The sequence below is a fragment of the Blautia liquoris genome, assembly GCF_015159595.1.
Classification (GTDB): Bacteria; Bacillota; Clostridia; order Lachnospirales; family Lachnospiraceae; genus Novisyntrophococcus; species Novisyntrophococcus liquoris.
In genome coordinates, this window is record NZ_CP063304.1 from 2,941,029 (window position 1) to 3,056,371 (window position 115,343).

The 115,343-nt window shown below is 43.9% G+C and carries 98 protein-coding genes, 10 tRNA genes, 4 rRNA genes, 1 other RNA gene and 1 pseudogene (2 of these 114 cut by a window edge); 26 read left to right on the forward strand and 88 right to left on the reverse strand.

Annotation, left to right across the window (positions count from 1 at the left end; translation table 11 throughout):
* The 6 genes in view from INP51_RS13230 to INP51_RS13255 are tightly spaced (at most 9 nt apart) and all read right to left on the reverse strand, a layout consistent with a single transcriptional unit that may run on beyond the window.
* Positions 1-851 carry the 5' portion of a DUF1351 domain-containing protein gene (locus tag INP51_RS13230; protein ID WP_193735297.1) on the reverse strand. Its footprint begins 46 nt before the window's first position, so the window shows 851 of its 897 coding nt (coding positions 1-851); the start codon lies at positions 849-851; its stop codon lies off the left edge, out of view.
* A gap of 9 nt (positions 852-860) precedes the next feature.
* Positions 861-1,523 carry a YqaJ viral recombinase family nuclease gene (locus INP51_RS13235; protein ID WP_193735298.1) on the reverse strand — a complete coding sequence of 221 codons (663 nt, stop codon included), beginning with the start codon at positions 1,521-1,523 and terminating at the stop codon, positions 861-863.
* 6 nt (positions 1,524-1,529) lie between these two features.
* Positions 1,530-1,805 (reverse strand): hypothetical protein, encoded by a 276-nt coding sequence (locus tag INP51_RS13240; RefSeq protein WP_193735299.1) that lies wholly within the window; start codon positions 1,803-1,805, stop codon positions 1,530-1,532.
* Positions 1,802-1,960 carry a hypothetical protein gene (locus INP51_RS13245; protein WP_193735300.1) on the reverse strand — a complete coding sequence of 53 codons (159 nt, stop codon included), beginning with the start codon at positions 1,958-1,960 and terminating at the stop codon, positions 1,802-1,804. Before INP51_RS13245 ends, INP51_RS13240 begins: the two co-directional genes overlap by 4 nt.
* Before the next feature lie 2 nt (positions 1,961-1,962).
* Positions 1,963-2,301 (reverse strand): hypothetical protein, encoded by a 339-nt coding sequence (locus tag INP51_RS13250; protein ID WP_193735301.1) that lies wholly within the window; start codon positions 2,299-2,301, stop codon positions 1,963-1,965.
* Positions 2,298-2,492, reverse strand: a complete 195-nt coding sequence (locus INP51_RS13255) for a helix-turn-helix domain-containing protein (protein ID WP_193735302.1) — start codon at positions 2,490-2,492, stop codon at positions 2,298-2,300. The genes INP51_RS13250 and INP51_RS13255 overlap by 4 nt, the downstream gene beginning before the upstream one ends.
* A 222-nt stretch (positions 2,493-2,714) precedes the next feature.
* On the opposite strand from INP51_RS13255, the gene INP51_RS13260 reads away from it, so the two are divergent.
* From INP51_RS13260 to INP51_RS13275, 4 genes are all read left to right on the forward strand, one after another.
* Positions 2,715-3,137, forward strand: coding sequence for a helix-turn-helix domain-containing protein (locus INP51_RS13260; protein WP_193735303.1), 423 nt, complete (start codon positions 2,715-2,717; stop codon positions 3,135-3,137).
* Between the two features lie 74 nt (positions 3,138-3,211).
* Entirely contained in the window at positions 3,212-3,583 is a 372-nt protein-coding gene (locus INP51_RS13265) for an ImmA/IrrE family metallo-endopeptidase (protein ID WP_193735304.1), read from the forward strand.
* 36 nt (positions 3,584-3,619) lie between these two features.
* Positions 3,620-4,636 carry an HNH endonuclease gene (locus INP51_RS13270; protein WP_193735305.1) on the forward strand — a complete coding sequence of 339 codons (1,017 nt, stop codon included), beginning with the start codon at positions 3,620-3,622 and terminating at the stop codon, positions 4,634-4,636.
* Between the two features lie 161 nt (positions 4,637-4,797).
* Complete coding sequence (locus tag INP51_RS13275; protein WP_193735306.1) at positions 4,798-5,913, forward strand: tyrosine-type recombinase/integrase; 1,116 nt, start codon at positions 4,798-4,800, stop codon at positions 5,911-5,913.
* 78 nt (positions 5,914-5,991) lie between these two features.
* Here the strand turns inward: INP51_RS13275 and INP51_RS13280 are convergent.
* The 6 genes from INP51_RS13280 to INP51_RS13305 form a co-directional block, all read right to left on the reverse strand.
* Positions 5,992-6,077: transfer RNA gene (locus tag INP51_RS13280), tRNA-Leu, on the reverse strand.
* A gap of 3 nt (positions 6,078-6,080) precedes the next feature.
* Positions 6,081-6,153, reverse strand: a tRNA-Val gene (locus tag INP51_RS13285).
* Between the two features lie 4 nt (positions 6,154-6,157).
* Positions 6,158-6,231, reverse strand: a tRNA-Asp gene (locus tag INP51_RS13290).
* Between the two features lie 28 nt (positions 6,232-6,259).
* Positions 6,260-6,333, reverse strand: a tRNA-Ile gene (locus INP51_RS13295).
* A gap of 5 nt (positions 6,334-6,338) precedes the next feature.
* Positions 6,339-6,411: transfer RNA gene (locus tag INP51_RS13300), tRNA-Thr, on the reverse strand.
* A gap of 11 nt (positions 6,412-6,422) precedes the next feature.
* A tRNA-Glu gene (locus INP51_RS13305) sits at positions 6,423-6,494 on the reverse strand.
* A 325-nt stretch (positions 6,495-6,819) separates the two neighbouring features.
* Between INP51_RS13305 and INP51_RS13310 the strand changes: the two genes are divergently transcribed.
* Positions 6,820-7,200 (forward strand): DUF3783 domain-containing protein, encoded by a 381-nt coding sequence (locus tag INP51_RS13310; RefSeq protein ID WP_193735307.1) that lies wholly within the window; start codon positions 6,820-6,822, stop codon positions 7,198-7,200.
* A gap of 78 nt (positions 7,201-7,278) precedes the next feature.
* On the opposite strand, the gene INP51_RS13315 is transcribed toward INP51_RS13310, so the two are convergent.
* Genes INP51_RS13315 through INP51_RS13340 form a run of 6 tightly spaced genes read right to left on the reverse strand, consistent with a single transcriptional unit; the run spans position 7,279 to position 14,419 of the window.
* Positions 7,279-8,388, reverse strand: coding sequence for a carbohydrate kinase family protein (locus INP51_RS13315; protein WP_230406809.1), 1,110 nt, complete (start codon positions 8,386-8,388; stop codon positions 7,279-7,281).
* The gene (locus INP51_RS13320; protein WP_193735308.1) at positions 8,385-8,705 is read right to left on the reverse strand and encodes a cupin domain-containing protein; all 321 of its coding nucleotides are present in this window, start codon (positions 8,703-8,705) and stop codon (positions 8,385-8,387) included. Before INP51_RS13320 ends, INP51_RS13315 begins: the two co-directional genes overlap by 4 nt.
* Before the next feature lie 15 nt (positions 8,706-8,720).
* A complete protein-coding gene (locus INP51_RS13325; RefSeq protein ID WP_193735309.1) occupies positions 8,721-11,189 on the reverse strand; it encodes a hypothetical protein in 2,469 nt (822 codons plus the stop codon).
* Entirely contained in the window at positions 11,186-12,052 is an 867-nt protein-coding gene (locus INP51_RS13330; RefSeq protein WP_193735310.1) for a carbohydrate ABC transporter permease, read from the reverse strand. Before INP51_RS13330 ends, INP51_RS13325 begins: the two co-directional genes overlap by 4 nt.
* Positions 12,053-12,071: 19 nt before the next feature.
* Positions 12,072-12,977, reverse strand: coding sequence for a carbohydrate ABC transporter permease (locus INP51_RS13335; RefSeq protein ID WP_230406810.1), 906 nt, complete (start codon positions 12,975-12,977; stop codon positions 12,072-12,074).
* A gap of 2 nt (positions 12,978-12,979) precedes the next feature.
* Positions 12,980-14,419 (reverse strand): ABC transporter substrate-binding protein, encoded by a 1,440-nt coding sequence (locus tag INP51_RS13340; RefSeq protein WP_193735311.1) that lies wholly within the window; start codon positions 14,417-14,419, stop codon positions 12,980-12,982.
* A 237-nt stretch (positions 14,420-14,656) separates the two neighbouring features.
* On the opposite strand from INP51_RS13340, the gene INP51_RS13345 reads away from it, so the two are divergent.
* Both INP51_RS13345 and INP51_RS13350 read left to right on the forward strand, forming a co-directional pair.
* Positions 14,657-16,273 carry a response regulator transcription factor gene (locus tag INP51_RS13345; protein ID WP_193735312.1) on the forward strand — a complete coding sequence of 539 codons (1,617 nt, stop codon included), beginning with the start codon at positions 14,657-14,659 and terminating at the stop codon, positions 16,271-16,273.
* Between the two features lie 3 nt (positions 16,274-16,276).
* Positions 16,277-18,121: a sensor histidine kinase gene (locus INP51_RS13350; RefSeq protein ID WP_193735313.1), complete on the forward strand. Its 1,845-nt coding sequence runs from the start codon at positions 16,277-16,279 to the stop codon at positions 18,119-18,121.
* On the opposite strand, the gene INP51_RS13355 is transcribed toward INP51_RS13350, so the two are convergent.
* From INP51_RS13355 to INP51_RS13410, 12 genes are all read right to left on the reverse strand, one after another.
* The gene (locus INP51_RS13355; protein WP_193735314.1) at positions 18,112-19,881 is read right to left on the reverse strand and encodes an ABC transporter ATP-binding protein; all 1,770 of its coding nucleotides are present in this window, start codon (positions 19,879-19,881) and stop codon (positions 18,112-18,114) included. The two genes, INP51_RS13350 and INP51_RS13355, sit on opposite strands and share 10 nt — an antisense overlap.
* Positions 19,874-21,709 carry an ABC transporter ATP-binding protein gene (locus INP51_RS13360; protein WP_193735315.1) on the reverse strand — a complete coding sequence of 612 codons (1,836 nt, stop codon included), beginning with the start codon at positions 21,707-21,709 and terminating at the stop codon, positions 19,874-19,876. The genes INP51_RS13355 and INP51_RS13360 overlap by 8 nt, the downstream gene beginning before the upstream one ends.
* 195 nt (positions 21,710-21,904) lie before the next feature.
* Positions 21,905-22,777: a methionyl aminopeptidase gene (locus INP51_RS13365; protein WP_193735316.1), complete on the reverse strand. Its 873-nt coding sequence runs from the start codon at positions 22,775-22,777 to the stop codon at positions 21,905-21,907.
* A gap of 76 nt (positions 22,778-22,853) precedes the next feature.
* Positions 22,854-23,204, reverse strand: coding sequence for a hypothetical protein (locus INP51_RS13370; protein WP_193735317.1), 351 nt, complete (start codon positions 23,202-23,204; stop codon positions 22,854-22,856).
* Positions 23,167-24,543, reverse strand: coding sequence for a DUF1576 domain-containing protein (locus INP51_RS13375; protein ID WP_207736880.1), 1,377 nt, complete (start codon positions 24,541-24,543; stop codon positions 23,167-23,169). The genes INP51_RS13370 and INP51_RS13375 overlap by 38 nt, the downstream gene beginning before the upstream one ends.
* Before the next feature lie 178 nt (positions 24,544-24,721).
* Positions 24,722-24,793: transfer RNA gene (locus tag INP51_RS13380), tRNA-Asn, on the reverse strand.
* Between the two features lie 116 nt (positions 24,794-24,909).
* Positions 24,910-27,957: ribosomal RNA gene (locus INP51_RS13385) — 23S ribosomal RNA — on the reverse strand.
* A 447-nt stretch (positions 27,958-28,404) separates the two neighbouring features.
* Positions 28,405-28,522 (reverse strand): 5S ribosomal RNA (gene rrf / locus INP51_RS13390).
* Between the two features lie 111 nt (positions 28,523-28,633).
* A 16S ribosomal RNA gene (locus INP51_RS13395) occupies positions 28,634-30,168 on the reverse strand.
* The 16S, 23S and 5S rRNA genes sit together here with 1 tRNA gene alongside, the layout of an rRNA operon.
* 434 nt (positions 30,169-30,602) lie before the next feature.
* The gene (locus tag INP51_RS13400; protein ID WP_193735318.1) at positions 30,603-31,286 is read right to left on the reverse strand and encodes a CvpA family protein; all 684 of its coding nucleotides are present in this window, start codon (positions 31,284-31,286) and stop codon (positions 30,603-30,605) included.
* Positions 31,287-31,306: 20 nt separating this feature from the next.
* Complete coding sequence (locus INP51_RS13405) at positions 31,307-32,590, reverse strand: DUF5711 family protein (RefSeq protein ID WP_193735319.1); 1,284 nt, start codon at positions 32,588-32,590, stop codon at positions 31,307-31,309.
* A gap of 103 nt (positions 32,591-32,693) precedes the next feature.
* Positions 32,694-33,965, reverse strand: coding sequence for a LysM peptidoglycan-binding domain-containing protein (locus INP51_RS13410; protein WP_193735320.1), 1,272 nt, complete (start codon positions 33,963-33,965; stop codon positions 32,694-32,696).
* Positions 33,966-34,281: 316 nt separating this feature from the next.
* Between INP51_RS13410 and yyaC the strand changes: the two genes are divergently transcribed.
* Positions 34,282-34,908, forward strand: a complete 627-nt coding sequence (gene yyaC, locus INP51_RS13415; protein ID WP_193735321.1) for a spore protease YyaC — start codon at positions 34,282-34,284, stop codon at positions 34,906-34,908.
* Positions 34,909-35,001: 93 nt separating this feature from the next.
* Here yyaC and INP51_RS13420 read toward each other — a convergent pair whose 3' ends face one another.
* From INP51_RS13420 to dnaX, 6 genes are read right to left on the reverse strand one after another with little or no spacing between them, the layout of a single operon-like run.
* Positions 35,002-35,940, reverse strand: a complete 939-nt coding sequence (locus INP51_RS13420; RefSeq protein WP_193735322.1) for a transketolase family protein — start codon at positions 35,938-35,940, stop codon at positions 35,002-35,004.
* Positions 35,928-36,770, reverse strand: coding sequence for a transketolase (locus INP51_RS13425; RefSeq protein ID WP_193735323.1), 843 nt, complete (start codon positions 36,768-36,770; stop codon positions 35,928-35,930). The genes INP51_RS13420 and INP51_RS13425 overlap by 13 nt, the downstream gene beginning before the upstream one ends.
* 49 nt (positions 36,771-36,819) lie before the next feature.
* The gene (fsa, locus tag INP51_RS13430; RefSeq protein ID WP_193735324.1) at positions 36,820-37,473 is read right to left on the reverse strand and encodes a fructose-6-phosphate aldolase; all 654 of its coding nucleotides are present in this window, start codon (positions 37,471-37,473) and stop codon (positions 36,820-36,822) included.
* Between the two features lie 29 nt (positions 37,474-37,502).
* On the reverse strand, positions 37,503-38,099 hold the full coding sequence (recR, locus tag INP51_RS13435) for a recombination mediator RecR (RefSeq protein WP_193735325.1): 597 nt from the start codon (positions 38,097-38,099) through the stop codon (positions 37,503-37,505).
* Positions 38,099-38,443 carry a YbaB/EbfC family nucleoid-associated protein gene (locus tag INP51_RS13440; RefSeq protein WP_193735326.1) on the reverse strand — a complete coding sequence of 115 codons (345 nt, stop codon included), beginning with the start codon at positions 38,441-38,443 and terminating at the stop codon, positions 38,099-38,101. Before INP51_RS13440 ends, recR begins: the two co-directional genes overlap by 1 nt.
* Positions 38,444-38,469: 26 nt before the next feature.
* Positions 38,470-40,068 carry a DNA polymerase III subunit gamma/tau gene (gene dnaX / locus INP51_RS13445; RefSeq protein WP_193735327.1) on the reverse strand — a complete coding sequence of 533 codons (1,599 nt, stop codon included), beginning with the start codon at positions 40,066-40,068 and terminating at the stop codon, positions 38,470-38,472.
* Positions 40,069-40,222: 154 nt separating this feature from the next.
* On the opposite strand from dnaX, the gene ffs reads away from it, so the two are divergent.
* An RNA gene (gene ffs, locus INP51_RS13450) (signal recognition particle sRNA large type) lies at positions 40,223-40,484 on the forward strand.
* A gap of 310 nt (positions 40,485-40,794) precedes the next feature.
* On the opposite strand, the gene INP51_RS13455 is transcribed toward ffs, so the two are convergent.
* From INP51_RS13455 to INP51_RS13465, 3 genes are read right to left on the reverse strand one after another with little or no spacing between them, the layout of a single operon-like run.
* Positions 40,795-41,562: a hypothetical protein gene (locus INP51_RS13455; protein WP_193735328.1), complete on the reverse strand. Its 768-nt coding sequence runs from the start codon at positions 41,560-41,562 to the stop codon at positions 40,795-40,797.
* A gap of 5 nt (positions 41,563-41,567) precedes the next feature.
* A complete protein-coding gene (locus tag INP51_RS13460; protein WP_193735329.1) occupies positions 41,568-42,812 on the reverse strand; it encodes a DUF5716 family protein in 1,245 nt (414 codons plus the stop codon).
* A 31-nt stretch (positions 42,813-42,843) separates the two neighbouring features.
* Positions 42,844-46,389: a DUF5717 family protein gene (locus INP51_RS13465; RefSeq protein WP_193735330.1), complete on the reverse strand. Its 3,546-nt coding sequence runs from the start codon at positions 46,387-46,389 to the stop codon at positions 42,844-42,846.
* A 202-nt stretch (positions 46,390-46,591) separates the two neighbouring features.
* Between INP51_RS13465 and INP51_RS13470 the strand changes: the two genes are divergently transcribed.
* On the forward strand, positions 46,592-47,689 hold the full coding sequence (locus tag INP51_RS13470) for a pyridoxal phosphate-dependent aminotransferase (protein WP_193735331.1): 1,098 nt from the start codon (positions 46,592-46,594) through the stop codon (positions 47,687-47,689).
* Here INP51_RS13470 and INP51_RS13475 read toward each other — a convergent pair.
* The 11 genes from INP51_RS13475 to tnpA (INP51_RS13525) all read right to left on the reverse strand — a co-directional run bounded on the left by INP51_RS13475 (position 47,682) and on the right by tnpA (INP51_RS13525) (position 64,008).
* Entirely contained in the window at positions 47,682-52,187 is a 4,506-nt protein-coding gene (locus INP51_RS13475; protein WP_193737379.1) for a PolC-type DNA polymerase III, read from the reverse strand. The genes INP51_RS13470 and INP51_RS13475 overlap by 8 nt on opposite strands.
* Entirely contained in the window at positions 52,187-53,248 is a 1,062-nt protein-coding gene (ispG, locus tag INP51_RS13480) for a flavodoxin-dependent (E)-4-hydroxy-3-methylbut-2-enyl-diphosphate synthase (protein ID WP_193735332.1), read from the reverse strand. The genes INP51_RS13475 and ispG overlap by 1 nt, the downstream gene beginning before the upstream one ends.
* A 111-nt stretch (positions 53,249-53,359) precedes the next feature.
* Positions 53,360-54,700 (reverse strand): dicarboxylate/amino acid:cation symporter, encoded by a 1,341-nt coding sequence (locus INP51_RS13485; protein ID WP_230406811.1) that lies wholly within the window; start codon positions 54,698-54,700, stop codon positions 53,360-53,362.
* Positions 54,701-54,817: 117 nt separating this feature from the next.
* Entirely contained in the window at positions 54,818-55,675 is an 858-nt protein-coding gene (locus tag INP51_RS13490; RefSeq protein ID WP_193735333.1) for a DNA-3-methyladenine glycosylase family protein, read from the reverse strand.
* A gap of 55 nt (positions 55,676-55,730) precedes the next feature.
* Complete coding sequence (locus INP51_RS13495) at positions 55,731-56,384, reverse strand: GntR family transcriptional regulator (RefSeq protein WP_193735334.1); 654 nt, start codon at positions 56,382-56,384, stop codon at positions 55,731-55,733.
* A 76-nt stretch (positions 56,385-56,460) separates the two neighbouring features.
* Positions 56,461-58,596: a hydantoinase/oxoprolinase family protein gene (locus tag INP51_RS13500; RefSeq protein ID WP_193735335.1), complete on the reverse strand. Its 2,136-nt coding sequence runs from the start codon at positions 58,594-58,596 to the stop codon at positions 56,461-56,463.
* A gap of 124 nt (positions 58,597-58,720) precedes the next feature.
* Positions 58,721-60,082 (reverse strand): citrate transporter, encoded by a 1,362-nt coding sequence (locus INP51_RS13505; protein WP_193735336.1) that lies wholly within the window; start codon positions 60,080-60,082, stop codon positions 58,721-58,723.
* Positions 60,083-60,261: 179 nt separating this feature from the next.
* Positions 60,262-61,305, reverse strand: a complete 1,044-nt coding sequence (gene yiaK / locus INP51_RS13510) for a 3-dehydro-L-gulonate 2-dehydrogenase (protein ID WP_193735337.1) — start codon at positions 61,303-61,305, stop codon at positions 60,262-60,264.
* Positions 61,306-61,312: 7 nt separating this feature from the next.
* The gene (locus INP51_RS13515; protein WP_193735338.1) at positions 61,313-62,032 is read right to left on the reverse strand and encodes a hypothetical protein; all 720 of its coding nucleotides are present in this window, start codon (positions 62,030-62,032) and stop codon (positions 61,313-61,315) included.
* 471 nt (positions 62,033-62,503) lie between these two features.
* Complete coding sequence (locus tag INP51_RS13520) at positions 62,504-63,598, reverse strand: RNA-guided endonuclease TnpB family protein (RefSeq protein WP_193734945.1); 1,095 nt, start codon at positions 63,596-63,598, stop codon at positions 62,504-62,506.
* Positions 63,595-64,008, reverse strand: coding sequence for an IS200/IS605 family transposase (gene tnpA, locus INP51_RS13525; protein ID WP_193737381.1), 414 nt, complete (start codon positions 64,006-64,008; stop codon positions 63,595-63,597). Before tnpA (INP51_RS13525) ends, INP51_RS13520 begins: the two co-directional genes overlap by 4 nt.
* A 476-nt stretch (positions 64,009-64,484) precedes the next feature.
* On the opposite strand from tnpA (INP51_RS13525), the gene INP51_RS13530 reads away from it, so the two are divergent.
* Positions 64,485-65,312, forward strand: a complete 828-nt coding sequence (locus tag INP51_RS13530; protein ID WP_207736881.1) for a M15 family metallopeptidase — start codon at positions 64,485-64,487, stop codon at positions 65,310-65,312.
* Here INP51_RS13530 and INP51_RS13535 read toward each other — a convergent pair whose 3' ends face one another.
* The gene (locus INP51_RS13535; protein WP_193735339.1) at positions 65,313-66,863 is read right to left on the reverse strand and encodes a PucR family transcriptional regulator; all 1,551 of its coding nucleotides are present in this window, start codon (positions 66,861-66,863) and stop codon (positions 65,313-65,315) included.
* 181 nt (positions 66,864-67,044) lie between these two features.
* On the opposite strand from INP51_RS13535, the gene INP51_RS13540 reads away from it, so the two are divergent.
* A complete protein-coding gene (locus tag INP51_RS13540; RefSeq protein WP_193735340.1) occupies positions 67,045-68,304 on the forward strand; it encodes a uroporphyrinogen decarboxylase family protein in 1,260 nt (419 codons plus the stop codon).
* Between the two features lie 69 nt (positions 68,305-68,373).
* Here the strand turns inward: INP51_RS13540 and INP51_RS13545 are convergent, their stop codons facing one another.
* Complete coding sequence (locus tag INP51_RS13545; protein ID WP_193735341.1) at positions 68,374-69,135, reverse strand: endonuclease/exonuclease/phosphatase family protein; 762 nt, start codon at positions 69,133-69,135, stop codon at positions 68,374-68,376.
* 5 nt (positions 69,136-69,140) lie between these two features.
* Entirely contained in the window at positions 69,141-69,995 is an 855-nt protein-coding gene (locus INP51_RS13550; RefSeq protein WP_193735342.1) for an alpha/beta hydrolase, read from the reverse strand.
* 329 nt (positions 69,996-70,324) lie between these two features.
* Between INP51_RS13550 and fucO the strand changes: the two genes are divergently transcribed.
* Positions 70,325-71,473 carry a lactaldehyde reductase gene (gene fucO / locus INP51_RS13555; protein ID WP_193735343.1) on the forward strand — a complete coding sequence of 383 codons (1,149 nt, stop codon included), beginning with the start codon at positions 70,325-70,327 and terminating at the stop codon, positions 71,471-71,473.
* A gap of 124 nt (positions 71,474-71,597) precedes the next feature.
* Here the strand turns inward: fucO and INP51_RS13560 are convergent, their stop codons facing one another.
* On the reverse strand, positions 71,598-72,689 hold the full coding sequence (locus tag INP51_RS13560; protein ID WP_193735344.1) for a radical SAM protein: 1,092 nt from the start codon (positions 72,687-72,689) through the stop codon (positions 71,598-71,600).
* 194 nt (positions 72,690-72,883) lie between these two features.
* On the opposite strand from INP51_RS13560, the gene INP51_RS13565 reads away from it, so the two are divergent.
* Positions 72,884-73,276: a winged helix-turn-helix transcriptional regulator gene (locus tag INP51_RS13565; RefSeq protein WP_193735345.1), complete on the forward strand. Its 393-nt coding sequence runs from the start codon at positions 72,884-72,886 to the stop codon at positions 73,274-73,276.
* A 110-nt stretch (positions 73,277-73,386) separates the two neighbouring features.
* Here INP51_RS13565 and INP51_RS13570 read toward each other — a convergent pair whose 3' ends face one another.
* From INP51_RS13570 to INP51_RS13615, 10 genes are all read right to left on the reverse strand, one after another.
* The gene (locus tag INP51_RS13570) at positions 73,387-73,641 is read right to left on the reverse strand and encodes an acyl-ACP--UDP-N- acetylglucosamine O-acyltransferase (RefSeq protein WP_193735346.1); all 255 of its coding nucleotides are present in this window, start codon (positions 73,639-73,641) and stop codon (positions 73,387-73,389) included.
* Positions 73,642-73,866: 225 nt separating this feature from the next.
* Positions 73,867-74,463: a hydrolase gene (locus tag INP51_RS13575; protein WP_193735347.1), complete on the reverse strand. Its 597-nt coding sequence runs from the start codon at positions 74,461-74,463 to the stop codon at positions 73,867-73,869.
* 43 nt (positions 74,464-74,506) lie between these two features.
* Positions 74,507-74,758, reverse strand: coding sequence for a kinase to dihydroxyacetone kinase (locus tag INP51_RS13580; RefSeq protein WP_193735348.1), 252 nt, complete (start codon positions 74,756-74,758; stop codon positions 74,507-74,509).
* A gap of 139 nt (positions 74,759-74,897) precedes the next feature.
* Positions 74,898-75,719 (reverse strand): aminoglycoside phosphotransferase family protein, encoded by an 822-nt coding sequence (locus INP51_RS13585; RefSeq protein WP_193735349.1) that lies wholly within the window; start codon positions 75,717-75,719, stop codon positions 74,898-74,900.
* A 272-nt stretch (positions 75,720-75,991) separates the two neighbouring features.
* A complete protein-coding gene (locus tag INP51_RS13590) occupies positions 75,992-77,086 on the reverse strand; it encodes an RNA-guided endonuclease TnpB family protein (RefSeq protein WP_193735350.1) in 1,095 nt (364 codons plus the stop codon).
* Positions 77,083-77,496, reverse strand: a complete 414-nt coding sequence (tnpA, locus tag INP51_RS13595; RefSeq protein WP_193737196.1) for an IS200/IS605 family transposase — start codon at positions 77,494-77,496, stop codon at positions 77,083-77,085. Before tnpA (INP51_RS13595) ends, INP51_RS13590 begins: the two co-directional genes overlap by 4 nt.
* A gap of 348 nt (positions 77,497-77,844) precedes the next feature.
* The gene (locus INP51_RS13600) at positions 77,845-79,227 is read right to left on the reverse strand and encodes a DUF362 domain-containing protein (protein ID WP_193735351.1); all 1,383 of its coding nucleotides are present in this window, start codon (positions 79,225-79,227) and stop codon (positions 77,845-77,847) included.
* A 26-nt stretch (positions 79,228-79,253) separates the two neighbouring features.
* Positions 79,254-80,207, reverse strand: a complete 954-nt coding sequence (locus INP51_RS13605) for a CobW family GTP-binding protein (protein ID WP_193735352.1) — start codon at positions 80,205-80,207, stop codon at positions 79,254-79,256.
* A 37-nt stretch (positions 80,208-80,244) separates the two neighbouring features.
* Positions 80,245-82,146, reverse strand: coding sequence for an NAD(P)/FAD-dependent oxidoreductase (locus INP51_RS13610; protein WP_193735353.1), 1,902 nt, complete (start codon positions 82,144-82,146; stop codon positions 80,245-80,247).
* Between the two features lie 92 nt (positions 82,147-82,238).
* Positions 82,239-82,871: a TetR/AcrR family transcriptional regulator gene (locus INP51_RS13615; RefSeq protein ID WP_193735354.1), complete on the reverse strand. Its 633-nt coding sequence runs from the start codon at positions 82,869-82,871 to the stop codon at positions 82,239-82,241.
* A 398-nt stretch (positions 82,872-83,269) separates the two neighbouring features.
* Here INP51_RS13615 and INP51_RS13620 point away from each other — a divergent pair, with 398 nt between their 5' ends.
* From INP51_RS13620 to INP51_RS13630, 3 genes are all read left to right on the forward strand, one after another.
* The gene (locus INP51_RS13620) at positions 83,270-83,917 is read left to right on the forward strand and encodes a TetR/AcrR family transcriptional regulator (protein ID WP_193735355.1); all 648 of its coding nucleotides are present in this window, start codon (positions 83,270-83,272) and stop codon (positions 83,915-83,917) included.
* Positions 83,918-84,012: 95 nt separating this feature from the next.
* Positions 84,013-85,803, forward strand: coding sequence for an ABC transporter ATP-binding protein (locus tag INP51_RS13625; protein ID WP_193735356.1), 1,791 nt, complete (start codon positions 84,013-84,015; stop codon positions 85,801-85,803).
* The gene (locus INP51_RS13630) at positions 85,800-87,557 is read left to right on the forward strand and encodes an ABC transporter ATP-binding protein (protein ID WP_193735357.1); all 1,758 of its coding nucleotides are present in this window, start codon (positions 85,800-85,802) and stop codon (positions 87,555-87,557) included. Before INP51_RS13625 ends, INP51_RS13630 begins: the two co-directional genes overlap by 4 nt.
* Before the next feature lie 12 nt (positions 87,558-87,569).
* On the opposite strand, the gene INP51_RS13635 is transcribed toward INP51_RS13630, so the two are convergent.
* The 6 genes and pseudogenes from INP51_RS13635 to guaA form a co-directional block, all read right to left on the reverse strand.
* Positions 87,570-87,845: a helix-turn-helix domain-containing protein gene (locus tag INP51_RS13635; RefSeq protein ID WP_329602308.1), complete on the reverse strand. Its 276-nt coding sequence runs from the start codon at positions 87,843-87,845 to the stop codon at positions 87,570-87,572.
* A 120-nt stretch (positions 87,846-87,965) separates the two neighbouring features.
* Complete coding sequence (locus INP51_RS13640; RefSeq protein ID WP_193735358.1) at positions 87,966-88,955, reverse strand: hypothetical protein; 990 nt, start codon at positions 88,953-88,955, stop codon at positions 87,966-87,968.
* Positions 88,956-89,214: 259 nt separating this feature from the next.
* Positions 89,215-89,577, reverse strand: a pseudogene (locus INP51_RS13645) (type IV toxin-antitoxin system AbiEi family antitoxin domain-containing protein); the annotation flags it as partial.
* A gap of 52 nt (positions 89,578-89,629) precedes the next feature.
* A complete protein-coding gene (locus INP51_RS13650; protein WP_193735359.1) occupies positions 89,630-89,974 on the reverse strand; it encodes a DUF2116 family Zn-ribbon domain-containing protein in 345 nt (114 codons plus the stop codon).
* Between the two features lie 61 nt (positions 89,975-90,035).
* Positions 90,036-90,806: a GNAT family N-acetyltransferase gene (locus INP51_RS13655; RefSeq protein ID WP_193735360.1), complete on the reverse strand. Its 771-nt coding sequence runs from the start codon at positions 90,804-90,806 to the stop codon at positions 90,036-90,038.
* A gap of 732 nt (positions 90,807-91,538) precedes the next feature.
* Entirely contained in the window at positions 91,539-92,831 is a 1,293-nt protein-coding gene (gene guaA, locus INP51_RS13660) for a glutamine-hydrolyzing GMP synthase (RefSeq protein ID WP_193735361.1), read from the reverse strand.
* A 256-nt stretch (positions 92,832-93,087) separates the two neighbouring features.
* Between guaA and INP51_RS13665 the strand changes: the two genes are divergently transcribed.
* Positions 93,088-93,858, forward strand: a complete 771-nt coding sequence (locus INP51_RS13665; protein WP_193735362.1) for an ATP-binding protein — start codon at positions 93,088-93,090, stop codon at positions 93,856-93,858.
* Between the two features lie 215 nt (positions 93,859-94,073).
* On the opposite strand, the gene INP51_RS13670 is transcribed toward INP51_RS13665, so the two are convergent.
* Complete coding sequence (locus INP51_RS13670; RefSeq protein WP_230406812.1) at positions 94,074-94,778, reverse strand: CAP domain-containing protein; 705 nt, start codon at positions 94,776-94,778, stop codon at positions 94,074-94,076.
* Positions 94,779-94,986: 208 nt separating this feature from the next.
* On the opposite strand from INP51_RS13670, the gene INP51_RS13675 reads away from it, so the two are divergent.
* From INP51_RS13675 to INP51_RS13700, 6 genes are all read left to right on the forward strand, one after another.
* Positions 94,987-96,072 carry an iron-siderophore ABC transporter substrate-binding protein gene (locus tag INP51_RS13675; protein WP_230406813.1) on the forward strand — a complete coding sequence of 362 codons (1,086 nt, stop codon included), beginning with the start codon at positions 94,987-94,989 and terminating at the stop codon, positions 96,070-96,072.
* Positions 96,069-97,079: a FecCD family ABC transporter permease gene (locus INP51_RS13680; protein ID WP_193735363.1), complete on the forward strand. Its 1,011-nt coding sequence runs from the start codon at positions 96,069-96,071 to the stop codon at positions 97,077-97,079. The genes INP51_RS13675 and INP51_RS13680 overlap by 4 nt, the downstream gene beginning before the upstream one ends.
* Positions 97,076-98,107, forward strand: a complete 1,032-nt coding sequence (locus tag INP51_RS13685; protein WP_193735364.1) for a FecCD family ABC transporter permease — start codon at positions 97,076-97,078, stop codon at positions 98,105-98,107. The genes INP51_RS13680 and INP51_RS13685 overlap by 4 nt, the downstream gene beginning before the upstream one ends.
* Complete coding sequence (locus tag INP51_RS13690) at positions 98,107-98,919, forward strand: ABC transporter ATP-binding protein (protein ID WP_193735365.1); 813 nt, start codon at positions 98,107-98,109, stop codon at positions 98,917-98,919. The genes INP51_RS13685 and INP51_RS13690 overlap by 1 nt, the downstream gene beginning before the upstream one ends.
* Positions 98,920-99,011: 92 nt before the next feature.
* Positions 99,012-99,083 (forward strand) — tRNA-Glu (locus tag INP51_RS13695).
* A gap of 3 nt (positions 99,084-99,086) precedes the next feature.
* A tRNA-Cys gene (locus INP51_RS13700) sits at positions 99,087-99,158 on the forward strand.
* A 56-nt stretch (positions 99,159-99,214) separates the two neighbouring features.
* Here the strand turns inward: INP51_RS13700 and INP51_RS13705 are convergent.
* From INP51_RS13705 to INP51_RS13715, 3 genes are all read right to left on the reverse strand, one after another.
* Positions 99,215-99,772, reverse strand: coding sequence for a rubrerythrin family protein (locus tag INP51_RS13705; protein WP_193735366.1), 558 nt, complete (start codon positions 99,770-99,772; stop codon positions 99,215-99,217).
* A gap of 94 nt (positions 99,773-99,866) precedes the next feature.
* Positions 99,867-100,685, reverse strand: coding sequence for a family 1 encapsulin nanocompartment shell protein (locus INP51_RS13710; protein ID WP_329602309.1), 819 nt, complete (start codon positions 100,683-100,685; stop codon positions 99,867-99,869).
* A 35-nt stretch (positions 100,686-100,720) separates the two neighbouring features.
* Positions 100,721-101,107, reverse strand: coding sequence for a demethoxyubiquinone hydroxylase family protein (locus INP51_RS13715; protein ID WP_193735367.1), 387 nt, complete (start codon positions 101,105-101,107; stop codon positions 100,721-100,723).
* Between the two features lie 344 nt (positions 101,108-101,451).
* On the opposite strand from INP51_RS13715, the gene INP51_RS13720 reads away from it, so the two are divergent.
* Both INP51_RS13720 and rlmD read left to right on the forward strand, forming a co-directional pair.
* Positions 101,452-101,988: a DUF2284 domain-containing protein gene (locus INP51_RS13720; protein ID WP_193735368.1), complete on the forward strand. Its 537-nt coding sequence runs from the start codon at positions 101,452-101,454 to the stop codon at positions 101,986-101,988.
* Between the two features lie 28 nt (positions 101,989-102,016).
* Positions 102,017-103,186 carry a 23S rRNA (uracil(1939)-C(5))-methyltransferase RlmD gene (gene rlmD, locus INP51_RS13725; protein ID WP_193735369.1) on the forward strand — a complete coding sequence of 390 codons (1,170 nt, stop codon included), beginning with the start codon at positions 102,017-102,019 and terminating at the stop codon, positions 103,184-103,186.
* A gap of 52 nt (positions 103,187-103,238) precedes the next feature.
* Here the strand turns inward: rlmD and INP51_RS13730 are convergent, their stop codons facing one another.
* From INP51_RS13730 to INP51_RS13790, 14 genes are all read right to left on the reverse strand, one after another.
* The gene (locus tag INP51_RS13730) at positions 103,239-104,138 is read right to left on the reverse strand and encodes an SDR family oxidoreductase (RefSeq protein WP_193735370.1); all 900 of its coding nucleotides are present in this window, start codon (positions 104,136-104,138) and stop codon (positions 103,239-103,241) included.
* Positions 104,139-104,215: 77 nt separating this feature from the next.
* Complete coding sequence (locus INP51_RS13735) at positions 104,216-104,359, reverse strand: YezD family protein (RefSeq protein WP_193735371.1); 144 nt, start codon at positions 104,357-104,359, stop codon at positions 104,216-104,218.
* 147 nt (positions 104,360-104,506) lie between these two features.
* Positions 104,507-105,898: a sulfate adenylyltransferase subunit 1 gene (locus INP51_RS13740; protein ID WP_193737386.1), complete on the reverse strand. Its 1,392-nt coding sequence runs from the start codon at positions 105,896-105,898 to the stop codon at positions 104,507-104,509.
* The gene (cysD, locus tag INP51_RS13745) at positions 105,898-106,797 is read right to left on the reverse strand and encodes a sulfate adenylyltransferase subunit CysD (protein WP_193735372.1); all 900 of its coding nucleotides are present in this window, start codon (positions 106,795-106,797) and stop codon (positions 105,898-105,900) included. The genes INP51_RS13740 and cysD overlap by 1 nt, the downstream gene beginning before the upstream one ends.
* Positions 106,798-106,826: 29 nt before the next feature.
* Positions 106,827-107,141, reverse strand: a complete 315-nt coding sequence (locus INP51_RS13750; protein WP_193735373.1) for a 4Fe-4S binding protein — start codon at positions 107,139-107,141, stop codon at positions 106,827-106,829.
* Entirely contained in the window at positions 107,125-108,801 is a 1,677-nt protein-coding gene (locus INP51_RS13755; protein WP_193735374.1) for an adenylyl-sulfate reductase subunit alpha, read from the reverse strand. The genes INP51_RS13750 and INP51_RS13755 overlap by 17 nt, the downstream gene beginning before the upstream one ends.
* A gap of 57 nt (positions 108,802-108,858) precedes the next feature.
* Positions 108,859-109,917, reverse strand: coding sequence for a sulfate/molybdate ABC transporter ATP-binding protein (locus INP51_RS13760; protein ID WP_193735375.1), 1,059 nt, complete (start codon positions 109,915-109,917; stop codon positions 108,859-108,861).
* Positions 109,918-109,919: 2 nt separating this feature from the next.
* Positions 109,920-110,525, reverse strand: coding sequence for a sulfate ABC transporter permease (locus INP51_RS13765; protein ID WP_334298159.1), 606 nt, complete (start codon positions 110,523-110,525; stop codon positions 109,920-109,922).
* A 47-nt stretch (positions 110,526-110,572) separates the two neighbouring features.
* Positions 110,573-110,734, reverse strand: coding sequence for a hypothetical protein (locus INP51_RS16615; protein WP_331463458.1), 162 nt, complete (start codon positions 110,732-110,734; stop codon positions 110,573-110,575).
* 1 nt (position 110,735) lies between these two features.
* Positions 110,736-111,569, reverse strand: coding sequence for a sulfate ABC transporter permease subunit CysT (gene cysT, locus INP51_RS13770; protein WP_193735376.1), 834 nt, complete (start codon positions 111,567-111,569; stop codon positions 110,736-110,738).
* The gene (locus tag INP51_RS13775; protein WP_193735377.1) at positions 111,550-112,569 is read right to left on the reverse strand and encodes a sulfate ABC transporter substrate-binding protein; all 1,020 of its coding nucleotides are present in this window, start codon (positions 112,567-112,569) and stop codon (positions 111,550-111,552) included. Before INP51_RS13775 ends, cysT begins: the two co-directional genes overlap by 20 nt.
* A 188-nt stretch (positions 112,570-112,757) precedes the next feature.
* Positions 112,758-114,524, reverse strand: coding sequence for an aspartate--tRNA ligase (gene aspS, locus INP51_RS13780; protein ID WP_193735378.1), 1,767 nt, complete (start codon positions 114,522-114,524; stop codon positions 112,758-112,760).
* 323 nt (positions 114,525-114,847) lie between these two features.
* A tRNA-Asn gene (locus tag INP51_RS13785) sits at positions 114,848-114,919 on the reverse strand.
* Between the two features lie 116 nt (positions 114,920-115,035).
* Positions 115,036-115,343: ribosomal RNA gene (locus tag INP51_RS13790) — 23S ribosomal RNA — on the reverse strand; it runs 2,740 nt beyond the window's last position.

Here is a 115,343-nt window from a genome sequence, read left to right on the forward strand (position 1 = left end):
CGGATCCCCATCAGCTGTTCTCTTGTGCCCCATGCTCTGAAATCAATGCTCATGATTGGATCTGTCTTCTGATCCTGCTGAGACTCCGGAGAATTCTCTGAATTGTCTTCTTTCTTTGATTCTGTAACCGATTTCGATTTTTCCTGAGCTTTCTGTGTTGCTGTCTCTTTCTGTCTCAGTTCCGTTTGACGCTTGAGCTCTTCCTCCTTGGCTTTCTGTTCTGTTTCATAAGCAAGCTTCCGTTTCTGTATCTCTGCCAGCCTCTGGCCTTCCTGGATTGCCTGATTCATGTCCAGTGTTTTCTTATATAGCTCCTTTGCTTCAAAAGCAAATTCCGGAAGCTTCCGGATTGTTTCAAGCTCATGTCCGATCTGAAACATCTGGCTCTTCATCTGCTCCTCAATCTTTGACATCGCCACTGATGCATTTAGCCATTTCGGGTCAAATATTTTATCCAGAGTAACAAAGTTTTGAAAACCAAGGGATCCAAACAACTCTTCAATATCTTTCTGCTTTTGAGCTTTCTTCTGGTCGTCAACTTCTTTGATCTGTGAATCAATTAAAGCAATGGGTTCATCTATCAATGAAACGATTTCTTTTACCTGTTTTTCGAACTTGGTGTATGGTTCCATGCACTGTTTCTTGATCTTCTTACGCTCATCCTCAAAGGCTGTTCGCAGCTTGTTCAGCTTTGCTCGGTCTGCTTTTGCGTCCTTAATATTCTCCTCTGTAAAAGCCAGGCTCTTGTATTCCTGCATTGTTGCGGTAATTTCCTGCTTCAGTTCCTCATTATTCCACTGGATTTCTTTTATAAAGTCATTTTCCTGTGGACTCATAATTCTCAGTTCCATATAATCCTCCTAAATTTCTGGTAATATCAGTGGCGGTTTCCTACCGCTCTCCACACAGTTCCAAAACCTCTGCTCCACTTCCAGGAGCATGTCCAGATCGTCCGTAACCTCTGAACGTTCGATAAAATAATGCCGGACCGATGTCTGCCGACCTGCGCCGCCCCAGTCTGTTCTCAAGTGGGCTCGCAGGACTACAAATTGATAACCAGTAACAAGTAAGTAATGTAAAACCTGTATGTAGTAGTTATCCGGTATTCGCTCTTTCCATTTGTCAAACATTCTTCCGTTCCTGATGTTGCTGGTTTTAATCTCCAAAATACCCCGGCGGCCATCCTGATCAGTAAGTTCTCCGTCCAGTGAAGCTTGCATAAAGGGATATTTGTTACTTCTCAATATTCTGTTCTCATGATACTCAACTTTATATTCCGGATAATCCAATGAAAACAGTTCCCGGATCAGCGGTTCTGCCATAGTGCCATACTTGACATAGGGTTTGTCCGAAATATCTTCCGGAGTCCACTGCCCTGTCTTCTCCTCATACAATTCTGTGTTTGTCTTGTATGGAGTAAGTCCCAGGACAGCTGCAGCATCGGATCCACCAATTCCAAAGGTACGGGCTTTTAGCCAGGCATCATGATCTTTTGTATCGATTATGGTGTATCTTTCTTCCATACGGTCCTATTCTCCATTGTCAAATGCTTCATTGTATCCTATAATAGAAGTGATGTTTTTAGTCTTTTGGTCCTGAGGGTTGCCGCTCTCAGGACCTTTTTCTTCGTCTTCTGCATTTAAACGCTCCGCTACGAACTCTGCTTCCGCCCGATCTGTCACATACCCTCCTGCGTATTCCCTGTTGCCGGAGTGATCTACTGCGTCTACATCCCTAAGCCTGTACACCGCATACATCTGCGTGTCGGCTATAAACTGTGCTGTTACTTCCCATTTACCTTTCATGCTTTTCTCCCCTCTTCCAAATCTGTAATTACGACAAATGCAAATTCGAATGTAATACTGAAACATATAACTGCATCAAAAAAGGAATTTACATTGGTCCAATGCGGCTGAATCAGGAGAGCAATCAGGACCGAAATCACAAAATTCTTAATCATGGTTATTCCTCCATTGTCACAAGTTTTTGACGGAATCCGCAGATCTTTGCGATCTGATCCGGCCGAAACGTGGGAACATATTTTCTTTGATTCTTGTCCTCAAGTAGCTTCCAGTACTTTTCATAGTCGATATACACATAGAAGTTAACTCTTGGACTCCGATCAGACTCCAGCACTGCATAATCGTTGTATCTGCCTTTTTTGACCTCACTCTTAATGCCTTGGATTCGGCTGAATACCGTTCTTGTGCTACAGTCCATTTCTTTTGCAACCTGTTTTACGGACATATACGGATATCCTCTGACCTGTTCTATGTATGTACAATTATTTAATCCGTTCATTCACACTCCTTTTTCTTCAATAAATCTTCCATAGTAACCTTAAAATAATTCGCTACCTTTTGTACTTTGATTACTCCTGGCTCGTTTTTCCCCCATTTGTAAATACTGCCTCGTGGCAATTCTAATTCTCTTTCAAGAAATGCAATAGAGATCCCCTTTTTTTCACACAGAGTTTTAATTCGTGCGTACAAATCTTTTCCCTCCTTATCTTTTAAATTTAGTTACGCAAAATCACGATATACTATTGACATATTACGTAAAATATTCTACAATCAGAAGTGCCAACAACAATTAAATAGAATACAATCGCAAACATGGCATTCGTGAAATATTGCGCAACTCTTAATTATTATTATACACAATATTTTACGTATGTCAAGTATTAGTTGCGCAAAATTTTGAGGTATATAAAAATGGGGCTATATGAACAAATAAGAGACATTGCAAAAGAAAAAGGTTATTCAATAAATCGGTTAGAGAAAGAATTGGGCTTTGCCAGAAGTTCAATTAATAAATTCAATAAAAACATGCCAAGTGCAGACAAAGTCCAACAGATAGCTGATTTCTTGCATGTCTCTGTAGATTATCTCATGACTGGCAAAAAAGAATCAGAAAATAATGAGACAAGGCTTAATGCAAAAGATGAAAAAGATATCGCTAAAAGGTTACAAGATACGCTTGAAGATCTGGAGAATGGCCAGACTGCGCTTGCTTTCAGTGGCGAACCATTAGATGATGAGACTCGTGAATTACTTAAAATTAGTCTTGAAAATAGTTTGAGAATAGCCAAGATTAATGCAAAAAAGAAATTTACGCCAAAAAAATACCGTAAGTGAGGTGAGACGGGGTGGCTATTGGGGAGGACGTTATCTATCTGCAAAAGAAATATCATACAACAAGCCCTTTTGAAATGGCAAAAGCTATGGGTACGATTCTACTATTTGAAGATTTAGGATCTATTAATGGATATTATAATAAGTTTCTACGGATTAAACAGATTCATATAAATAGCAATCTTGATTCACATTTGAAAAGATTCACCTGTGCACATGAATTAGGGCATAGCATTTATCATCCGGATGCAAATACTCCATTTTTACGAGACTGCACATTTATGTCTACAAACCGTCTAGAAATTGAAGCTAATACCTTCGCAATGTATTTTTTAATAACAAATGATGATTTGGTTGAGTGTCAATGTGATACAACGAATCAGTTAGCTAGATACTTTGGGTATACAAAAGAGATGATTGAATTAAGGTTAAAAGGAGGGCCATCCTGAAAGTTTTGCCTAAAAGATCGAGGGCGAAATTCTAAAATGCTATATCGCAAAGTACAACAGAAATCTAAAGAAGAAAGGAAATTAGATATGCAGTTTATTATATGGATAATCGTTATTGCGCTGATCGTATACTTATTTAGTGTAATGTGGCCACTTTTTATATTCCTTGCCATTGCGCTTGCTGTTTGGAAGGCATACGAATTTTATTATTACAGAAGTTCCGCATTTATGGAAATAAAGCAAAGTATAAACAATTACATTAACGATTGTAACGAATTGAACAGCCATATTGAAAATTTAAAGCATACAGGTCTACTATCTGCTAGAACAGATTACGGAGATGCATCCTATCAGGATTCCAGTAAATGGAACTTCCAAAGGAAACATCTGAAAGATCAAAAATATGCTCCAAACGTCCACAATTGTTCTCGAACTGTTTGCGATAATGCGCGAAAGAAACCTTTCGAATATGTTTGTAAATACTTCGGTATAAAAGCGACGGAAGAAACTCTTTCAACTTTTGAAAATGCTTTAAATAATATCGAAGCTGCGGAAGAAGGCAAAAGGCACCTACAGGCTGAAAAAGATAAAATTCTTGACAGTATTACGGCTGATATTCCTACTCTTATAAAAAAGTTCAGTAAAAAAAAGTTAGAACGGAATCTTGGATTTGAACAGATAGACATGAGCACGGCCTATTTTCCAAAGTATATCTTTAAATATGTTAGTTCTGGTGGCAATGCCTCCACTCATTGTGATGTTGTCATGGATGTTGATAATCTAAATAGATTTGTTTTGTTTCTGTCTGAAAAAATCAAATTTAACAAAAGCATCGCCGGTCAGCGAGCTCTTATGACAAGCAAACTCCGACAACATATCAAAGAACGTGATGCATTCACTTGCAAACAGTGCGGCGCATCTATTCAGCAAGAGCCAAACCTTCTACTCGAAATTGACCATATCGTACCAGTTTCTAAGGGAGGTTTAACCACAGAAGATAATCTGCAAACACTTTGTTGGCGTTGCAACCGCAGTAAAGGTGCAAAAATCTAATTAAAAAGCCGCCCAGTGCTGGAACACTAAGCGGCTGACATATCCCGAAGATATGCATTTGATCAAATAATATTGTATCATCTTCGGGGCAATCGGTCAACGCAAACACACGTTTGACTGGGGGCTATTTTTATACCCAAAAATAGAAAGGAAGATGAAACATGTGGGTTGAAGAATTACAAAATGGTAAATACAGAGCAGTAGAACGCTACACAGATTACCTGACAGGTAAGCAGAAGAAAGTGTCCATTACCATCGAAAAGAACACTGCGAAGAGCAGGAAGGACGCCCAGAGGACGCTGGATGCTCGTATAGCGGAGAAATGTAAGTCAGCGGAGAATCATGAATATACCTTAAAAGAGCTCGTAGAAGAGTACAGGAAGGGGCAGAAAGGAGAGATAAAAGAATCCACCTATGGACGTAACTATTATATCTGCAACACATTAATGCGAATACTCGGGGAAAACGTGATCGTGGGTCACATGACATCCCGGTATGTGAAAAATAAATTTAAAGCTACCGGACTAGACAATGGCAGCCTTAATGAAAAACTAACACGCTTTAAGGCTCTGATACGCTGGGGCTACCATAACGAGTTTCTATCTAATAATGAAATTGCGTTTCTGGATAAGATCGAACCGTTTCCGGATGTTTCTCATCGAGAGAAAATTCAAGATAAGTTTTTGGAGTCCGAGGAATTAAAAACACTGCTGCGCGAAATGAAGATACCAGCCTGGAGGGGAATAACAGAGTTTCTTGCTCTCTCCGGCCTTAGGTTTGGGGAAATGGCCGCATTAAATCTGAAAGATGTGGATATGGAAAACAGATTAGTCCATGTGACGAAAACATTTGACGCTAACCATAGGATCGTAACGCCGCCTAAGACATTTACGTCCACACGAGATGTCTACATGCAGGACGAAATAATGCCCGTGATCAAGGGCCTCAGGCAGGTTATGCTGCAACAGAAGCTAATTAATGGATATAATATGCCTAGAATGTTTCTATGCGATACAAAGGGAGATTACCTGCATTACGACGCATACCGGAAATATCTGAAAGAGAATGCGATACGCTCGATCGGCAGGAAAATAACGCCACATATCTTACGCCACACTCATACATCTCTCTTTGCGGAGCAGGGCGTGCCTTTAGATGTGATCTCCAGGCGCCTGGGGCACGAAGACAGTAAAGTCACAAGGGACGTGTATTTCCATGTAACAAAGAAACTGAAAGAGCGTGATAATGAGATGGTATCTGGCATTAAAATATTATAATTGCCCCATTTCTGCCCCATTTTGAAAAGGAAAAACCCGCAAACCTTGAATATACAAGGCTTACGGGATATGATTAAATGCCGGCGACCGGAATCGAACCGGTACGGGTATCGCTACCCACGGGATTTTAAGTCCCGGGCGTCTGCCTGTTCCGCCACGCCGGCGGATGGAACCTATAGGGCTCGAACCTATGACCCTCTGCTTGTAAGGCAGATGCTCTCCCAGCTGAGCTAAGATTCCAAAACGACCCAGATCGGACTCGAACCGACGACCTTCGCCGTGACAGGGCGACGCTCTAACCAACTGAGCCACTGGGCCAAACAAAAACAATATTTAGAAAAATTAGTGGACCTTCGGGGACTCGAACCCAGGACCGACCGGTTATGAGCCGGTTGCTCTAACCAACTGAGCTAAAGGTCCACATAAGCCGATGATCGGACTCGAACCGATAACCTGCTGATTACAAATCAGCTGCTCTGCCAATTGAGCCACATCGGCACTGTGAAAAATGACTCCGACGAGATTCGAACTCGTGATACCGCCGTGAAAGGGCGATGTCTTAACCGCTTGACCACGGAGCCGCAAGTAACCAAGTGAATGGTCTGGTCAGATGTTGACTGTTGTGTAATATGTTATATATCCTTTTTCAACTTAAGTGACCGAAATTTATAATATCATATCCAGATCCAATTTGCAAGCTTTTTTCACAAAATTCTATTAAAGTGTAAATTGAGTGTAAATTGAAAATGGAACAAATGTACTTGTATAAGATAAAACCATATTGTATAATTCAAATAAGGTTTCAATAACCGAAATAAACAGCGTAGGAAAGTATCAGCGATGCAGTAGTGGCTGAAACAAGAATCTCCCTGCTTTAGCTGCGGGGAGTGTCAAAAGGAGATTGTTATGAAAGAAACTGTTTTAGTATTTAATTTAACCGATAAAGCAATGAAACTGAAGCTTGAGCAGACGCTTTTTCCCTACCATGTCAGATTGAAAAAAGTGCTTCTGTCAGACTATAATAAGACACTTGGAACAATCCTTGGCCTGTCAGAGGAAGAAGATTCTAAGCCGGAGCCTTATGCGGGCGGGGAATTAGATTCCCCGATGCTTATCTTCGCCGGTATTGCGGATAATAAGCTGAATCTCATGCTTCAGGGACTGCGCAATGCCAAGGTGACGATTGCGCATAAGGCGATTCTGACGCCGACGAATATCGGCTGGACTCCGCTTGCGTGCTTTGAAGAACTAAACCGTGAGCATGAAGCACTGCATCAAAATAAGTAAACAGCAAATGAATCATTAAAACAGGGATCTGCTGCACGAGTGTCAACGCAGCTGATCCCTGTTTTATTCGTCAAAAGTTTACGTCTGATTCTTTACTGCCTGTTCCAGAGAAGGTGTTTTTCCGGTACGAATGTACAGACTTGTCACCTGATTGGCAAATTCCAGACGCTGTTCTTCGTCCAGACGCATCACTGCAGCCAGACAGGATGCCGCATTGAAGTGATCACCTGCACCCGTGGATATAACAGGGTGCTCTACGAAAATACTGCTCTTCCTGCATACTCCCTGATTGGTGATCAGCAGGCTTTCCATGCGTGTGTGGATCAAGATCTCATCCATCTTATACTGTTTACAAAGTTCACGGCCGATCTCTTCCAACGACTTCGTTTTGAGAGTCACAGCACGTCCAAGCAGCAATATTTCATTTTCATTGGCACTCAAGATTGTTGTTCGTTTTGTTGAAAAGCGGGCGATTAGCTCTAGGACTCCTCTGATCTCATCGTCTGTCTTTCTTGCAATATCACAGAGATCAAAGAACACATATTTGTCCTTGTCTGCCACTGCCTCTGCCAAAGTATGTTCATACGTATTCTCCCACAGCCGATGGGAGAATGAAAGCTCACTCCAGTTTACCAGTGCCAGAAGATCCGACTCCCGGATCCATGCAGGTGCCTGATTTTTTGTGGCTTCCATGACTAGTTTCCAGCCATCGTCATTTAAGGTATACGATGGAGCAAGCAGAACTTTTCCGTCACGAAACTCCATACAGGTCGAGTCAGCCGAAGGTGCAAAGGAATACAGTTTTCCGGGCAGACCAGAGAAAAGTTCATCTACATGACCGCCGTCTCCCATCATACCGATTCCAGTCACATCAAGCCCCAGCGTCCCGGCACATGTTAAAAGATAAGGCATATTTCCGCCCGGATGACGCGACTCCACCTCTAATTCCACAGAACAACTCATCCCCGCTTTGCTGGTCAGAAAACTTCCAAACTCCGCGATATCGTCAAACATCTGTGCTGGTGCCGTATCTGTCGCCGTCCGCTTAATCGGACGCACCGTCGTATCGATAAAGCCATCGTACCCCACAATCAGCTTTTTTGATCTTATCTCTTCTTTTCTTGAAGGCAGGTCCTTTAGGCCGAAACCCTGCAAACATTCGGATTCGGCCCTATCGGGGTTCATCATAGGAAGTCTTTCCTCATGGGGCTGAAAACATCGACAAGCATGCCTTCTTCCACGCATGTCACACCATGTCCAACATTCTGAGGCATATATACGCTGTCCCCTTTGCTTACCACCTTTGTCTCATCGCCAATTGTAAACTCAAAGCTTCCTTTTGCAATATAGGTGATCTGATGATGTGGATGAGAGTGCCAGTTGCCTTTTGCTCCTTTTTCAAAGTGAAGCTCACACATCATAATCTCATCGGTGTATGCCAGAACCTTTCTCGTTACGCCAGGCTCGCAGTCTGTTGCCGTTACTTCTTTATTATATACAAACATCTTCATTCTCCTCTTCTAATCAATATACTGTGTATCATCTTCTGCTTTCACATACTGCAGATGGTATCCGTTCTTATCGTGCAGCGACAAGTTCCCGGAATTAAATTCTGGTTTCCTGCCCTTGACATCATGAATAAAATCTTCGAAGGACGCATAATCTTTGCTTTTTCCGCAGATACAAAGATAAGCATTGGTTTTTTCATATACACGAAACTCACAGTTGAAGATTCTGTCATGATAAGGAATGAGTTCTCCGCTGGACCAGAGCGCCAGATAGCCACTTCCTTTTTTCATAAAGATCCAGTGTTTTTCTACTTTCGTCTTTTCATATCGCCCTCTTGGACAGTATACATGCGTAAAATTCACCGGGTATTCTGAAGGAATTGCATAAATTGCACCCAGCGTTCCATGTGTCTGCAGCAAAGCAGGCATCACGCCATTACCATGCCAGTATCCCGGCCGCAGCTCACTGTCTTCTGTTGTCGAGCCCGGATGATTGACAAAAAGGACTGCCTCCGGATCGAGTGCGGCGTACCACAGATGCTGCTGATATCCATAAACACCAGGCCCAAAATTGCTAGTGCCGTGAAAACATTCGTTCATGGATTTTGTGTACTCCTGAGAATCCAGATCAGTATCTGCATCCCGGTGAACATGGACATTATTCCACCTCTTGTAGTCCGCTTCTCTGGGAGACGCCACACTGGTGAGAATATAATCTTCATTTTTCTCCAGATAAATCTTCGCATTGCCAGATTCATACGCAGTTTCCAAGTTCTCGTTCATTTTCTCAGGAAGGCCTTCCGGAATCTTATACTTGCTGGTTGCGAGAAATGCAAGCCATCCTTCTCCGTAGGAATAAGGTGCGGCGGGGTCTATCAGATTGATGATCGACTGGGTTCCCTGAGAAAAAGGGTAGATGACTTCACGATATGCCCGGCCCATGGGTGCTATCACACATCCTTTGAATGTCTGCTCACTCAGCATAAGTAATAACTGATCCGCGATACTTGTCGCTTTTTGGGACATCTCCGGTTCTGTATAGTCGATGACATTTAGCAATACCGCAAATGTGACACACATGTAGGTGTTGCTTAAAAATTCTTCAAAACCATATGTCTCAACGTCCGCAAGCCACTGTTTCACTTTCTTCTTTCCATAAGCAGACAGTTCCCTTCCCGTCATCTTTGCCCGGGTAAAGTAATCGCCAGGATAGAAATCTCCCGCATCCATCGCCGACATATAAAACATGAGGGAATGGTTTTCACTCCAAAAGCACATCGCATCCGTGCCTTCCATATTCATCCAGTATCTGTAATGAAGGAGCACATCTTTTGCACGCTTTGAAAGTTCTTCATCGAGCTCATAATTATGCATGTATCTTAACAGACCACACACAAGAAAATCCGCACAGTCCACTCTCTTTTCAATCAAATCTAGAGTTTCAAACAAAAGATCCCGATCGGTCTGCCTCTCTGTCTGTGTGTACTTCCGGGCGAGGAGATTGCTGATGGCAAAGCCAAAAGAACCACGGTTTAAGCTGTCTACTTGTGCAATTCTTTTGGCAATCTCAAAGTAATGATCTGTGGCAGATGCATCCTCTGATGTATATTCCGGTTTGACTCGATCCGTGAATTCCAGATCTCGGGACAGAGCGAATCCGTCCAGTTCACATTTCACTGTCATAAGAACAGCTTCTTTTAAGGGCAAATCCGTGCTCCTCCCAGAAATGTCTTGCCATCTGAGCGGCTGTTTCATAATCTGATAGTCCGGGCTTATAGGATGAAAAGCAATCGATGTCTTCTGCGGTGCCTCCGATGGCAGAATCAAATGATCCTCCTCTATTTTCAGCTGATCCAAGAAGCTCTCCATCTCATATATCACGTTTTGGCAGGTGTCATCCGGCATCTGCACACGGATCTCGTCTCGACGATCCAATATCTGCACCCCGAGGATATTTCTCGTGTCTCTCACTCCAAGGTTATCACATGTAAAGTATAATATATTTTTACCTTTTTTTAAAGGAATCGTGAACTTCTTTTTTCGGATCGGCTTGTATGCCGGTTTTTTCTCCTCTGCAATCAGCTCGCCATTGCAGTACACCCCTACAGCCATATACGTCCAGAGAACAGCATTCACTTTGGTATCCTCTTTTATATATAGTGCTGTGGCAGCATCAAAAGTTACTTTCTGCAATGTCGAGTAAAAGGCAGACACATCGACAAAATCATTTTCATAAGAATAACAGGGTCTCCAGACTTTACCATTCTCGGCCGGCTGCCCCATCTTTACCGCTGTCTTAATCTTTTGAGCTTTCTCCGTAACAATAAGAGACCGCAGTCTTCCCTCCAGATCAAGCTGGTTTGAATCACTGATATCGGACTCGTAATCTTCCACTCCCGGACCGGCTATCATATAATGCCTGATAAAACCGTCCCTGCTTAGTCCCCAGTCATAACACATAATTTTGTATTCCTTTCTCATCCTTTGACGGCTCCCGCCGTCATGCCATTCATAAAGTATCTGCTGAAGAAACAGTAGATCAACAGCATTGGTATGATTGCTATGGTAGCACCGGCGAACATAATATTCCATGCTGCTGTCCCGTCACCCGCGTTTTTCAGCATATTGACACCGACCGTCAAAGGTCTCAATTTATCATTTGTCATGGTAAATACAAGGGGAATGATATATTCATTCCATCCCTGCCGGAAGGAGAGCAGCGCAATGGTAGCCATCGCCGGCTTTAAAAGAGGCATGATTACCATACGAAATGTCTGGAAGAATGTGCATCCGTCGATCTTTGCCGCTTCATCTAACTCCATGGGAAGGGATGCCATGAATCCCCTGCATAAGAAGATATAAGTAGCCTGCCCAGTTCCGGCAGAGATGATGATAACAGACCAAAGACTCTGATTCATCTTCACTTTTACAGCGAGTTCGAACAAAGGACGAAGTGATACAGAACCCACATTGATAAACATAAACATGACAAACAGGTTGTAAAGGAGTTCCTTTCCCTTAAATTTTCTCCTTGAGAAGACATAGCCGGCCATGGTTGAACTGACCAGTGACAGAACCATGACACCCAGTGCCAGAAACACACTGTTCATCGTATACACGGCAAAGTTCGCCTGTCTCCATGCGTCGATATAATTTGTAAATACCCATTTGGTCGGGAAAATATTGGAACCGCCGACAAGCAGTTCCGCATTCTCTTTAAAAGATCCTAACACGATATATAATACAGGGAAGATCGTGACAAGCGCCAGAAGTGCCATCAAAATCCATATGATTCCGTGTACTATTTTGCTTTTCGTGGAATATACAGCGTGATCGTTTGACATCTTATTCATCCCTTCTGCATTACATCACATCATCAAGTTTCCTGGAAATTCTCAGATATACGATTGTCACAGCACCTACAATCACTGCTGCAACCAGACTTAACAGAGCTCCATATCCTATCTGAGGCTGACTTGATGTCCCCTGACCACCAAAGATCAGGTTATAGATATACAGGAACATTACCATAGATCTGTTTCCAGGTCCTCCCTGAGATAATACCATAATTGCCTCATAATCTTTGAAGGCACTCGTGATCGCCAGCATAAGAATAATCTTCAGCACCGGTGAGAGCATCGGCAGTGTAATATGGAAGAAAGTCTGAATTCCATTCGCACCATCAATCTTTACTGACTCATAGACATCTTCCGATATTCCGCTCATTCCGGTTGTAAAATACAACATATAGTTACCAAAACCGCCCCAGAGTGCCATGATTGTTATGGCCGCCATCACATGGTCCTGGCTGCTGATCCACTGGATCGGCTGTTTGATGAGATGCATACTTTTTAACACTTCATTCAAAATCCCATTTTGCGTCGCAAAGATAAATGCGAATATCATGCCAGATATCGCCGTACTGATAATCGTCGGCATAAAATAGATGCTTCGGAGAATATTTCTTCCCTTCAACCGTGAATTCAGCACGACTGCGACAATCAGTGACAACGGAATGATAAAGATGATCTTGTAAAATGCATATTCAAAGGTATGTCCCACACTCTGCCAGAAAGTCGTATCATGCAGCATCCGGACAAAGTTCCTGCTGCCTGTATAGGTAGCAGTGAACCCGTTATAATCATAATTGATATACCGGAACATCCACAAGAATGGATAGATAGAACAGATACATAAGAGCACAAGTGCAGGAGTCAGCATCGCACCAGAGACAAAACTATCCTTCGTGAATTTTTTTCTTTTTTTCAAAATTATTTCTCCTTATAGCTTACAGTACCTTTATCCGGATGCATTGGGTCGTAATCTGAGATCACCAGTCTCTTGGAATTTCCTGCCTTCACATCAGCATCCAAAGCTTCGTTATAGCGGGTATTAAGATCTTTGATTGCATCATCAATCTCTACATATCCCATAACTGCATTCCAGAGAACCGTTCTGTAGTCATCTCCGGTCAGATTGACATTGGGAACCGTCGGATATACGGATTCATAATCAAGCATTGAAAAGTCTGCAAGTCTTCCGGTTTTGCTCTTGTCGATGATCCCGTCCATATAGTCTGTAATTGGGAGACAATAGCCTTTCTCTAAGTAGCCTTTTGTAAACTCTTCCGACTGAAAATACGAAATGACTTTCCATGCCAGATCTTTCTGTTTCGAAGAAGAAAGAATTGCATAGGATTTCGACGGTGTTGTCTGCAGGGCACCTTTGATCTCTCCTGTCAGAGAAGGAACTTGTGCAACGCCCCATTCGAACTTATCAATTGGAATCTGCTGTGTAAAGACCCCTGCTTCTTGGGAAGCATTGCTCCACAAAGCGAATTTTCCCTGTGCAAAGAGAGCTCTCATATTGTCGACACCCTGCTGATCCGGGTATGCTATATTCTCGGTCATAAAGCGTTTACCCTGTTCCAGAATCTCTTTATATCCGCTGAAATCAAATTTCCCTTTTGTATAATCATAATAGTAGATTCCGGATACCTGTGCAGACATCTCGAGGAGTCTTTCAAACGGTGATGCAGAAGTAAATCCAATTCCGTAGACATCTCCATTTCCTTTTTCTGTGACGTCTTTCGCCATATCTATATAATCAGAAAGTTTGGCAGGAATCTCGTCATAACCGTCTTTTGCAAGCAGATCTTTATTGTATTCCACACGAACACCGGATCTCATACCACTGTAAACATGATAAATCTTGCCGTCATGAGCATTTGCTCCTTCATAAGAGTGCTCGTAGGGTTCATTTACCTTCTGATATTCCTGATCGGCATCTATATAGTCGTTGAGAGGCACGAACAGATCATTGTCGATGAATTTGAACAGCGGAAATGCATTCGCTCCCACGATATCAGGGGCTGTTCCACTGTCAATTGCAAGTTTGACCATGTTCTCATAGTCATCAGAGATGATCGTCAGGTTGATAAAAATTCCATCTTCATTTGTCTTATTGTAGTTGTCAATCATGGATTCAATATAATCCAGATCATGTCTGTCTTCTGACCATACCTCGATGGTTTTTGCTCCTTTTGGTGCCTTGCCTTTCGTCACCTTTTCTGTTGATTGGCCGCTAATGGCACTGCTGTTTTCTTTTGAATCTGAACTCTTTCCTGATTCGTCTGTCTTAGTGCCGCCGCAGCCAGTCATCGTCAGCGCCATCACAGCGGACAGCAGGACAGTGAGTACTCTCTTTTTCATATTCTTCCTCCATTAAAGTTATTTTCATGTTGCTCAAATCTTACCATGTTTTATTCTGCGCAAAAACCACACTTTCTATTATTCGAGTAACACATTCTATGCGATTTGCCGGATTATTCCTCATTTCGACTTTTGAATACGTTCAGTATCTTGACTATTTCTCACTTCAAAGCTATAATAGGCACTTGCAAACACTCACCTTTACCAGGCTTTCCCAAACAATAGCAGGAGAAAATCATGTCAGAAAACAATTTGCTTTTTACAGCCATTATCGTGGATGACGAGCCTTCACTCTTAAACGGATTAAAGGATTCCATCAACTGGGCTCAGTTTCATATCGATGTTATCGCTCTGGCGTCTAATGGAAAAGATGCCCTAAAGCTTATCATAGAAAATGAACCGGATATCGCCATCATTGATATCCGGATGCCCCAGATGAGCGGACTTGAAGTGATACAGGCGGCGAAAGATGCACAGATGACCACAGATTTCATCATATTAAGCGGATATGACGATTTTTCTTATGCAAAATCGGCAATTCGTCTTGGGGCAAAAGCATATTTATTAAAGCCTTTAAATACCGATGAATTCTATAATGAATTATTTCGCATCTGCTCAAAGCGGATCAGAAGCAGAGAAGCAGATGGGTCAAAAGGAAAACTTGTTTATTCGGAAAGTCAAAACATCACTTTTCTCAGAAATATAATAGACGGTAAGGTTTTGGAATCTGGCAGTATTCATCAGATTCTTCTGGCTTCCGGACTGAAACTGGCAGACTCTTTTTGTTATGTTCTGGCCTTATCTTATGAGTCGGATCTGCCGCAGTCAAAGCTTGACAAAACAATCTATGAATTAAACAGTCACTTTCGTTTCGAGAGACAGAAATTCTGGAAGTATGATGATCACAAGATCATCGCCATTTTCAATACCTCCAACACAACGCCTCTTCAAAGTGCGATGAAATGTCTGAATCTGATCACGGAAAAGGATCTTCCTATGCCCAGAATCGGAGTTGGGGATACCGTCTCCGGTTTGTCCGAATGTTCCTACTCTTACAACCGTGCATTGATGGCTTTGACCTACGAGCTTTACGACAGGGACTGTCGGATCTTCACCTATGAGATCATCTGCACCGTTCCTCCGAAAATCACGCTGTCCGATATTGACTATCTCCCTTTGGTTCAGGCAATTGTAAAAAAGGATCTTGACGGAATCGAAAGTTACTGTGATCAGTTTGTCGAAAAGCTGCTCTATGTTCCAATGCCGCCTCCAAACTATGTTTTCAGCTTATGCTATGCATTTTTCCATCTGGTGGAGAATGAGTTGTCCTCTTTTACCAAGCGGGAACTTCCCAGAACTGCAGATGCCAATGAACTCTACCAGTTCAGACAACTGAGTCTGATCCGGCAGTGGATGGTCAAATCTTTTACGGAACTTTCCAACTATATAGACTCTGTCTATGGATATTCCAAGATCCTGCCGGCCGTATTCTCCAGGGATGATGTCGTTGAAAATACAGATGATAAGATTATCAAGACAGCCATTTGCTATATCAGCCAGAATATCCACCAGCAGCTGAAAGTTCAGGATATCGCAAAACAGGTTCACTTAAGTCCTTCGTATTTTGCAATCTATTTTAAGAATAAGACAAATGTCAATTTCAGGACCTACCTCCTGTGGAAAAAGATGGAATACGCCCGTCTGCGGCTTATGGATCCTGATTCTGCCATCAATGATATCGCTTATGAGTTGGGATATGGAGATTCGCGTTCTTTTTCCAGAGCTTTCAAAAATATCAACGGCATATCTCCTTCCGCATTCCAGGAAAGGGAAGGAAACAAAGCAAAGAGGTAAATTATGCGAAACATCATTGACAAGATCAGACAAACATACGACAACAAGAGTCTCTTTCATAAAATTCGGATGGTAATCTGCGGACTCGTAATCTCCATTACTTTCATCGTTCTTCTGACATCGATGGCTTTTTATTTACACACAAACCGGGAAAGAACCGGACGGCTGGCTCAGGAAAATACAACAAATGCTGCCAACACCATCGGTCTTGCATATACAACTATCCTAGAACACTTTGTAGAAACCTGCGGAACAGACGATTTCGTCTCTGATTTGCATATACTTTCCGATCCTGAAGAAGCTTATACCTACAAGAAGAGTATTCTGCAAAGTGAGTTGTCTTCTCTTGCAGGATGTCATTATATTGTAAATTCCGCAATTCTCCTGTCTGGGGACCAGACGACATACTACTCGCTATATAAGAATACACTGAACGTATCCGGTGATTTTCTCTCCCAAAAGGAACTGGATCGTATCAGTGGAATCACCTGGCTTTCCAAGAGGAAAAGTCCGTTCTTAAGCAGAGATGATGTGATTGTGGTAGTCTTTCCTGTCAAAGCGGATGGCTATTCCAGTATCCGCCTCACAAAAGGCAAAGAAAAAAGCGATGCCTATGTCATGATTCTTCTGGACAGTAAAAGGCTCAACACCGTGATTACTAACGCAGGAGCCGATAATACGAATGGTGAATTCTTTATATCAAACCAAAATGGTGAACTATTAAACCCTTCTGATGATCCGGCGATCCGAAAAGCACTTGACCGCCCACAGCGCAGGGAATTTCTACAAGGGTTGTCCACACAAAAGGATAATCTTTCAAGCCTGAAGACCAAAAATGTTTCTCTCTATGCCCGTAATCTGGAAAAGTCTGATTTATATCTGGTCAACTACGTTGAAAACGAAAAGATTTCAACTTTATTTGGCCGATCTGGAATACTGATTCTCGCCATCGCCTTACTGATGATTATTGTATTACTGGCACTTTCTTTTTTGCTGACACGATACATCACCAGCCCTTTGAATACTCTGGTGAATGTTGTAACCCAGATTGGGTCGGACAGCTATACGAAGCATATTCATGTTCAGACAAACGACGAGATGGGTCAGGTCTTCCGGGCCATTAACAGCATGCACGATACGATTCAGGAGCAAATGCAGCTGATCAAAAAGGAGGAACAGGAAAAATATAGTGCTCAGGTACGTGTCCTCTCCGAACAGATTAATCCGCATTTTTTGTATAATACCCTGGACTACGTTCAGCTGGAAGTGATGAATGGGCATAATACGCCGGCAGCAGAGATGATTCAATATCTGGTGGAATATCTGCGCATCGGATTGTCCTATGGAGATGAGACAATCACCATTGCAAATGAAATCAAGCATGTTCATTCCTATATCAAAATCATGAATCAGCGTTTTTCAGAGTCGATTGTTTTCATGTACCAGATTGCCCCGGGACTGGAAAAAACTATGATTCTCAAGACAATCCTTCAGCCCCTGGTAGAGAATTCGATCAAACATGGATTCAGTATTGATTCTGGCGGTGTACCCGTCGCATCTCCGTCGATTGAGATCATTTTCTTTCGCCATGCGGATATTCTCAATATCGAGATAACCGACAACGGGAGCGGCTTCGATCCCCAAAACGTCGAAAAGGCTCTCCAAAATGGAGAGCCCGAGGATCAGACAAGGAGACATGTAGGAATCCATAACGTCTATCAACGTCTTTGCACCTACTACGGAAGGGAAAACATCTCTTTTAATCTGTCTTCCATGCCTTTTTATAAGAATACAATCTTGATTCATATACACCTTTCCCATCAGGAAAAAGATGAAAGTTACATCTGAGCTGTCACCATCTCGTAGTAGAAACCTCTCTTTTTCATCAGCTCACTGTGTGTTCCCATCTCTGCGATTCCCTTATTGGCTATGTAGAGAATTTTATCGCAGTTTTTGATTGTTGAAAGTCTGTGGGCCACGACAAATGTAGTCCTCCCGTCCATCAGGCGGTCGAGACCTTCCTGAACCAGACGCTCGGTTTTCGTATCAATGGATGAGGTTGCCTCATCTAAGATCAGAATCTTGGGATCCCGGATCAAGGTTCTGGCAAATGCGACGAGCTGTTTTTGGCCTTGTGAAAGAGTGCTTTCTTTATCCTCAACCTGAGTATCATAACCTTGTTCCATCTCACGGATGAACTCATCTGCAAATACCGTCCTGCAGGCCTCTTCGATTTCTTCTTGTGTGGCATCCAGCCGTCCGTATCGAACATTGTCAGAGACTGAGCCGGTGAAGATAAATCCATCCTGCTGCATCACGCCCATCTGACTTCTGAGGGAATGAATCGTCACATCCCGGACATCCTTCCCATCAATCTTCACGGATCCGCCGGTGACATCATAAAAGCGTGACAGAAGATTCACAATTGTAGATTTCCCGGCACCGGTCGGTCCGACGAGTGCGATACTTTCTCCAGCTTTGACATGGAGATCGACGTGCTCAAGAACATTCTCATCTCCGTCATCATAGCAGAACGTGACATCGTCAAAATCAACATTTCCGGTGATCGGCGGGAGCTCTTTTGCATCCTCGGAATCTGTCAGAAGTACCGGTTCATCGATAATCTCGAAAATTCTCTCCAGATATGAGAGTGTGTTTAACAGCTGGTTATACAGGTTTGCAATATTGATAATCGGCTGCCACATCCTCCATGCATAATCAGCCATCACAAGCAGTACGCCAAATGTAATTGCAGGGCGAATCCACGCGACACCTGCCATGTACATGACCGAGATTGCGACAATCGAGATCAGGTCTACCATATTCGTAGTCCAGTAAGCCAATTTGATTGCATGCATCACTGACTCATAGTTATTCAGATTTAGGTCATCGAAGATCGTTTCGTTCTCGTCCTGACGCACAAAATTCTGGGAAATGGCGACCCCATTGATGCTTTCCTGAAGATAGGCATTCATGTTGGAACCTTTGTTGTTCACGATCTGCCATGCCCTTCTCTGTCTCGGTTTCAACATCGCAAGCCCCGCAATCAGCACCGGAACACCCGCGAATATGATCAGCGTCATCTTCACACTGGTTGTAAACATAAAGATCAGAATGAATATGATATTGAATATCTCGAGTACAAAGTTGATCATTCCGTTCGAGAGCATGTCGGAAACATTATTCACATAATTGATGACACGTACCAATATCTTGCCATGTGGGCGGGAATCATAGAAAGTAAATGGAAGTTCCTGCAGCTTATTAAACAAATCCGTCCGGATATCAAAGATGATGTCCTGCCCTACTCTGGTCATAATTCTGGCACGGATGACTGCCAGCGTAACACTGAGCGCTACGATCACCACAACAGCAAGGGCCAACAGGAGAAGCTGTCTGACGTCTTTATTCGGAATCGTGTGATCTACGGCATAACCTATGATTTTAGCGGGAATCAATGAACACACCGATGAAACAGCTGAAAAAAGGAGTGCCATAATCATGGATTTTTTTCTTCTGCCTATGTATACAAAGGTTCGTTTCAGGTGGTTAATATTAAACTCTTCTTCAAGGCGTTCGTCTTCGTCAAAACGATTCTTTTTAGCCATGTACCCTCACCCCCATTCCATTGTTGGATTCCTCACTTGTATCGGAAAGATTCCGGCGGTCTTCTTCATCTTCTTCAAGCGAAGATACACCTCTTTGAAGGAGGTAAATCTCCTGATAATATCCGCCCTGCCTGAGCAGTTCCTTATGGCTGCCCATCTCTGCGATACTTCCATGATCTAAGATAAAGATTCGATCTGCTTTCATAGCTGAAAAATATCTTTGCGCAATGATGATTTTTGTCGCATTGCCCGACATTCCCAGCAGGTTATCGCGAATCTCACTTTCCGTATTCATATCGACTGCCGAGGTGGTATCGTCAAGAATTAAGACAGACGGATTAATAGCGATGGCACGTGCCAGCGCCAGTCTCTGTTTTTGTCCGCCGGAAAGTCCGGTTCCACGCTCACCAATCATGGTATCAAAACCATTTTGCATACGCCATACGAAATCTGCTCTGGCAAGCTTTGCAACACGTTCGATTTTGTTTGACCGAAGCATCGTATTGCCAAATGCAATGTTCCGATTGATCGTATCGGAGAATAGGAATACATCCTGATTCGCTATTCCGATGTTTTTTCGCAGTACGTCAATATCATAGTCTCTCACATCGATATCGTCGATCAGAACGGCTCCCCCCGTCACATCGATAAAACGGTTGATGCAGTTGATCATGGTTGTCTTACCGGATCCAGTCGGCCCCATAAGTGCAATCGTCTCTCCTGGCTGAATTGTAAAGTTTACGTGCTCCAAAACATCGGTATGTTCCAGTTTCACGCTGACATCACGAAATTCAATCTTTCCTTCCAGCTTTTCTTTCACAACCAGTTCGCCTTCTCTATTCTTAACCGTCGGTTCTGCAGCGTCGAGTTCCATCAGTTTGTCTATCGAAGCCATAAAGCGCTGTGTATCGTTGACCAGCATTCCCATATTCCGCATCGGCGCGGCAAGTGTCCAACACAGACTATTAAATGCCAGAAAAGTTCCGGCACTGATTTTACCATTCATAAGGAAGATACCGCCCACGACAAGAACAACAATTGGCAGTGCCTGTGAAAACCCCTCAATTGCAGGATAAAAGCGAAGCCATACGAAAGAAGCTGTAATGTTCGCCTCACGGAAATCTTCATTTCTCTCTTTGAATTTCTTTTCTTCGTAATCTTCCCTTGCAAATGCTTTTATCACGCGGTTTGCTTCGATGTTTTCCTGTGCATTGCTGTTCATCTTTGATAGTTTCTCCCTCAGCCGCATATAATATGGGCGGGCTGTCTTAGAAAATTTATATGTAACTACAAAGATGATCGGGGTAAATACCATCAGCCCCAAGGTCAATATCACGTTTTTTGAAAACATATAAATCGCTGTTGCCATATAGAGCGTAAAGCATTCCATAAAACCTCGGAGTAAAGCTACGATCCCATGTTTTCCCATCTCGGCATCTGATGTCAGTCTCGTCATCAGATCTCCCGTTTCATTTCTCTTGTAAAACCCACGGTCCAGATTCTGGAGTTTATGGAACATCTGCCTTTTGAAATCATACAGAAATTTCTGTCCGCATCTTTCCACGCCGATTATTCCAAAACGCCACACGAATGTACGGACTACCATAAGTGAAATCATCAGTGCCAGAAGGCGAATCAGTTTATCAATCAGTTCCTCCATATTCCCCTTTTGTTCGGGAATCTTTAAGATAACCTGATCGACAATCATCTGACTGATGATCGGATTCTGCAGCTGCATGATGACTGGAATCATAAGAAGAATCAGCAAAAATACATACTGCGTTCGGTAACCTTTCATCTGGCTCCAGAGCCATTTTATCTGTTTCATGAAACACCACACCTCCACTTGAGCAATAATATTTTGTGTTATTTTCACTATATCAGAATTGATTTGGAATTACTATTGTTTATAGAAAATTAATGTAAATTTTATATTTAAGCTGCCGATTTGAATTTATAAGCCCAAAAAAAGCCTGCTATGGAATCTCTAAATATCCATAACAGGTTTATGATTGTTCTATATTTAATGTGTTAAAACTTCCGGTCCGTCCTCCGTGATCAGAACCGTATACTCCCACTGTGCGGAGAGGCTTTTGTCCTCCGTGTAGATGGTCCATCCGTTGTGCTCATCCTGAAAGATATCTTCTCTTCCGGCATTTACCATGGGCTCGATCGTAAAGATCATCCCCGGTACCAAAAGCATATCGGTTCCTCTGGTTCCGATAAATCCGACCCAGGGATCCTCGTGGAAATCATTCCCCACTCCGTGTCCTCCAATCTCTCGGACAACCGTGTATCCATTATCATAGGCATGTTTACATACAGCGGCAGACATATCGCCCAGATGAGCCCATGCACGGCATTCTTTGAGTCCCAGGTCAACACATTCTTTTGTGACACGAATTAGTTTTTCGGCCTCCGGCGATACCGTTCCGATACAATACATACGAGATGCATCTGCGTAGAACCCATTTACAATTGTGGTGACATCAATATTGATGATATCGCCTTCCTTTAAGATTGTGCCCGGATCCGGGATTCCGTGGCAGACCTGATCGTTGACTGATGTACAAACACTTTTTGGAAACCCCTCAAAGTTCAAGGGTGCGGGAATTCCGCCCATCTTTGTTGTCTGATCGTGGACAAACGTATTAATGTCTTCTGTGCTCATTCCCGGTTTTACAAAGTCCTCCAGCAAATCCAGAATTCTGGTATTCACAACTCCGGCATGACGAATCCTCTCAATCTGAGCCGGAGTCTTAATCATGTCATGCCGCGGAACTTTATCTCCCATAATCCTGTAATTTTCTATCTTGGTATCAAATGCCATATGGCATTGTTTATATTTCTTTCCACTGCCGCACCAGCAGGGATCATTTCTTCCGATTTTGTGCATATAATCCTCCGTTCCTATCATCCTTACAGATCTATTCTACACTAATTTCGGAGATTTTCAACCCGTTACTGAAAACTTAAACCTCAAATCTTCTATATATGCTGACCTTAAACACAAAATCTTCATATGAGATCTGTGCATCGTCAATCATCATCCCCAACAGATGATATTCTCTTGAACCGGCATGAGATTTGCTGGTGCCCAAAAGTTCATCATAATAATCCTCCATATTCGGGTTTCTTGGAATCCGAAGCATCTTTGCGAATTCATTCATGTCTGCCGGTGCTTTGCTGCAGTTCCCCTGCAGTTCTACTCGAAATCCATTGTTATGGAACTGAACATTCGCCTGAAAATCCACAATATCATTCGACAGAAAATACACCAACAGCTCATTCACGATTCGACATGCTTTTTCCTTCTCTACCATTCCCTCTATCCTCCTTAATATCAATCATCATATCTAAAAACGGCACCATGCATGCCGCGACAAACCCGCATGAAAAACCATTGTTATAAAGATTCAACCCGCCGTGCAGATAGGTGACATTCGACACAAGTGTCATATGTAAAAAGCCTGCGGCGATTCCCGACAGTATTCCATAATAGCCCGCAATCGGTGCCAAACTGGTTCCAAACAGAGCGCTCATGATCAACGTAACTGGATCACTGGTATCCATTGGTGAGACAAATGCAGCGAACACCACACCTGCAAGGATTGGAAGGCTGTTTTTGATATGACAGCCAAATGCAGAAAATCCAATTACCGTAAGTACAGCTCCCACAATCGGTCCGGAAAAGGTTCCTCCCAGGAGTATGACGAATGCAATCATAAGCAGTCCCATGATTCCCATATTAATCAGCGTTGCACCGAGGCCATCTTCTGTCACAAAATCAGTGACCAGTACGCCGGGAGATGCGATAATCGATTTCATCCCTTTAAGTGAACGATTGTTGACCACAAATCCCACCAGCAAAAGTGCAATGGAAAGACTGCATAAGAAGATTCCGGCTTCTGTGGAATACTGCCGGGCGATCAGACGCGGAGTGTCAATCTCTTCTCCAAACAGACGCATGATACTTGCGGCCATCATTGCTATGATTCCGGAAGTAAAACCTACATTATATAGCGAAAATCCCCGGTGAAACTGTAAAAATGAAGAGGATAGCGGCGGAAGTATCATTCCGATAAAGATCCCCACAAGATATCCAATTATAATTCCGGCCGGCCAGGGCAGATTGCTCCCAAAAGCAATATAACTAATCACCGGAGAAAGTGTACTGCCAAAAAGTGCTGCCAGTGAAAACTGTGAGTATGGTTTTCGCACAAGACGGGCATATATTGATACCCCAAGAAAAATTGGTACCGAATTAAAAATATCCTTCCCAAAAAAGGAAAAACCGGACACAGTAAAAAGAGCGGCGATCATCGGTCCATTCAACCGTACCTTCTTAATCCAGAGAAGAAGAAGGCTTGCCATGGTAAGAATACCACTATTTAAAAATGCACTCCCAAAACTACCGACCTCAAAGTAATCTGTAATCAGATTACTGGGAGAAGTAAAGATTCGAAACATTCCCTTTATAAGGTCGATAGAAGGATCCGATACTATTCCGATCAGCATCAGGATTATGCAGTAAGCGGCAATTAGACGGTAAAGAAAGGCTTGAAAATCCGGATAGGACTGGTCTTTTGTTTTATGAATGATTCGTCTTGTCATGAATTCTCCTTTGCGGTGTTTTGCTGTACTGTTTATGGTCTTTTCCATACTATATCGTTCTTTGTAGTAAAAAGTCAATTCTTTTCAGAAAATTAAGTGCAATAAAAAATTCAGACGTTAATATATACAAAGATGAAAGCGTCAAAAGGTAGCTTCATCCGGGCACTTAGGGTAAGCTTTGAGAATCGAAAAAGACCCTGTCAGTATGACAGGATCTCATCTCTAACTCCCCGAGTAGGGTTCGAACCTACGACAACTCGGTTAACAGCCGAGGGCTCTACCGCTGAGCTATCGAGGATTATTCTGTTTTGGATACTTTACATACGTATCTTCAAAACCGCATACAAATTATAACATCATTCCATCTTTTTGTAAACACCGGACCTTCACTTGATGATAAACTTCATCAAGTGTCGAGGTCAAGCCCTCGACCGATTAGTAACAGTCAGCTCCATACATTGCTGTACTTCCACCTCTGCCCTATCTACCTCGTCGTCTTCAAGGGGTCTTACTTCTTTCGAATGGGATATCTCATCTTGAGGTGAGCTTCACGCTTAGATGCCTTCAGCGTTTCTCTCTTCCCGGCTTGGCTACCCTGCCCTGAGCCTGGCGGCTCAACAGGTACACCAGCGGCCGGTCCATCCCGGTCCTCTCGTACTAAGGACAGCTCCTCTCAAATATCCTACGCCCACGCCGGATAGGGACCGAACTGTCTCACGACGTTCTGAACCCAGCTCGCGTACCGCTTTAATGGGCGAACAGCCCAACCCTTGGGACCTACTACAGCCCCAGGATGCGATGAGCCGACATCGAGGTGCCAAACCACTCCGTCGATGTGAACTCTTGGGAGTGATAAGCCTGTTATCCCCAGGGTAGCTTTTATCCGTTGAGCGATGGCAATCCCACTTTCATACCACCGGATCACTAAGTCCTACTTTCGTATCTGCTCCACCCGTCGGTGTCGCAGTTAAGCTCCCTTCTGCCTTTGCACTCTTTGAATGGTTTCCAACCATCCTGAGGGAACCTTTGAGCGCCTCCGATACTCTTTCGGAGGCGACCGCCCCAGTCAAACTCCCCGTCTGGCATTGTCCCATGTCCGGTTCACGGACTCTGGTTAGAAATCCACTACTGCAAGGGCGGTATCCCAACAGCGGCTCCAAAGATACTTGCGTACCTTCTTCTTAGCCTCCCGCCTATCCTGTACATGCAGTACCGGGTCCCAGTACCAAACTGGAGTAAAGCTCCATGGGGTCTTTCCGTCCTGGCGCGGGTAACCAGCATCTTCACTGGTACTTCAATTTCACCGGATGCATTGTTGAGACAGCGCTCAAATCATTACGCCTTTCGTGCGGGTCGGAACTTACCCGACAAGGAATTTCGCTACCTTAGGACCGTTATAGTTACGGCCGCCGTTTACTGGGGCTTAAATTCAAAGCTTTGAGCCGTAGCTCTGACCTCTCCTCTTAACCTTCCAGCACCGGGCAGGCGTCAGCCCATATACTTCACCTTTCGGTTTCGCATAGACCTGTGTTTTTGCTAAACAGTTGCTTGAGCCTTTTCTCTGCGGCCTGACTTTCGCCAGGCACCCCTTCTCCCGAAGTTACGGGGCCATTTTGCCGAGTTCCTTAACAATGCTTCTTCCGTCGGCCTTAGGATTCTCTCCTCATCTACCTGTGTCGGTTTACGGTACGGGTACAATAAAAACAATAGCGGCTTTTCTTGATCCATGGCTCACACGCTTCCCTACTTTACTTCGGTCCGCTTCACGTCTTTGGATTGTACTGCGGTTTTACCTGCAGCACTCCTCCTTCGCTTGCACGCGGCTTTCCATTCCGCGCCCGTGCTCTCCACACATGTCCCCACAGTTCTGTTTTACTGCAGTGCAGGAATCTCCACCTGCTTTCCATCGACTACGGCTTTCGCCCTCGCCTTAGGTCCCGACTTACCCAGAGAAGATCAGCTTTACTCTGGAAACCTTGGATATTCGGCCGAGAGGATTCTCACCTCTCTCTCGCTACTCATTCCGGCATTCTCTCTTCTCAGATCTCCACGGCCCCTTCCGGTACCGCTTCTTCGTTCTGACAATGCTCCTCTACCAATGATCTTACAATCATTCCTGAGCTTCGGTGTCGTGTTTTAGCCCCGGACATTTTCGGCGCAGAACCTCTCGACCAGTGAGCTGTTACGCACTCTTTTAATGTATGGCTGCTTCTGAGCCAACATCCTGGTTGTCTTTGAAATCCCACATCCTTTTCCACTTAACACGCACTTTGGGACCTTAGCTGCAGATCTGGGCTGTTTCCCTTTTGACCATCCAACTTATCTCGTATGGTCTGACTCCCAGACATCGGTATCACGGCATTCGCAGTTTGATATCCTTTGGTAAGCTTTGACGCCCCCTTGGGAATTCAGTGCTCTACCTCCGTGTATCTTGTCTGAGGCTAGCCCTAAAGCTATTTCGAGGAGAACCAGCTATCTCCGGGTTCGATTGGAATTTCTCCCCTACCCACACCTCATCGCCACCCTTTTCAACGGATGTGCGTTCGGTCCTCCACGGCCTTTTACGGCAGCTTCAACCTGGACATGGGTAGATCACCCGGTTTCGGGTCTGCGTGTTCCGACTTTCGCCCTCTTAAGACTTGGTTTCCCTTCGGCTCCACACCTGACAGTGCTTAACCTTGCCGGCACCCGCAACTCGCCGGACCGTTCTACAAAAAGTACGCGGTTGATGGCTGTGGACTCACCTATTCTCATGCTGCAATGCGGTCGCTACGGCTTCGAGTACAAGGAAACTCACGCAGACGTAGTTGTCTACGTCGAGTAAGTTGACGATGTAATCGCTGTCGTAACGGCTGCAGAGCTCATGAAGATAGGTGAACCCACAGGCACATCTTCCACAGCTTGTAAACACAGGGTTTCAGGTTCTCTTTCACTCCCCTCCCGGGGTCCTTTTCACCTTTCCTTCACAGTACTATGCGCTATCGGTCACTGAGGAGTATTTAGCCTTGGGGGGTGGTCCCCCCGTCTTCCCACAAGGTTTCTCGTGTCTCGTGGTACTCTGGATCCTGCCGGTCTTTCCTTCTTTTCGCCTACGGGTCTTTCACCCTCTTTGGATGGCTTTCCCAAAACCATTCGGCTAAGTTAGAAAGTACCTCCTGCAGTCCAAAACCCCATGGTGCACGCACCATGGTTTGGGCTCTTTCCCGTTCGCTCGCCGCTACTTGGAAAATCGAGTTTTCTTTCTTCTCCTCGGGGTACTTAGATGTTTCAGTTCCCCCGGTTCCCTTCCCTACGTTATGAATTGGCGTAGGAATGCATGAGGTCTGCTCATGCGGGTTTCCCCATTCGGATATCTCCGGATCTCAGGCTGTGTGCGCCTCCCCGAAGCTTTTCGCAGCTTGCCGCGTCCTTCTTAGGCTCTCAGTGCCAAGGCATCCACCCTGCGCTCTTAATGCTTGACCTTTGTTGGTCCACCTCCCCGCTAGCGTGCGGTTCGGTTTTGTGTTTACTGATTCTGTATTGGAATCCATGTCTGACTCTCATCTTCCATGGACTTCGACTTTCTTTAAAAGCATCGATTCTTTCGAATCTATCTGGTTTCGATAACATCATGTATTCTCATACACAATGCCTCGGATGTCTTTTCTCTATCTTGCGTTTTTCACGCTTGGATATAGATATAATCTGTATGCGGTTTTCAAGGTACGTATCTGACTGAATCTTTATCAGTCATCAGGAAACAAAACAAAGAAACGAAAAACCTTGCAAGGCTCTCTCCTCTTTCGTTTTACCTTCTGATCACTGGTAAAAACCAGCTCTAACAGCACTTCCCTGCTGATAAAGGTTAGCACACTTCTTTGGGTGCCTGTTCTATTCTCATCAAGTGCTTCACCTACACTTTGTATTAGGTGCTGGCAGCCACCTGCTCTCCCACACCGTTACCAGTGTAGTACCATCGGCCGCTTAAGGCTTAACCTTCGTGTTCGGGATGGGTACGGGTGTTTCCCCTAAACGCATCGCCGCCAGCAGTTAGTTATTCAGTTTTGAGACTGACAAGCTGTAAAAGTTTCGTTTCTGTTACTTTTACACTTGATAACTAAACAGTAAAACACATCCGGTTACTCATCCGTTTCCTTAGAAAGGAGGTGATCCAGCCGCACCTTCCGATACGGCTACCTTGTTACGACTTCACCCCAGTTACCAGCTCCACCTTCGACTGCTCCGTCCTCCGTAGAGGTTCGGTCACAGGCTTCGGGCATTTCCGGCTCCCATGGTGTGACGGGCGGTGTGTACAAGACCCGGGAACGTATTCACCGCGGCATTCTGATCCGCGATTACTAGCGATTCCAGCTTCATGTAGTCGAGTTGCAGACTACAATCCGAACTGAGACGTTATTTTTGGGGTTCGCTTCCGGTCTCCCGTTCGCTTCCCTCTGTTTCCGCCATTGTAGCACGTGTGTAGCCCAAATCATAAGGGGCATGATGATTTGACGTCATCCCCGCCTTCCTCCAGGTTATCCCTGGCAGTCTCATCAGAGTGCCCAGCTCTACCTGCTGGCTACTGACAATAAGGGTTGCGCTCGTTGCGGGACTTAACCCAACATCTCACGACACGAGCTGACGACAACCATGCACCACCTGTCTCCTCTGTCCCGAAGGAAAGGTACCATTACGTACCGGTCAGAGGGATGTCAAGATTTGGTAAGGTTCTTCGCGTTGCTTCGAATTAAACCACATGCTCCACCGCTTGTGCGGGTCCCCGTCAATTCCTTTGAGTTTTATTCTTGCGAACGTACTCCCCAGGTGGAATGCTTAATGCGTTTGCGGCGGCACCGAAAAGCTGTGCTTCCCGACACCTAGCATTCATCGTTTACGGCGTGGACTACCAGGGTATCTAATCCTGTTTGCTACCCACGCTTTCGAGCCTCAACGTCAGTTACCGTCCAGTAAGCCGCCTTCGCCACTGGTGTTCTTCCTAATATCTACGCATTTCACCGCTACACTAGGAATTCCGCTTACCCCTCCGGTACTCAAGATCTGCAGTTTCCAAAGCAGTCCCAGGGTTGAGCCCTGGAATTTCACTTCAGACTTGCCGGTCCGTCTACGCTCCCTTTACACCCAGTAAATCCGGATAACGCTTGCCCCCTACGTATTACCGCGGCTGCTGGCACGTAGTTAGCCGGGGCTTCTTAGTCAGGTACCGTCATTTTCTTCCCTGCTGATAGAGCTTTACATACCGAAATACTTCTTCACTCACGCGGCGTCGCTGCATCAGGCTTTCGCCCATTGTGCAAGATTCCCCACTGCTGCCTCCCGTAGGAGTCTGGGCCGTGTCTCAGTCCCAATGTGGCCGGTCGCCCTCTCAGGCCGGCTATGGATCGTTGCCTTGGTAGGCCTTTGCCCTGCCAACTAGCTAATCCAACGCGGGTCCATCTCATACCACCGGAGTTTTTCACACGGCATCATGCGATGCTGTGCGCTTATGCGGTATTAGCAGCTGTTTCCAACTGTTATCCCCCGGTACGAGGCAGGTTCCCCACGCGTTACTCACCCGTCCGCCGCTGTCTATTCCTTCCTCTGTCCGAAGACTTTGGAAAGAATTTCTCGCTCGACTTGCATGTGTTAAGCACGCCGCCAGCGTTCATCCTGAGCCAGGATCAAACTCTCTGATCAATATGATCATCCGCTGATTTCTCAGTTGATGCAAAGTTCGTTCCAGGTCAAAATCAACTACTAGCTAATTTATCCCTTTTACTGTTTTTTAAGGATCTTTCGATCGTTCATTGTTAATTCTCAAATGGACTTTCGAGGATGTGTTTTACTGTTTAATTATCAAGGTTCCTGTTCGTTCCTGTTTTTGCAGCAACTTGATTATCTTATCACGCTGTATCTGCTTTGTCAAGAACTTTTTCTTTCTTTTTATCTCAATATGAGATGTCTACTGTCTTATTTCTATGTCTCGCTGACAGCTTATTTATAATACCATGTCTACATTCCTTTGTCAACAAGTTTTTCGACTTTTTCCGACTTTCTCACATTTCATTTAATTTCCAAAGTAAGTTCCACGGTCTATATTTCAAGAGAGGAACTTACTATCGGGGCTGCATTCACATCTTAAAAATAAGCTTCACCAGAAGATTATGGGTATACAAGTAATTGAGAAAGGGATCCTTGTCAATCTCCTGCATAAACTGACTTCCCCAGCCTGTATTGGAACACAGCGTCAAGATCCCAAAGAAAAGCCACAACCACAGAAGAGCCCGGGCAATTCCTGCCGCTGCCCCTCCCAGCCGATTGGCAAACCCAATAATCGGCAGATCTGTCACTACATCGACTGCCTTTAATATGATGTGCAGAAGAACGATTGAGAGCACAAAAGCAATCAAAAATGCAATTATCCTTAACGCACTTTCGCTCAGATAGCTGACAAGGTACTCCGTGAATGTAACAGTCCCCTGGCCCGAGGATGCATCACTGTCACTCATAATCTCCTGTCGCATATAGTCAGGAATCGGTAGTGAATAGATGAACTCCTGCTTAGCCTGATCACTCTCGCTAGTCTGCTCTCCTCCTCTTTCCGCCTGAAATTCCGTGAATTTCTCTTCGATATATTCAGGCAGTTTCGTGTGTTCTTTTACAAACCCTTCCACATGGGGAGAGAGCCAGTTGGAAATCATGATCACAAAGACGAAGAAAAATGTAGACACAATCGTCCGGATCAGTCCTTTTCTTATTCCCTGAATCACAGACAAGGCCAAAATAGCCAGAATTATGATTGCCAGCCAACTCATGTAAGATCTCCTCTTTCCTGCTATTTTGTAAGCTTTATAGCGTAGTTCCCATTATCCGTCACCAATATGTAGCGGTTTGGAGAAAGCGGTATCACCGTATTCAAGATTCCTTCACTAATATTTCCTTCAAATTTCTTCACACCTGACAGGCTGTAAGTACACATCCGCCTGTTGTTATACATCAGGACCTGATTATCGTCCATCGTAATCTGAGTATAATTAAAATCAAAGTCCTGTGAAAATATCTCTTTTCCTCCCAGATCATATACTTTCATCGTATATGCTTTCCCGACATCGTTGTTATGTATTACATAGCCCGCGTGACTGCTGTTATAGAACACACTGACAATCTCTTCTTTTTCAAAGACTCTTGTTGTCCGTTTTGGAATCTGTTTTCCCTTATAAACTGCGAATCCATCATCCAGAAATAGCAGACATGTGGATGGATCCAGATACTGCACCTCAGGTGCTACACAATTTTTTATTGTCTCACGGTTCACAATATGATCTGTCTTATTCTGTCCAGCATTGCCCCAGTTATAGAATACGACTTCAGTCTTAGGAACCGACTGTTTCATCTGAAGATAGGATACAGCCATTACCAGACCATCTTCCGATAATGCCAGATCCATCGGATATCCGGGTTCACCCATCGTACTTTTAAAAGAAGCGATACTTTTTCCAGCTTTGTCATAATACTGAATCCGGGTGTTATCACCTGACTCCAATATAGCGGCTACAACCCCTTGTTTGGCAACTTTCGCCTTTACAATCGGCATGTCCGTAGATATCGTTCCAATCAGCCCCTGATCCTGATAAACTTTTACAGTCGTTCCCTGTGTATCATAGATGGCAATTGTATCCTGGCAGCTGGTCACAGCAGGAGCATTCATCGTGTAAGACGAAGACCACAGGGTCTTGTCCTTACTGTCGGTGAGAGTTGCCCTGTCCAGACTGAATTTTAATAATTTATTTCCAATCTTGCTGCAAGAGGCTGTTGTCATATCATCACCAGAAAGTTCCTTTAGTACTGAATAGGAATCATAAGACCAATATTTCATCACCTGTGTTACACCAAAGAGTAACAGCAAAACTCCCAGAACTACAGTTCCAAACCGAACCCACCGTTTTTGTCTGTAACGGCGCAGCTGTTTTCTATAGTCGCTCAGGCGAATTGCTGGTTTTACATCGTTTTTCGTCTCATCAGTGACAGCAGCTTCGAGCTTTTCCAGCTCCAGGGGAGTGTCCACCTTATCTTCCAGTGCTTTCTGAAGTCCTTCAAAATTCATCTCTTTTTTTGCCATTTCATGTATTCCTTTTTCAATCTCTTATCTGTGAGTTTATGGCATTTTTACGAATACCCTCTAATTGTACCATACTATGATACCGGGGTCAAAAGATTATGCTTTAAGATTGTGGAAGCAGTAGTTTCTGTCCCTCGTAAATCAATTCGGAATTTGCAAGATGATTGAGTTCGCATATCTGTGCCACCATGGACATATTTCCATAGTTTGCGATACTGATTCTACTCAGGGTATCACCTTTTTGTACGATGTATTCTTTTGTGGAAACTGCAGTCCCTGATGTCACAGAAGAGTTTCCGTCCGTCTGGGCATTCTCCGGTGAAACAGCAGAATCAGCCTCAGGTGTCGTTGTTACGTCCGGTGTGGTGTCTGCATCGCTTTCATCCGAAGATGCTGTGCTCTCTTCTTTTGAAGAAGACGAACTTTTCCCATCTGAATCCGATGAACTCTTACTTTTTGATGATGACAGACTGCTGCTTATTGACTCTGATCCCTGCGATTCCTCGAAATCATCATCTTCCGGAAAGTCAGACACCGCTGCCGTCTCACTTCCCCCAGAATCCTCATTAAATCTGCCAAGTACTCCCGGCAGTGAACCGGAACCCCTCGCATAGTTAAATCCGACAGCGATCACCGCCACGGCAACACATGCTGCCAGTGTATAAACCTTGTTGTGGTTTCCCTGGCTTTCCGGTTTCTCTTCCGTCTCTTTTTTCTTATCAAGAGCCTTCCTGAAATTATTCACTGCACGATCTGACACCTGTTCTGTTTCCTCTATCGAACGATTCTTTCCGATCGCAATCATATATTCCTGCATTGGCTCATTTTTCTCATAGTAGATATAATAGCCATTTTCTTTTGTCATTCTGCCGTTATCATAAAAGTAGAATTTCTCTTCCTTCTCCGCCGGCTCCATCAGAAAAAGGACCTTATCATTTCCTGCAAAGTGATTCAGATGCGTTTTCAGGATCACATCATTGATATCGAAGTTGAATCCGGGAAGGCTCAAAACCCATCCCAGAATTTCCTGTCCACGGAAGTACTTTTCCATCGTATCATGTACTTCTCCCCACACCTTGTCCGTAAACTGAATATGTTCCGGAGTCACCTCCATATCCTGTATCTCCACTGCACTTTGTATAAACAGATAGGATTTTCCCTCTGCCCACTTGTATCTCCCCAGTAATATGGCTATATGTCCCACTGCTTCCTTATCCATACTCATGCGTCTTAAGAATGTATAGACATAATCCTCCATATAAATCTTACGTGCTCCCCCGATTTCTCCAATTTGTCTGATGTTTTTAGGCAAGTAAAAAAATTCTTCATTACCTTTCGCCTTACTTTTGTCTTCTTTATACACAATCTCAATCATTCAAATCACCCCTTTTTTGCCTCGATGATGCTTACGAGCTGCACCGCATGATGTGCTCCCGCAATTCTACAATACAATAGCACAACATAACTGCAGAATTTATCAAAATATGAAAGCGAAACCCCAGATTTTATCGACATATTCCATCAATATCATCTTTCTCCCCCCGGAAATCCCGGTTTCTCTATGAGCAGCTTGTCATTCTGTAGCGTTTATGCGTGCAAAAGGCCGTGATGCAGTTGGAATGAAATATGGAGTTTACGAATATTCTATAAACTAATGGGGAATGCTACCAGGGTCGTAAAATCATAGTCCGATGGGGCAGATAGGGGCAGCTATGTTTCGAAAAACAAAAAATGAGACTTGTTATGTAAATGCAGACAGCATACACGCGAGTACAGAGATTGGAAATGCTCTGGAATATTATATATCCCATATGAATTTTAGCTGGAATGATCTAATATTTCTATGTATCGGCAGTGACCGAATCACAGGAGATTGTCTCGGTCCCCTGACTGGAAGTCAGCTGAATCAAAAAGGCATACACCCTTACACTGTATATGGAACTCTCGATGATCCAGTACATGCATTAAATCTGACAGATGTAATAAATGATATACAATATGCACATCCACAGGCATTGATTATCGCAATTGATGCATCACTTGGTTCGACCACCCATCAGGGATGTATCTGTGTGGGAGAAGGAGCGATTCTGCCCGGTGCAGGTGTAAGCAAAGATCTTCCGGCAGTCGGGCATATCTTTATCACAGGTATTGTAAACCAGACAGGAATTTCACCTCATCTTCTCCTTTCTAGCACCAGACTTTCCGATGTCATGCGGATGGCCGATTCCATCAGCGGCGGAATACTGGGCAGCTATTATATCCGACAACTTGCAAAGAAAAGGATTCCCTCCATATCTGGAAAATGTTTTTGTTAAAAGGACCGCACACAGCTGGTTTTAAACAGCCGGTGCAGCCCTTTTACTTTTCTCAATTTTAATTGATACATTCTGTTATGGTGAATATTCGTTTTAAATCCAGCTTTTTATCTGTTTGTAGATACCTCTGGCATTCAATTCGTATTTATCCAGAAGTTCCAGTGCCGGTCCGGATTCGCCAAACTGATCCTGAACTCCGATTTTCATCACCTTTGTCGGTGCATTGGTGCTCAGTGTATCGCACACCGCACTGCCCAGTCCGCCAATTACGGAATGTTCTTCCACGGTCACGACTTTTCCGGTTTCTCTCGCCGCTTTTATAACCAACTCTTCGTCGAGGGGTTTGATCGTATGAATGTTGATCACTTTCACACTTATTCCCTCTTTTTCCAACTGATATGCCGCCTCCAACGTTTCCGGCACGCAAAGGCCGGTGGAAATAACAGTGAGATCTTTTCCTTCTTTTAATACGACTCCCTTGCCTATTTCGAATTTGTAATCCGGTCGGTCATTGATCACCGGAACCGGCAGACGCCCGAATCTGAGATAGACCGGTCCTGGAGTCTCATATGCAGCATGAACAGCTGCTCTTGCCTCTATGTCATCAGCCGGACAGATCACGGTCATTCCGGGAATCACCCGCATTAATGCAATATCTTCAATGGCCTGATGTGTCGCACCGTCCTCTCCCACGGAAATTCCCGCATGGGTTGCACCGATTTTCACATTCAGATGAGGATATCCAATCCCGTTGCGGACCTGCTCATATGCACGGCCGGCTGCAAACATAGCGAATGTACTGGCAAACGGAACTTTCCCGGCTGCAGCGATTCCCGCCGCAATATCCATCATATTGGCCTCAGCAATTCCACAGTCCACATGACGCTTTGGAAATACTTTTTTAAAGACCCCTGTCTTGGTTGATGCGGCCAGATCTGCATCCAGAACTACCAGATCGCTGTGTTCTCTTCCCAACTCCACGAGAGCCTCCCCATAAGATTCCCTGGTCGCGATTTTCTTTATATCTGACATAATTTCTCACCGATCCTTTCCAGGTCTTTCATGGCCACTTCATATTCTTTGTCATTTGGTGCTTTGCCATGCCAGCCTGCTTCTCCTTCCATATAGGAAACGCCCTTTCCCTTCACAGTTTTTGCAACAATTGCAACTGGTTTTCCTTTTATGGTTCTGGCCTCATCAAACGCTGCTCGGATCTTGTCCATATCATTGCCATCTTCCAGTCTGATCACATGAAAATTGAAAGCCTCAAACTTCTTATCAATCGGATAAGGGGTACAGATATCTGCCACATTACCGTCAATCTGAAGGCCATTGTTGTCTATGATGGCAACCAGATTATCAAGATTTCTGGATCCGGCGAACATGGCAGCTTCCCACACTTCACCTTCCTGTAACTCGCCGTCTCCTAAAAGAGTATATACTCTGTAATCATCACCAAAAATTTTCGCCGAAAGTGCCATACCTGCTGCCGCAGAAACTCCTTGTCCAAGCGAACCGGTGGTCATATCTACTCCGGGAACGTGTTTCATATCCGGATGCCCCTGCAGGTAAGAACCTGTGTGACGCAGGGTCGGCAGATCCTTCTTCGGAAAATATCCTTTTTCCGCTAAAACTGAATACAATCCTGGTGCCGCGTGTCCTTTTGAAAGGACAAATCGGTCGCGGTCCGGTTTCTTCGGATCCTTCGGATCTATATTTTGCATTTCATCAAAGTACAAATAGGTCAGTATATCAGCTGCTGACAGCGATCCGCCCGGATGGCCGGCTTTTCCGCCATGAACAGCCGTTATGATTCCTTTTCGAACCTCATTCGCTGTCTTTTGAAGCTCTCGTGTATTCATCTATTTCTCCTTTCAATTATCTGAAAATACGGATTGCTCCGCAATGTTCTTATTCTCCAAACACTGCTTTATAATCATCCTGGAATTTTTTTATTCCTGCGTCGGTCAAGGGATGTTTGGTCATCTGCTCAATTACTTTGTAGGGAACCGTGGCAATATCGGCCCCTGCCAGTGCGCAGTCTGTAACATGAATCGGATTGCGGATACTGGCTGCGATAATTTCGGTATCCAGACCTGCCACTTTGAATATTTTGCTGATTTCTTTTATTAGATCTACACCTCGGACATTAATATCATCCAGACGCCCCAAGAACGGGGATACGAAAGTAGCACCTGCCCTTGCAGCCAAAAGTGCCTGGTTCGCCGAGAAGATCAGGGTTACATTCACCTTGATGCCTTCTGAACTTAAGGTTTTACATGCCTTTAACCCTTCTGCTGTCATCGGAATCTTTACGACCATATTTGGATGAATCGAGGCAATTTCTCGTCCTTCTCTGATCATTCCTTTTGCATCCGTCGTTGTCGCCTTAACTTCACCGCTGACCGGTCCATCGACAATTGACGTTATCTGTCTGATCACCTCATTGAAATCTCTTCCTTCTTTTGCAATCAGTGATGGATTCGTAGTAACCCCGCAGATTACTCCCATATCATTTGCTTTTTTGATATCTTCTATGTTTGCTGTGTCGATAAAAAATTTCATCTGTATCCTCCATATCCCCTGTTTCTAACCTACAGTTCTACTCTTCCTTCCAGTGCACGAAGTAAAGTTACCTCGTCAATATATTCCAGATCCCCTCCCACCGGGACACCACTTGCGATCCGTGTCACCTTAATTTGGGTGGGTTTGATTAATTTACTGATATACATCGCCGTTGTCTCACCTTCCAGACTGGAATTAGTAGCAATAATCACTTCATGTACATCTTTTTGCAGTCTCTTCATGAGTTCTTTCAGCTTAATGTCATCCGGCCCGATACCGAGCATCGGCGATATCGCACCGTGCAGCACGTGATAGACACCTTCGAATTTTCCGGTCTTCTCGTAGGCGGCAAGATCTCTGGTATTTTCTACGACCATAATCTGTCCGTGATCGCGCTTTTCATTGGCGCAGATCGGACAGATCTCGCGGTCTGTCAGTGTACAGCACTCCTTGCAGTACTGTACATTCTCACGTGCCTCAAGGACTGAATCTGTCAGTTGCCGCACCTGATCCTTTGGCATATGAATAATATGAAATGCCAGGCGCTGTGCCGACTTGGTTCCAATACCGGGCAGTCTCGACAATTGTTCAATCAGCTTATTGATATATTCGCTGTAGTAATCCATTAAAAGGGCAAGCCTCCACCTAATCCACCTGTCATCTTGGACATCATCTTCGAGGATTCTTCCTCTTCCTTGCGGATGGCCTCATTTACCGCAGCCATGACAAGATCTTCAAGCATCTCAATGTCATCGGGATCTACCACTTCTTCCGAGAGCTTCACCTTTGTGATCTCCTTTTTCCCGGAGATTGTAACCTCCACAGCTCCTCCTCCTGCAGTTGCCGTGAATTCCTTCTCCTCAAGAACTTTCTGGTTCTCCTCCATCTGACGCTGCATCTTCTGGGCCTGCTTCATCAAATTGTTCATGTTTCCAGGCATCCCGCCCGAAAATCCTCCTCTTTTTGCCATAACACATCCTCCTTGATTTTTTATTATTAGTCATCTTCCAGCTCTATAGGCATATGAATCTTTTCTTTTAATATCGTATCGAGATCAATCTTTGCCAGATTTTCATGGCTGTGGCTTTTTGCAATCACCAATTCAGTTTCAACAGACTTATTGGTTTGTTCTTCTATTATTGATTCGATCTCTTGTTTTGCTTCTTCGTTGTCCACGTACATCCGGGCATTCTCATCCTGGAACTCGATGTACAACTTGTTTTCGCCGGTCTCACCATTGTACTTTGGAATTGCCCTGGAAAGGTACTGGCGAAGAAGTGGACTTTCTATGGCACCGGCAATCATCTTCCACTGTGCCCGTACTTTCTTCAAGTCTTCGGGAGCCGCTTTTTTGGGTTTTTCTCTCTCTATTTGACTCTCTTTTCTAGTGTACGCCTCATCTTGGGACGATGCTTTTTCAGAGACCTCACTTACCAGCATCCCCGTCTCAAACTTTTCTTCCAATGTGCGGATGCGATCAGTCAGAGAATCCAGATTGGTCTCCATCTGTGGTCTGCATAATTTGATCAGCGCAATTTCGACCAGTACACGCTTTTGAGAGGCATATCGAATCTGACCGGACAGCTCTGAGAAGACACGGATATATCTCATCAGTGTATCCACCTCAACCATCTTGCTCTCTTCTTCCATCAGTTTCAGGTTATCTGTGGATACATCAAGTACATCCTCCAGATTATCAGAAGTCTTCACTAAAAGCAAATTTCTCATATACCAGGTAAAATCGTTCACAAACTGGCCCATCTCTTTTCCGTCATTCACCAGCTGTTCCAGAATATGAATACTTGCCGCCACATCCTGAGTGATTACTTTACGAAGCAGTTGGGAGAACACTTCAGTATCCACGGTTCCCAGAACTTCAAGAACCTTATCGTAAGTCAGTGTCTCCCCGAGGTAAAATGCAATGCACTGATCCAGCAGACTTAATGCATCTCTCATCGAACCATCTGCCGCTCTTGCCACGTAGCGCAGTGCACGTTCCTGTACATCCACCTTTTCTTCCTGCATCAGGTCTGCCAGTCGGTCTGTGATGGTGTCAATTGTGATTCGCCTGAAATCGTAATGCTGACAGCGAGAAAGAATCGTAACCGGAATCTTGTTCACCTCTGTCGTCGCAAGAATAAAAATCACATAGGACGGCGGTTCTTCCAGTGTCTTTAGCAGTGCATTAAACGCCCCCGTGGAAAGCATATGGACTTCATCAATGATATATACTTTATACTTCCCGTTCGTGGGACGATATGCCACTTCCTCCCGAATCTCCCGGATGTTATCCACGCCATTATTGGAAGCAGCGTCGATCTCTATCACATTCGTTGATACGCCTGCACTGATCGCTTTGCAAGAGTCGCATGTGTTGCAGGGATTACCATCCACAGGATGTTCACAGTTTACCACTTTTGCCAGAATCTTGGCCACCGTGGTTTTTCCGGTTCCTCTTGTTCCACAGAACAGATATGCATGGCCGATGCGGTCCGCTTTCATCTGGTTCTTTAATGTGGTTACAATATGGTCTTGTCCCTTCACATCGTCGAATGTATCCGGGCGGAACTTCCGATATAGAGCAGTATAGCTCATGCCATCTCACCTTTCTTTAATTAAAGGACAGTTACTGTCCCAGGTTTTTACAAACGCCTACCCTGTAGTATAACTTATTTTTGTTGTCCTAACAAGTCAAATTTTCATCCCGGACCATTGACAAATTGTCCAAAAGAGGTTATAATTTTTTAATCCGTGCAGCCGGGGAGATAGCGGTGCCCTGTACCTGCAATCCGCTAAAGCAGGGGTGATGCCAAGCCGAGGACTTCCCATTGTGAAGCCGGCCTTTAAAAGTGGCGATGACGCCCGGGTCTTACGCAACGAGAATCTATGAACCGTGTCAGGGCAGGAATGCAGCAGCACTAAGTAGAACCTTTCGTGTGCCGTGAGGGTGCCTGGGCCGAGCTAACTGTAAAGGTATCGTTCATGATGTCCGTTCGAAGCGAGGCGCACGGTATTAAATATACTTTTTCTAACTATTGAATGACAAAGGACCTTTGAGATCTGTGATGATTTCAAAAGGTCCTCTTTGTGATAGATAAAGACATATAATAAGACGTGTAATGAAAAACATACGGAATATGTTTTGATGTGAATATGCGGTTCTGCACAAAAGTGTTTCCGCGTTCCTCGATATCATTGTAACATATCAATCTTAAATCCATATTACATTTTTCGTTTTTTATATTTATTTTATATTTTTTGTTATTTTATGTATACTTTTGTTGTATTTTGTATGAATCAAAATCATAAGAATACAAAGTGTTATAAATCAGTGCTTCTGTGATAGCTTAAAGCCCAATTATCGAGAAGCGGATCAATATTTTTCGGAAGTACAACGTCCTGTGCTTTTTTAATCTGGGCATCCATCATATGCTTTGTCTTCTGGTCAACGCCTTCTTTCTCGCAGAGCTGCTCATAGAGTTCTTTCCCCTTGTTGAAGTATGCAGAGAGAAGATAACTTTTCAGGGCACGTCCGGAGTGGAGAATGTCATAAGCATGCTCAAAACATTCGAAGGCTTCGGCAGTCTGAAAAAGCCGGGCATATGTACACCCCATATTGTTGTAGATGCTTCCTTTATACTGAACTCCCAGGTTATCACTTTTTGTTTTCTGGAGGGCCTGCATATAGACGCGAATTGCATTGATATACTTTTCGTGGCTGAAAAGATAATCTCCTTTTTGTTTCATTCTCACGCCTTCTGGCTGCTCCTCGAGTGTTTTCAGTTTTTTGCTGATTTCTTTAAACTCAGTGTAAGTAAGGTAGTTGATCTCTTTAAAAATCGGAAGTATGAATTCGCCGACATCCATATTGTCCCCGGTAAGCGAAAGTAGTTTCTGGCATAATTTCTCGAGCCCCAGTTCATCTCGGATCCATAAACACAGGCTCTCGTTCATTATGCTTTCATCAAGAAGATAAATATTATGATACATATAGTAGCACAGTTCCTCTATTGAATAAATATTCGTACTTATATTTTCTATGTAATAAGGATTTTTCGCCCTCGGCACCTGACATAATATATATCCCATACTTCTCATCCCTCCATGCTTTCATTCCAAACCTTTTTGCCGGACGGATACATATCCCCAAAACCCAGATCTTCCACCCTGATTTGACATCTGTCCGGTGAATCATATTCCAGGTGCAGTGAGAGTCTCGTTGTCTTATTCGGTCTCTTTGGAAGCCCCGGAAGCGGCATCGTATATCGTGTACGCCTGCCATCTTCCATATCGCTGACAACAAATACCAGTTCATCTGTCTGATCCAGAATCAGCTCGCAGTCTTTCGCAGCCTCATACCAGTTTACACCAGCTCCAATCATAGGATAGTAAGCCGGGGATCCATTGATGTTCATATCCATTCCTATATTGTGACGAATCAGAGCATTTCCCACAAACAGATAGTCCTTTAGCCGGCGCTCTTCTACCTTTTCAAATGCAGAGAAACAGGCACCTTTGGCGTACAGATTATTCCCATAGAATACATGCCTTCTGTTTTTACATAGCAGTGCAATTGAACGTACCGCCCAATTCTTGTCAATCCCATCGCCGATCAAAAATACACTCGAGTATATTTCATTCCCAAAAGATTTGTTAATCATATAGCAGAAATCTTCATCTCTTGTCACAGGATCCTGCGAAAGTCGCTTCATATTTTTCGGCGTCACCCGTGCAGTTGCCGGTTTCGTTTGGTAGTCCATCTTCAAAGAAGAAAATGTGACATCATCACCGTCAAATGAAAACAGTGCTACGTTTCTGCTCCAAAGCTCTTTTTTCTGATAAAGAGAATAGTGGTAAAAACTCTCATCATAATCCTGCAAAAAACATCTGCTTTTCGGAATTTTAACCCGTTCATACGCATCCCGTACCGTCCGCACGAAAGTTCGATTCAAGGTTGGAGCTGTCATCATCATCCCTGCAATCTGTCTGGATGGCGAGGTGATACCCAGCATACTTATCGCTTTCGTCAGATAGGCAGACAACAATACTCCAGGTTCATATTCCTGGCCATCTATGACGACGGATTTTCCATCCATACACAGATCATAGAGTCTGTCAATCAGGATGCCGTTTTTGTGTTCCGCAAAATATAGTGCTTCCAGGCCAAAATACCACTCATCTTTTCCCAGGCTTTTACAAAGTAACGTCGGAAAAGCATATTGGTCGCTCCCCACCTTCACTTCCGCCGATATTGCATCGCCGCAAGTCCGGTCATAATAGCATATCTGGGACTCTTTCGGATTAAACTCAAGTCCGATTATCAAATTTTTCTGTTCCATCTTCCACCTCCGAGTTCATCTTCAGACTCCATTAATCCATCAATTCAAATGCAGATGTGGCGAATATTTCCTGCTCCAGATAAGTCTTAAGTGCAGTATTCATGGCATCTTTATTTCCCAGTGACCGAAAAGCCAGAATCTGATTCAGCAATCGATAGCGGGTTCTCCCGTCGGCTTCAACATCATGCAAGACAATCCGTTTCTTCGGTGTTGTCGTGATTGCCCCTTCTTTCTCGACGCTCAGATAGTAGTCGAGAATCTCACCGTAAAACAGCAGAAATTCTTTCGTGAAAATCCCCTGATACATCTCACGCATTGGTTCACTTTTATAGACGGCGGGTTCTTTGTCGTTTTGTCTGAGTGAGTAATGCAGAACTACTCTGCTCCCCTGATGGAACCTTTCTTCTATAAAAACCTTGTCTTCCACCTGACAAGACTCCGTCAGATGAGATGGCAGCTTCTTGAAAAAGGCAAATCTCAGCCCCTTTTGGTCACATTCCGACAAGATCTTTTCGATTAGGTTTTCCTGTTCTCTCGTCAGATGATTACACGTTGAATAATATTTCAGCAGAGCCAGACGACATACGATATCCATCTCCCAACCTCTCTCACAGGTCTTTTCCAGGTACATGAAACATCCCGAATCGATGCCTTTTTCCTCCATAAAGTAAGCATATGCAATGTAAGTGAGATAGGCAGCTATGACCCGCTGTTTTCCCTGCTGCATAACATAGCTGTCAAGGATTTTATCCTGCTGCTGTGGGAATGATCTGACATACATGGAAAAAATCAGTATTCTCTCATCAAGTTTATAGCTGTCAATGTCAAATCCTTTTACTTTTTTCCATAGATCCGTCATCTGTGCCACGGATCCAGTATAATACCTGCAGAGATATTCCAGAACTGTCTCATTATATTTATTCTGCCTTGTGACATAATCGGCAAGATAGATCAATTCCTCATCTTTTTCTCCCTCCATGGACTGAATCATCGAGTCTGCAAGAATCAGCAGTACTGTGCTGTCCACACCTTCTATCCCCAGCCTCGTGGCGGCTAAAAATGCTTCTTCATACATCTCGTGTCTGGTCAGCACTGCGATGGTATCTGATCTGTTGATTTTCGCATATTCCAGGATCGCATCGCCTCTGAAATACTCTTTAAGTCCCTTTGTTTTGGGATGTGCTGCCAGATAGTCCAATATGCTCTTTCGAACGGCATCTTTATATTCCCTTGTAAATGCATCTGATTTCGAGGTAAGCCAGTAATTGGACAAGTTCTGCCTGTTCACCTCCATCTGTGACGGTTGTTCCTGGCACAGATGGAGTAACAGGCCAGGATGTTCAAAACCATATCCGCCGCACATATGTGCCAGTTTTTCTTCATCCATCAATTTTTCCACTGTAAATGGAATGGTCGTCCCATATCGCCGAAGTTTTGCATCCTCCAGTAAAATTCTTGCATCTTGACTGTAGATATTTACATACGCACACTGTTCCGATACAGGGTATACCTGTTCTTTCACAAGAGCTTTGTGACAGACGACCACATTGCGGATATTCTTATCTTTAACGCCTACTTTTTGTATGAACATTACACCGAGCAGGGCCCTGGCAAGCATCACACTGTCGACTTCTGTCAGAAACTCCTGGTATATGAGGGCATAGTTCTCGTTTATCTTTCCCTCGAGCACCTTTTCTTTCGCAAATTCCTCCATATCCGATCTATAGCTTAAGTAAGTCGTCTGATCCTGTCCCTTGTTTTGAATTACATTTGCATAGATAAATGCCTTCTTTCGGTCACTTAACGTATTATTATAGGCAAAATACATGCGAATCACCTGAGGCAGCACCTTCTTGCAGCCTTCATCAATCGACTCGATATAATATTCATATAGCCGCGTAATCCGTAGTTCTCGCTCTACGGCGAGGCTATACCATCTGAAATACTCTTTCTTTGCAGGTGTTCCCTTCATGATCAGCTTACAGATCGCCTCCAGAACTTCATCGCCGGGAAAACTTTCATATCCGGTGCAAAGCAGACGATATACAAAATTGTGAAATCCTTTCAGATTATCAGACAAAAACGCCGCCCGTTTCAGCAGAGAATCATCTAAGACATTCTGTTTCTGTGCAAAATTCAAAGTCTGTATCATAAACGGAGAAAATCTTCTGAGCAATCCCTCCTGCTGTTTCAGCAGCTGCCATGCGTCGAGGTATAAAAGCGGACTTCTGCAGCCACACTCATAAGTATGTTCCAGCAGACGCAACTGTTGGTAAGGTGCATGCTGGTAAGCTTCATCTTCCTCCATCAATATCTTCATCAGATAATAGTCATCTGGTTTTTCCTGCACATATGCTCGAATCTTCGGATATATATATTGCCTTTCGGGCTCCAAAAGGTTTAAGTTCTTAGCCAGAAAGCAGTAAATTCCCTGTTCGCGCGGTGATGTTGCCGGTTCGGATCTCTCTTTAAAATTCCACAGAACCTCCATCGCCCTTGTCAGGTCTTCATTGATGTAGTACAGGTAAGTCTCATAAAAAGTCAGCATAGGGTCCATACAATCCGCACTGGCAAGTTCTTTCAGAGAAGCGAGAGATTTGTCAAGCCAGGTTCTGTAATCCATCCTGTGCAGCTGCAGTTTTAAATAATCCTGCATAAGTTCCATCGTCTTTTGTTCTTTCAATCTTGTCGGAAACAGGCGCCCTCCCCGATCCAGACTGGCTTCTATGTTGAATTCAAGTGTCTGATGAACATTATGTACAACAATCTTCCCGAATCTTTTCCCTTGCCCAAGTTTATCTGCTTTTACTACGTATTCCAGTCTATATACTTTCCCAATAAAGTCATCTGTGCTCACAACCTTCTTCTCGACTTCCAGAAAATCCCCGACAACCTCGATCTCCATGCGTACATATCCCCATGTACTCTTATAGATAAAAAACGAATCCTTTTGAGAGTGATTGATCTGATAAATACCTTTCTTATCCTGATCAAGAGAAAGGATAACAGGCTCTTTCTTTCTGGCCGCAATCAAAAATTCCTCCATATGCTGATAAGTCACCGGATTGTGCGACATACCCCGGTAGAGAACACCATATGCACTGTCCTCTCCTTTCAGCAGTCTGATAAAATGCTCATTCGTAAAAAGCCGAAAGGCTTCACGGGAATTCTTCATGGCAAGTGCCGCAAAATCGCAAAGAGTCCGAATCTTCGTCTTCGACGTCAAAATCTCCGCCTCCACGATATCAGCTGTCACAGGGATGATAAGTTCTCCGATATTGCCGGACAGCACAATATCACCGGTAATCTGATCCCCCGATGTCAGACCCTGTGTGTCGATTCCATAGATGATTTTACTGGTACTCCCTGAAAATTTATCTTTCGCCAGAACAATCCTTCGGTTGTTCGTTGTAGCGACACCCTTTATACGGCTTCCATCCTCTGCCCCCACACTGAATTCTCCGTTATAATTCTTTCCTTCGCAGATTGTAAGGGAGATATCAGATTCGGAGGTAAGAAAAGCCGGTACTTCATATTCAAAACGGCCATCCATGAGCTGTTCTATTCTTCTTCTCAATGTCTTTTCACCATGCCTTTAACACTTGACTTTCTTATTTTTTTCATATAGTATACACGAAGAAACTTGAATTTCCAACGGTTTTTTGACGCTAATGATACACAGATTGTTACGCTCTTCGAGCTCTCACAATCTTACACCCTCAATTATACACTACAAGAAACCACGTTGCAACGCTATCGCTTCTACGGAGGAAAAATATATGTTAAAACACAAAGACCATTTTCACGGAAGTGACCTTGAAAAAATCGAACAGCTTTACGGTATTGACAGAGAAAATATCATTAGTTTCTCAGCAAATGTGAATCCCCTTGGAATTTCGAATCATCTGCGGTCTTCACTTTGTGATCATCTGGATGCCATCACGACTTATCCGGACAGGGAATATAAAGCTCTTCGAACAAGCATCAGTGAATACGTTCACACGCAGCCCGAGAACATTATCGTCGGAAATGGATCTACTGAATTAATCTCCTTGTTCATTCAGACTCGTCATCCAAAAAAGGCTCTTATTCTGGGTCCTACTTATTCGGAGTATGAGCGAGAAGTCACTTTGGGAGGCGGAACGACTCTTTACTATCCCTTGAAAGAAAAGCAGAGCTTTCACATGGATATCTCAGATTTCTGTGGCAATCTCCACGAAGGACTGGATCTGTTGATTCTCTGCAACCCGAATAATCCGACTTCGACTGCCATCCATGCACAGCAGATGCGGCAGATTCTGGATGCCTGTCTGCAGTACGGAATCTTCGTGATGGTGGATGAGACTTATGTAGAATTCACAAAAGAGGAGGATCTGATTACGGCCATTCCCCTGACGAATTTCTATTCGAATCTGATCATCCTAAGAGGTACTTCCAAGTTTTTTTCGGCGCCGGGGCTTCGTCTTGGATATGCTGTTACCGGGAATCAGGATCTGATCAAGGAGATCAACACCAGGCAGAATCCCTGGTCCATCAATTCTCTAGCAGAAATCGCCGGCAGACTGATGTTTGCTGATCACAACTACATAGAAAAGACCAGAAATCTGATCGACTCGGAACGAACTCGTCTCTACAATCTGCTGTCGAGCTGGGATAGCGTCCGGGCATATGAGCCGTCTGCTAATTTTATGCTGATATGTATAAAAAAACAGGGCGTCGATGCCGACGCCCTGTTCGATCACTGCATCCGAAAGGGTCTTATGATCAGAAACTGCTCTACGTTTCCCTTTCTGGACAACCGTTTTGTGCGGTTTTGTTTCATGTCACGCGAAGAAAACAATCGCCTGATCGAATCATTTTCGGAACTGCTCAGCTGATCTTTGCGAAATCAAACAGAGAAATCTGATTGGACTGCGGAAGATCACCGAAGATCCCCATATCGTCCATCAGATCTACCACTGTCTTACTCACTTTCGTCCTGTTTCTGAAATCATCCTTGGACAGGAAAGCCCCATCTCGGGCTGCGAGGACAACGGCATCCGCTGCCTTGTCTCCCAGCCCGTCAATAGTGTCAAGTGCCGGCATCAGTTTGTCATTTACAATCTGAAAACGATGTGCCTGCGCCGTATAGAGGTCCACTTTCTCGAACTCAAAACCTCTCGCGTACATCTCCTGTACAATCTTCATGTCTTTATACGTATCCTGCTCTTTTTTGCTCAAGGTATCTTTTCTCTTCTCATAATCATGCATATAATACTCCAGCCGGTCCTGCCCCATACACATCAATTCATAGGAAAATGCCGAGGCACGGATGGAAAAATAAGCCGCATAGTAGGCGAGTGGATAAAAGATCTTATAGTATGCGATCCGATAAGCCATCATGACATAAGCCGCCGCATGTGCCTTGGGAAACATATATTTAATCTTTTTGCAGGACCAGATGTACCAGTCCGGAACATCATGCTCCTTCATCTCTTTTTCCCACTCCGGTTTCAGTCCTTTTCCCTTTCGCACACTCTCCATGATCGTAAATGATTCCTCGCTGTCCAGACCTTTTCCAATCAGGTAAATCATAATATCATCCCTGGTACAAATTGAGGTTGAAATCGTGGCCTTGCCTTCTTCGATCAGTGTCTGAGCATTGCCCAGCCATACATCTGTCCCGTGTGACAGCCCGGAGATGCGAATCAGATCCGAAAACGACTTCGGCTTCGTGTCCAAAAGCATCTGAATGACAAAATCTGTGCCAAATTCCGGAATCCCCAGACAGCCAAGCGGGCAGCCGCCGATGGCGTCGGGTGTGATGTCAAGTGCCTTCGTACTCTCAAACAGCGACATCACATGAGGCTCATCCAAAGGAACCTGCTGCGCATCAAAACCGGTCAGATCTTCCAGCATACGAATCATTGTCGGATCATCGTGTCCTAAGATGTCTAGCTTTAACAGGTTCGAGTCGATGGAATGATAGTCAAAATGCGTCGTCACAATGTCTGTGTGATTATCATTTGCCGGATGCTGAACCGGAGTAAACGAATTGATGTCCTCCCCAAAAGGCAGAACGATAATTCCACCAGGATGCTGTCCCGTTGTACGTCGAATGCCGGTGCAGCCCTTTACAACTCGATCAATCTCACAATTTCTCTTATGTATGCCCCGCTCTTCATAGTAATTCTTTACGTAGCCAAATGCCGTCTTCTCCGCCAGTGTTCCAATCGTCCCTGCGCGGAATGTCTGACCGGCTCCGAAGATTACCTCGGTGTATTTGTGCGCTTTACTCTGATACTCCCCGGAGAAGTTGAGGTCTATATCTGGTTCTTTATTACCCTTAAATCCAAGAAATGTCTCGAAGGGAATGTCAAACCCGAGCTTTTTAAGCGGTGCCCCACAGTTCGGGCATGTTTTATCCGGCATATCACATCCTGATCTTCCTGCATAGGCTTTCACCTCATCGGAATCAAAATCGACATATTTACATTCCTCACACAGATAATGAGGGCTTAAAGGATTCACCTCCGTAATCCCTGCCATTGTAGCCACAAAAGAGGATCCGACAGACCCACGAGAGCCTACCAGATATCCGTCTTCGTTGGATTTCCACACAAGCTTCTGCGCTATTATGTACATAACCGCATAACCATTGGAGATGATGGAATTCAGTTCCTTTTCGAGACGTGTCTTTACGATTTCGGGCAGTTCTTCTCCATATATTTCATGTGCGCGGTTATAGCAGATATCTCGTAGATCCGTATCGGAATTCTCGATGACAGGCGGAAATTTCCCGGCGCGTATGGGGGAGATCTTGTCCACCATATCCGCAATTTTTCTGGGATTCGTGATAACTACTTCCTCCGCTTTTTTTGAACCGAGATAAGCGAATTCCTCCAACATTTCATCGGTGGTACGAAGATAAAGCGGAGCCTGATTATCGGCGTCGTCGAATCCTTTCCCCGCCATTATAATTCTTCGGTAGACTTCATCCGCCGGGTCAATAAAATGCACATCGCAGGTCGCAACCACCGGCTTTTGAAACTTCTCCCCAAGCTTTACAATCTCCCGGTTTATTTCCTTTAGGTCCTCTTCACTGTTGACAGCCGATACATCCTCCTTTCGAATCATAAATGCATTATTTCCAATCGGCTGAATCTCGAGATAGTCATAAAATTCCACGAGTCTTGTGATCTCCTGCTTTGGCGCTCCCCGAAGAAGTGCCTGATAAAGCTCCCCTGCCTCGCAGGCAGAGCCGATGAGCAGACCCTCATGGTACTTCATGTACAGACTCTTTGCCAGTCTCGGTCTGCGGTTATAATAATTCAGATGAGTCTCGGACACCAGCCGGTATAAATTTACACGTCCCGTCTCCCCTGTCGCCAGAATAATCGCATGGTACGTTGGCATCTTACGGATCGTATCTTCCGAGAAGCTTCCCTTTTCGTTGAGCACATCCAGATCTTCAATTCCGCGATCTTTTAACATCTTGACAAAACGGACAAAAATCTCAGCTGTACAGGCGGCGTCGTCCACCGCGCGATGGTGATTGTCAAGTGAAACACCCAATGCCTTCGCCACCGTATCCAGTTTAAAACGATTCAGTCCAGGCAATAAGAAACGTGCCATGGCCACGGTATCTGCGGATGTGAACTCCCGCTTCATTCCCTGGCGCTCACAATTTTGCTCTATGAAACTCATATCAAACCCGGCATTGTGAGCGACCAATACCGATCCCTCACAAAATTCCAGAAAGTCCGAAAGCACGTCCTCAATAAAAGGGGCGCTCATCACCATATCGTCACTGATCCCAGTCAGATTTTCAATCTTGAACGGGATCGGAATCTGTGGATTGACAAACGTAGAGAAACGATCCGTAATCTGGCCTTTTTCCACACGCACTGCGCCGATTTCTATAATCCGATCCACAACCGGGGAAAAACCGGTTGTCTCAAGGTCAAAGACAACATAACTCTGATCCAAAGACTGCCCTTTACTATTTGCAACAATTCCCTTTTGATCATCCACGAGATATGCCTCCATTCCGTAAATCACCTTAAAGGGAGCGCTGACTTTTTTTAGTTCCTCCTTCGAGGCATCAGGATGTTCTTTCTGATATTTTTTCCTGTAGTCTGCATCGATGGCTTCCATGGCATGATTCGCCTCCGGAAATGACTGAACGACACCGTGATCTGTGATGGCAATTGCGGGCTGTCCCCACTCATAAGCTCTTTTTACCAGCACAGCGGCGTCCGTAATTCCATCCATATCACTCATCTTCGTATGGCAGTGCAGTTCCACTCGCTTCACCGCGGCGTGATCGCTTCTTCCCTGACGAAAATCCCGGATTCTCTTAATTCCCCATACAGACGAGATCGTCAGATCCCGGTCAAAGGTGTCAATCGCCGTCTTGCCTTTAATTTTCAGGAAGGAACCTTCTGCAAGTTCTGGTTTCAGGTCCGGCACCTGATCGTTTTTCACAAAGATCTTCACGGTAATCGTATCTGTAAAATCCGTTACCTGAAAGATGAGAATTGTGCGTTCATTTCTGATTTCTCTCATATCGAAGGCCTGTACCTTCCCGCGGATCACAACATCACCGATCTCGTCTTCGATGGAGATGATGTCTACACTATCCTCGTCAAAGTCTCTTCCGTAGATCATATCCGGATTCGAAGATCGATTTACTCTGCCGGAATATTGACCGGAATGAGCTTTCAGATATTGCCCGGATCCCTTTGTCTTCTTTTTCACCTTTACACCCATATCCGAGGTCTTTTTCTCATGAGCGGTCTCGATTTCTTCTCCGACCTGCGTATGTGCAACGACATTTTTCACCTGCTGTACCAGCCGAAGCTCACTTTTCTTTCTGGCTCCACTCATCTCAGGCTTTTTATAATTTGTATGTATCTTCAGGTCAAGGCCGCAGCGCTCGCAAAACACCTTCTCCAGAATCTGCAGCAGCTCTTCCTCCCGTTCATGGGCGATCACAGAATCAATCAGTGAAAGGCTCATCACATCCGACTCGGGAAACTCAATCGTAGCCGTCTGAAATAAATTACAGAGAAAAATACTATATTCCCGAAGTTCTGTAAGAATACTGTCTCGATAGACCTTTAGAAGGTTTTTCGGCGTATATTGTTTCGAAAGATGAAACTTCTCGATGATCTTAATCTCAAGTGGTGTTCCCTGAAAAAATTGACTCTTAATCTCACGCTCCAGTGCAAAGATATGTTTTTTATGAATCCACTGGCTGCTTTCAAGATATACACGCAGCAGGCTTTTATCTTTTGTGAGACCTACCTTCACAACCTGAACAGTTCCAAGCAGTTCCTCCAGCTCTCCGGTCACCAAAAATCCGGGGAAGACAGCCATAAAGTCTTTATTCATCATTGATTATTCTCCCAGTTTAAAAGCTCTTCTCTCAGGCAGGACAAGATCTCAGATTCGTTTACCTTTTTTATCACCTCACCGTGCTTGATCAAGAGTCCCACACCGTCGCCTCCTGCGATTCCAATATCCGCCTCTTTGGCCTCACCGGGACCATTGACCACGCATCCCATCACGGCCACTTTCAGATCAAGGGGAATGTCCGAAACCATCGTCTCCACCTGATCAGCAAGCTTAATCAGATCAATCTGGGTCCTCCCGCAAGTTGGACACGAAATCACCTCAATACCACCCTTGCGAAGTCCCAGCGTCTTTAAGATCTGCTTTGCCGTCTTCACTTCTTCTGCCGGATCTCCGGTCAGAGACACGCGGATCGTATCTCCTATCCCCTGATATAAGATAATCCCTAGTCCCACGGAGGACTTGATATTGCCGGAATAGACACTTCCCGCCTCTGTGATTCCCACATGAAGCGGATGATCGGTTTTTTGGGAAATCAGTTCATGGGCTTTTACACACATCCGCACATCCGAAGATTTGATGCTGATGACCAGGTTGTCATAACCCATCTTCTCAATGATCGTTACCTTGTCGAGAGCACTCTCCACCAGCCCCTCGGCCGTAACGCCGTGATACTTTGCGACGAGATCTTTCTCCAGCGAGCCGCTGTTAACACCGACTCGTATCGGAATATTTCTCTCCCTTGCCACATCTACAACAGCCCGGATCCGGTCAGGACTTCCGATATTTCCGGGGTTGATTCGGATCTTATCGGCACCATTCTCCATGGCTTTGATCGCAAGCCGGTAATCAAAATGAATGTCCGCCACCAGCGGAATGGTAATCTGTCTCTTTATACTTTTCAGTGCCTCGGCCGCCTTTTGATTCGGCACTGCACAACGGATGATATCGCATCCCATGTCCGCAAGCCGCTGTATCTGAGCAACCGTAGCCGGCACATCTTCTGTCTTTGTATTCGTCATCGATTGAATCAGAACAAGGTTTCCGCCTCCGATCACACGATTTCCTATCTTTACTTCTCTTGTCTTTGTTCGATCCATGTTTTTCCTCCATCTAAATTGGACAAACAGCTATGAACATATCCATGCCTAGATCATAGCACAAGAAGAAGATTCTTAGCAAGCTTAATCCGCGTGATCATTTGTCAAAAATCAGGCTTTTCTTTCGACGTATCCCCCCTCATTTTCATATTTTCTTCCATTATATTGCTCTACATCCAGTTCTCCTTCATTCTTTGCGACAATCAGAGCTGTAGCTGCCGCCGCACTGACATTTGTTGCCGTGCGGGCCATGTCTACAATGGCGCTGATCGGTGTCATCAAAACGATAATTTCAATTGGAAGACCGGCCGCTGCGAATACCGCTGTGGCCGTGATTGTGGCAGTTCCAGGAACTCCGACCGTTCCGATACTCACCAGCGTCGTGATCAGAACCAGAATTATATACTGACCGATGGAGTAGTCAATCTTCAGTCCATGGATGGCAAAGACAGCCAGCAGGGTCGGCCAGATTCCCGCACAGCCTGGCATTCCGATATTCGCGCCAAGTGGAACGACAAAGGAAGAAATATTATCCGAAACCCCTCCTTTTTTCAGGCATTTTTCTGTTGTCGGAATAGATCCCACGCTGCTTTGAATCGTAAAAGCAATCACTTGAGCAGGCCAGATATGCTGAAAGAATTTGAATGGATTCAGTTTTGCGAGTGTTGCGATCAGTACGCTGTTCACGCCAAAGGTCTGTATGATACACAAAACATAGGCCACAACCAGAACCGGGAGCAGCGGAAGAAGCTTCTTGGGTCCGTTATTTGATACAGCATTTGCAACTAGAGCCAAAACCGCATAAGGAGTAAAATCTATGATATAGGAAATCACTTTATTGATGACCTTTGAAGCAGATTCTATGAAATCCTTAAAAGGTTTGACGGATTTTGGGTCCTTTTCCGAAAGCATCACAACTGCGATTCCAATCATCAATGCGAAGATGATCACCGGAACTATTGTGTTTGATGAGGCCTGACTGAAAAAGTTCTGTGGAAACAAATCCGTGATGACCTGTGTCACTTCGGGAACTTCTTTAGGCTTATAATTATTGGGAAGAGCAATATCTGCGCCTTTTCCAATGCCCAACGGCAAAGCGATCAAAAGCGTAAGCGTAGACGCTATAAATGTCGTAGAGACAAGCAGAAGTACGCTTTTGAGTCCAATTGTCTTCAATTTATTGATGTTTTCCAGATTCGTAATACTCGTAATCACACTGCATACCAACAGCGGAACAACAAATGCCGAGATCACGTTCGCATAAATCGTTCCAATCGGTGCTACATAAGAAGTATGCCCTTGGAACAGGACTCCCAAGACGATTCCCAATCCCAATGCCAGAATGGTTCTCACTCCGAAATCCACCTTCTTTCTGGCAAGAAACACCAGCACACCGATCAGTAAAATAGCTGTCAGCAAGGCCAAAATATCCAAATAATTCACTTCCATCATTCACTCCTCCTAGTTTTCATATGGGTTTACTATGTTATATATATTATCTCCATCACTCTTTTTTGTCAACAAAAAAGTGCAGTCAGATTTTCAATTTTTCTGACCGCACTCATTTTTTTAATTTTCTATTTTCAGTTTTTTGTCAATCTGGCTTTGTTTGAGGCCGTTAAGTTCATAGTAGAAGATGTACTGTTGAAGCACGCCCTCGAATCCCGAATATTTCTCAGCCGGAAACCCATCCCGATAATGCTTTTCAACCGCCTGATGAATATGTGTATCCACCGGAAAGGCCTCAAGCCAGTGAAGTGCAAACAGGCAGATGCAGTCCGCCACCTTGGCTCCGACACCATACAGCTTTAAAAGTTCAGTTTTCGCCTCTGAATAACCCATCCGGCGAATATCCTCTAGATTCATCTCACCGGATGCGATACTTTTTGCCGTGCGCATGATATATTTGCTCCGATATCCCACGTTGCATGCTTTCAGATCCTCATCCGTGGCACCTGCCAGGGAATCTGGGTCCGGAAACGAATAATATATCCCTCCCTCTGCAGTTGGCATTTCTTTTCCGTAGCGCCTGCAGATATTGTCAATACAGTGCCGGATTCGCACTATGTTGTTCTGCTGGGAAATCAGGAAAGTGATAATCATCTCCCACAGGTCCTGCCTTAAGATTCGGATACCATTTCCGCATGCCGCTGCATTCGTTAAATATTCATCATCTGGATAAATGGCATCTATGTAAGACTTGTAATCTGTCCCAAGATCAAAGTAAGAATACCAGAATTGTTCAAATTCTTCCCGTGAACAATGGAACTTACATAAATCATCCTCCTGCTGTGCAAACAGGAGGTGATCGCTTGCAATAATTTCATATCCTGATTCGGCATTACATACTATCGGTTTCATACGGAAACACTGACCAGAAGAGCTGATCTGCTGCAGGTTAAAGTTTTTTTGTTTTAATGTTATCATATGCTCATCCAATTTCTATGTTGTTCGACTCCCGTATAACTTTTTGAAACTTGTATCATACGAAGTAGTCTGGATATTGTTTTTTTAGATTTCCAACAGAATAATACTGTTCTATATGCCCGTCCACCATACGTTCAAGTAGTTCTTCTTTCCCTGAACGCATGTTATCTACCATCTTTTTGTAATCTTCCACGATCTCTTCGGACACGCCGGATTGTTTCGCCCGCAAAAAGAACAGGCGCTGCGAATGAGTCGCGGAGGATTCGATTACCTGATACGCCAGTTCTTTTGATGCCGTGTTAAAGAGTAGTTTATGAAAACGATGATCAATTTCACAGAAATCAAGGATCTTATTCTTTTTAATCGCGCGTCTTTGAATTTCGATCATCTCATCTAAGGTATCCAAAGTATAAGGACTGCAGTTGTATAAAAAGTCCGGCACGGCAGATAATTCCAGCGACTTGCGGATGAAATTTTCCTGTTTTACCCGTTCTTCACTAATCGGCTGAATGATAGTTTTGGCCTGCGGTTTTACATTGACAAGCCCTTCCTGTGATAGTTTCAGCACAGCCTCCCTGATTGGTGTACGGCTTGCACCATAGGCATCCGCAAGCTTCTGCACACTTACTTCTTCTTTTGGTTTCAGCTCCAGATGCATGATGTCTTCTTTTATCTTATTATAAACTCGAGTATTTATCGATTCTTTCACATATAAGTTCTTCTTTCTTTTCAGTTATATGGTCTGATTGTATCCAAAAAAGGAACTTACGTCAAGTCCCGACATATCAGTCTTGTCGTATATTGGAAGCAACAATTACTATTTCTTCTTTGGGGCTGAATGTAGCTAATTCAATCCCTGTCAGCAGTTTCAGCTGTTCAAACTCCGTGACTGTAAAATCCATTACCCTGGCTCCTGCACAGATATAGATATCCGGCCGAAGGATCACTTCGCTTTGATAGACAGCCATATCCTCCCAGAGTGATTCCATCTGATTTTCTGCCTCATCCACAGTTGTTTTAACTGCCTTCGAATATCCCCTCTGGATTTTGATAAACCCTTTTTTGTCCAGAATACGAACTGGTGTCGGTTTTCCTTCTTCGATTTTGTTTTTGTCACCGAAAACATAAAAATATTGTGTCCGGCACATCAGCTTTGTATCATTTTCTTCGATTCTCATATCTTCAGCGGCAATGCTTACGGCTTCTTCAGTGCTGCATTCTTTTAGCAGGTCTGTCGTTTTAACCTCGGTGGAACCTGTCGCAATCGCCGTCACCTTTGATGTCTGAGAATCAATTTCTATGTGCACCTCAACACTTTCCTCTGTTGCACCACTTTCAATCGCCTTATCCATAGCTTCGTTTTTAATTGCACGAATATCATCTTTCGTAGGAGAAGGAATAATTCGTTCTACAACATCGCGCACCATAGACAACGCAACACCAATTGATGAAATAACCTCTGCATTTTCAGGAATTGAATATTTTACCCCCATTTTATTGGCAAAATATATGATCAGCGCAGCGGCTCCTCCCCCGACACCGACCAGTGAAATCTGATCTTTTTCCAGTTTATATTTATCTGCAAGTTCCAAAATAACAGGTTCGATTTTCGCATAAGAACGTTCCATGATCTGTGTAGCAATATCTTCCACTGTTGTCTCGCAGTAATCTGCCAGTGCCTGTATCGCAAGCCTTGCAGCATCAGCATTTCCGTAAGAATAATGTTCCGGTTTCACAAGCCCCAGCACATTCGCCGCACAGGAATTCGTGATTGTAATTCTTTCACCGTTTGTCAGACGAACAGCCACATAATCATCCGGATCGCCTGGCCGCGGACTAAAAAACTCTATCTTTGGATCTTGTATATCCTCCGTTTTCTGATAGACAGAATACTCAAGGCCCGCTATATGTGCTGATCTGGGACCGACATCAATTACGCCATTCTTTCCTGCACGGATCATACTGCCGCCGGCACATCCTAAAACTCTGACATCAAGACTGCTGATATAGGTTGAATGACCTCCCACAATCGAGTAGTCGATAGCCGGACGGCCGTTTTTGATGACACCAATATTCGTTGTGGTTCCTCCCACCTCAAAATAAACGCCATTTGATGCACGCAGATACATAAGGCTTCCCATCACGGATGCTGCAGGCCCCGAAAGCATAGTGAGTACGGGACGTTTTTTCATCTCATTGATCTCCATAACGCCGCCGTCACCACGCATAATCATAAGCGGTACAGAAACACCGGCTTCTTTTACCGCACCTTCTGTGGATACCGCAGTATCCAGCATCTTCGGAAGAATTGAGGCATTGATTGCAGCCGTCCTTGTCCTTCTGGTCAGTCCATAGAGCTTAGTTATATCAGATGCCATCGTCGTCGGAAGATCATCTTCTGCGCAGACACGATAGACCAGCTGTTCTGATGAATTATCATCCACTCCAAAGGCCATAGATGCCACGATTACCTGGGCCCCCTGCTTGATCAATTCCTGAACGCTGTTTTTCACGCTAGTCTCATTGACATCTTTCAATTTCAAAAAAGCATCCACGATCTTGATATTTTTTCCTCCTCCAAGATCAATGTCATCAAGATTGAGCTGACGCTTTGCCAAAAATCCCTCAAACCCTCCTTTTGCCATACCTAATACCCCGACTACGGCCACGTCACCTTCTACCAAAGCATTCGTAGCCTGAGTCGTGCTGTGAGCCACAAAGATAACATCCGAAGGATCGATCGAATTCTCACGCAGACAGTTGATAAAACTCAAAACAACTCCTTCTGCCACACCTCTTTTGTCATCATGTGTCGTCTTTACGCTTGATTTTCCTATTATTTCATGTGTCTGGTTGTCCATGGCTACCGCCTTTGTATGAGTGCCACCGACATCAATCCCCATTCTGACTTTTCTTCCCATGTTTATATTGTCTCCTTTGCTGGTCGTGTAAAAATGAAAAAGGGAGCAGACGCAGATGCTCACATCTGTAAAGTCCGCCCCCTGTTAATTATACATTTTGCTGTGTTGATCTATCGTATCTTACTTATCCAAACATGAAATAGGCCACGATACAAAGAATCGCACCTGTGATCCATCCTGTCAGGATCGAATATCTCATAAACTCTTTTGAGCTGACCTTGGAATACCCAAGCCCCCAGGCTACCCATGACTGCGTAATGTCAAGATGCTGAGGAACAATTGTAGTGACTGCAAACAGCGGATATAACAATGTGACAGGAAGGCTTGTAACAGAAAGTACAACTGCCGCAATTGCCGTTCCAGACCCCACAAGATTTGTCGGTCCTCTGAAAAAGCCAAGAGGAACGATGACTGCAAAGAGTAACGCAAGGGCAAGTGCCGACGTCGGGAATATATTTCCGATAACAGCCTTAAAATACGGTGAAGCATAGGTTGCCGCGTTGTTAAACATCGCCAGTGTGAGAAGGAATCCCACCATAGGTGCCACATCTACTGCACCATCTGAGAACTGCTTTGCGAGCATTCTGCAGACTTCGGAAAACCCGCCTTTAAATTTTCCGCACACAATCAATGCGTAAAGTGCGGATAGGATGAATGCCAAAATAACGGGACAGTCGAAGATGACCACGAGTAATACAGGCAGAATAACCGATATCCATGAAATCGCAGGTGCATTTTCTTTCGTCTGTTTTGGTGCAGCAGCAGCCCAGTTGTGACGAATCTTTTGTTTACAGAGTGCCAGATTTGCCACAACCAGTACCACGATCAGAGCAGTAATCATCATGATAACAGCGAATTTGAAATATTGCTGATAAGAATAATCCGTGAGAAATGCTTTATTCAGCCCCCCAAGAATTCCCTGATACTGTTTGAAGTTTGTGACGTTAATACAGATACCTGCCATGATCGAACCCATGAACGCAAAGAGCGCAATCGCAGAGGGAATCCCCAGTGCCTGCAGAATTGGCATTACAATAACTGCAATAGAGATTACAGGTCCAATACCTGTCATCGATGTAAAACAGAGTGAAGAAACAACGCATAATAGAATCATCGTAATACGGGGTCTGTCACCGCCAAGTTCCACAACCTTTCTGATTAATGTTGCGGCAATTCCTGTATCCATAAGTACTCGCCCAAAGAATGCACCGAAGAATATATTTACGAGAATTGATTTCGCATAATCCTCAGGCCCGGTTTGATACACATACGCCAAAACGTCAATAATTGTCTGCCGGACTTGCTTTCCTTCCACCTCTTTTATCATAACTGGATTTGGAACAATTGCATTGCCAATTAATGACAGTATTGTCCATACCGTAGCCATGACAAAGAATCCGACCATCAGATTGCGGCCTTTTACGCTGTAGTAAACCATGCCTATGAAGGTAGCAATCATAAGAATACCAATAATAACTTCTGTCATAACCTTCTCCTTTTTCTTTTATCATTACTAACATGTTAGTTTCTTAACTGAAATGCTATCATCCAAATAATAGAAAGTCAATGCTATTGTACTGAATTGCTTTTTTTTGGCATATTATACGAAATCTCATGATACAATTTGTATAATATTAAGATACCAGGGTCAAAAGGTCATGCTTTTCATTTACCGGATATATCTGTCACATCCAGATCGCCGTCTGCGATTGCCTGTACCTGCGACCAGATCTGTTCATCAACCTGAACGCCTTCCTTCATACTCCTCTCCCGTGTCTGCATGGTTCGTTCTCCAGGACAAGTCACTTGTGTGCCTTCCCTGGCAGGATGCGAACAATCTGCGGCAGCAACTCTTTCATTGAGCATACTCTGTACCTCCTCCTTCGATCCGAATAGACAGGGATCATAAGCGATAAAGATCTGACAGCAGCCAGTACAGCTGCCTCTTTTCTCTTCGTCCAGATCAAAGCCACTCTTTCCATTTGCCATAAGTGCCGCTGCCATATCAAGCACAATCGCCATACTGCTTCCCTTCCAATATCCAGTGGGAAGAATTCTTCTGCTCTCTTCAATCGCACCCGGATCAGATGTTAAATTTCCTTCTTTATCAAACCCTCCCGGATAAGGCAGTTCTTTTCCCGCAAGGCGGTATACACCAAGTTTACCATATGCATACTGGCTCATAGCCATGTCCAGCACAATTGGTCCGTCTTCTCTTGGAATAGCCATACAAAAGGGATTATTTCCGACACCCGGTTCATCGCTTCCCCACATGGGCATGCAGCTTTCGGTATTGGTCCAGTTAATTCCCATATATCCCGCCTCGGCCATTCTCCAAGCATAGGTGCCGCCCCGCATCCAGTGCGTTGTGTTTTTCAAAGCCACTACACCAATTCCGTGAATTTTGGCAAGTTCCACAGCTCTGTCGGAACACTGAATCGCATTCACGATTCCTATCCCCAGATGTCCGTCATAATTTTCTACCGCTCCTTTCGCCGAGACGAGCTCAAGTTCTGCCTTCGGATTCACCCATCCCTTGTTAATATACTCTACAAAACGTGGTACGCGATTGAGCCCGTGACTTTCAACTCCATCAGCACTTGACTTAGCATGTACCGCTGCACAGATTTTGGCATTTTCTTCGCTGAGTCCTGCATTTTTCAAAGCTTTTTTGATTATCTCTTCTAAATTATCATATCCAATGCGCATATGAAACTCACCTTCCCTTTCCCTGATTCTGGCCGCTCTTTTCGCCTGCTGATTTTAACATTTCTCTGTATAATTTAACCGCTTCTGATGAAGAATATCCATACATCAGCAAAATATCCATCAAATAGGGAGAATACGAAGTTTGTGTTAGCTCTCTGGCGAATGACATCGCCGCAATCTCGCTTAGTGCTATTATCTTCGAATCATTATGAAAAGGTCCCAGCGACCACAGACGTACCTTTTCGTTTTGTGTAAAAATCTCATCCTGGTAAAGCTCTTCTACATGATGATATAGTTCATGTGCTAAAATCAGATCCGTGATCTTGAAGCCCTGAGATAACACATCGGTCACTTCCGGATTCTTTACGAAATTCTCTGCCTGAGTGACTACTTCCCTGTTAATCAAAATCTGGTCCGGCTCCTGATACTGTGCGAATATCATCTGATCGGAAGTATGCTCTGTTATATAAGATATATGCATTCCCATCGCCTTCGCGAGAAGTTTTGGTTCCTTTGTGTGGTGTTTTGCACAAATCAGATGGCTGTATCGACTTCCACACTCCAAAGCCTGTCTCATCCATGTTCTCTTCTGTTCATCGGTAAACCTGCTGTCCAACGGATCTCTGGAAAAAGCATATCGGTACCAGTCAGGCATCTCGATCTTTGACAGATTTCTAAGCATGCCTGCCAGCTCATGAACATTGCAGGAATTCACATCATTACTCATATCTATTTCTTCTCCGTAGATTTAATGGTATTTCTTTCCACCTGGTATTATTATACGATGTTGGGGTCAAAAGTAATTTGCCCCCTATGATACACGGATTACTTCGCACTTTGTGCTCACGTATCTTCGCTCCGCTCCGGTCGGTGCTAAACGAACATCCACTGGATGTTCAGCACCCTACAAACATTCGAAATACACCCTAATCGGGTTGCTTTCTCATGTTTGTTCGGGTCCCAAGGTCATGCTTTTTCATGCAAGCATGAAACGCAGGACCTTTTGACCCTGGTATCATTATACAGGATATTGTTCTTTTTTTGAACCATCACAGCCAGTGACCTACTCCCACCACTTAAATCTCATGATTTTGAAGTGAGGGCTTCCTGTTCAATAGCCCCAACGGGCTAAGTATCTGCAGGCTATCCCCGTGTGCCCCACGGTTTTTGCCCGGTTACGGGCTTTTTTTCGGTGAAGTTATGCACATAATATTTTTCTTCCCTCTTCACGGATATTGATTGCCGCGTTGACATCCCTGTCCATCCGGTTTCCACAACGACACTCATAAATCCGCTCCGATAATTTTAGTTCTTTTTTTACTGCTCCACATTTACAGCATGTCTTACTTGATGGATAGAACCTATCTATTCTCACCAGCCTCTTTCCCTGATCCATCAGCTTGTATTCCAGCATTCCCAGAAACATTCCATATCCATTATCCATAACACTCTTCCCAAAGTGCAGACTCCGGCTCATGGTTTTCATGTTCAGATCTTCTACGCACACTGCATCATAACTGTCCGCCAATTTTCTGCTCAGCTTATGCTGAAAATCTTTTCTCTGATTTTTTACCTTTTCGTGACAGACAGCCACTTTTCGTCTCTGCTTTTCGTGATTTCTGCTTCCTTTTACACAGTGAGACAACTTTCTCTGCTCTTTGCACAATTTCTTTTCTGACTTCCGGTAATACATCGGGTACTCTGCCCGGCTTCCGTCTGAAAACACCGCCATACCGCTCATGGCAAAGTCCATTCCCAACATCTTTTCTACCGCCTCTTTCTCCTCACTTATTTGGCTCTCATAGGTATAGAGAAGACTGGCATAATATTTTCCGGACGGTTCCTGAGTGACCGTCACCGATTTCAATTGATATTCTTTCGGTATCTGTCGGTGCTGTACCAGTTTTACATGAGACATTTTCGGAAGCTTCAGCTTTCCTTCTTCCAGTTTGATATTTCCATTTACTACATTCGTCGTATAACTTGCACGGCTTCTGTGTTTTGATTTGAACTTTGGAAAACCACTCTGCGGATTTCTAAAAAAGTTCTGATATGCCCTTTCCAGATGAAGCTGCACATTGGCTAGTGCCAGTGAATCCACCTCTTTCAGCCACGGATACTGTTTTTTATAAAAAGCCGGCGTATTCTTCAACCGCTTTTTACTTTTTTGATATTCTTTCATCTTATCTTCCAACATCACGTTGTATAGAAACCGGCAGCATCCAAAGGTTCTTGCAAACTGTTCTCCCTGCTCTTTATTTGGATAGATACGAAATTTTATGGCTTTGTTCATGCTTTTTCACCCTGACTTTCAATATAAGCCCGTATGGTTTCGATTGGTGCTCCTCCTGCACTGAGCAGACAAAAACTCTGGCTCCAGAATGCTTCTTTCCAAAGTTTCTCTCGAATCTGTGGATATTCTTTCTTAATTAACCGACTGCTTGCACTCTTATAGGCATTGATAAATTTGCTGAGTTCGCTTTTCGGCTGAGCCCGGAACATCACATGAACATGATCTCTGTCATGATTCCATTCTTCCAAGGTAATTCCATACTTGGGTGCAATATAAGAAAAAATCTCCTCCGCCCTTTTAGAACTATCATCATCAATCACTTTTCTCCTGTATTTTACGACCATAATCAGATGGTAATACAGGAGGAATACTGAATGTGCATTATTGTCCAATTTATTCACATCTATCATCTCTTTTCTCTTATCGACTGATGATAGCATAACACATTTTTGTCATAAGAACAAGTGTTCTCTCCATGTTTTAGAAAAAGTTTTGGAGGATACAGTGCAAAAAGCAACGATCCCTATACTGGTCGCTGTATATAATCTTTTCCAAAGATTTGGACATTATGGCAATTCATCCCGCCACCTGAAGAGGAAGGGGAATTCTTGCTAATTTATGTTAAATATCGTTTTCAACCTGAAATTTGTAAATAAATGTTCCTTTTTACTGCATCAAACCTTTCATTGTAAATTTTACAATTTTGTTACATCTTTTTGTTACATCTTTTCACAAAAAGTGATATACTAACAGGAGAAAACGATTCAAACGGGGCGGTTTTCTATCACAGTAATAGAGTCCGCGCAAAAAGGTTATACTTTTTAAGGTACGTAACTTTCAGACTTGCAAAATATAAACTTTCGATTTCTAACAGGAGACTTCATATATGTACAACAATCATCGAAAAGACAGAACGGACCGAAAAAAAGAGCTGAGAAGACATTGCGGTATTGTATTATTCACGCTGACGCTCGCCTTAGGTGCGGCTTTTCTTTACTTCACCGCTAATTCTTCCCAAGATACACAGCGTATCAAATCAGAAAATAAAGTAATAAATGAAAATAAAGAAGCTTTAGAAAAAGAAGAAGAGCAAAAAGAGGCAGAAACCGTAGAGGCGAATGCTGTCGCTTTGTCCATGTGGAATCATATTCTTGTCAACCCCTGGAACAAACTGCCGGAGAATTTCACAGTAGATCTACAGCAGTTAGATGACGGGCAGGCTATCGACAAAAGAGCCTATCCCGATTTACAGGCAATGATGGATGATGCACATGCACAGGGTCTGTCACCTATGATCTGCTCTTCCTACCGTGCACCGGAAAAGCAGGAGTATCTGTTTGACGATAAAATCAGACGCTGTGAGGAGCAGGGATATTCAAAAGATGAGGCTTGCAAGGTGGCGGCAACCTGGGTAGCGCTGCCAGGCACCAGTGAGCACCAAACCGGACTTGCTCTTGATATTGTCTCTTCAAACAATCAGACACTGGAAAAAGAGCAGGAGAATACCCCTGAGCAGCAATGGCTCATAAATAATTCCTATAAATATGGCTTTATTCTTCGTTATCCGTCCGATAAATCCAATATCACAGGTATCAGCTATGAGCCCTGGCACTATCGTTATGTGGGCCGGGAAGCAGCAAAGATTATCCATGACAGGGGAATCTGTCTGGAGGAGTACCTTGATTCTCTAAAATCGGTTTCAAAGCAAAATTAATCATTGTATATCCTCATACTTTAAAAGATGGAGGGATATCAGAATCCGAAACCGAATTTCCGGATTCTGAAGATCCAGTCCACTTATTTTTTGTATTCGTTCGATTCTGTACAAAAGCGTACTTCTGTGTATATACAGCTTTTCTGACGCATGTGCAATATTCATATTGGATTCCAGATATATCTTAAGAGTGTGCAGTAATTCCGATCTATGGGTATCATCATATGCCATCAGTTTTGTCAGACCTTCCGGGCAGAACATTCTTGCCGGATATCCTTTCATTCCTTTGATCAAAACATACGCTGCAACATAGTCTTCAAATTTATAGCACCAGAACATCGGATCGGCCTTTTGTCCAACCTCCAGAGCTATATTTGATTGCTCATAGTATTCTCTGATCTGAAAGAAGTCATCGGAAACCCTGCTGATTCCAGCCTTGAAAACACCTTCTCTTAAAAATATAATAAAAGAAGAATAAAACTTCTGGAGCTGTGTGTCCATCTTTGTTGTGTTTACAAGCATCAGAATACTTTCTTCATAAAGGAAGGCAAAAGAATAGGGAAATTGTATCTCCAGCTTATGACAAGTCACCTCGCCGGAACTGATCTTGAAGTCTCTTTCATCCATTTTGATCCGGATGCAGATATATCTGTCATGTCTTTTCCAGTCATATCCATTCAAACGATAAGAAAGTGAATGCTCATCTACAATCTTATCGTCAAGAAGTTTTATAAATATGGATTCAAGAATCCTGCTTTCCTGATCATTCCGATCATTATCCCATTTTAAACTGCAGCGAATATATTCAGCCAGATTCTTCGCCATCTCCTGATCTGTCATAGTAAACTTCCTGTTTGTCTCACTGATGCAAAGACGTCCTACATATTGATCTCCCTCCCATAAATTTATGTACATGACACGCTCTGGAGAGAAATCATCATCATACATCTGAACGCCTCTGGTTGACATCGTGTCTTTGAATTTTTTCTCATATTTAAAGTTATTGATTGTCTCCATCGACAGAACCTTTTTACCTGTATCTTTATCATCTTCCCAGATTACTTCACTGTGCTTTTCATTTGCGGAGCCCAAAAGGAAAAGATTTCTGTCATACACATGGATCATATTATAAAATATGTGGCCACTAAGTTTACATAACATTTCTATCTCTGTATGGTTCATTAGTGCTTTATGAAGCTTTTCTTCCCAATCCTGATAATAGAGGAAAAGGCCCTGCACTTTGTTACATACAATAGGAATGGAGTCATCCTCTGAAATATATAGGATCTTCTGGCTTTTTTGACGTTTTATATAGTCTGTTCCGGTCTTTTCTCTCATAGTACAGATGCCATAAAAACCATTTCCTTTCTCAACTTCTTCTTTCATATCATTTAGACAGCCCACATAAAGAAGGTCTTGCTCTTTCAGTTGTTCTACCCCATGATAATAAATTACTCCTTTCAAATGGGGGAACTCTTCCGTTCCACTCCACTGGATCCAACTGTAATTTTTCTCCAGAAATTCATATAAAACCATCATACTCAAGCGCATATGTAATACCCTCCTTCTCTTTCCTATAAAGTATAGGAATCGCTATATAAAAAGTCAACGACTCTACAGGATTTTTTTCCACTGTTACTTAATTTATAATGGAATTAATGATAACTATTGACTCTAGTTCAAAATACAAAACTTCCTACAAAGTAAAGAGTTTTGTAAAAAGGAGAAGCTTATGACAGCGAGAAAAATGGAAGAATCAAATCAAGAAATATATCAGAAACGTCTCGAACGTGTGGAGAATGCTATCCAGCTTAAGGAAAGTGACTGTGTCCCAATCGCCCCTATATACGGTGCGCTTCCATATGCAATGGAAGGTGCTGCCTATAAGGACAGTATGTATAACTATGACCGGGCAAGTGACGCACTGATTAAATTTTATCAGGACTTCGAGCCGGATGCTGCCACTCACACTGCCTTTACCAGCGGGAGAGCGAACGAACTGGCCGGATCCACAATGATCGACTGGCCTGGCCGCCCGGGCACCAGAGTCCCTGACTTCTCAACTCATCAGGTAATTGAACAAGAATACATGTCTCAGGAAGAATATCCAGAATTCATAGGTGACTTTACGGGTTTCATGCTCCGTAAATATATTCCACGCGCTTTTCCGGCATTAAAAGGGTTAGAGGATATCCATTTCGTTCCTTCTATCGTTTTGAGCACTAATCCTCTTGCTTCTCTCTACTCCCCTGAAGCCCAAGAGGCTTTCTCACTCCTGAAACAGATTGGAGAAGAGGATAAAAAAGCCACTGACGCGTCTATGGCCGTTACAGGTAAATTGATCGAAATGGGCTATCCCCCATTTATAACCGGTGCCGGGGAAGCACCCTTCGATATCTTAGGTGACTACTACCGGGGAACCCTTGGCGCTCTTTCCGATCAGTTAGAATGTCCTGATGAGATTGAGGCTGCCTGCGATATGTTGGCAGACATACAGATTGAGTCTTTCTCTTACCTGAAGACCGCAGATTTACCGGTGAAACGTATTTTCTTCCCTCTTCATAAGGGAATGGATGGTTTTATGAATCCGCTGCAATACGAAAAGCTTTACTGGAAACCTCTAAGGAAAGTGATAATGGCTCTGATTGATATGGGAGTCACCCCACATATTTATACAGAAGGAAAATACAATACACGGATAGAAACACTTGCAGATGTCCCAAAAGGCAAAGTGATTTATCATTTTGAGACTGCAGATATGGCAAAGGCAAAAAAAATTCTAGGTGATATTGCCTGCATCAGCGGAAATCTCCCCATTCAGCTTTTAGAGTTCGGCACAAAACAGCAAGTGATTGATTACTGCAAGGAATTAATTGACACCTGTGCACCCGGCGGTGGATACATCTTTGACACAAATGGCTGTATCGACAACGCCAAAAGAGAAAATCTAGAGGCTATGTTTGATACTGTTAAAACATACGGAAAGAAATAATCTGCTCTAAGAGGATAAAACGAAGCTGCTGTTGGTGATTTTGATCATTCGCAGCAGCTCTGTTCTTCTTTAAAAAATCTCCGGCAATTCCAACTCAATTGGATAGTGATCGGACAAATATATTCCGTCCGCCACATCGTCCCAGACTTTTACCTGACCCTCTTTCAGTGAAGTGCTCACAAAAATATAGTCAATCTTCTCCAGTTTTTTCACTTTTCCATAGTCATGAAAACTTTGTTGAATACTGGCTGTGGCATCCGAAAGATCCGGTTCGGCAAATATGTTACTCAACTCATCGCTGTCCGGAAATGCATTGAAATCTCCTGTGATAACTACCGGAACATTCTTATAGATTTCTTCTGCTCTCATGTCTGCCAGAATCTGATCAATTCCTTTTTCCCTTGCTTTTACGCCTACGTGATCCAGATGTGTGTTGTAGAACCTATATTTTTCACCTGAAAGATAATCATAAAATACGGCTTTCGTACAGATCCTCGGGCACTCACTCTGATCTTCATAGCATGACCCCGGAACTCTCGGTGTCGGAGACAGCCAGAAGAAATCAAGATACAGCAGATTGATTCTTGACTTTTTGTATGCGATGGAAGTCTCCTCCCCGTCAAGTTTGTCTCCCCTTCCGCATCCAACGATAGTATACTCTGTAAGTTCTTTTTTCAGCCATGCAGCAACGTGGGGCAGAACTTCCTGAAAACAGATGATATCTGGTTTTTCATCCCGAATTTTTTTGACAATAAGATCTCTCCTGTATTGAAAGCTGTTCGCATCGTCCTGTCCGTAATCGCATCGAATGTTAAAGGTTACTACCTTCATGAAAACTACCTCCCAATCTTATCTTTGAAAAAATCAATGATAATGTCCCATACTTCCTGTTGAAAGAAGTGAAGATCCGCGTGATCTGCATCTTCTATTGCAACCAGCCGGACATCTGCCCCCTGTTTCTCCAACTCATCGTGCAGTGACTCGCCCTGTGAAAAAGGAACCGTGTGATCGCAAAGTCCGTGCAAAATCAAAAAAGGCGGCGCCAGTTTTGTCACATATTTCACCGGGCACGCATCCCAGATTTTCTGTTCAAAATCAGGAGTGCCAGATCCGCCTACCAACATGGCTTCCGGCGTCAGTGCCATCTTTGTCTGATCCTCTTTCGATATCAACCGGATATCTGCCGGCGGATACCACGGGCATACAGCCTGAACGGCACTGGAATGCTCCAGATAATCACCCCTGTCATACTTCTTATCATCCCCGGTCAGGCCTGCAAGAGCAGCCAGATGTCCGCCGGCGGACTCCCCCATAACACCAAAACGATAAATGTCGATACAGTACCTGTCTGCATGCGCTTTCAGATACCGGATACCCGCTTTGACATCTTCAAGCTGTCCTGGAAATTCCACTTCATTACTGGTGCGATACTGAACACTTGCGACTGCAAAACCACTTCTGGCCAGTTCACTTAAATATGCCAGATGTGCACTTCGCTCCATCAGTTTCCATGCCCCGCCGCAGATCCATACGATACAGGGACTTTTTTTATCCTTTTGTTCCGGATAGATAATATCCATCTTCAGATCTTTTGTCGTGTGCCCAAACCAGTCCGGAACCTGTGCAAAAGTCACATTCGTATCGACCACGTACTGAGGGGCACGCACATTTACATGAATTGTCTCTCTCATCTTTTACCACCTCCCTATACAGTTGCTGTTTTAAACATGAGTTACCAATCAGGATGCTTTCTCATGTTTGTTCGGGTCCTAAGGTCATGCTTTTTCATGCAAGCATGAAACGCAGGACCTTTTGACCCTAGTATCATATTAATCAGTAATATTAACTATTGCAATAGCTAAATTCATATGTTATTTTCAAGGCATCCATAATCAACATTTCGTATTTGATAACTTCGTTTTCTTTTTAACAATTAGGTTACTTTCGTCTGCAAATCAGGTCATTGTTTTTCTCTGAAAATATTTTATAATCATTTTAAAATAAGAAAGGAGTAATAAAAGTGGCAGAGAGAATTGTATTAAATGAGATTTCGTATCATGGAAGTGGTGCAATTGCGGAGATAGTGGGCGAAGTGAAGGGCCGTGGTTTCGAAAAAGGTTTCGTATGCTCGGATCCGGATCTTGTAAAGTTCAATGTGACTTCTAAGGTCACCGATCTTCTGGAGAAGGAAAGCCTTCCCTATGAATTATATTCAAATATCAAACCAAACCCGACCATTGAAAATGTTCAGGCCGGAGTCAAAGCTTTCCAGGCAGCAGCGGCTGACTATATCATCGCAATTGGCGGAGGTTCCTCTATGGATACCGCTAAGGCCATAGGAATTATCATCAACAATCCGGAGTTTTCGGATGTGAGAAGTCTGGAGGGCAATGCCCCTACCAGCAAACCGGCAATTCCAATTATTGCGGTTCCAACGACAGCCGGTACAGCCGCAGAGGTTACCATCAATTATGTCATCACCGATGTCGAAAAGAAACGCAAATTCGTCTGTGTTGACACCCATGATATCCCAGTAGTAGCTGTTGTAGATCCTGATATGATGAGCAGCATGCCGAAAGGCCTTACCGCTGCCACCGGAATGGATGCACTCACCCATGCAATCGAAGGCTATATTACAAAAGCTGCATGGGAAATGACGGATATGTTTCACTTAAAAGCAATCGAAATCATCTCCAACTCTTTAAGAGGCGCCGTAGACAATACTCCGGAAGGCAGAGAAGGCATGGCCCTTGCTCAATACATCGCTGGAATGGGTTTCTCCAATGTCGGTCTCGGTATCGTCCACTCGATGGCTCATGCACTTGGTGCAGTCTATGACACACCTCACGGCGTTGCAAATGCGATCCTGCTCCCGACCGTGATGGAATTTAACGCAGACGCAACCAAAGACAAGTTCAAATATATTGCAAAAGCTATGGGCGTCAAAGACACGGACCAGATGAGTGTTGACGAATACCGAAAAGCTGCCGTTGATGCAGTACGCCAGCTTTCTCTTGATGTTGGAATCCCTCAGGATCTGAAAGAGATCGTAAAGGAAGAAGATATCAGATTCTTATCCGAGAGTGCTGTGGCGGATGCCTGCGCACCAGGAAATCCGAAAGATTTCACTCTTTTGGACATTGAAGGATTGTACAGGAAACTGTTATAATCATAAACCCGCTACAGGTTAATAATGAATTTACGATAAAGATATGTCTGGCATGATTATTACTGCTTATGTCAGGCATATTCTTCTTTTCTATATAAAAGAAGCTGCGCTTTTCATCCTTTTCTTACTCTGTCTTTGTCAGTGCTTCTACATCCTCTTTAAATGGAAACAGCGTACAGCCGCCATCATGCTTATCGACTTCAGCGGCACTGATTTTCCTGACTTCACGGAAGAACAGGGATTTCAATACCTCTACAATAGACTGTTCCTTCACGTTCAGTTCCGAATACGGAGAAAATGGGCAGGGCTCCGCTCCTCCGCTTGCGTTAATATGGAAGAAACCTCTCCCGGCTGCCAGACAGCCACCCATCGACTCCTCGTCTCCCGGAAATGACAACATAATGATGCCTTTATTTTTTTTATTGCTTCGAAGAGCATTGATCCGCATTCTCAAGTCTTCCTGATCATCCTCGTCCAACACCAGATATTCTGTTCCTTTCTCGGCCGGAACATATTCCACGTAAAAGATAAGCCCACACCCCTGTTCTCTTAAGGCTGTTGTATATTTTTGATCGGTAACTTCATCCTTGTTTTCGCTGGTGACCGTAATTGACATACCAAACAGAATACCTCTTTTCTTCAGTTTTAAAATCACCTGAGTGACTTTTTCGGCAATTCCTTCTCCGCGCCTTCTATCCGTCTCGACTGCATTACCTTCAATGCTTAGTACCGGAACCAGATTTCTGTGACTGTCGAACAATTCAATATATTCATCATTGATCATCGTTCCATTCGTAAAGATCGGGAATACCATATTCTCGCACTGCCCTGCCAATTTGATGACGTCTTTCCGTATCAGAGGCTCTCCTCCCGCAAGCAGGATAAATGAAATGCCAAGTTTGTCTGCTTCTGCAAATACCTTGCTCCAGTCTTTTTTGTCCATTATCTCCACTCGTCTGTCACTGCAGTTTCCATTCGCCCTCGCGTAACACCCGGCACAATGCAGATTGCAATTGTTCGTAATGCTCGAAATTAAAAAAGGTGGAATATGTACTCCCTCCTTCTCATAATCATCTCTTATCTTTGCATGTTCTCTAAGAGATGATACCAAATGGTGCAGGAAAACCTGGCCCTTAAAATTACCCATATAAAAACGCGCGGCCGTTTCAACGATATTCTTGATTCCGTTTTCCATAAAAGTATTTAGACTTTTCATTTATTAAGATTCCTCCCGCTCTCTGACTTATCTATCCATTATTTTCTGCCACTTCACGAAACTGATCATTACAAATGCCGATTGTATTTCAGTTTCATTCATGATATGATTTTAATATAAAATCAATAAATTGCAAGTACGCAGTATAATAATATTTAGTATGGAAAACCATACTAATAGAAAGAAGGGTTTTTTTGGACAAACCAGCAAAAAAAATTACAGGTTCTGAACTGACGGAAGCTCAATGTCCCCTCCGATACCTCTTAAAACTTCTCGGGGGGAAATGGAAATTGCCTATCATCTGTGTTCTGGTTGGTGATAAGCCTCTAAGATACAGTACAATCAAGAGAAGGCTTGGGGACATCACGAACATGATGCTTTCCCAGTCATTGCGGGAACTGGAAGAGGCGGATCTTGTTATTCGAAAACAGTTCAATGAGGTACCACCACATGTCGAGTATTCTCTTTCCAACAAAGGAAGAAGTATTCTCCCCGCACTAAGCAATGTCATCAATTGGGCCGTCAACAACATGGAACTTGATATTGGATGTGGCCCCAACTGTGAGAACTGTGTAAGCCAGCTCTGACAAAAAACGCCGTATAGAGATATCATGCTTCATTACTCCATACGACGTTTTTTTCTTCTCTCTAAGCCTATCATACTATCATACTGCGGATTACTTAGTGTTTTTGTTTCTTATAGAAGTGGATCAAGTGGGGTATCCAATGGTTCATACTCTGTGAAGACATAGCGTTCTTTCAGACCGAATGTCGTCACCTCGAATATAACGCTTCCCTCTTCGCTGTCCAGTTTCTTGTAAGTAGAAGCAGGATCAATCTGGCTTTTCAGGTATTCATCGACATTTTCTGTCTCAATATCTTTCGTCTGACTGCTTGTGGATTCTCCGGTCTCTTTGTCATACATTTCATGAAGTAATTCATATCTTTTCATAGACATTTCTCCTGTTCATAATAGTCTGCATTAAATTGTTTCTATTTTAATATTATATCGCAATTTTCTATAAATGTCATGTATCCTTCGAAATTTTTTGAATATAAATGTTTTACTTTTAATCTTGAAAATATAAAAAAAGACTGCGGTACTTATATTTTGCACCACAGTCCTTATTACCATACATGATACTGCCATTGTTCACACGATATGACCCTGATATCATCATTCTTTTTCTTCGTACTGCACCATTTCCTGATTGACACAGTCTTCACAAGATCTCATAGCCAGAATGGTCTTCTCAAACAAATCGCTCAAATCCCATCCGAGATTCTCCGCCCCCTGACGGATGACGTCTCTGGAGCATCCTGCCGCAAACTTTTTATCTTTGAACTTCTTCTTTACACTCTTGACTTCCATATCAGAAACGCTCTTTGAAGGGCGCATCAATGCCGCTGCGCCGATCAGACCGGTCAGTTCATCTGCCGCATATAAGATTTTCTCCATCTCATGCTCTGGTTTCACATCTGAACAGATTTCATAGCCATGGGAGCAGATTGCATGGATCATATCTTCTCCGACACCGCCGCTCCTCAAAAGTTCAGGTGCCTTCTGACAGTGTTCTTCTGGATACATTTCAAAGTCAATGTCGTGAAGCAACCCCACTGTCGCCCAGTAGTCCGCTTCATCTTTATAGCCAAGTTCGTCGGCATACCAGCGCATCGTTCCCTCCACCGTCAGAGCATGGCGAATGTGAAACGGCTCTTTGTTGTATTTTTTTAAAAGTTCTAAAGCTTCTTCTCTTGTGATTTTACTCTCCATGATTGTACCGCCTTTCCAAGATTGCTCTTATCTGATAAGTTCTTTATCCCTGCAGCCCTCTGGCCTGTCTGTCCATGTCCTCAATTACAATGTCATATATCTCTCCAATACTGCTGCAATACGCTAAGACTTTCCAAGGCTCATTCGTGTGAAAATGTATCTTAATCAGTTCATCATCTCCGACCGCAAGCAGACAATCTCCCTTAAAATTCTCCGTAAAATAATCCCTGATTACATCTTCATCGAGATTCTCGCCCTCGATTAAAAGCTGTGTGTCGTACTTAAATTCCAACATATGAAATATCCCTCTCTCACTATTTTCTCCGCTGATATTAACTATGATTTTTTATTATACTGCATTGGGAGCCAGTTGTAAAATTCTTTATGGAATATCCGCCGAAAGTCATATTTTTATCCTCTGCTAAAGTTTAAATTTAGTTTCTGATGGCTCTCATTTTTTCATTAACTAAATTAGATAATATCTTTTTTTCGCTGTCAGGAATCCACTCTCGTAATCGTGCTGCGGCAACTGGCAATATCCATTTTTCAATATCTGACTCCGTAAATACTGAATGCTTTAAATACTCACGATAGTATATTTTTCCAACATGTCTTTGGAACAGACGAACCAGTTTTCTGACAAGATATGTACCATTGGGTAATTCACCATAGTTAAGAATCAGATATGTTCTGGCAATGTCTGCACAAGGGTTACCAACACATGCCGTCATCCAATCAATTATAATTGGTTCTTTCCCCTGTATCATAATATTTCCGGGATGAAAATCAAAATGGCATAGTACCTCACCATCTGGCAATTCTTTCAGATATTGAGTCAGGAACTCCTTTTGCTCATATGAAAGCGCTTCAACTGCTTCTATATCACACCTCAACTTATTTTTTACAGAAAACTCTTCATTTACTTTAACTTTCTTCTGATGGATTGACATATGAAGCAGCGCAAGGGTGCGAGAATAATGATTAATCTTACCAATAGACTTTATAATTATCTTTATTAGATCTATCCCATAAATTCTATCGTAAATAATCCCATAGCGATTATTCTCTGTTATAAAATCATAAGCTTTGGGTACATTCTCAACGTAAGTTTGTATAAATACCGCCTTTTCATATTCAAGTGCAGCAACTTCTTTGGGAATTTCTTTTCGAAATAACTTTATAATTTTATCTTCCCCATATTTATATATTTCAGCAGTATTTCCCTGACCTATCATTTTCAAATTATGTATATCCATGTTTTATTTTTATTCCCCTCTAAATTCAGATTTACAATACTACTCTCCTCAGACATCACCTGTTTATTACATCGTTTTTAGCTTCTTTCAATTTCCGAATCCTGACCTTTTCTCAAATATAAAAGGCCTCTGGTGACCTACTCCCACCACTTAAATCTCATGATTTTGAAGTGAGGGCTTCCTGTTCAATAGCCCCAACGGGCTAAGTATCTGCAGGCTATCCCCGTGTGCCCCACGGTTTTTGCCCGGTTACGGGCTTTTTTTCGGTGAAGTTATGCACATAATATTTTTCTTCCCTCTTCACGGATATTGATTGCCGCGTTGACATCCCTGTCCATCCGGTTTCCACAACGGCACTCATAAATCCGCTCCGATAATTTTAGTTCTTTTTTTACTGCTCCACATTTACAGCATGTCTTACTTGATGGACAGAACCTATCTATTCTCACCAGCCTCTTTCCCTGATCCATCAGCTTGTATTCCAGCATTCCCAGAAACATTCCATATCCATTATCCATAACACTCTTCCCAAAGTGCAGACTCCGGCTCATGGTTTTCATGTTCAGATCTTCTACGCACACTGCATCATAACTGTCCGCCAATTTTCTGCTCAGCTTATGCTGAAAATCTTTTCTCTGATTTTTTACCTTTTCGTGACAGACAGCCACTTTTCGTCTCTGCTTTTCGTGATTTCTGCTTCCTTTTACACAGTGAGACAACTTTCTCTGCTCTTTGCACAATTTCTTTTCTGACTTCCGGTAATACATCGGGTACTCTGCCCGGCTTCCGTCTGAAAACACCGCCATACCGCTCATGGCAAAGTCCATTCCCAACATCTTTTCTACCGCCTCTTTCTCCTCACTTATTTGGCTCTCATAGGTATAGAGAAGACTGGCATAATATTTTCCGGACGGTTCCTGAGTGACCGTCACCGATTTCAATTGATATTCTTTCGGTATCTGTCGGTGCTGTACCAGTTTTACATGAGACATTTTCGGAAGCTTCAGCTTTCCTTCTTCCAGTTTGATATTTCCATTTACTACATTCGTCGTATAACTTGCACGGCTTCTGTGTTTTGATTTGAACTTTGGAAAACCACTCTGCGGATTTCTAAAAAAGTTCTGATATGCCCTTTCCAGATGAAGCTGCACATTGGCTAGTGCCAGTGAATCCACCTCTTTCAGCCACGGATACTGTTTTTTATAAAAAGCCGGCGTATTCTTCAACCGCTTTTTACTTTTTTGATATTCTTTCATCTTATCTTCCAACATCACGTTGTATAGAAACCGGCAGCATCCAAAGGTTCTTGCAAACTGTTCTCCCTGCTCTTTATTTGGATAGATACGAAATTTTATGGCTTTGTTCATGCTTTTTCACCCTGACTTTCAATATAAGCCCGTATGGTTTCGATTGGTGCTCCTCCTGCACTGAGCAGACAAAAACTCTGGCTCCAGAATGCTTCTTTCCAAAGTTTCTCTCGAATCTGTGGATATTCTTTCTTAATTAACCGACTGCTTGCACTCTTATAGGCATTGATAAATTTGCTGAGTTCGCTTTTCGGCTGAGCCCGGAACATCACATGAACATGATCTCTGTCATGATTCCATTCTTCCAAGGTAATTCCATACTTGGGTGCAATATAAGAAAAAATCTCCTCCGCCCTTTTAGAACTATCATCATCAATCACTTTTCTCCTGTATTTTACGACCATAATCAGATGGTAATACAGGAGGAATACTGAATGTGCATTATTGTCCAATTTATTCACATTGATCATCTCTTTTCTCTTATCGACTGATGATAGCATAACACATTTTTGTCATAAGAACAAGTGTTCTCTCCATGTTTTAGAAAAAGTTTTGGAGGATACAGTGCAAAAAGCAACGATCCCTATACTGGTCGCTGTATATAATCTTTTCCAAAGATTTGGACATTATGGCAATTCATCCCGCCACCTGAAGAGGAAGGGGAATTCTTGCTAATTTATGTTAAATCCAAGATAATCATTCGTTTTTACTGCATCACCAAATGACAACTGTAGAAAAATGAATATGCGAAAGTATGCAAAAAGGAGTTGTCACTAATTGCTTAATGCGACAGCCCCCTTTTTAAGGATCGGATTTTTTTATTTATCCTCCGCAATAGAAATTTCTTTCAGCTTGCCCTTTGGTTTTTTACTCTGCTCTTCCATGGCAAGCCGCGGTAATTTTCCGTATGCATAATCTCCGGGATCCATGTTGATTTCCTTATATATCTCCTTATGCACATGGGTATAAGGCTCCGCCATCGTATAGGGTGGAAAATTAAATGCTTCTGTAAACTCTGTGACTGAGTTAACCAACACGTATTCCGTGTCTCCCATTCCATTATAAACGGCGGCATTCAGCTGGGCCCATTGACTGAGCTTTGCCATGCTGGAGCAGTTTGTAAAGCGTTCCGTATTCGGTTCTCCGAAACCATACTCTGAAGCGGCAGAACCCGGAACGGCAGTCACCGCTTCCGCAGCCTCAATGCAGGCCATATCCACGGCAACAGGATCACGGGATGCAAATACTCCGAGATTGGGAGTGAGCGCTTTGTCATGGAAGTTTCCGCAGTCACACCCTGGTGTGATATCCATGGCATAGTTCAGGAAAATCATCTTCTCCTTTCCAATCGCATGTATAAATCCACAGGCTGCATCTGTGATTCCGGCAGGCCAGCTCGGAACCAGTTCCGGTGGGAAATTATACACGCCCTGGAAGAGGTAAGCAAAGCAGAAGCCGCACTGGCGGCATTTTTCGCTGTCACGTGTCAGTGTCTCTCCATCATAAGCAAATGCTTCACAAGGGCAGTTATCTACCATGCGTTCAATCAGATTGGGACTTGGTGCCTGTGCATGTTTTTTTACAGCATCCTGATTAATCTGCCACGTCTTAATTCCAATTTCCGGATGTGTGATATTGTGTATGGCATATTTCCCTCTGGCAGATGCCATACCGATTCCCACATTTTTCATGGCACCTCCAAAGACGCCCATAGCATGCCCTTTAAAATGGCTGACCACGATGACCACATCAAAATCCAGCAGCTTCTTCGCCAGGTATGCATATTTTAAGTATACGCCGTTCGGAACTTCTACTTTGACATCTTCCGTACCATAGTCACCATCGCAGATAATGATTGGACATCCCATGGTTTCTTCTGTAAAGCCGTGGGCTGCCGCCACCCGAAGATGGTCTTCTCTGGAGATACGTGAAACACTCTCTCCATATGCGGCAACGCAGGTTTCCACTATAGCAGGCTTTCCGCCCAGACGCTTCACCTCATCCGCTACCGCACTTACCCAATGGGGACGCAGATTCAGGGCATTGCCCCACTCTCCCATATGCGTCTTGATGGCAACCCGGTCACCCGGCTTGATCATTCCGGCAAGTCCCGCGTCTTTCAGCACCTTAACTCCTTTAAAAGGAATACTGTCCATCATAGAGCCCGCACGATCATTGAGATAATACACTTTTGAAGACATGAAATCGACCTCTCTTTCTGCATATTCTATATGCAATCTGAAAATGACTCCCGCAATGACAGTTCATCCGGAAGATTGCTTCCGATAAGCACCACCGTACTCTTTCGTTCCTCTCCATCTTCCCAGAGACAATCAGCCTTTGAATGAAAGGACTTGCGGACAGCCTGGAACTCATATCGCCAGTCATCCCCAGCAAAGCAGAAAAAGCCTTTGCTCCGAAGAATCTTATTTCCCTCCTCTTCGAACAGACGATTGAGCCACTTGTTAACCTTTTCCTTATCCATCGGACGTGTTTCACTCAGAACAATTGTATGTATTTCCTGCATCGGTTTTCGTTCCTTTCCAATCTTCAGGTCCTTAAGCTGCGAATACAGTGAAATATTCAGAACATTCTTAAGCGGAACTCTCCCATAGCTGCTGCGATAAATCTCTGCCATTCCATTAAGCTCTTTAATGCGTTCCTCGAGCCTGGAAAGTTGTTCCTCATCTGCCAGATCCACTTTGTTGAGGACAATTGCATCAGCAAAAACCACCTGCTGCCTTGCCACTTCAAACTCTTCCAGATTAAGCAGTCCATATTCGGCATCTACCACTGCGATATAACCATTCAGCCGATAGTGCACAGGCATATGTCCCACCAGAAACAAGTGCACCAGACTTTCCGGCATATCCAGACCGCTGCACTCCATAAGCAGCCGGTCAAATGGCTGCGCCGCATCGCTATACAATTTATGAAGGTAATCATAAAGTACCAGCTGTGGATCGTCATGGACTGTCACACCGGGAAATACATGTATATGACCGGTAACATTTTTGAGCAGCTTATCATCAATGGATACCGCCCCATACTCCCTTACGATAACATCTGTGCGTTCTTTTTTCTGCTCCTCTAAGATGTAATTGAGAAATGTGGTTTTCCCTGCTCCCAAAAATCCCCCGATTACATTGACGCCGACAGGTTTACTGTGATAATGTGTCATACTTCCTCCCCGGATATCTTATGCTGTCATCTTACAATCAATCCAACGCTGCCGCTGTATCAAAGGCACTCTGAACCGCCTCTGCAATCAGGCCTGTCTTGTCAGAATCACCGATATTGTAAATCCTGTCAAACCGATCCTTTATAGTATTATACAGGCCGTTATTTGCAGAGACACCCATAGACAATACGACCTCATCCGCAGGAATGGAAACACTTTCACCAGTTTCAAGATTTTCCGCCTTCACCGCATCCTGTGTGATTTCCAGAAGCTTATGCTTCATCCGTATATCAATCCCCGCAGCCATTGCATGGCCCATGGCCAACATTTGCTCCGTAGATGTCGCAGCCGGATCCGATGGCGGAAGCATATCGATGATGGTCACCTTATTTCCACGGCTCGCATAGGTGGCACCACATTCCAGACCTACAAGCCCGGCTCCCACAATCACAACCTGCTTTCCCTTGCCCTCCGGAAAATCAGCAAGAATATCCCGGACTTCCTTCACATTGGGCAATTTGATTCCCGGAATGGAACCCGGAATGACTGGATTAGATCCTGTACACACAAACACAGCATAGGGATCTAAGGCGGCGATGTCATCACCGTCAGCTTCTTTTCCTGCATTTACCTGAATTCCCAGCCGCTCCACTTCATTACGGAAATATTCGATATGCCACTTGAGCTTCGACTTACCATCCGGAACAGATCCAATCAGTTCCATGCCTCCCACCTCAGGTTTCTTTTCGAATATCACAGGAACAAATCCGCGTTTTGCAAGAGTGACAGCCGCCTCAAGCCCTGCCGGTCCACCCCCGGCTATGGCAACCTTACGTTCTTTTCCATCCTCTTTCAATACAATATCTTCCAGCTCCCGCAAAGCCAGCGGATTGACCGTACATCCGGAAACACCAGGTAATACTGGATTCATACAGTGCATACAGGAAATGCAGTGATGCATCTCGCGTTCTCTGCCCTGCTCCAGTTTGACTACCCACTCAGGCTCGGCCAAAAGCCCCCGCCCCATTCCAATCATGTCACATCTTCCTTCGGCAAGCACCTGCTCCACATACTCCGGATGTCTCAGGCTGCCGGTAGCCATGACCGGAATCTTTACACCGGACTTTTTAACAGCTTCTGCGAGCGGAACCTTCCAGCCTTCCGGACTGCGTCCATCGGCAGACATGCCCAGAATGTTGGTAAGCCCTCCTCCGGCACTGACAGAGATCATATCCGCTCCGGCTGCTTCCAGAATCGGACCGGCCTTGGCTGCTTTTTCCGCCGTCATTCCTTCGGGATTGAAATCATTTCCATTAATTTTGGTAGTCACGGCAAATCCCGCTCCGCAGGCCTTTTTAATCATGCCGATTAATTCTGTTGTAAATCGAAGGCCATTCTCCATGTTTTGCGCCCCATACTCATCCGTCCGCTTATTAAACAGGGGGGTGAGGAATTGCTCTAACAGATAATTATGGGCAATATGAACCTCCACTCCATCGGCTCCGGCTTTCTGCGCCCGGATGGCTCCCTGTACAAACGTATTCTGAAGCTCTTTAATCTCTTCCAGGCTGAAATCAGCCACCGCTTTAACTTCTGTAGCATCGCAGCCATATGCTGTTATTCCCGGATGCCAGGGCTGAAACAGGAATTTCGATCCATGACTATGTACCGCATCTACCAGTTTCTTCATCCCGGGAATAAACTTATCGTCATAGATTCCCGGCTGCATAGGCAACTTGGACGGATAGTCTGGAAACGTGATACAGGCACCGGTAACGATCAGGCCAACATGATTTTTTGCGTAATTCTCATAATAAGCAATCTGTCTGTCCGTAATGAAGTTATCGGGTGTGGACAGCCCTTTTGCCATAGCCAGGTACATCACCCGGTTGCGCAGCTGCATGGGTCCTACTTGAATTGGTTCTAAAATTTTATACATCTTTTTCGCCTTTCTGTTACACAATATTTATGGTTATAGTACCTGACATCCAGCCAGGTCTTTATCCATCTTGTTGTTAAAACCACCTTTGCCTATATACAATATTCCTGTTTAAAAAGTGTAATAAGTGATTCAATTGTCTGACTAACTTGCATTTTAGAAGTGATAAAATCTGTTTTTTCAATTAGGTTGTAGAGCCCCTCATAAAAGATAAACATCATATTCACCATATGATACGGATCTGCCTCCTTTTTAAGTTCTCCTTTTTGAATGGCTCTTGCGATGCTGTCCACTTTCATTTCATAGACACGCTTCCGATATGTTTTAAAAATCTGGTTCGCCTCTTTTAGGCTATCCTCTTTTAGACTGTCTTCTTTGGAAGTCGTAAAGATTGGATGTTCTGAATTCGGGGCTATATTTCGCGTACAATAGTAAAGATCTTCCCGTAATAGTTCTAGAATATGTTTATCCTGGCTGAATATTCTCCGATACTCAATCAGACTCCTTTCTGAATATGCTTTCACACATGCAAGATATAATACTGATTTGCTCTCAAAGTGATAATATAAGGGACCGCGTGAAATCCCTGCAGCTTCTGCAATGTCCCTCATGTTTGCAGCATCATATCCTTTTTTTAAAAATATCTGAATTCCTGTATTTATAATCAATTCTTTGTTTCTGCGCGTCTCTTCCGCCGTTGTCCTCATAATGTGTTTTTTCTCCATATCAATCATACACATGTGAATAATACATAGCTGTATGATAAACTTATATCATTCTTATACCATATTTTTATTTTTTATTCAAGTTATTTAATAAAACTTTATTATAATGTTGATTTCTCTACAAAATGTTCAAAAATCATTTTTAAACTTTGTTTCTTTTTTACCCAATCAAATAGCAGAATGTATTTTTATTTATCACCCTGCTTGTGAATGTCAATCTTTTTATTCTATTTACTACCCTATCCAACCGGCAATATCTTCCGGATCAAACGAATATTCAAGCGGCTTTCCATAAACCGTCTCATAGGCTCTTTTCTAAGGGATGAAAGGGCTTGATAAACGCGGTCTCCTATGGTATAATACACTGGTAAAAATAACATTGTTATCTTTGGTGATTTATGCAGACAAAAGCTAATGCCACAAAAAACCGAATATTGGATTGTGCCCGGAGTGAATTTCTGAGTGCAGGGTTTGCAAAAGCTTCTCTGCGGCGTATTGCTGCACAGGCAGAAGTGACAACCGGTGCAATCTATCGCTACTTTCCAGATAAACGCGCCCTGTTCACAGCGGCAACGGAGGAGGCTGTCACCCAGTTTGAAAAATTGATGGCTGGCATGAGCGATGAAACTGTGCTGGCTGCAGGCGAAGGGGTTTCTTTTGGTCCAAGAGATAGCCGGGAGAACATGGCAACATTTTACGGTATGATTTATGAATACTTTGACCAATTCTATCTTTTACTGATGTGCGGAGACGAAACAGGCGGCCGTTCTTTTCTCCATGAGTTTGTAAAGGTCGAGGAAGAATCTACGTTAGCGTATATTGGCGCATTAAAAAAGCATTATGGTTCCGATTATGAGGTGGACGAAGTTGCTCTTCACTTTTTACTGGAAGCCTATGTGTCTGCCCTCTTAGAGCCGGTACGCCACCGGATGAGTAGAAAAGACGCCATATTACATGCCCAGAACCTCAGCGTGTATTTTTCTGTGGGTTGGCTTGGCATGGAGCGCCTCCTGCGCGGCGAAAGTGAGGAATCGCTGATCCCTTGAAAGTAAAAAAGATATAAATGCCCGCTTCAGGTGGGCTTTATATAAATGCATCGGTTAGTTATATCTAACTCAAAACAAGAAAGGAGTCTGAATTATTGGAAAAAAAAGAAAAAAAGCAAAATGGTCTCTCCCAGTCCCTTGGCTATGCGGGCAGCCACAAGAGCCTGACAATCCTGGGGTGCACTCTTTCTGCCATAGCGGCGGTGCTGGGTCTTGCACCCTACATATGCGTCTGGCTGGCTGCAAGAGACGCTTTGGAGGTCTTCCCCAATCTGTCCGCCGCCCCGGATCTGGCGCGCTACGGATGGATGGCTGTTTGGTTTTCTGTAGCCAATGTACTTGTCTATTTTGCTGCGCTGATGTGTACCCATCTGGCGGCATTCCGTACCGCACGCAATATTAGAAACACACTGATGCGCCATGTGGTTCAATTACCACTCGGCTATTTTATGGGCAGTCAATCCGGGCTTATACGCAAGCAGGTTGATGAAAATGCCGGACTCACGGAAGATATGCTGGCGCACAAGCTGCCTGATTTAACAGGCGCAATTGTTACACCTATTGTCTCTGTCGCGGTACTGTTTTTCTATGACTGGGTAATGGGATTATTATGTCTGCTCACCATGGTTTTGGCACTTGTCAGCATGTTTGTGATGATGAGCGGTGATAATGCCACCTTCTTTCACCGTTATCAGTTAGAGGTGGAAAAGATGAGCGGCGAGGCAGTGGAATATGTACGTGGCATTCCTGTGGTGAAGGTATTCCAGCAAACGGTGTACTCCTTCAAAGCCTTTTATAATGCCATCATGTCCTATTCCGACCTTGCAGGCAAGTATTCCATGAGCTGTCAGAAAGGGCAAACCTTTTTCCTCACCTGTATCAACGGTGCATTTGCACTGCTCGTTCCGGCAGCGCTCCTTATGGCAAACCGCGGTGACCCGGTTGGAGTACTTGTTAATTTCATCTTCTACGCTTTGTTTGCCCCTGCCTGTGGAGGCATGATTAACCGCATTATGTACGCAAGCGATGCTGTACGCCAAACGGACGAGGCAATGTTTAAGCTCAACCGGATTTTAGAGGAAAAACCTCTGCCAGAGCCAACTGCTCCGAAGAAACCACAGGGTGCAAGTGTGGAATTTCAAAATGTCACCTTTTGCTATCCCGGTACCGAAAATCCTGCTTTGGACCATGTCAGCTTTTCTGTCCCCGAAGGCGGAACCGTGGCGCTGGTAGGACCGTCCGGCGGCGGTAAAACCACAGCAGCCAGCCTGATCCCGCGCTTTTGGGATGTACAAAAAGGCAGCGTTCTCATTGGCGGTGTTGATGTACGTGAAATCGCAAAAGAGGAACTGATGCAGCGTGTCGCCTTTGTATTTCAGGATACAAAGCTTTTTAAGAAAAGCCTGTATGAAAATATTCGTACCTCCTGCCCTGATGCCGCCCGTGAGCAGGTGCTCGCCGCTGCACACGCCGCACAATGTGATGATATTTTAGAAAAAATGCCGGACGGCATTGATACCGTGGTAGGCACAAAGGGCGTCTATCTTTCAGGCGGCGAGGCGCAGCGTATCGCTTTGGCGAGAGCAATCCTAAAAGATGCGCCGATTATCGTGCTGGATGAAGCGACTGCCTTTGCCGACCCGGAGAATGAGTATCAGATACAAAAAGCATTTGAGAAACTAACCCGAGGTAAAACCGTGCTTATGATTGCCCATCGTCTATCCACCATTCAAAACGCCGATCAGATCCTGGTGTTGAATGAGGGCCAGGTGATGGAAAGAGGGACACAGGCGGAGCTGCTTTGGCAGGAGGGTAAGTATGCTGCTATGTGGGCGGACTACAGCCGTGCTGCTCAGTGGAAGGTTGGAAAGGAGGCCGCAGTATGACAAAGAGGTTACAACATATTTTTGCCCTAAGTGAACGGGGTGCAAGGGATTTGGTAAAATCAACGCTGTGGACAGTGATCTGCAACATCGCCCTCATGCTTCCCATAGGTGTTGTCATGGCAACCGTCCAGCTGCTGCTGAACAGCACAGTCACCGGCGAAAGCCCCCTGTCACACTTTTGGCTCTATACGGGCTTGTCGGCTGCTCTTTTGGTGTTGCTTTATGTCCTGCACTATTTTCAATATGCGGCGCTATACAACGCCACCTTTTTAGAGAGTGCAAACCGCCGTATTGGCATTGCCGAAACCCTGCGGCGCCTGCCGCTGTCTTTCTTCGGTAAACGAGATTTGAGCGATTTGACTGCCACCATGATTTCCGACTGTGCGCAGCTTGACCAAATGTTTTCTCATCACATACCTGTAGTGATTGCTTCCTGCATTTCCACAACCATAATCGGCATTATGCTGTTCATTATGAATTGGCGTATGGCGCTTGCCATCCTTTGGGTAGTCCCCGTTGCCTTAGTTTTAACGGTGGGTACTAAAAAGCTGCAGGATAAATACGGCAGCAGAAGTATTCTGAAAAAGCGGGCTGTTACCGACCATATACAGGAGGGTCTTGAGACCATTCGCAATATAAAGGCAGATAACTTAGAAGAAAGTTACCTTGCAGAACTGAACGAAAAAACACAAATTGCCGAACAAGGCTGCATACAAGCAGAGCTTGTAGGTGGTTCCTTCATTAGTACCGCACAAGCTTTTTTAAAGGTTGGCCTTGCCACAACCGTACTGGTGGGAATCACTCAGGTAACGTCTGGAAAGCTCGATTTTCTGTTTTTTCTCGGTTTCCTGTTTGCTGCCGCACGAATCTACGACCCGATTTCACAGACACTGCAAAATATAGCCGCCACCTTCAATGCGAAGCTCTATATTGACCGTATGCGTGCCATTCAGGAGGAACCGGTACAAAGCGGAACGGAACATTTCACCCCGGATGGGTTTGACATCGTGTTCAGCCATGTCAACTTTTCTTACCAGGGCGATGAAGAAGGCGTTTTAAAGGATGTATCCTTCTTGGCAAAGCAAGGCGAGGTCACTGCGCTGGTAGGACCCTCTGGCGGGGGGAAATCTACCGCTGCCAAATTGGCAGCCCGTTTCTGGGATGCCGGAGCCGGAAAGATTACCCTTGGGGGCGTAGATGTATCCTCGGTTGACCCGGAAACACTGCTGAAATACTACGCCATCGTGTTTCAGGACGTGGTGCTTTTCCGTGATACCATTATGGAAAACATCCGCCTTGGGCGGCGGGGCGCAAGTGATGAAGAGGTACTTGCCGCCGCCAAAGCCGCCCACTGCGACGAATTTGTGCAGGTGCTTCCCGGAAAATATGAGACGATGATTGGGGAAAACGGCGCAACGCTTTCCGGCGGGGAGCGCCAGCGTATCTCCATTGCCCGCGCATTACTAAAAAATTCCCCTATTGTTTTGCTGGATGAAGCCACCGCCAGTTTAGATGTGGAAAATGAGAGTGCAGTACAAAAGGCGCTTTCTCACCTGCTGCAAGGCAAAACAGTTCTCATTATCGCCCACCGTATGCGTACCGTCGCAGGTGCCGATAAGATTGTGGTTCTGGAAGAGGGCAGAGTAGCCGAACAGGGCACTCCGGATGAGCTTATGAAAAACGGCAAATTCTTCCGCCGTATGGTACAGCTGCAGCAGGAAACCACCGCATGGACACTTGGAAACAACGTCTGACACGAAAAACATTCATATGTGTATCAGCCGCCTCCGGGCGGCTGATTTTAGTTTTAATTCCTTATCCATACTCTCGCTTTTCCTTTCTCCGTCTAGAATCTCTTTCACTTCTACCTTATAGAACTCCGCCATTTGGATGAGAATACTTAAATCCGGCATATTCGTACCGGTTTCCCATCGGGAGATTGTTCTTCCTGACACACAAATAATTTCTGCAAGTTGTTCTTGTGTCAGTCCTTTGTCCTTACGAAGTGCCTTTAGAAATTCTCCTATCTTTTTTGCATCCATTCCTTTCACCTCCCCGTTCCTTTACATATTATCATAACCACTGACAGTAAAACATGACACCAAGCGAGAAATGTCTTGTTTTCACTATTAGACACAATTGTCTAGCAAACATTTTTTACTCTACAGTTTGCTTAGCTCATCCATCATTGCACGTCGGTTCCTATATTTCATTCTCCACTGTTCACTAATCCCTTCAACAATCTTTGAACCACCTTTAATCTTCTGCATTCGTCGAAGCAATGATACCAGTTGCTTATAATTCTTTCTATCACTTGTATATGCTGCCATCTTATTTACTTCTGTCTCATACTTTATTAGCAATTGCTCTGGATAATCCTTTTTCAAAATACTTTCGTATTCCTGCAAAACATATAATCCATTGCTTTTCAACACAAATTCTAATAAACGGTCATATAGTTTTTCCTCTTTATATAAGTATTCAATGTGTGCATATTTCGGTAACTGTCTAAATATCGCTTCTCTTTGAACAATCCACTCTTCTGCTGTATATTGCTTTTTCAATTCTTTATACAAATCCAGATTCCCCGCTTCATACTCTAATACGAGTTTCCAAAGCTGGTTAATATAGTCCTCTTTCTTCCCCTGTTGCAAATAAATTTCTTTCTTCTTTTCACTATACTCAGAAACCAAGCCTCTGTAATCTCTATCCAATAAAATGCTTTCATCCAATACTCGAATTGCATTTTCGTAATCTTTTTTTCGCATACAGAAATCTATATAGTATCTTCTTACAGAAGAATTTTTCCAATATTTTTTGCAGAAGTCAATGCATTTTTGTTCCGACTTAACATCTTCGCTCAGCAGTTCTAAATATCTCAACGCCCATTTGCCAACACCATAGCTCCTACTCCAATCAGAGTCTTTGCCATCAGATTTCTCAATCATCTGTTCAATAAAGGTAAGCTTATCTCGTCTATACTTACTTTCTTTAAAATCCTCTATGATAATCTGTTCTATGTATTCTTCCAGATAATCTATAGTAGATCCATCCAGATGAGTCGTGAACCACACAAACATTTTTTCCTTATCCTGAGCAGTTACTTTAGAAAGCAATTCTATCCAAAGCTGATATATTCTATCCGCAAGCATACCTCTGCATCATCACAAAAGTAGTCATGCCCTCTAGCCAAAATATGTGGTGCAAATAATTTTTCCCATTTCATCTATCTGTTCTCTCCAATACTTTTACTATCTTCCTGCAAAATGCCCTATCGTATCCTTTAGGTCATCACTAAACTCTTCTAAATCTTCCATTGTAACTCCGTCATCTATCTGCACCGAGATTATCGCTGCAATTCCTTCGAAAGATTTCGAATCAAATCTTTCAACTGTCTTGACGATTTTATCATTATAAAAGTACCTCCAAATATTGTCTTAAAATTTTATCTACACGAAACTCTTTTGCATATTGCATCAGCGTCCGTAATTTTTTATCTTTCCTTTTTGCATATTGCTTCAAAGCATCCTGAAATGTTTGAATTTCAATATTGCTTCTATTTCGAATCAAATCACAAATTGTTCGCTCCATATCATACACTGGAACCTCATGACCAAAGGATGTCTTCATCATAGTCTTTCCTAGTTCATGCAGCTCTTTTTTTACCGTATATACCTGAATCCCATCTGCTCGTAATTTTGATGGATTATATCCAGTCTTTACTGTTGTCGCGTATTCCATCGGTTCTCGATCAGAAACAGGAGCAGTTCTGTGACCAGAGCAAGGTCATTAACAACTTCAATTCCCCTACAATCTAGAAGTATCTTTAAACAAAGCCTACCCAAATTCCAACTACTATAAGTAATATACCAAGTATCCTTCCCGCAATTCTTGATTTCTGGTATCCTAAAAGAGCACCCGTTTCAGGCGTAACAAATGGTAGTACAGCAGCAACTATACCCATTACTATAATTCCGCCTCCAATAATGAAGTCACTATTTGATAAAACTCCATAAATCATAACAAGAAATCCAATAATTATTCCGATAATAAAATATTTGATTTTACCTTCAGCTTTTTCAATATTCTTTGTATAGTTGTTTTCACATTTATTGCAACAAAACTCAAAACTGTTACTTATTTCTCTGCCACAATATTTGCATTTTTTCACTTTGTGTCACCTCGACAACTTCTTAATTTTCAGTTCTACAAACTGGGATTTGTAAGTTTCGTTATTGTTTGTTCATAGATGCGACCATCTCTGATGATTTCACAGTCATTTGAACCCAAGCGGGTTTAAATCCGCTCCTAATCGCGTTTCTGGCTGATTTTATATTTGACCATGCACAACAATAAAATGGTACCTTTCCGCGGTTAATAATTTCGATAGCCAATCTACTCGTAAGTGCTGATGCAATTCCTTGTTTGCGATACTCAGGTAGCACATCTACACCAATTTGCCACATAGTATCACAATCAGCAGAACATGCCGCTAATCCAATCAATCTTCCTTTCTCATACGCACCGACTCCAAGTACATCAAGTTCCTTTCTGTCTTCGCAAAGGGCATTACTCCATTCTGCCTTGTATAAATCCTTAAAATCCTCTGCAAAAAGAACTTTAGTTTCATACTTACATGGCAATGCTACTAAATCTTCAACATCAGGAAGAAAATATTCCGCCATAAAACAAACTCTATAGCCATCTTTTTGAAATGCATCATTAAGGATATGCATATTAGGTGTTTCAAAACAATGTTCTACTGCATATGTATTGATATAATCTGAAACAGTAGCCATATACTTTTCATCTACCGTTGCAACTATATTATTTCCATATGAAATCAAGTCACAAATATGTGGAAGTTTTAAGTATCTTCGTGCATTAACATTTTCTTTCGATACCGTGACAACATTTTGACACTGTTTAAAATCTTCCACCTTGCAATTTGAGTCTATAGCAGATTGTTCCATAGCAATCTGAATAATCATTTCATTTGTCATAATAATTCCCTTTCAATTATACAAACTTTAATTTGTTGCTTACATTATACTTCATCAACATAAAGAATGGAAGATTATTTGTGCCAGAGTTCCAGCTTAAACCTTGTAACGCACATTTCCACAAAATCAATTTCAACTTTTCTTATATCGCATTACCTACAGAACATTCACCTAATCCCAAAAGGCCTGCCAAAGCTATTTTCTTTTCCTATATAAAACTATTCTCTTTGAATTACAATCCCCAAAAGTAACGTCTAGACTTTGCTTTTTTTACATAGATTTGATTTCTTCAACTCTCTTTATCCGTCCTGCAATTTTCGTATAATATTCTTTCAATTTTGGATCTGTTCGTAATGGAAATTTTTCAAGATTTCTCAATAATTCCAGACCATATTTATCTTTTAACAATATACGAATTTTAAACAAATACGTATAGTACTTCAGCATCAATCGCTCAGAATTTTCTTCATCAAGGGTATAATGTAAATCCTTAATTCTTGGACGATTAGACAGTAAAAGGACTCAATGTTTTGATAGTTGCACATTCTTTGATATTTCATACCTTATTATGACATCATTGGATATTCCATTGCACGAGGAGTGTGAACCAAACTTTATTTTCAAAGAACCAAGATATCCTGATGCATAATATTCTAGGTATCAAAAAGGTATCACACCCCACAGAAAAGCCCCAAGGACCGCGTAAATACGCCATTCTTGGGGCTTTGTTCTCTATTCAAACTCAATTGTGGCCGGTGGCTTTGGTGACATATCGAAGCAGACTCTGTTTACATTGTCAACTTCGTCCAGAATACGACTTGTGATGGTTTCAAGGACATCCCAGTCCACTTTCTCGATCGTGGCTGTCATCGCATCCACAGTGTTGATTGCGCGGATGATAACCATATAGTCAAAACTGCGGGCATGATTTTTCATACCGACGGACTTAAAATCAGGAACCACGGTAAAATACTGCCATACTCGTCTGTCCAGCCCCGCTTTTTCGAATTCATCCCGTAAGATCGCATCGGATTCACGCACAGCCTCCAGGCGGTCTCTTGTAATAGCGCCAAGGCATCTAACTCCAAGCCCCGGTCCCGGAAATGGCTGACGATTGACCATGTAATCTGGCAGTCCAAGCTCTGTTCCACATGCCCGAACCTCGTCTTTGAATAACTGTTTTAAAGGCTCCACCAGTTCAAACTGCATATCCTTGGGCAGTCCCCCGACGTTATGATGGGATTTCACCATCTTTGCCGTCTTTGTTCCGCTCTCGATAATATCTGGATAAATGGTCCCCTGTCCCAGGTAATGAATGCCGTCAAGCTTCATTGCCTCCTCGTCGAAGACACGTATGAATTCATTTCCAATAATCTTTCTCTTATTCTCCGGATCCGAGACGCCTTCCAGCTTACTAAGAAAGCGTTCAGAAGCGTCCACATAGACAAGATTTGCATGGAGTTGTTTCTGGAATACCTCAACAACGCTTTCAGATTCACCTTTCCGCATCAGACCATGATTTACATGTACACAGACCAGCTGCTGTCCGATTGCCTTTATGAGCAAAGCGGCAACCACAGAGGAATCCACGCCGCCGGATAACGCGAGAAGTACCTTCTTGTCCCCGATCTCCTCTCTTAGGCTTTCTACCTGTTCACTGATAAAGTTTCTCATATTCCAGTTTGCCTCTGCTTTACAGTCGCCAAATACAAACTGTTTCAATTTTTCATCTGATGGCATCTCATCAAACTGCTGCCTACATTTTGCCGTTGGATGATCCACCGAAATCATAGGAACGCCACAATTATAGATCGCAGAATCCACATCCACAGCTTTTCCTTCCACAATCCGGTTTTCACCGCCATTTAATATAATACCTCTGACATGATCCATGTTCTTCAACTCCTCTACCGTGATATCAAAAGGATGAATCTCACTGTAAACTCCCAGTTTTCGAACTGCCCTTGCCAAATCTGTGTTTTTTGTGCTTCCCAAATCTAATATGATAATTCTGTCTTCTTTCACTTCATTCTCCCTTCGTATTCCACCGAAACATCCTGATCTCTGAAATCTTATCTATCCGACAAACACTGATAAGTCATAGATACCGTAGTGTAGATACGATAAATATTTTTCATATTTATATGATAGCAAAAACAAAGTATGTTATCAACTATAAATCACGCAATCAGGCCGATGAAAAACGTCAGTTTGGTTGCTTATTTTTCAAAATTTGTTATAATAAAGACAAGGCAATAGTGGATAAGGAGGATATCAGTTAATGGCACATGTAATAGCTGTCGCCGGAAAAGGCGGAGTAGGTAAAACCACACTATGTGGATTAATCATTCAATATTTATGTGAAAGCGGAAAATCACCAGTATTAGCGGTTGACGCAGATGCGAATTCCAACTTGAACGAAGTGCTCGGAGTAAAGGCCGGTCCAACCTTAGGTCAGGTTCGCGAGGAGATCGAACGAGCAGGAGTTGATAAAGATTCTCCCATACCGAATGGGATGACGAAGGCAGATTATCTCCAGATGCGTCTGGAGGATGCACTGACAGAGGAGGATGATTACGATCTCATGATCATGGGACGTTCTCAGGGACAGGGCTGTTACTGCTATGTCAATGGTCTGCTGCAGGCCCAGATACAAAAACTTCAGGGGAATTATCCCTATATTCTGGTAGACAACGAAGCTGGGATGGAACATATCAGCCGCGGAATACTCCCCCAGATGGACACGATGATCGTGGTCAGCGACTGTTCAAGAAGGGGTGTGGAGGCCGCTGGCCGCATCGCAGCATTGGTTCATGAATGTCACATGAAACCCAAAACCATGGGGCTGATCATAAATCGTGCGCCAAACGGCGAGTTAAACCAGGGGATTCAGGATGCAATCAAAGAACAGGGACTTACCCTGTTGGGTATCGTCCCACACGATGAGGCAGTCTACAACTTCGACTGCGACGGAAAAGCAATCGTAAATCTCCCCAAAGATTCACTGGTGAAAAAAGCACTGACGGACATCATCGAAAAGCTTGATCTTTAATAAACTAGATACGATCAGTTTCACTCACCAGAAGGTTTCTTTCTGTCAAAGGGTATGATTATCCTCTGACAAAAAGGAGCCTTTCTTTTTTATCATAAGGATTGATAAGAATACATTCCCCTTCGTATAGAACAGACCGGATTCCTCATCTTGAATCCGGCCTGTTTGTGTATTTCTCAATGTCACAAAGGTATCTAGATAAATTTCAGAAAATTTTATTCGTATGTAAAAAGTTGTTCCCAGTATTTTACTCCGTTGCTCTCATAGAAACCGACACCAATCTTTGTAAAGTTTTTATTCATAATGTTGGCGCGATGTCCCGGGCTGTTGATCCAGCCTGTCATGACTTCTTCTGGGGTTTGCTGTCCATAGGCGATATTCTCCCCGGTTCCATGATACGATACACCATTCTCCTGAAGGACTGTGCTGAAGGATGTCCCGTTTGGACGTGTATGTGAAAATGAAACTTCCGTTTCTTTGGCTCGTATATTCGCAGCTTTTTCAAGTGCTGCATCATACTGTAACGCAGCAAGTCCTTCTTTCGCTCTCTCCTGATTTACAAGAGCAATCACCTGCGCTGCATAAGAGGACTCGGACTGGTCTGGCTGATCCGTATCCTGATTGGGCTGCTCCGCTACAGGAGTCTCCGAATCCTGATTGGGCTGCTCTGCTGATGGCTGTTCATCGCCTGGGATCTGAATGGTTCCTCCATTGCAGTCAAGCTTGATGTCTGAGCAATCGATGCCCATACTCTCAAGTTTTTCTTTGATTTCGTCCATATTGCTTCCAGTTATAACCCTGACTCCCTTTTGCGTCTGTATCTCACACTGTGCGGGATCTGTGGCAGCAGATACCGGTATCCCGGCCGAAGCCCCTAAGGTGGTGACCATCAGTGCTGCGATCACTAATTTATGTTTCACAATATTCCTCCTTTTTATTTCATAGTTATGACATATGTATTTCATTTTTGTTACAAAAAGATTGTATCACAACGTATGCCTCAATGATACAAGTAAATATTGGAAAAACAAATGGGATTGACAAACAAACCGGACTTTGATAAAATTGATTAGTCTCAACTAACTTAAACCACATCATTGAATGACTAAACTAAAGGAGAACATACGTATGAAGTTTCACAGCCTACCTAATCTATTGATGAAAGGTGCAGCGTTCATGCTTGCCACTTCCCTTCTGGCGGGATGCCAGGGGGCCTTTGCCGGCTCATCCGGTGCATCTGCCGATAAAGAGAAAACTTCTGTAACACAGAGTAATTCAAAAGAACTTTCTGATAAGGACACACAGTATCCAATTCGAATAAAACATGCTCTCGGTGAGACCGTAATAGAGAAAAAGCCGGAGAGAGTTGCAACGATATTCTGGGGAAATCAGGATGTAGCGCTTGCATTCGGCATCGTGCCTGTCGGTGTCTCTGAGGCAAACTATGGGGTCACAGACGGCAGTGGTCTTTTGCCATGGACTCTAGATAAATTCAAAGAGCTCGGCGTGGAAGATCCCGTTCTCTTCCATGACACCGATGGACTCGACTATGAAGCAATCAGCGACGTAAATCCCGATGTCATTCTTGCAGGCTACTCCGGAATCACTCAGGAGGAATATGACACCTTAAGTGAGATCGCCCCGGTAGTGGCTTATCCAAATGCCCCATGGCAGACCTCGTGGAGGGAGCAGATCCGAATCGACTCCAGAGGACTTGGCATGGAGCAGGAAGGAAAAGATCTGGTTAAAGATCTGGAGCAGATGATTCAGGAAAAAGTGGCTGAGTATCCTCAGCTTAAAGATAAAACAGCCGGATTCTTATACATCACTCCCTCTGATTTGGGCAAAGTGTACGTCTACTTAAAAGATGACCCGAGAGGTGGATTTCTTACTGATCTGGGCATGAATCTTTCCAGGGAAGTTGAAAATCTTGGTACTTCTGAAGATGGTTTCTCCATGACCGTCAGTGCAGAAAATGTTGATGTCCTGAACGGGCTGGATATCATCGTAGCATACGGAGATGACCAGTTGCTGAAGACACTTCAGGAAGACCCGTTGTTCGGCACCATTCCTGCAATCAAAAGAGGGTCGGTCGTATTCATCGAGAATAACACACCGCTTGCGGCTTCCGGAACCCCCAGTGCTCTCTCAATTCCCGCGACAATCGATGAATATCTGTCCCTTCTCGGAAAGGCCGCAAATAAAGTACAATGAAACAAGAAAAACAAACAAAAAAACTTCTCATTACTCTCACGATCTGTCTGATCAGTGTATTGCTATGTTTCGGGGCATCTCTGATTTTTGGCTCCCGTAATGTCAGTATGCATGATATCAAAGCCGCTCTTTTTTATAACCAGTCAGATACCATCGGACAGATCGTCGTGAAAAAAAGGATTCCACGAACCATATTTTCGCTGATTGCAGGAGCATCCCTTGGAATTTCAGGAGCCGTCATGCAGGCAGTCACACGCAACCCCATCGCAGATCCCAGTGTTCTGGGCGTCAATACCGGCGCTTCACTCTTTGTTGTGATCGGAATCGCATTTTTCAACATTTCAAGTGCCAGTCAATACATATGGCTCGCTCTTCTTGGTGCAGCAGTCACAACAGTCTTTGTATACGGAATCGGGTCAATGGGGTCCGGCGGTGTAACACCTATTAAACTGGCTCTTGCCGGATCTGCCACAAGTGCTGCACTTTCATCATTTGTCAGTGCAATTCTCATGCCGAGGGCCGAGGTTATGGATACGTTCCGATTCTGGCAGGTAGGAAGTGTCAGCGGTGCAAACTGGGGAAATATCCGTACTATTCTTCCATTTGTGATAATCGGATCTTTGACTGCATTTGTTCTGGCTCCAGTTTTAAATGCCATGGCACTCGGCGATGAAATGGCCTCTGTTCTCGGAGTACACACCGGTGCGGCAAGATTTCTGGGTGCATTGTCAGGTGTAATCTTATGCGGTGCCGTGACAGCTGTCGCCGGACCGATCGGATTCGTCGGACTTATGGTTCCACATGTTATGCGTCTGCTTCTTGGACCTGATCAGCGGGTAATACTTCCGATGTCCGCTCTTGGAGGAGCCCTCGTATTGACAACTGCCGATGTAATCGGACGTATCCTGGGAAGTCCGGGGGAACTGGAATCAGGCATCGTCACGGCATTCGTCGGTGCACCGATCCTGATTCTGATCGCAATGAGATCAAAGGGGAGTTCATTATGACAGATAAAAGTAATAAAATCGTGATGAATGGTTTCCATAAGAGAAAACGACGTTATGTTACAGTCACCTGCTTCCTTGCCATTTTTGTCCTGATCCTCTGCACTATCGTGCTCTTATATGGAAATACCATCTATTCACTTTCAACTATTTGGAGAGTGCTAAAAGGGGAAAATGTTAAAGGAGCCACATTTGCAGTCAAATCACTGCGGCTTCCCCGGATGCTGGCCGGCCTTTTATGTGGATTCGCATTTGGCATGGCTGGCAGTACCTTTCAGACTATGCTGCGCAATCCTCTTGCAAGCCCTGATATTATCGGTGTCACCTCGGGATCCAGTGCGGCAGCGATATTCGCACTGATCATTCTGGGATTGTCCGGCCCTTCCGTATCGATCGCAGCTGTTCTTGGCGGAACACTTACTGCTTTCTTCATCTATCTTCTTTCAAAAGGCGGTAAATACAACGGCGGCCGTCTGATTCTGATCGGGCTTGGCGTGCAGGCGATGTTAACTGCACTGATTAATTATTTTATGTTGAAAGCACCGCAGCACGATGTTCCAACAGCTTTTCGCTGGCTGAGCGGAAGTCTAAATGGAATATCATTATCCGATATTCCAATGCTCGCAGTTGTATTGTTAATCTTTACACCTGTGATCGTAATGCTGGGCAGACATCTGCAAATTCTGGAACTTGGAGAGGACTCTGCTACAACACTCGGTGTACATGCAGATCGAACCAGGCTTTTGCTGATCTTAAGCTCTGTAGTCTGCATCGCATTTGCCACTGCTGTCGCAGGGCCGATTGCTTTCGTCTCTTTCCTGTCCGGGCCGATCGCAAAAACGCTCGTAGGTGCGGGCATGCAAAATGAACTCCCTTCCGGACTTATAGGCACCTGTCTCGTGCTTTTGGCAGATCTGATCGGTCAATTTGCATTCACCACGCGCTTTCCGGTCGGCGTAATTACTGGGATCCTCGGTGCACCTTACCTGATATTTTTACTGATTCGCATGAATAAACGTGGAGGTATGTAATGAACAAACATCAATTAAAAGTGAATCACATCACTGCCGGATATGGGGACAAAACAATATTAAAAGATGTCGATCTGACGATCCCATCCAATAAAATCAGCGTCATACTCGGGGCGAACGCATGTGGTAAATCAACTCTGTTAAAGACGGTTGCACGACTGTTACAACCATCCTCCGGGAAAATCACGCTGGATGGTCAAAATATTAGTTCTCTCCCATCAAAACAACTTGCCAGAGTTTTGGGCCTGCTCCCTCAATCTCCCATTGTACCAGAAGGAATTGTCGTAGCTGATCTGGTAAGCAGAGGACGTTTTCCCCATCAACCCTTTATGAAAGGCCTGGGAAAAAAAGACTATGAAGCGGTAGAAGAGGCTTTAGAAATCATGGGAATCACCGAGCTTTCCAACCGTAGGCTGGATGAGCTCTCCGGCGGACAGCGACAAAGAGCATGGATCGCGATGGCTCTTGCTCAACAGACAGATATTCTCCTGCTAGATGAACCTACTACCTACCTCGATATCACCTACCAAGTCGAGATTCTCGATCTGCTGACCGATCTAAACCGAAGAAAAGGCACAACAATCGTCATGGTTCTCCACGATATCAATCTGTCCGCACGGTACGCAGACTATATCTTTGCGATGCGAGAGGGCACACTGGTCCAGGAGGGCGCCCCAAAAGAAGTGGTCACGGAAGAACTGATACAAAAAATATATAACATGAACTGTTCCGTAATCAGTGACCCTGTATCGCTTTCGCCATTTGTCCTGCCCAAAGGAAGACATCATGTGCTGGAATCCTGTGCCTCCTGAAAATTTTTAGGAAATGTCTAAAAACACTTGCAAAATCATCCATGATATGATATTATAAATCTCGGTCACTGCTTTAAGTGATTCGAGAATAAGGCTCCGTGGTCAAGCGGTTAAGACATCGCCCTTTCACGGCGGTATCATGGGTTCAAATCCCGTCGGAGTCATATGGCGTCGTAGCCAAGTGGTAAGGCACGGGTCTGCAACACCCTTATGCACCAGTTCAAATCTGGTCGACGCCTCTATTATAAGAAAAAACCTGAGGATTGATTCCTCAGGTTTTTTCTTATAAAACTTTTTAAAACTCCACAAATTTTTCTGATTTACATCCACATATAGGACATACATCCGGGGTGTCATCTACAACGGTATATCCGCACACCGGGCAGATATATATCTTCTTCAATTCAATATCTTTACCCTGTTTGACACAGTCAAGTGCATCCTGGAATAATTTTGCATGAATTTTCTCAGCTTCCAGAGCATAATGAAAAGAACGCTGTGCGCCTTTCTCATCCTGAAATTCAGCTGCGTTCAGATAAACTGGATACATCTGCTCTACTTCATGCAGCTCACCGTTGATTCCACCTTGAAGGTTTTCAGCTGTTGTCCCATAGCAAAAAACACCGCCTGCAGTCACAGTGGCATCCTGAGGCGTATCCCCATCGATCTCGCGGAAATGATTTCCGGCATGAACAGACTCTGCAAAAGCAATCGCACGAAACAGCCTGCCGACATTCGGGAATCCCTCTTTGTCTGCCACGTCAGCCCAGTGATTATAGCGCATATGAGCCATACTCTCTCCGCCATAGGCTGAATGTAAGAAATCTGATGTCATTGCATTTTTTACTGCCATAATGAAATTCTCCTTATTGTTTGTTCGGGTCACAAAGTTATGCTTTTCCATGCAAGCATGAAACGCATAACCTTTTGACCCTGGCATCATCATGTTATTCGAAGACTACAATAGCCTCTTCTCTCTTGAATCTCGGAAGAATGGTCTCGATTACGCGGAAATGATGATTCAGTTCCACCTGCTCAGCATAAGCTGTCGCCATATCCTGTCCGATTACAAGATCCATGTTCTCAACATCGGATGCGCAAAGAACTGCTTTTCCTGTTCCCAGAGCACGTGCGAGATAGATATGTCCGTTCACCAGTTTGGAAACACGATCAATCTCAAGAAGACCTGTCCCGGGCTGTAATCTCTGCATCTGCATGTAGAGATCTGGGCTGACTGCCAGTGAATAAGTACCAAAGATACCCTGTTGTGCCAGGTATGTGATTCCGGAAGCAATATCCGTAAATGAATTCTCCCCGCTGCTCCAGTCATTTTTCTTAATTTTCTTCGCACCTTCAGCAGTTGTAAGACCTGTAATACCCAGTTCTTTATTTCCGAAATAAATCAGTTTGTCTTCTTTTAGAGCACACGCATCTGCTGCTCTGGATGCCTTGGCGAGATCCAACGGGAATCCCGTCTGCTCTGCCGTCTCAAGGTCCCTCGCCAGTAATGTAAAGTCTTCATGCAGTGCGGGAATCTGCACATACTTTCTTCCGGTGATTGTGACCAAACCATCCTTTTCTACTTCTGAAACTGCCTGTGCGTCATCGATGGCAATCGACTGCACGCCAGCTCCAAGCGGACCGAAAATATTCAGAAAACGTCTGCCGGTTAAAGTGCGGCGGGCCGCTTTCACAACAGTATCATCAATCTGGGCCCACAGCCCTTCAGGAAGAGAAATCGCTTCTCTTGATAAATAACTCATCATATAACCTCCTCTGTCTAAATATCTAAACTTTATCTTTAATCCTCATCAACCATACTGCCAACGGTACCTTCCGGTGCTGATGGTTCCGATTCCCCAGGAACGGGGCTTGGACCTACATCTGCGATCCCAAGATCCTCCAGCATCTCTTTTACTTCACCTTCTCCGGAGGCAAACAGATCAGCCTCCTTCGGATCAAGATTCCGAAGCAGGGTCATCAGTTCACCGACATGGGCTCTCTCCTCATCTCGGATATCCGCTAATACTGCCTTGGCCATCTCGTTGTCTGTGGCCTGTACATGTGCATCATACAGATAGATAGCCTCCAATTCTCCCGCTATATCCAGACGTACCGCCTGAATCAACTCGTCCTTGTTCATCTTACGATCTACATTTCCCTGAAATGGGTTTGCAAAAGCTGGCATATTGATTCATTCCTCCTTAAAAGTAATAATTTGTTATTTTAGGATCAAGGAAAAAACTACTAAATATTGTATAATTTTCCTTCAATTGTATTTTAACATCATTATTTTTACGTGTCAATGAAACAAACAAGACAAAATCAAGATATTTTAATTTATATTTCTTAAATTAGTAATACAATTTTACATGAAAATCCCCGTTGAAGTCGTGTGATTCTCTGTTGATAGCTTATAGTATTGTCAAATTTACGATTTTTATTTCATTCTTACCAAAAAAAGCTTATACTGTTATTAAGCGTATTAGCACAAGCTACATTCTCATGTTATAATAAAAGGAGTGATTTATAATGGCGGATTATGAAGAATTGAAACAAATGGCTTTGGATTCAGGATTTTCCCACGTAGGTGATCTGGATGTGGACACCATTGAATTAAAGCAGGAAGTCAGAGACATGTGTTCTGCTGACAAATGTCATGCCTATGCAAAAAACTGGTCTTGTCCCCCTGCCTGTGGTACAATCGAGGAATGTGCAAAAAAGGTTCATAAGTATAAGAGGGGTATTCTCCTTCAGACTACCGGAGAGGTAGATACGATGGATATTGATGACATTATGGAACTTGCAGCTGATCATAAAGAGCACTATGACACTTTTCAGAAAAAGGTCCGGAAACAGTATCCGGATGCCATGATCATCCGAGACGGGGCCTGCACAAAATGCAAAACCTGTACATATCCCGATGCACCTTGTCGATTTCCCAATGAACTTTTCCATCCAATGGAAGGGCTGGGAATGCTGGTGAGTGAAGTCTGTCAAAGAAATAACCTGCCTTATTATTACGGTCCCGGTACACTTACCTATGTGGGATGTGTTTTAATTGAATAGTGAAAAGAAAGGTCTAAAAATATATAACATGAAAGAAATAAGCAAAAGAAAACTCTCAGTATGTCCCCATCAAAAGACCTGCGGAGGTTGCGACTATCCGAACATTCCTTACAAGGAACAATTGTCTGCAAAAGAGGACTACGTCAGAAAATGTCTTCTGGGTCTCTGTAAAGTTGACCCAATTATCGGCATGGAGAATCCTACACACTACCGAAATAAGGTAACTGCCGAATTTGCCCATAAAAAGGACGGGGCCATCATATCCGGCAGATACCGTGAGAGAAGCCATCAGGTTATTCCCGTAGAAAACTGCCTGATTGAGGATGAAATAGCGGATTCCATCATTCTGGAAATCCGTGATCTGCTGAAGTCTTTTAAGATCAAGGTATACAGTGAAGTCAGCGGCTATGGACTCCTGCGTCACGTGCTGATCCGAAGAGGCTTTGTCAGCGGGGAAGTTATGGTGGTTCTGGTTCTCACCTCTCCCATACTTCCGTCAAAAAACAACTTTGTAAAAGCACTTCGCAAAGTGCACCCTGAGATCAGCACGGTAATCATCAATGTCAATGACAAGCCAACCAGCATGGTCCTCGGAGAACGAAATATTACCCTTTACGGAAAAGGCTACATCCAAGATCAATTATGCGGACTCACGTTTAGAATCTCTCCGTCTTCATTCTATCAGGTCAATCCTGTCCAGACGGAAATTTTATACCAAAAAGCACTGGAACTGGCCAGTCTTACCGGAAAGGAAAGAGTACTGGACGCTTATTGCGGAATCGGAACAATTGGCATGACCGCAGCTGCCGGCGCCAATGAAGTAATCGGAATAGAGCTGAATAAAGCTGCCATAAAAGACGCCGTGATCAATGCACGACAAAACAAGATTAAAAACATAACCTTTTACCAGGGCGATGCAGGAAAATTCATGCAGGATCTTGCACGGGAAAGTGAAAAGATTGATCTCGTATTCATGGATCCTCCTCGCAACGGAAGTGATGATGCCTTCTTGATGTCCCTTGTAAAGTTAAAGCCGGAAAGGGTGATCTATATCTCATGTAATCCCGAGACACTGGCCAGAGATCTGAAATACCTGGCAAAACATGGTTATCATGTAGTGAAAGCGGTTCCGGTTGACATGTTCGCATACACCGCGCACTTAGAGACAATCGTTTCACTGCAAAGAGGGAACTTGTAAAAACCCATGAAATCAGGCACCTTGCAAAAATATATCCACAAGGTGCCTGTTATTATGATTGCATGGAAGCCCCGCCATCCACATGAAGAACCTGGCCGGTCACATAAGTGGAATCCATGGAGGCAAGATACACATAGGTCGGTGCCAGTTCCCATGGCTGTCCGGCTCTCTTCATCGGATTATCAGAGCCAAAAGTTGTGATAAAGTCTGCCGACCGGCTGGCAGGCTGAAGCGGAGTCCAGATTGGACCCGGTGCGACAGCATTTACACGGATTCCTTTTTCCACAAGGGAGTTTGCCAGCGCCCGCGTAAAACTTACGATTGCACCTTTCGTGCTCGAATAATCAATGAGATCATCTTGGCCCGCATAAGCAGTGACAGATGTAGTATTCACAATCGCACTACCACACTTCATATGCTTAAGTGCTGCCTTAGTCATGTAAAACATTCCAAACACATTGACGTGAAAGGTAAGTTCAAGTTGTTCCTGCGTAATATTCTCGATGCTTTTCTGTGGGAATTGAACACCGGCGTTGTTGATTAGGACATCGATACACCCATATGCCTTTACCGTCTCTTCCACCGCTTCCCGGCAGAAACACTCGTCTCGAATATCACCAGCAAACAGAATACATTTCTCTCCGTATTTTTCCACACACTCTTTTGTAAAGCGTGCATCCTCATGTTCATCATAATAAATGATGGCGATATCGGCACCTTCTTTTGCCATGGCCACAGCTGTTGCTCTGCCGATTCCACTATCGCCTCCTGTAATCAGGACTTTTTTGCCTCTCAGTTTTCCACTACCCCTATATTCAGGATTATCAAATATAGGTTTTGGATCCATAATATATTCAAGACCCGGCTGCTCATCCTGATGCTGCGGCGGAAACTGAATCGGAACCTGATTACATTCCTTTTTATAACCAAGATACGGATATTGAAGTTTCATACATAAGACTCCATAAACATAAAGTCACTATTAAACTATGACGCCAGGAGTAGAAAGGTTATGCGTTTCATTGATGTTCACCGGAATCTTATCTTCTCATTCTTCTCAATCTGTATCACTCTGCCATCCTGTACCACTACAGTCACAGAGCCGTACCGGATCGACTCTATCAATTGCCTGATTTGTTTCAACTCTTCTGCACTTACCCTGTCTTCAGCCACACTTTCACCTCCATGTTACAGGAACAACAGTGAATCAGTATCCATTTCCTATTATGTCTATGGGAATTAATGCAATTATATTACAGTCTTTCTGTAAATGTCAATAGAAATTACTCTAAATAGATTGGATTTTGAGAAATCATTCTATCACGATATTTTTCCGTTGAAAGCTGCAAGCAGACGTTCTGCAGCACTCTTGATCTCTTCCAGAGCTTTGACAGCATCTTCCCGGTTTGTAATATCTAACAGTTCTTGTCTTCCAGAGTCCGTTTTTTCACTTAAAGCAGGCTCTAAGCCGCGCTCATAAACACGGTCAATGACCCCGCAGGCCGATGTCATATTCGTCACCCGGTCGATTAGTATAAACTCACCCATGGTCTTATGATGATGAAATTCATCGAGAGGAATTTTCTGATCAAAAGTAATACGGCAAGATGCAAGTTCATTCTTCATAAGCGAATTGGCATCCTCATGTTCTCCACTATTCACATCGATGGAATATAGGATCTCACTGACCACACAGGGAATCGTCGTCGTTCCGATTTTAGCAAGAAATTCTGCCCCTTCGGCAAGTATCGTATCGTCCATCCACAAAATCCGGCATTCTGCCCGATCGCTCACTGAAATTCCGGCATCCTTTTCAAGGACACATCCTCTGGATACATCGACTTCATGGTCCAGCAGAATCGTAACCGGCTGACCAGTTTTGGCCTGTAACACTTCCACGTCTCCAACATAGATGTCTTTTACAACAGCCTTCTCCCCACTTGGAAGAACTGTGATCTTATGACCTTTTTTTACCTCACCGGATTCAATCTCCCCCTGAAATCCCCGGAAATTATGATTCGGACGACAGACACGCTGAACGGGGAGATAAAATCCCTGTTCTTCCCTCTCATCTTTGACATCTGCTTGTTCAAGACAGGCGAGAAGCGGTAAACCGTGATACCAGTTCATGTTATCTGAGAGTTTTGTCACCTGGTCCCCCTCCGTCGCAGATACAGGTATCATCTTTACATCTTCCAATTTCAACTCATCGGCAAGATTTTCGATCTGATCTTGGATCTGAACAAACGCCTCTTTTCTATAGTTCATAAGATCCATCTTGTTTACGGCAAAGATAAAGTGGCGGATACCCATCAGGGAGCAGATTCTAGCATGTCGTCTTGTCTGTGAAAGCACGCCTTTTGCAGCATCAATCAGAATCACTGCAAGATCAGCATAGGAAGCTCCGACAGCCATATTTCTTGTATATTCTTCATGACCGGGTGTATCCGCCACGATAAAGCTTCTCTTTTTTGTTGTGAAATAGCGGTATGCAACATCGATGGTAATCCCCTGCTCCCGCTCTGCAAGAAGCCCATCCAACAAAAGTGAATAATCCAGTTCCCCTCCCCTGCTTCCGACTTTCGAGTCCAGTTCCAGTGCATTTTTCTGATCTGCGTAAAGTAATTTAGAATCGTAAAGAATATGTCCGATCAGTGTGGATTTCCCGTCATCCACACTCCCACAGGTGATAAATTTCAGTAGTCCCTTCATCAAAAATACCCCTCCCTTTTCCTTCTTTCCATGCTGCCCGCTGCTTCATGGTCGATTACCCGGCTGGTACGTTCCGAAGATACAGCACTTTTTGTTTCCTCTATAATCTGGTCAAGTGTCTCAGCGTCAGATTCATACCCTCCGGTAAGCGGATAACACCCCAGCGTGCGAAAACGAACTTTTTTATACTGTATCTCCTCACCGGGAAGTAATTTCATCCTGTCATCGTCCACCATAATGATATCTCCGCCACGATATACAACGGGCCGCTCCCTCGCGAAGTAAAGAGGCACAATATCAATATCTTCCTGTTTGATATACTGCCAGATATCCTTCTCTGTCCAGTTGGAAATAGGAAATACACGGATACTTTCCCCCTTATTGATCCTTGAATTATATAATTTCCACATTTCCGGACGCTGGCTCTTCGGATCCCATGCGGAAGCTGCATTTCGGAAGGAAAAGATTCTCTCCTTCGCCCTGGACTGTTCCTCGTCTCGTCTTCCCCCGCCAAATGCTGCAGTAAACCCATATTTGATCAGTGCCTGCTTGAGTGCCTGTGTTTTCATAATATCCGTGTATGCTGCCCCATGATCAAAGGGATTGATTCCCGCCCTGACTCCTTCCTGGTTCGTATACACCAGCATTTCTATACCATGTTTTTTTGCCGTCTGATCACGAAATTCGATCATTTCATGGAATTTCCATGTCGTGTCGATATGTAGAAACGGGAACGGCGGTTTCTCCGGATAAAAAGCCTTCAGGGCCAGATGCAGCATCACAGAACTGTCCTTTCCTATTGAATAGAGCATAACAGGCTTTTCACAGTCCGCTGCGACCTCTCGCATGATATAGATGGCCTCCGCTTCCAATTCCTGTAAATGTGTTAATTGATTCATCGAACTCTCCTTTCAAGTTTGCTTCTGCACTAATACTGGTTGGATTTTCTCTGATCTACACGGATCGTTGTCTCCTGACCCTTAACATCTTTGACCTTCCATTCTCTTATAGGTCCTTTTATTTCGACAGTGAGTGTCGCACCCAGTCCACCCATATCCGGTCCCAGATACAGGCAGATTGCATCCATACCACATGTCTTCACGCAAGAGGCACAACCCCAGCAATCCCCTGGATGACAGATATAAGCCTTTCCCTCCGAATTCCTCTTGATCAGATTTCCCGGACAGACGTCCATACATTTCCCGCATCCGACACACATACTTTTGTCAATTAGAATGCTCATACCTCTCACCTCCTGCCACAAGTTCCCGATAAATGATTTGGAGTTTTCCATTTTCCATTCTGGAGTTCACATATAGATTCCATGCATCGCTCTGCTTAGGATAATCCATATTTTCACAGAAGCAATGCCACCTTGTCTCTTTTCTCGCCCTCAGGTGGGCAATCAGTGTCTGACAGACCTCCAGCCGCTCTCGAACCTCATAGATCTTCATCAGATCATCCATATCATTTGCATTCAACTTTTTGCTGATATCAAAAAGCAATTTTATCTTTTCTTCAGCTATTCTCAGCTGATTCTGGTTAAATTGATAATCAGAGGATATACCGCCCGCATATTGATCCATCACTTTTTGCATTGCCTCTTCCACCTGGTCGGTGGTAAAGATACAGCGATCGTTGTGGAAAAATGACAGATATTCCTGCTCTTTTCTTTTAATTTCAGATACCGAAACTGACATAAGTTCTCTGTCCCGGATATAGGAAAGAGCCGCTTTTGCAGCAATTTCTCCCTCCGCAAGCGCACCGGAAACGTATTTCTGCGGACAACCTCCTGCTACATCTCCCGCCGCATACAGCCCGTGTATGGTAGTCTGCCTGCTGTAGTCAACCCAATATCCGCTAGCCGTATGACCTCCTACAATATAGGGTTCTGTCCCTTCGATTTCTACATCCTCAGCGCCGGGACCCTTTCTCTTCTCCATCCAGTGCAGTGTCTGCGACGGAGCCATATTCAGATATGCCCTGTAAAGCTCTTCCTCCTGTTCTTTTGATATGGCCTTTGTCTTCAAATAACATGGCCCTCTGCCCTCTATATTCTCACGAACTGTCCCATACACTCTCTCAGAAGTAGTACGTCCATACTTTTTTTCATAATTTTCCCCATAGGTGTTCACCTGCTCTGCACCGACTCCCTGTGCGATTGTACCTGTAGGTGCTATCGTATCCTTGCATCGAAGCGCAATAAAACGCATCTCGAATGTCGTCATTTCCGCCCCGGAACGAATTCCCATTGCATAGCCTGCCCCCGTGTTGAATGGAGAATACCACATCTTGTGTCTGGAAAATCCCGGATTATTGGGTCTGTATAATCCTGAAGCTCCTCCAGTTGTGCAGATCACGGCCTTTGCCTGAATCAGATACCATACTTTCTCTTCCACATGGAATCCGAAGGCTCCCTTGATCTGATTGTCTTCCACCAGATAATCCGTGATATTAATATGATTCATTACCTTTACCTTTGGCAGGTTTTTTAGTGAGTCAGCCAGAATCGGTTTGATATTCTCCCCGTTAATCTTGATATTTCGCTTTCCCCGTGCGGTATATCCTCCATCTTCATCCTTTTGGATCACCAGACCAAGATCTTCTAACTTTTCTGTAACTTCATTGAGTTTTTCCGCCATGGAAAGGAGAAGATCCTCTCGCACGATGCCTTTGGCATCTTCTTTTGCATATTCCACGTAATCCTGCGGCGTCTGGCCTTTCGTAATATAGGCATTGATTGCATTTACTCCCGCGGCAAGACATCCACTTCTTCGAATGTTCGCCTTTTCTGCCACGAAAATACACGCATCGCTTTCGGAAGCTATCGTCAAGGCAGCAAAACAGCCTGCCGTTCCTCCGCCTATGATTAATATATCAGTCTTAATTCTTTCAAAATGCATGCTGCCTCTCCTTTCATGCAAACATGAAGCGCTTAATCTTTTTAACCCAGATATCAATTAAATGATTAATGAATCATCTTTCATCACCTCATTTTCAAGCAAAAAAACCTCTCGCCCCTTAATCGCCAGAATCCGGTAGATGAACACGTCTACAGTCTCTTTGATGTCAAGCGGCGCCTCATCCGGTCCGCGGCCGGCCCGAAGCAGGAGGTCTCCCACTCTCACACGAATCTCAAAGCTGTTTCCCCGAAAAGACACATCCTCTACAACTCCCTCTGATGCAGAACTTTGATATTTGATATCTTCACTTTTTTTGCTGATCCTGACGTATTCCGGCCGTATGAGAGCTCCGGTCAGGCCTTGCACCCATGGGAAACTCCTAAGTTCGCTATAATCTCTCACCCAAACTCCATCCCCGAAAAATGTGGCAGCAAAGTCCGTGGCCGGTTTCTTATAGATCTCAACAGGTGTGCCTTTCTGCTCGATGCGCCCTTGATTTATGATGATGATCTCATCTGCGACCTCAATTGCCTCATCCTGATCATGAGTCACAAAGATACTCGTAATCCCAAGTGTTCGAATCATCTCCTTGAGCCAGCTTCGAAGTTCTTTTCTCACCTTCGCATCGATCGCAGCAAATGGTTCGTCGAGAAGCAGCAGCTGAGGTCCCGGGGCGAGAGCCCTGGCAAATGCAACCCTCTGGCGCTGGCCCCCGGATAACGCAGCGGGATATCTGTCTTCCAGGCCGTCAAGTCCAATCAGTCGGATCAAATATTTTACTCGTTCATCAATTTTTCTTTTGTTTTCCTTCTGTACTCTAAGTCCAAATGCAATATTTTCATACACTGTCATATAACGAAACAATGCATAATTTTGAAATACAAACCCGATTCCCCGCTCTCCTGCCGGGGTCTGATTGACCACTTTTCCATCGACCCGGATTTCTCCGGAATCCGGATCTTCCAAGCCAGCGATCATACGGAGAATCGTAGTCTTTCCGCCTCCGCTTGGTCCCAGAAGGCCCACCAGTTTTCCTTTTTCAATTCCAAAGCTGACATGATCCGAGACCTTTTCTGTCCCAAATGATTTATTAATATCTATAAGTTCTACATACAACGTTATTTCCCCCCTTTAACTTCCACATAACTTTTGACGATCAGAAGAATCACGGCCAGAAAAACGAGAATTGAGGAGACTGCAAAAGCCGGGACATATGCAAACTCGTTGAACAGAATCTCGATGTGGAGCGGCAGCGTATTAGTTTTTCCCCGAAGATGCCCCGAGAGTACCGAAACGGCGCCGAATTCTCCCATTGCCCTTGCAGCACACAAGATTATCCCATAAAGCAGTGCCCACTTAATATGGGGAAATGTGACTTTCCAAAATATCGTAAAACCATCTGCACCGAGAAGGGCAGCTGCCTCCTCCTCACCTGACCCCTGTGCCTCCATCACCGGAATAATTTCTCTTGATATAAAGGGAAGTGTCACGAATATTGTTGCCAGAAGTACCCCAGGCACCGCAAACACGATATTTAGATTCATCTCTTTCAGATAAGGGTACAGCGGGCTCTGCCTTCCGAATGTCAGCAAAAAAATCAGTCCTGCAATAACCGGAGATATCGTTACCGGAAGATCGATCAGCGTTGTAAGCACCCGTTTCCCCTTATAATGAAACTTCGTAGTCATCCACGCTGCCGCAAGTCCGAATATTGTATTACACATGACTGCAAAAATCGTTACTTTAAGCGTCAGCTGAAATGCCTTTCTGGTTAATAATCCGTTACCGCATTTTTATAAGCGTGAATTCCATCTCGAAAAGCAGTCCCCAGTACAACCATCAGCGGTAATACTAAAAATAATCCCATAAAAACAAAACATATGACAATCAAAAAAAGCTTTGTAAAATTAGCGTCTGTTTCTTTTTTATTCAATCTATCTTCCTCCTCTTACAATCCGGCCGCTCTTTGACTGAATCAGGTTCATGGCGAATAGAACGAGAAAGGATGCCGCCAGCATAACGAGAGCAATTGCCGTTGCACTTGCATAATCGTACTCCTGAAGTTCTGACATGATCATCAGAGGGGCAATCTCTGTCTCATATGGCTTGTTGCCTGCTATAAAGACCACGCTCCCGTATTCCCCCAGACATCTGCCAAAAGCCAGACCGAACCCGGTAAGTAATGCCGGCCTTATCTCAGGAAATATTACTTTTCGAAAGATCTCTGCTCTCCCTGCCCCTAAAACCTGTGCCGCCTCTTCACAGGATGAATCCATCTTTTCCAGAACCGGCTGCACGGCCCGCACGACAAATGGGATCCCGATAAAGATCAGGGCTATTGTAATTCCAAATTTGGTATAAGCGATATGAATTCCCCACCGTGTAAAGATTCTTCCGATCCATCCCTGATCTGTGGTAAGTGCCGTCAAGGATATACCTGCAACTGCGGTTGGAAGTGCAAACGGAAGTTCAATCATCCCATCCATTACTTTCTTTCCAGGGAATTCATATTTCACCAGAACCCATGCGAGAATCAGTCCCATAACCGTATTGATAACAGATGCTGCAAATGCGGTCTCAAAGCTCACTTTGAAACTCGCCAGAACCCGTTCCCTTGTAATCGTATGAATAAAATCATGAAAATCCATCTGTGCCGTGTATATAACAAGAGATGCCATTGGAATCAGAACGATAACCCCAAGCATCGTAAGTGTAATCCCTGCCGTCATCCCAAAACCGGGAATCACCTTATTTCTCATAGATTTCATCGAAGACACCTCCGTCTGAAAAATGCTCCTTCTGAGCCCGCTCCCATCCTCCAAAATGTTCGATCGTCACAAGGTTGATGTCTGTCTGAAACACATCAGCATATTCTTTTAAAATATCAGTATTTGTAGGGCGGTAATAATTCTCTGCTGCAATTTTCTGTCCCTCAGCACTGTAGAGATATTTTAGATACTCCTCGGCTGCCTTTCTCGTACCACGCTCATCCACAACCTCATCTACCACTGCCACAGACGGCTGTGCCAGAATACTGACAGATGGTGTTACAATTTCAAAATCATCCGAATCTCGGAGCGAAAGATAAGCTTCATTCTCCCAGGCAATCAGAACATCGCCCTGACCGTTCTCCACAAATGATGTCGTTGCTCCCCGTGCACCGGAATCCAAAACCAGAACATTTTGGTAGATCTTTTTTATATATTTCTTAATCTGCGATTTATCTTCACCGTACTTTTTCTCTGCAAATGCCCATGCTGCCAGATAGTTCCATCTGGCCCCGCCGGATGTCTTTGGATTCGGTGTTATAAGTTTCACATCGTCTGAGATCAGGTCATCCCAGTCCCGAATATCTTTCGGATTACCTTTTCTGACCAGAAAAACAATGGTTGATGTATATGGCGCACTGTCATACTTGTATTCGTCAGCCCACCCTTCGTCAATCAGACCTGTCTTTTGGATCGAGGTAATATCATACTCCAGTGCCAGAGTCACAACATCCGCAGGAAGACCATTTGCCACCTCAAGTGCCTGTTTACCGGAGCCCCCATGTGACTGTATAATCTCCACTTCCTGACCAGTTTCATCTTTCCAATGCTTCGCAAAGGCTAGGTTGTAGGCCTCATACAACTCCCGTGTCGGATCATAAGATACATTCGTAAGAGTTAATTGGTTCCCCTTCTGATCTGCCTGTTTTCCACATCCGCCCAGAGCAGATACTGTCACTGCAGATGCACACAATACGGCCAACCCCTTCATTCTTTTCATCCCATCCTCCTTTTTATTACCGGGATGCCGTCCCTGCCCGTATATCAACAAAAAAACAGAGGCAGACGCATATGCAGCATCCAAACCTCTGGTTTTCCAGTCAGTTCATCGATATTTACTTTTAATTGGAATTAATTATAATTCTTATTCCCTATAATGTCAATAGGAAATATGGGATTTTCTATCGACTATTCCTGATTTTCTTCTTTTTTGATCTGAATATGAACATCATCCAGCTGTTTCTCTGTAACCGGAGCCGGTGCATTCATCATAAGATCCATTGCGTTTTTATTCATGGGAAATGGAATAATCTCGCGGATACTCTCATCCCCTGTAATCAGCATAATCATACGATCGATCCCCGGCGCAATTCCCGCATGCGGCGGTGCTCCAAAGCAGAACGCATTGTACATAGCCGGGAATTTTGCCATCACATCCTCCTCGCCTAGTCCGATCATGTTAAATGCCTTGATCATAATCTTAGGATCATGATTTCTCACAGCGCCGGAAGACAACTCAATTCCGTTGCAGACCAAATCGTACTGATATGCCAATATCTCAAGAGTTTCCTGATTATTTAAAGCATCTATCCCTCCCTGTGGCATAGAAAATGGGTTATGGCAGAATTCCAGCTCTCCAGATTCTTCTCCGATCTCATACATAGGAAAATCAACAATCCAGCAGAATTCATAACAGTCTTTCTTCATGTGAGCATCGCAATTTGCACCCAAAAGGTTGCGCAGAACACCTGCCGACTTTTGAGCCTCTGATTTTTTTCCCGCCGTCAGACCAATAAAATCACCAGGCTGAAGATTAAGTTTTTCAACAATCTCCGACTGTTTGTCCTTAAGGAACTTGCTGATTCCACCGGAGAATGCTTTATCTTCGGTGTATTTGAACCAATATGCCTTACTTCCACTTGTAACTTCCACGTCACTGCAAATTTTATCGATTACCTTGCGGCTTGCCTGAAACTGGTCCATCACGATGGCCTTTATAATATTTCCTTCAAACGGTTGGAAACCACAATCGGACAAAAGCTCAGATGCATCCTGAATCTCAAGATCAATTCGAAGATCAGGCTTGTCCGTTCCATATCTCTCCAGTGACTCCAGATATGGAATTCGCCGAAATGGTGTTTTTGAACTATTTTTATAGACTCCATATTTTTCAAATACAGGTGGAAGTACTTCCTCATTCACTGCAAAGACATCTTCCTGGTCAGCAAATGCCATCTCCATGTCCAGCTGATAGAATTCTCCCGGTGAGCGATCTGCCCTGGCATCCTCATCGCGAAAGCATGGAGCAATCTGAAAATAGCGATCAAAACCGGACGCCATCAGAATTTGTTTAAACTGCTGAGGAGCCTGTGGCAATGCATAGAATTTGCCCTCATGAAGTCTGGATGGAACAAGATAATCCCTTGCACCTTCCGGTGAGGAACAGGTCAAAATTGGTGTCGTAATCTCTAAAAATCCAAGTTCTGTCATTCTCTGTCTGAGTTCTGCAATGATCTTACTTCTCAGAACGATCTTGTCCTTTATTTTTGGATTACGAAGATCCAGATAGCGATATTTCAGACGTAAATTTTCGTCAGCCTCTGTAGATCGATTAATCTCGAATGGCAGTGCCTGGTGTCTGCATTCACCCAGCAAAGTGATCTTCCCCGGAACTACCTCAATATCTCCTGTCGAAAGATTTTCGTTCTTACTGGAACGCTCTCTTACTATACCATCCACACGAATGGTAGATTCATTATTGATACTATCTATTATGCTCATCATATCCTCTGTATCAATTACAATCTGAGTCGTTCCATAGAAATCTCTGAGTATTAAAAACCCGAGATTCTTAGAAACTTTACGCAGATTTTCATACCATCCAACTAAAGTGACCTTTTCTCCGATATTGCTGCTTCGGAGTTCATTACACGTATGTGTTCTAGACTGTGTCATCTAAGTTCTCCTTATAATCAATTAATAATTTCTATGATATCAGGGTCAAAAGGTCCTGCGTTTCATGCTTGCATGAAAAAGCATGACCTTGAGACCCGAACAAACATGAGAAAGCAGCCCGATTAGGGTGTATTTCGAATGTTTGTAGGATTACGTAAGCACAAAGTGCGGAGTAATCCGTGTATCATATGGGGTCAAATTACTTTTGACCCCATCATCTTTCTATTATACCAGAAACATAAAGTCAACTCAATATAGCACCGACATAATAACCTTTAAATACAAAAAAAGACCCTGTCAGTATGACAGGATCTCATCTCTAACTCCCCGAGTAGGGTTCGAACCTACGACAACTCGGTTAACAGCCGAGGGCTCTACCGCTGAGCTATCGAGGATTATTCTGTTTTGGATACTTTACATACGTATCTTCAAAACCGCATACAAATTATAACATCATTCCATCTTTTTGTAAACACCGGACCTTCACTTGATGATAAACTTCATCAAGTGTCGAGGTCAAGCCCTCGACCGATTAGTAACAGTCAGCTCCATACATTGCTGTACTTCCACCTCTGCCCTATCTACCTCGTCGTCTTCAAGGGGTCTTACTTCTTTCGAATGGGATATCTCATCTTGAGGTGAGCTTCACGCTTAGATGCCTTCAGCGTTTCTCTCTTCCCGGCTTGGCTACCCTGCCCTGAGCCTGGCGGCTCAACAGGTACACCAGCGGCCGGTCCATCCCGGTCCTCTCGTACTAAGGACAGCTCCTCTCAAATATCCTACGCCCACGCCGGATAGGGACCGAACTGTCTCACGACG

Bases quoted from the DNA above. Each gene is read 5' to 3' on its own strand.
- INP51_RS13235 (WP_193735298.1), bottom strand. From the start codon at position 1,523: ATGGAAGAAAGATACACCATAATCGATACAAAAGATCATGATGCCTGG.
- INP51_RS13240 (WP_193735299.1), bottom strand. From the start codon at position 1,805: ATGAAAGGTAAATGGGAAGTAACAGCACAGTTTATAGCCGACACGCAG.
- INP51_RS13245 (WP_193735300.1), bottom strand. From the start codon at position 1,960: ATGATTAAGAATTTTGTGATTTCGGTCCTGATTGCTCTCCTGATTCAG.
- INP51_RS13250 (WP_193735301.1), bottom strand. From the start codon at position 2,301: ATGAACGGATTAAATAATTGTACATACATAGAACAGGTCAGAGGATAT.
- INP51_RS13260 (WP_193735303.1), top strand. From the start codon at position 2,715: ATGGGGCTATATGAACAAATAAGAGACATTGCAAAAGAAAAAGGTTAT.
- INP51_RS13265 (WP_193735304.1), top strand. From the start codon at position 3,212: ATGGCAAAAGCTATGGGTACGATTCTACTATTTGAAGATTTAGGATCT.
- INP51_RS13270 (WP_193735305.1), top strand. From the start codon at position 3,620: ATGCTATATCGCAAAGTACAACAGAAATCTAAAGAAGAAAGGAAATTA.
- INP51_RS13275 (WP_193735306.1), top strand. From the start codon at position 4,798: ATGTGGGTTGAAGAATTACAAAATGGTAAATACAGAGCAGTAGAACGC.
- INP51_RS13310 (WP_193735307.1), top strand. From the start codon at position 6,820: ATGAAAGAAACTGTTTTAGTATTTAATTTAACCGATAAAGCAATGAAA.
- INP51_RS13315 (WP_230406809.1), bottom strand. From the start codon at position 8,388: ATGATGAACCCCGATAGGGCCGAATCCGAATGTTTGCAGGGTTTCGGC.
- INP51_RS13320 (WP_193735308.1), bottom strand. From the start codon at position 8,705: ATGTTTGTATATAATAAAGAAGTAACGGCAACAGACTGCGAGCCTGGC.
- INP51_RS13325 (WP_193735309.1), bottom strand. From the start codon at position 11,189: ATGAGAAAGGAATACAAAATTATGTGTTATGACTGGGGACTAAGCAGG.
- INP51_RS13330 (WP_193735310.1), bottom strand. From the start codon at position 12,052: ATGTCAAACGATCACGCTGTATATTCCACGAAAAGCAAAATAGTACAC.
- INP51_RS13340 (WP_193735311.1), bottom strand. From the start codon at position 14,419: ATGAAAAAGAGAGTACTCACTGTCCTGCTGTCCGCTGTGATGGCGCTG.
- INP51_RS13345 (WP_193735312.1), top strand. From the start codon at position 14,657: ATGTCAGAAAACAATTTGCTTTTTACAGCCATTATCGTGGATGACGAG.
- INP51_RS13350 (WP_193735313.1), top strand. From the start codon at position 16,277: ATGCGAAACATCATTGACAAGATCAGACAAACATACGACAACAAGAGT.
- INP51_RS13355 (WP_193735314.1), bottom strand. From the start codon at position 19,881: ATGGCTAAAAAGAATCGTTTTGACGAAGACGAACGCCTTGAAGAAGAG.
- INP51_RS13360 (WP_193735315.1), bottom strand. From the start codon at position 21,709: ATGAAACAGATAAAATGGCTCTGGAGCCAGATGAAAGGTTACCGAACG.
- INP51_RS13365 (WP_193735316.1), bottom strand. From the start codon at position 22,777: ATGCACAAAATCGGAAGAAATGATCCCTGCTGGTGCGGCAGTGGAAAG.
- INP51_RS13370 (WP_193735317.1), bottom strand. From the start codon at position 23,204: ATGGTAGAGAAGGAAAAAGCATGTCGAATCGTGAATGAGCTGTTGGTG.
- INP51_RS13375 (WP_207736880.1), bottom strand. From the start codon at position 24,543: ATGGAAAAGACCATAAACAGTACAGCAAAACACCGCAAAGGAGAATTC.
- INP51_RS13400 (WP_193735318.1), bottom strand. From the start codon at position 31,286: ATGAGTTGGCTGGCAATCATAATTCTGGCTATTTTGGCCTTGTCTGTG.
- INP51_RS13405 (WP_193735319.1), bottom strand. From the start codon at position 32,590: ATGGCAAAAAAAGAGATGAATTTTGAAGGACTTCAGAAAGCACTGGAA.
- INP51_RS13410 (WP_193735320.1), bottom strand. From the start codon at position 33,965: ATGATTGAGATTGTGTATAAAGAAGACAAAAGTAAGGCGAAAGGTAAT.
- yyaC (WP_193735321.1), top strand. From the start codon at position 34,282: ATGGGGCAGATAGGGGCAGCTATGTTTCGAAAAACAAAAAATGAGACT.
- INP51_RS13420 (WP_193735322.1), bottom strand. From the start codon at position 35,940: ATGTCAGATATAAAGAAAATCGCGACCAGGGAATCTTATGGGGAGGCT.
- INP51_RS13425 (WP_193735323.1), bottom strand. From the start codon at position 36,770: ATGAATACACGAGAGCTTCAAAAGACAGCGAATGAGGTTCGAAAAGGA.
- fsa (WP_193735324.1), bottom strand. From the start codon at position 37,473: ATGAAATTTTTTATCGACACAGCAAACATAGAAGATATCAAAAAAGCA.
- recR (WP_193735325.1), bottom strand. From the start codon at position 38,099: ATGGATTACTACAGCGAATATATCAATAAGCTGATTGAACAATTGTCG.
- INP51_RS13440 (WP_193735326.1), bottom strand. From the start codon at position 38,443: ATGGCAAAAAGAGGAGGATTTTCGGGCGGGATGCCTGGAAACATGAAC.
- dnaX (WP_193735327.1), bottom strand. From the start codon at position 40,068: ATGAGCTATACTGCTCTATATCGGAAGTTCCGCCCGGATACATTCGAC.
- INP51_RS13455 (WP_193735328.1), bottom strand. From the start codon at position 41,562: ATGGGATATATATTATGTCAGGTGCCGAGGGCGAAAAATCCTTATTAC.
- INP51_RS13460 (WP_193735329.1), bottom strand. From the start codon at position 42,812: ATGGAACAGAAAAATTTGATAATCGGACTTGAGTTTAATCCGAAAGAG.
- INP51_RS13470 (WP_193735331.1), top strand. From the start codon at position 46,592: ATGTTAAAACACAAAGACCATTTTCACGGAAGTGACCTTGAAAAAATC.
- INP51_RS13475 (WP_193737379.1), bottom strand. From the start codon at position 52,187: ATGAATAAAGACTTTATGGCTGTCTTCCCCGGATTTTTGGTGACCGGA.
- ispG (WP_193735332.1), bottom strand. From the start codon at position 53,248: ATGGATCGAACAAAGACAAGAGAAGTAAAGATAGGAAATCGTGTGATC.
- INP51_RS13485 (WP_230406811.1), bottom strand. From the start codon at position 54,700: ATGATGGAAGTGAATTATTTGGATATTTTGGCCTTGCTGACAGCTATT.
- INP51_RS13490 (WP_193735333.1), bottom strand. From the start codon at position 55,675: ATGATAACATTAAAACAAAAAAACTTTAACCTGCAGCAGATCAGCTCT.
- INP51_RS13500 (WP_193735335.1), bottom strand. From the start codon at position 58,596: ATGGGAAGAAAAGTCAGAATGGGGATTGATGTCGGTGGCACTCATACA.
- INP51_RS13505 (WP_193735336.1), bottom strand. From the start codon at position 60,082: ATGACAGAAGTTATTATTGGTATTCTTATGATTGCTACCTTCATAGGC.
- yiaK (WP_193735337.1), bottom strand. From the start codon at position 61,305: ATGCGCATTGGATATGATAATTTAGAAGAGATAATCAAAAAAGCTTTG.
- INP51_RS13515 (WP_193735338.1), bottom strand. From the start codon at position 62,032: ATGAGTAATGATGTGAATTCCTGCAATGTTCATGAGCTGGCAGGCATG.
- INP51_RS13520 (WP_193734945.1), bottom strand. From the start codon at position 63,598: ATGAACAAAGCCATAAAATTTCGTATCTATCCAAATAAAGAGCAGGGA.
- tnpA (WP_193737381.1), bottom strand. From the start codon at position 64,008: ATGATAGATGTGAATAAATTGGACAATAATGCACATTCAGTATTCCTC.
- INP51_RS13530 (WP_207736881.1), top strand. From the start codon at position 64,485: ATGTACAACAATCATCGAAAAGACAGAACGGACCGAAAAAAAGAGCTG.
- INP51_RS13535 (WP_193735339.1), bottom strand. From the start codon at position 66,863: ATGCGCTTGAGTATGATGGTTTTATATGAATTTCTGGAGAAAAATTAC.
- INP51_RS13540 (WP_193735340.1), top strand. From the start codon at position 67,045: ATGACAGCGAGAAAAATGGAAGAATCAAATCAAGAAATATATCAGAAA.
- INP51_RS13545 (WP_193735341.1), bottom strand. From the start codon at position 69,135: ATGAAGGTAGTAACCTTTAACATTCGATGCGATTACGGACAGGACGAT.
- INP51_RS13550 (WP_193735342.1), bottom strand. From the start codon at position 69,995: ATGAGAGAGACAATTCATGTAAATGTGCGTGCCCCTCAGTACGTGGTC.
- INP51_RS13560 (WP_193735344.1), bottom strand. From the start codon at position 72,689: ATGAAAAGTCTAAATACTTTTATGGAAAACGGAATCAAGAATATCGTT.
- INP51_RS13570 (WP_193735346.1), bottom strand. From the start codon at position 73,641: ATGAAAAGATATGAATTACTTCATGAAATGTATGACAAAGAGACCGGA.
- INP51_RS13575 (WP_193735347.1), bottom strand. From the start codon at position 74,463: ATGGAGAGTAAAATCACAAGAGAAGAAGCTTTAGAACTTTTAAAAAAA.
- INP51_RS13580 (WP_193735348.1), bottom strand. From the start codon at position 74,758: ATGTTGGAATTTAAGTACGACACACAGCTTTTAATCGAGGGCGAGAAT.
- INP51_RS13585 (WP_193735349.1), bottom strand. From the start codon at position 75,719: ATGGATATACATAATTTGAAAATGATAGGTCAGGGAAATACTGCTGAA.
- INP51_RS13590 (WP_193735350.1), bottom strand. From the start codon at position 77,086: ATGAACAAAGCCATAAAATTTCGTATCTATCCAAATAAAGAGCAGGGA.
- tnpA (WP_193737196.1), bottom strand. From the start codon at position 77,496: ATGATCAATGTGAATAAATTGGACAATAATGCACATTCAGTATTCCTC.
- INP51_RS13600 (WP_193735351.1), bottom strand. From the start codon at position 79,227: ATGTCTTCAAAAGTGTATTATCTCAATGATCGTGCGGGCTCTATGATG.
- INP51_RS13605 (WP_193735352.1), bottom strand. From the start codon at position 80,207: ATGACACATTATCACAGTAAACCTGTCGGCGTCAATGTAATCGGGGGA.
- INP51_RS13610 (WP_193735353.1), bottom strand. From the start codon at position 82,146: ATGTATAAAATTTTAGAACCAATTCAAGTAGGACCCATGCAGCTGCGC.
- INP51_RS13615 (WP_193735354.1), bottom strand. From the start codon at position 82,871: ATGGAGAAAAAACACATTATGAGGACAACGGCGGAAGAGACGCGCAGA.
- INP51_RS13620 (WP_193735355.1), top strand. From the start codon at position 83,270: ATGCAGACAAAAGCTAATGCCACAAAAAACCGAATATTGGATTGTGCC.
- INP51_RS13630 (WP_193735357.1), top strand. From the start codon at position 85,800: ATGACAAAGAGGTTACAACATATTTTTGCCCTAAGTGAACGGGGTGCA.
- INP51_RS13635 (WP_329602308.1), bottom strand. From the start codon at position 87,845: ATGGATGCAAAAAAGATAGGAGAATTTCTAAAGGCACTTCGTAAGGAC.
- INP51_RS13640 (WP_193735358.1), bottom strand. From the start codon at position 88,955: ATGCTTGCGGATAGAATATATCAGCTTTGGATAGAATTGCTTTCTAAA.
- INP51_RS13655 (WP_193735360.1), bottom strand. From the start codon at position 90,806: ATGACAAATGAAATGATTATTCAGATTGCTATGGAACAATCTGCTATA.
- INP51_RS13665 (WP_193735362.1), top strand. From the start codon at position 93,088: ATGGCACATGTAATAGCTGTCGCCGGAAAAGGCGGAGTAGGTAAAACC.
- INP51_RS13675 (WP_230406813.1), top strand. From the start codon at position 94,987: ATGAAGTTTCACAGCCTACCTAATCTATTGATGAAAGGTGCAGCGTTC.
- INP51_RS13680 (WP_193735363.1), top strand. From the start codon at position 96,069: ATGAAACAAGAAAAACAAACAAAAAAACTTCTCATTACTCTCACGATC.
- INP51_RS13685 (WP_193735364.1), top strand. From the start codon at position 97,076: ATGACAGATAAAAGTAATAAAATCGTGATGAATGGTTTCCATAAGAGA.
- INP51_RS13690 (WP_193735365.1), top strand. From the start codon at position 98,107: ATGAACAAACATCAATTAAAAGTGAATCACATCACTGCCGGATATGGG.
- INP51_RS13705 (WP_193735366.1), bottom strand. From the start codon at position 99,772: ATGGCAGTAAAAAATGCAATGACATCAGATTTCTTACATTCAGCCTAT.
- INP51_RS13710 (WP_329602309.1), bottom strand. From the start codon at position 100,685: ATGATGAGTTATTTATCAAGAGAAGCGATTTCTCTTCCTGAAGGGCTG.
- INP51_RS13715 (WP_193735367.1), bottom strand. From the start codon at position 101,107: ATGCCAGCTTTTGCAAACCCATTTCAGGGAAATGTAGATCGTAAGATG.
- INP51_RS13720 (WP_193735368.1), top strand. From the start codon at position 101,452: ATGGCGGATTATGAAGAATTGAAACAAATGGCTTTGGATTCAGGATTT.
- rlmD (WP_193735369.1), top strand. From the start codon at position 102,017: ATGAAAGAAATAAGCAAAAGAAAACTCTCAGTATGTCCCCATCAAAAG.
- INP51_RS13730 (WP_193735370.1), bottom strand. From the start codon at position 104,138: ATGAAACTTCAATATCCGTATCTTGGTTATAAAAAGGAATGTAATCAG.
- INP51_RS13740 (WP_193737386.1), bottom strand. From the start codon at position 105,898: ATGAAGGGACTACTGAAATTTATCACCTGTGGGAGTGTGGATGACGGG.
- cysD (WP_193735372.1), bottom strand. From the start codon at position 106,797: ATGAATCAATTAACACATTTACAGGAATTGGAAGCGGAGGCCATCTAT.
- INP51_RS13750 (WP_193735373.1), bottom strand. From the start codon at position 107,141: ATGAGCATTCTAATTGACAAAAGTATGTGTGTCGGATGCGGGAAATGT.
- INP51_RS13755 (WP_193735374.1), bottom strand. From the start codon at position 108,801: ATGCATTTTGAAAGAATTAAGACTGATATATTAATCATAGGCGGAGGA.
- INP51_RS13765 (WP_334298159.1), bottom strand. From the start codon at position 110,525: ATGTGTAATACAATATTCGGACTTGCGGCAGCGTGGATGACTACGAAG.
- cysT (WP_193735376.1), bottom strand. From the start codon at position 111,569: ATGAAATCTATGAGAAATAAGGTGATTCCCGGTTTTGGGATGACGGCA.
- INP51_RS13775 (WP_193735377.1), bottom strand. From the start codon at position 112,569: ATGAAAAGAATGAAGGGGTTGGCCGTATTGTGTGCATCTGCAGTGACA.
- aspS (WP_193735378.1), bottom strand. From the start codon at position 114,524: ATGACACAGTCTAGAACACATACGTGTAATGAACTCCGAAGCAGCAAT.